Source organism: Aeromonas sp. EERV15, assembly GCF_900079845.1.
Lineage (GTDB): Bacteria > Pseudomonadota > Gammaproteobacteria > Enterobacterales > Aeromonadaceae > Aeromonas > Aeromonas sobria.
Map to the genome: position 1 here is coordinate 1 of NZ_FKKY02000001.1, position 115,343 is coordinate 115,343.

The window sequence follows — 115,343 nt, forward strand, 5'->3', positions numbered from 1 at the left end:
GCCTTGCTGGCGTGGAGGAAGTCGAGAGCTTGAGCGATACGCATAAAAAATCCGAAACCAATCAACAGGTTTCGGATTTTCACACATCAGAAGGATCGGTCAATGGATCCTTAACTGATCGGCATTAAGCCAGCTGGCTTGCCCTTTGTTTATCTGTTGGCGTGATACCCCCAACCACCACTGGCCACTATTAGCCGCGTTCGGCAGTCAGAGCGACCGGTATCAACCGCTAATATGGTCGATAAAGGCGTCGATCTGCTCGCGGGTGCAGGCGGGGTTCATAAAGACCGCCTTCTCTCCAGCAATGTAGGAGTATTTGCCGCGGGCGTCGTAGTCGGAGTGGGCCACCGCCTCCACCCAGTTGGTATAGAGCCCGACTTTGCCGCGTCCCTTGAACAGGCTGCGGTGATAGTCGGTATTGCGCTGCAGCCGCGCCTTGTAGGCAGGATCGCTGGAGCGGGCCAGCTCGAAGGCAAATTCGGCTTCCGGATCGCTCACCCACTCGGGGTTGTAGATCTTGAAGCCGACGCTCGGCCCCTGATTCTCCTGCGCCACCAGCTTGACGTTGCCAAGCTGACTCAGGCGATAGCGGAAGTAGTTGGCATTTTGCAGGCAGTGGGCCAGCACGATGCGATACCCCTCGACCCCCATGTAGTTGAGCGCCGCATAGGCACCGAACAGACCGCTCGCGCCGCGGGAGCACTCGATGGTGGATTGCAGGTGGGTCTGGCCCTGAATGTCCCGCTCGAAGTAGGAGAAGTTCTCCGGGTCATTCTCCATCGCCTTGAGGTCATCCTGCTCCTTGATCATCACCAAACTGGAGGTGTAGGGCACATAGCCCCACTTCTGGAAGTCGACGGTGAAGGAGTCGGCATATTTCAGCTCGGCAAAGCGTGTCACGTTGCGCTCGATCCCCGCCAGAGTCGCACTGTTGATGGCGAGCGGGTTGGCAGCAAAGTCGTAACCGAGGAAGAAGATCATCGACCAGCCGATGGCGGCATCGACGTGGATGTGCGGCTTGACCGCCACCTCGAACTGCTCGCAGAGGCGATTGCGCAGCTCGAACACTGGCTTGACCTGATCCACCCCGAAGGTGTCGGTGGTGCCCATGGTGAGCATGATGGTGGGCACCACGTGTTTCAGGGCAAAGCAGGCGGTCAAAGTGCGCTCGAGGTGGTCGAGATCGATGTCGTTGTTCTCGCCAACCTGAATGCGGATGGTCTTGTTCTCGATGTCGACCCCGAGCAGGGAGAGGTTGGTGATATTGGAGTAGTGACCGCCCTGAGAGTTGATGATGCGGTAATCCTGATAGTGGCCGAGCCCCTTGTGCTTGGCCTCGGGCAAACTTTTGCGAATGCCGAGCAGGTAGCCGTAGAGGTTACAAAAGGTCCCCCCCTGGGTGAAGATGCCGGTGGCCCGCTCGGGGTCATAACCTGCCAGCAGCGCAATCTGGCGCACTACTTTCTTCTCAAGCTCCTCAGCAACCCCGGCATATTCGGAGTAGACCAGATTGGGGTTGGCCAGAATGCCCAGCTGGGCGCCGTAGATGGCGGGATCCGCCGACATAGTGATGACGTTCTCGACGCTGGAGGGGTTCTCCCAGTCTTTGGAGAGGGCGCCGGCAAACAGCAGCTCGGCCATCGGCTCGCCCGGAGTGCGCATGGTGGCGGGCACCGGCATGGTCTCGCAGAGATCGGCAAGGCGCGCGCGGCCATCAGGCCAGGCGTTCAGGCGGGCATCCGGGGCCAGACCACGGGCACGAAACTCATTGAGGGTGGCAAATCCGGGTTCGCGAAAAACGGGCCAGAGATCGGGATTGCGCGAGAAAAAGTTGGCTTTGACTGTGGCGAAACGGGCGGAGAAATCGGGGTGGACGGCATTGACGCTTTCGTCTTTCAGATAAACTAAGTCACTCATTTTTATACCATTAGTACAGCAAATGTGCGGTCGTTATACCCCTGTACCAGAGGGGCCGACAGCGACAATATCTAATGGCCTACCCTACTTTTTGTCATGTATCAGCCATGACAAGGGCTGGCAAAAAGGCGCCTTTGAGGCGCCTCTTTATATTTCGTGATCTTGCTCCCATCCTGGCTGACAGAGCCCTTACTACCAGGCCTCCATCAGCGCAGCGCCACCCTCAACGCAGGGAGGCCAACAGCCACTCGGCAAACTCCGCCAGCTCGCTCTGCTGCTGCGGGAAGGCCGCCAGCCAGGGCTGCATGCGCGCGGCAACGGCGTCCGGCCGATAGCCGCAACCCGCCAGCTCGGCTGCCAGCAGATCAAACGGAGCTGGCTCCAGGGTATCGCTGAACAGCTGCGCCCGGGTGATGACCCCTTTCTCCACATCAAAGTGCAGCTCCACCCCGCCCCAGCTGAACCGCTCTTCCAGCAGATGACTGAAAGCCGGGGCATGGCCATAGTTCCACTCCCAGCTGCGCTGGCGGGCGAAAGTCTCGGCAAAGCCCGGCAGATCCGGCATCTGCGCGGGGGAGATATGCTCGGGCTCAACTCGCGCGCCGTAATGGTGGAAGAACGCCTCGGCCAGCGCCTCGCCCACCTGTTGATGATCGATCCCCGGCAGCAGTTCGCACAGATTGGCCACCCGGCCGCGCACCGAGGTGATCCCCTTGGCCGCCAGCTTCTTGGGGTCGGGGTTGAGGTAGTTGGCAAGGCGGCCGAGATCGGCATCCAGCAGCAGGGTGCCGTGGTGAAACCCGCGATCCAGGGTCTCCCGATAGGCGGAGCCCGATACCTTGCGCTCCCCCAGCGGGGTCGCCACCAGCAGATCGTTGCGACCGGAGGCAAACGCACTCACCCCGAGCCGCTTGAGCCCGTCCAGCACAATGGCGGTGGAGATACTCTTGTCATACTCCGGCTTGCCCGCCATGAAGGTAAAACAGCTGTTGCCAAGGTCGTGGAACACGGCGCCGCCACCACTGCTGCGGCGCGCCAGCGTCACCCCATCCTCCTCCATCCGGCGGGTATTGCACTCCTTCCACGGATTCTGGGCACGACCAATCACCACGGTATTGGCGTTGTTCCAGAGGAACAGCACCCGCTGGCCGGGGTCCATCTGGCGGAAGATGCACTCCTCGACGGCCAGATTGAACAGGGGATCGTGAGAGTCGGAGACAAGCAGACGCAGCGTAGTCATCGGGGAACCTTATATCGAGTCAGTAGCGGAGGGATATTACCACCTTGCCACCTGACTCGCTTGTTACCGCGCGCGTTGACAACGACCACAGGGCAGGATGGCTTAATCCCCACGCAGGGCGACCACGGGGTCGAGACGCACCGCCCGCAAGGCGGGGGCGACCCCGGCCAGCAGACCGACCAGGGCGCTGCAACCGAGCGCCAGCAGCAGATAGAGAGGATGGAGGGTGAGCGGCAACCCAGCCGCCAGCAATGCGAACAGCAGCTTGAGCACCCCGAGCAGGGCCAGCCCCATGGCCCCACCCAGCAGCGCCAGCACTACGGCTTCCAGCAGGAACAACAGCAGGATGCGGCGCCGCGGGCAGCCCAGCGCCATCAGCAAGCCCACTTCGGGGATCCGCTCCTGCTGGGCGATGCTCATGATGCTGAAGATGCCGACCGCCCCGATCAGCAGCGAGATAATACCGAGCCCGCCAACCGCCAGCTTGATGATGGAGAGGATCTTGTCGAGGCTGGTCAGCATGTCCTGCTGGGAGGTGAGGGTAAAATCCTCGGCGCCGTGGCGGGCGATCAGCAGCCGCCGGATCTGGGCGGTGATCTCGGCCTCCGTCTGTCCGGCGCGATAGATGACGTCGATCTCCTGCAACCCCTCCTTGTTGAACAGCGCCTGGGCGTGAGCGGCGGGCAGATAGATCATGTCGTCCAGATCAAAGCCGAGAAATTGCCCTTTGGGAGCCAGCACCCCGGCCACCCGAAAACGGCGATCACCGGCCCGCAGCAGACTGCCCGGCGCATCGCCGCCGGGAAACAACTCAGCCGCCACCTTGGCCCCCAGCACCGCATAGGCGCGGGGCATGGCACTGTCGTCCGCGGGCAGAAAACGCCCCTGCACCAGGGTGAGTCGCCAGCCTGAGAGCGCCGCCGAGCCTGTGCCCAAAATAGCGGTGCTGCGGGTGAGCCCGCGGCTGCGCACCTCCCCCTGCCCCTGCACTACAGGGAGCGCCGCCTCTACCCCTGCCAATCTGGCGAGGGCATCGGCGTCCTCCAGCAACAGAGGACGGCTGCTGGAGAGGATGCCGGGCGGGCCGCCGGCGGTCTCTGTCTTGCCCGGGGTCACGGCGATCAGCCGGGTGCCAAATTGGGAGAAGCTGTCGAGCAGATAGAGCCTGAGCCCCTCGCCGATGCCGGTGAGCAGGGTCACCGAGGCGATCCCGATGGCAATGCCGAGCGCCGACAGCAGACTGCGACTGCGCCCCGCCAGCAAAGCGCGCCAGAGCCAGAACAACAGATCGGCGGCGCGCATCAGCCACCGCTCCATTGCCCGCTGCGCAGGCTGCTGACCGGATCTTGCCGTGCCGCCCGGGAGGCGGGCAGCCAGCTAAAAAACAGCCCGGTCAGCAGGGCCGCCGGTATGGTGCAGAAAGTAGCGAGCAGAGGGACAGCCGCCGGAAATCCGGGCCAAATTACTCCGGCGAGGGCAACAAGGGCATAGCCCAACACAGTGCCAAACAGCGCGCCACTGCCGCTCAGCAACAGCGCCTCCCACAAAAACAGCTGGCGGATCTGGCGGCTGTCGGCCCCCAGCGCCTTGAGCAGGCCGATCTCGCCGGTGCGCTGGCGGGTGCTGATCAGCGCCAGATTCATCATCATGATGCCGGAGACCAGCAGGCTGATGGCGCCGATACCGGCAACTGCCAGGGTGAGGGTCGAGAGAATGGTGGAGAAGGTGGCCAGCATGGCGTCGCGGCGCACCACGGTCACATCGAGCACCCCGTGGCGCGCCTGCATCAGCTGCTCCAGTCGCTTGACCAGCGGCGGCACGGCTTGCCCCGCCAGCGGCTGGATCAGCAGCCGAAACAGCCCCTCGGTATTGAACAGCCGCATGGCGCTACCGACCGGGATCAGCGCGGCTTCGGCCATGTCCATCCCCAGATTGCTGCTCTGGCTGGTGAAGACCCCCTCCACCCGAAAGCGACGATTGTCAAAACGCAGCCACTGGCCGACCGGATCGGCCTGACCGAACAACTCACGGGCCACCTTGGCCCCGAGCAGGACGGCCGGTCGATCCTCTGCGGCATCCCCCGGCAGCCAGCGGCCGGAGAGCAGCTCCAGCCCGTGGGTATCGCGCAGCCCGTTGCTGCTGCCAAGCAGCATGGTCTGGCGCAGCCGCGCCCCCTGTTTGGCCTCGGCAAAGCCCATCACCAGCGGCACCAGCCGCACGTTTGGCTGGTGCTGGCCAAGGTAGTGCATATCATCGAGAGTGATCTGCCGCAGACTGTTGCCGGTGACCGGCGGCAGCCCGCCGGTGGTCTCCTTGCGGCCGGGGAACATCACCAGCAGATCCTTGCCAAGGGAGCTGAACTGGTCGGCCACATAGCGCCTCGCCCCCTCCCCCAGCGCGGTGAGCAGCAGCACCGAGGTGACGCTCAAACTCACCGCCAGGATCAAGACCAGCGCCCGTGAGCGCTGGCGCAGCAGGGCCACGGCGGCAAAGCGGATCACATCGGGGCGCCGCATTCAGCCACCGCAGCTATCAATGTTGATGCGGCCATCGTTCATCAGGATCCGCCTGCCCGCACGCTCACCGAGGCGCGGATCGTGGGTCACCACCACCAGCGTGATCCCCTGCTCCCGGTTGAGCTCCTCCAGCAGGGTAATCACCTCCTCCCCGGAGCGGGAGTCGAGATTGCCGGTGGGCTCGTCGGCCAGGATCAGCCGCGGCGCCATTGCCATGGCCCGGGCGATGGCTACCCGCTGACGCTGACCGCCGGAAAGCTCGGCAGGGCGGTGTTCGGCCCGATTCTCCAGCCCCAGCTCCCCCAGCAGACGCTGGCTGCGGCGATGGCGCTCGGCGGGGGCGATCCCGCACAGCATCAGCGGCAATTCGACGTTTTCACGGGCGGTGAGGCGGGAGATCAAGTGAAACGACTGGAACACGAAACCGATACGATGGCCGCGCAGCTGGGCCAGCGCCGGCTCTGACAGGGTGGCGGTATCCTCCCCTCCCAGCCAGTAGCACCCCTCGTCGGGCCGATCCAGCAACCCCAGCACATTGAGCAGGGTCGATTTGCCGGAGCCCGAGGGGCCCATCACCGCCAGATACTCCCCCTCGGCAACCCGCAGGGAAATTCGCTCGAGGGCGGCCACTTCGCTCCCACCCAGAGTGAAACGACGACTGACGGCATCAAGGCGAATGAGATCACTCATCCGGCTGCTCCGTGGCGGCGCTGAAGGGGCCCTCCCCGACAATCTGTCCGGGCTGGGCTGCCAGCCGATCACCGGCGGCGAGCCCCTCGGCCACCTCAATCCAGTTCCAGTTCTCCACGCCCCAGCGGGGCATCACCCGCACCAGCTTATCCCCATCCAGCCGCAGTACGCTGCCATCATCAGCCCGGCTGCTGGCTGCCACCCGCAGCACATCGGTGGCGCGGGTCACCTCGACTTCAAGGTCGGCGCTGTAGCCGATAAGCAGGGGCACGTCAGTAGGCACGTCAGTGGGCAGGGCAGTGAGCGCCGCCTCCACCTCCACGGTGCGGGCCTGCTTCTCCAGCTCCTTCACATAGGGGGCGATGCGGGTGACGGTGGCGGCAAAATCGCGCCCAGGCATGGCGTCGAGCAGTACCCGGGCAGACTGGCCCACCTTGAGGCGGGCAGCATCCACCTCATCGATGGGGGCTGAGACATAGAGGCAGCGATCGTCGATGAGATCGATAACGGGGGGCATAGCCACTCCGGGCGGTGAGGGGGTCATGTATTCGCCCAGCTTGCTGTTGACCTCAGCCACCACTCCGGCAAACGGCGCCAGCAGACGGCGCTCGCTCAAGCGAGCCTCCACCTGGGCGACCTGCGCCTCGTCGACCCGCTCCTGCTGACGGGATGCCTGACAGACATAGCGGCGGGTATCGGCCAGATTCTGGGCCTGCTCGGCGAGGGTGCGAGAGGTGAGGTTTTTGGCCAGCAGGGTGGCCAGCCGATTGGCCTCCCGCTCGTAGTAGGCCGCCTCGCTGCAACGCTCCTCGCGCTGGGTCTTGCCAAGGGCCTGCTGGGCGCGGGCACGGGCAAGATCGGCGCGAATATCGTCACTCCAGAGGGTCAGCAGCAGATCTCCCTGCGCTACCCGCTCCCCGGCCTTGACGGCGATCTGCTCCACCACGCCGCCACCGGGCAGACTGAGCCCGGCTCGCTGACAGGATTTGATGGTGCCAGCCCGGGTGTTGACCACGGTGACCAGCACATCCCCCCGCCCGACCTCGGCCAGCCTGATCGGCGTCGGCTGCGGTCGCCACCACCATGCCAGAGCAGCCACCGCTACCACGGCGCCACTTCCCCACCACAGCCAACCTTTCTTCATCGCGCATCCTTTCGCTAGTGACTCCCGTCATGAGCGTCGGGAGAGCAGGGCATAGTAGAGCAAGGGTATCACTACCAGAGTGAGCAGTGTGGAGACCAGGATCCCGAAAATCAGACTGATGGCCAGTCCGTTGAAGATGGGATCATCGAGGATAAACAGGGCCCCGATCATCGCCGCCAGCGCCGTCAGCATGATGGGTTTGGCCCGCACCTGCGCCGCTTCGATCACTGCCTGCTCGAACACCACTCCGGCGCGGCGCTGCTGCTCGATAAAGTCCACCAGCAGGATGCTGTTGCGTACGATGATCCCGGCCAGGGCGATCATCCCGATCATCGAGGTGGCGGTAAACTGAGCCCCCAGCAGGGCGTGGCCCGGCATCACCCCGATGAGGGTGAGCGGAATGGGGGCCATGATGATGAGCGGCACCAGATAGGAGCGGAACTGGGCCACCACCAGCAGGTAGATGAGGATCATCCCCACGGCGTAGGCTAGCCCCATGTCGCGGAAGGTCTCGTAGGTGATCTTCCACTCCCCGTCCCACAACAGCGCCACCTCTCCCAGTTTATCCGGCTGCTGTACGTAATATTGGGGCAGGTCGATATCGGCACCGGCGGCAAACATGCCGTAGAGCGGGCTGTCGGTATGGCCACCCATGTCGGCCACCACCATCACCATGGGCTGCATGTTCTTGTGCATGATATAGCTGGGGGCCACCTCATCACGGCGACTCACCAGCTCGGAGACCCGCACCAGCTGACCGCTCTGGCTGCGCACCTTGAGGGCCAGCACACCCGCCAGATCCCGTTTGTCACTGGGTGCCAGTTCGATGCGGATCGGCACCGGATACTTGGCACCGTGACCCTGCAGCCAGCTGGCATCCTGATAACCCACCCCGCCATTGAGGGTGTTCACCAGATCCCCGAGATCGACCACGAGCAGGGCCGCCTTGCTGCGATCCACCACCAGCCGCCACTTGGGCTGCGGGTCGGTCAGATAGATATCCACATCCACCAGATCCGCCGTGGCCACAAAACGGGCCTGTACAGCGCGAGCGGCCGCTTCGCGGGCGGCCTGAGTCGGGCCATAGATCTCGGCAACGATGGGGGACCAGACCGGCGGGCCGGGGGGCACCTCAACGACTTTCAGGTTGCCCCCTGCCGCACTGGCGATGGCCTGCAGCGGCTCCCGAACCGACTGGGCAATCTGGTGACTGCTGCGATGGCGCTCATGCTTATCCACCAGATTGACCTGAATATCCCCCACGTTGGCGCCGCTGCGGATAAAGTAGTGACGCACCAACCCGTTGAAGTTGATGGGGGCCGCGGTACCGGCGTAGATCTGGTAATCCTTCACCTCCGCCACCTTGGCAAGCTCCCGCCCGACCGCCAGCAGGGTGCGCTCGGTCTGCTCCAGGGTCGCCCCCTCCGGCATATCGAGCACCAGCTGAAATTCCGACTTGTTGTCAAAGGGGAGCATCTTGAGCACCACCCACTGCACCACCGGCATGGCGGTGGCGGCCCCGACCAGCAGCAACACCACCAGCCAGAGCTTGCGTCTGGCGCGCTTGGCGCCATCACCGATCAGAAAAGGGGTCATCAGCCGGTGAAAGAGACCCGCCTTGGCCTCGCCGTGGGCACCGTGCACCTCACCCTTGAGTAAATGGCTCGCCAGCCAAGGAGAGAAGATAAAGGCCACCAGCAGGGAGATAAGCATCCCCATACTGGCATTGATGGGGATGGGGCTCATGTAGGGGCCCATCAGGCCACTGACAAAGGCCATCGGCAGCAAGGCCGCGATAACGGTCAGGGTCGCCAGTATGGTCGGCCCCCCCACCTCGTCTACCGCCCCCGGAATAAGCTCCTTGAGCGACCCCTTGCCCAAACCGCGATGGCGGTGGATGTTCTCCACCACCACAATGGCGTCATCCACCAGAATGCCGATGGAGAAGATCAGCGCAAACAGCGACACCCGGTTGAGGGTAAAGCCCCAGGCCCAGCTGGCAAACAGGGTCAGTGCCAAGGTGATGACGATGGCAACGCCAACTACCAACGCCTCGCGCCAACCCATGCTCACCAGCACCAGCAGCACCACCGCCGTGGTGGCAAAAATCAGCTTGCCGATCAGGGTGTTGGATTTGGTCTCGGCGGTAACGCCATAGTCACGGGTCACCGTCACCTCGACGCCAGCCGGGATCAACCGGTTCTGCAAACTCTCGACCCGCGCCTCCACCCTCTTGGCAACCTCGACCGCGTTCTGGCCTGGCTGCTTGCCGATGGCCAGGGTCACCGCCGGATAACTGGCCTGCCCCTGCCCCATCCAGCTGCGTTTGGTCGGGGTCTCCTGACCCAGAGAGACCTTGGCCACCTCCCCCAGATAGATCGGCTTGCCGTCGTGCAGCCCCACCACCAGTTCTCTAGCCTCCTGCTCACTTTGCAGGAACTGCCCCACCTGCACCTTAATCTCACTGTTGTTCTGCTCGATAGCCTGTGTCGTGCCTACCTGATTGGCGGCCGCCAGTCGCTGGCTCAGTTCGCCCCAGCTGATGCCATGGGCGCTAAGGGCCGCCGGATCCGGCATCACCCGCAATACGGCGCTCTGGCTGCCCAGCGTGTAAATATCGCGGGTACCGGGAATGCGCTTGAGTTCGGTCTCCAGCTCATGGGCGACCCGGGTCAGCTCGGGTGCCCCCAGTTGCTTGCTCCCCTCTTTGTTCCACTCTTTGCTCCATAAGGTCAAACTGACGATAGGGACATCATCGATCCCCCGGGGTTTTACCAGTGGTTGACCGACCCCGATCCCCTGTGGCAACCAGTCGCGGTTGGAGTCGAGCTGGTTGTTGAGATCGACGATGGCCTGCTCGCGGCTCACCCCTACCTTGAACACCACCACCAGCAGGGCGCCATCTGGTTGGGAAAAAGAGTAGAGGGTATCAATGCCCTTTATCTGGGAGACCACCTGCTCGGCAGGGGTAGTGACGAGAGAGGCCACTTCAGCCGGGCTGGCTCCTGGGAAGGGAATATAGACATCGGCGAAAGTGACATCGATCTGCGGCTCCTCCTCCTTGGGGGTCACCAGCACTGCAAACAGACCGAGCAACAGCCCTACCAGCGCCAGCAGCGGGGTAATGGCCGAGCCCTGAAACAGCGCAGCCAGCCGACCGGCAGGCCCCAGCCTCTCCTTGTTGCCGTTCTGCTCGCTACTCATGGGCCACCTCCTGCTGCTGCGCCCAGGCATCGGGAGCCAGCTTGTCACTGGCTTGCAGACCGGCCAGGATCTCGCACTGCCCTTCAAAGCAATGGCCTACCCGCACCGGCGTCAGGGCCCAGCCCGCGGGCTGTTGCAGATAGACACCGTTGAACTCCCCTTGCCGCAGCAAGGCGCGATCCGGCACCTGCAACACCTGACGCTCACCCTGCTTGAGCTGCACCTTGAGCCACATGCCGGGCAATACCCCGGCGGTTTGCGGCGGCAAGTCGAGGCGCAACTTGAAGGCGTGGCTCTGGCTGTCGGCATAGTTGAAGCGGGTCAATTTGACCGGGGTAACAGACTTGCCATCCGGCAGCAGCACCTGCACATCCGCAGGCTCACGAGCCAGCGTCAGGGCGGATTGGGGCAACTCCACCTCCACCCGCAAGGTGTCGAGAGAGAAGCCGGAGAGCAGTGGGGTACCGGGGGCTACAGTCTCCCCCAGCTCTACCAGCCTCTTGGTCACTACCCCGGCATAGGGAGCCAGAATGCGGGTATAACCGTAGGCCTCGCGGGCCTGAGTGAGAGCCGCATCGGCAGCATTCACCTCGGCGCGGGCGGCGCGATCCGTCGCCTGGGCATTATCAAGCTGGGCGCGGGTGATCACCCCCTTGGCAATCAGCGCCTGAAAGCGGGCGAGCTGGCGCTCGGCTTCCACTTGCTGGGCCTGCGCCCGCGCCAGCCGCGCCTCGGCACCCGTGACGGCGGCAAACTGCTCCTTGCCGCTGATCTCCAGCAGCGGCTGCCCCGCTTGCACCTGATCGTTCACATCCACCAGCATGCGGGAGACCCGGCCGCTGGTCTGGGCCGCCACCGTCCCCTGATTGATGGCACTGACGGTGCCATCCAGCGTCAGCCAGTCGGTCACCGCCTGCGGCGCCACTGTCAACAAGGGCTCTGGCTCCCCGTCTGCGGCAAAGGCCCGGGGGGATGTCATGGCCTGCGATGTCATCACCAACAAGGTGATCCCCAGCAACCGGATCTTTTCCATCATCACTCTCCTTCCCTGGCGTAATCTGTCACTTCACGGGATCAGGCGGTATGGGAGTGGCACACCTTATCCTTTCCCCGAGCCAGCACCTTGGCCAGCCCTCTATCAAACAGCAAGATCCCGGCCACCATGGCCGCGATAAACAACATTATCATGGGCTGCCCGCTGGAAATGAGACTCAGAGCAGGCCCCGGGCAGATGCCCACCAGCCCCCAACCGATGCCAAACAGTGCGGCCCCGCCGATCAGCCTGCGTTCCAGCCGAGGGGCTGGTACGGCGGCGATAGGCTCACCCAGCACGCTCTGGCGACGGGGTTTCACCAGCAGAAAATAACCCGGCATAAAGACCAGCAGAGCGCCCCCCATCACGAAGGCGAGGCTGGGATCCCAGGCCCCGGCCAGATCGAGAAAACCGGTGACCCGGGCGGGATCCATCATGCCGGAGATGGCCATCCCCAGTCCGAACAACACACCAGCAAACAAACTTGTCAGCAACTTCATGGCGATCAGCCCCTTACAGCAGATGATGAGTGACGAAGACGGTGATAAAGCCTGCCGCCATAAAGGTCAGGGTGGCGACGATGGAGCGCAGGGAGATCCGCCCCATGCCACAGATGCCGTGACCGCTGGTGCAGCCATTGCCAAGACGGGTACCGACCCCGACCAGCAGACCGGCCAGCAGCACAACGGGCCAGCCGGGCAGCGTGGTGAATGCGGGCATGGTGGCCCAACCCAGAGTCAGCGCCAACCAGGCGCCCGCCCCGAGCCCCAGCAGAAACAGCACCCGCCACGGCGCACGGTGTTGCAGCGCACCGGCCAGAATGCCGCTGATCCCGGCAACCCGGCCGTTGAACAACATCAGGATCAGGGCCGACAGCCCCGCCAGCATGCCGCCGCCCAAAGAGAGCAGCCATTGGCTTTCCATCATCAAGATTCCTTATTTTCCGAGTGACAAAAATGGGTTTGCAGCGCTCCCAGCACATCGGCGGCCGCCTCACTCACCAGCGAGTAGTAGATCTGCTGGGAGACCTTGCGTGAACGGATAAGGCCCTGGCGCTTCAATACCGAAAGTTGCTGGGAGAAGGCCGACTGCCCCAGTTGGCTGTGGGCCAGCAGCTCCCCGACCCCCTTCTCCCCCTCCACCAGCTGGCAAAGCACCATCAGGCGTTCGGGGTGAGCCAACGCCTTGAGCAGGTAGGCGGCGGCTGTCGCATGTCTGTTCATCTCGTCGAATTGGCTCATAAGAGTAAATTAGCAATTGCTGATATTTGTTCTATTGTATAAAACAACACTAAATTAGCAATATCTAAAGTAGATAAGGAGAAAGACCATGACAGTAGATAACGGAGTCAGAATCGTCGCGGGTTGTATGTTGCTGCTCTCGCTGATCCTTACCACCTGGGTTCATCCGGGCTTTGTCTGGTTGAGTGCCTTTGTCGGGGTCAACCTGATCCAGAGCGCATTCACCGGTTTCTGCCCAGCTGCAATGATCCTCAAACGGATGGGATTGAAATAACCGGGTCAGGTGTGAGCAGCTCGGGGCGGCAAAACGGAGCTTTCGATTATGTTTCAAGATGTTACTGCGGGCGGCGCGGGGTTTACCCTGCCTGCCGCCTCGGCTATCATTCGAGCCTCTTATCAATAGCGGAGACCATCAGTGGGCAACTCATCAAGTGACAGTTGTAGACCGACCCTCATCGTCGGTACCAAGGTCGCGAGCTAGCCGCAGGTCTTTCTCTGCCGCATGCTCGCAACCCTGCGAGAAGCGGAAATCCACTCTCCTCTTCTCCCTTTTTACACTTGACGTCTGGCAACCAGAGGCCAATCGCCACGGTCGCCATGCCTGCATAGTTTCTGCTTCCCACAAGGAGGCTGCTATGCGTTTTATCTCAATCAAACCGGCTGCGGATCGCGCGGTCGCAACAGGTTCTGTTGCTACCCGTGCTCACCCCCTGTTGAGCAGGCTCGGCCGTGGCATGTTGCCACGCTGGCTGGGCGGCAAAGCGCGCCTGCACCACTACCGGCTGCAGATCCGCTGTGAGGATCGCGCCGATATGGAGCAGGTGCTGGATATGGTGAACCACACGTTGCAACCGGCGGGGCTGCAACCGATGCAATCGATGAAGCCGGGTCGCGGCGGCGGGCGTGAGCTGGTGCTCAACCTGCAGTGCACCCCGCCCCAGCGACGCTATCTGGTGCAGTTTGTTCATCAGGTCGGGGTGGCACATCCGGTGCGCTGGCAACTGCGCCCGCGCATCGACTGCGATCCCGAGCTCAACTGACCGCTCATCTGCGTTAACCACAGTGAAAGGGGCCAGCCACGCTGGCCCCGCTTGTTGCGTCCTCTCCGAGCGTCAGGGCATCTGATGATGCTCGCGCCCCGGGACGCCGCATTTTGTTTGTCTGCTGGCCATCCGCACAATCATCCCCTGATCCATCCGCCTCCCGGCGTTTCATCGTGGATTGCACCAAGCCAGCGCTTATCAGAAGGAGTACGCCATGAAGATGTGGCAACAAATTGACATGATCTCCCTGCTCGACACCCTGGCCAGCCTGCTGCTCGCCTTTGTGCTCGGCAGTCTGGTCGGGCTGGAGCGCCAGTACCGCCAACGTACCGCGGGCCTTCGCACCAACGTGCTGGTCGCCGTAGGGGCCGCCCTGTTCGTCAGTCTGGCCCAGCGTATCTATGACCTGCACGGCGGCAACTACAACGTGGTCCATGTGGTGGCCTATATCGTCTCCGGCATCGGCTTTCTCGGCGCCGGCGTCATCATGCGCGAGTCGGGCAATATCCGTGGCATCAACACCGCCGCCACCCTCTGGGGCGTAGCAGCGGTCGGCGCCGCCTGTGGCGCCGGGCTGGCCATGGAGGCAATTCTGGGCGCCCTGTTCGTGCTCGCCGCCAACACCCTGCTGCGACCGCTGGTCAATCAGATCAACCGTCGCCCGGTGGACAATCTGGACACCGAAGTGACCTACAAGGTGACGGCCCTGACCCCGCGCGAGCATCAAAAAGAGGTGCTGCACTGGCTGGAAGAGATGCTGGAGCAGGCCAACTACCCCCTGAGCGAGCTCGACATCGAGCCGTTTGGCGAAGGGGATCTGGAGATCTCGGCGGTGCTGCTGGCTACCTCCATCGATGGCGACGAGCTGGATGCCCTGATGGTGAAACTCGGCATCCACCCCCATATCAAGCAGGTGTTCTGGCGTACCAGTACCACGGATTAAGAAAAAAAGAGTCACAGGGACGGGCAAAAAAAGAGCCGGCACAAGGCCGGCTCTGTTTATTCGGGTGGCTGAAATCAGCGGGTCAGATCGTCGAAGAAGCGTTTCACCCCTTCGAAGAAGCCTTCCGATTTCGGCTTGTGGGTCTTGGCAGCGGCACCGCTGAACGACTCGTCCAGCTGGCGCAGCAGCTCTTTTTGGGATTCGTTGAGCTTGACCGGGGTCTCAATGACCACTTTGCACATCAGATCGCCAACCTGGCCGGAGCGCACAGATTTAACGCCCTTGCCGCGCATGCGGAACATCTTGCCGGTCTGGGTCTCGGGAGTGACCTTGAGCTTGACGCGGCCATCCAGGGTCGGCACTTCGATCTCGCCACCCAGCGCAGCAGCGGTGAAGCTGATGGGCACTTCGCAGTAGAGGTTGTTGCCGTCACGCACGAAGATTTCGTGCTCTTTGACATGAACCTGTACGTACAGATCCCCAGCCCCTGCGCCCGCTTCGCCTGCTTCCCCTTCGCCGGAGAGACGGATACGATCGCCGGTGTCGACGCCCGCCGGAATTTTCACCGACAGGGTCTTGGTCTTCTGGTAGCGACCTTCGCCGTGGCACTTGCGGCACGGATCCTTGATGATCTTGCCGCGACCGTGACAGTGGGGGCAGGCCTGCTGCACCGCGAAGAAGCCCTGACGCATCTGCACCTGACCGGCGCCGTGGCAGGTCGGGCAAGTCTGGGCACTGCTACCGGTGTGGGCACCGGAGCCGTTACAGACTTCACAGTGAACCAGGGTCGGCACCTTGATCTCCTTGGAGACCCCGCGCACCGCCTCTTCGAGGGTCAGCTCCATGGTGTAACGCAGATCGGAGCCACGGGCCGGGCCACGACGGCCGCCGCCACGTTGGCCACCACCAAAGATATCGCCAAAAATATCGCTGAACGCATCACCAAAATCAGCGCCGCCACCAAAACCACCGTGGCCACCGCCACCCTGGCTCGGATCGACACCGGCATGGCCATACTGATCGTAACGGGCACGCAGGTTGCCATCGGTCAGGACCTCGTAAGCTTCCTTGACCTCTTTGAACTTCTCTTCAGATGCCGCATCACCCTGATTGCGATCCGGGTGATACTTCATGGCCAGACGTTTGTACGCCTTCTTGATCTCGCGCTCGTCGGCATCTTTTGCCACACCCAGCACTTCGTAGAAATCGCGCTTCGACATACTCATCCTGTTGCTTCGTAGCAGTTACGCAGACGGGCGTTGGTTACCCAACGCCCGTGAATTCATTGACTAAGCCGATGGGTGAAGCGAACTTCCCCCATCTGGGTAGGGCTTACTTCTTGTCGTCTTTCACTTCTTCGAACTCGGCGTCGACCACGTCGTCGTTAGCCTTGGAAGAAGAGGAGGACTGACCGGCATCAGCACCGGCGGCGCCTTGTTGAGCCTGAGCTTGCTGTTGAGCAATCTCCATCAGCTTCTGGGACGCTTCCAGCAGTGCCTGCTGTTTGGCTTCGATAGCAGCCTTGTCGTCACCCTTGAGGGTGGCTTCCAGCTCGCTCACCGCGGCTTCGATCTTGCTCTTGTCGTCAGCAGGCAGGGCTTCACCGGCTTCGGTGATCTGCTTGCGTACCGAGTGGACCAGACCATCAGCCTGGTTGCGAGTCTGCACCAGCTCTTCGAACTTCTTGTCCTCGGCCGCGTTGGCTTCGGCTTCGCGAACCATGCGCTCGATCTCTTCATCAGACAGACCGGAAGAGGCCTGGATGGTGATCTTCTGCTCTTTGTTGGTCTCTTTGTCTTTGGCAGAGACGTGCAGGATACCGTTGGCATCGATGTCGAAGGTCACTTCGATTTGCGGCAAGCCGCGCTGTGCCGGACGGATACCTTCCAGGTTGAACTGGCCCAGTGACTTGTTGTCGCTGGCACGCTTGCGCTCACCCTGCAGCACGTGAATGGTCACGGCAGACTGGTTGTCTTCAGCAGTGGAGAACACCTGGGATTTCTTGGTCGGAATAGTGGTGTTCTTCTCGATCAGCGCAGTCATCACGCTACCCATGGTTTCGATACCCAGGGAGAGCGGAGTAACGTCCAGCAGCAGTACGTCGGTCTTCTCACCAGACAGTACCGCACCCTGGATGGCAGCCCCCATGGCCACGGCTTCGTCCGGGTTAACGTCTTTACGCGGCTCTTTACCAAAGAATTCAGATACGGTCTTCTGCACCATTGGCATACGGGTCTGACCGCCTACCAGGATGATGTCGTCGATCTCACCAATCGCCAGACCGGAGTCTTTCAGCGCCATGCGCACTGGCTCCAGAGAGTCTTTCACCATGTCTTCTACCAGGGATTCCAGCTTGGCGCGGGTCACCTTGATGTTCATGTGCTTCGGACCGGTGGCATCAGCGGTGATGTACGGCAGGTTGACATCAGTTTGCTGGGCAGAGGAGAGCTCAATCTTGGCTTTTTCTGCGGAGTCTTTCAGACGCTGCAGGGCCAGTTGATCGTTGCGCAGGTCGATGCCCTGCTCACGCTTGAACTCGTCAACCAGGTAGTTGATGACGCGGTTGTCGAAGTCTTCACCACCCAGGTGGGTGTTACCGTTGGTCGCCAGTACTTCGAAGGTGGTCTCGCCTTCAACTTCATCGATCTCGATGATGGAGATATCGAAAGTACCGCCGCCCAGATCATATACGGCAACCTTGCGCTCGCCCTTGACCTTGTTCACGCCGTAGGCAAATGCTGCGGCTGTCGGCTCGTTGATGATGCGTTTTACATCCAGACCCGCGATGCGACCGGCATCTTTGGTAGCCTGACGCTGAGCATCGTTGAAGTAAGCTGGCACAGTGATAACGGCTTCAGTGACCGGCTCACCCAGATAATCTTCAGCGGTCTTCTTCATCTTCTTCAGCACTTCGGCAGAGATCTGCGGCGGTGCCATTTTCTTGCCCTTCACTTCAACCCAGGCATCGCCGTTGTCAGCTTTGGCGATGGCATACGGCATGATTTTCAGGTCACGCTGTACTTCTTCATCTTCAAAACGACGACCGATCAGACGCTTGATAGCGAACAGGGTGTTCTTCGGATTAGTGATGGCCTGACGCTTGGCCGGTTGACCAACCAGGATCTCGCCATCATCGGCATAGGCAATGATGGACGGAGTAGTACGATCGCCTTCTGCGTTCTCGATCACGCGAGCAGTGTCGCCATCCAGAATAGCGACGCAGGAGTTGGTAGTACCCAGGTCAATACCGATGATTTTACCCATTTGACGAATCTCCAAAAACTTTGAATAAACTGGCGAGGAACTCGCCTTAATGCGTTAACGGCTAGGTGGGGGCAGCCAATCTGGCTTTCAAGCTCCCGGCATCAAATTTTCTTGTGCCGCCGCGCCTTGCTTCCTATATGGGGTCGCCAGCCGCAGCTTCAAGCCCTAACCCTAAAAAACCACACCCTTTATCATGATTGAGCGACGGTTTTGAACCGTAAAGCCGGACAAGATGACGGGGTGCTGCACAGATAAACAAAAAGCCCGCCACGGGGCGGGCTTGGGTACCCACAACCAATCAGTCGATCGCTTTGGCGATCATCACCATGGCAGGACGGATCACCCGACCGTTCAGCTCATAGCCTTTTTGCATCACGGCGATGACGGTATTGGGTGCCACATCGGCACTCGGGATCATGCTCATCGCCTGATGGGCATTGGGGTCAAACGGCTGATTGGTGGGGTCCAGTGCCACCAGACCGAACTTGGCCACACCGCTCTGCATGGATTTCAGGGTCAGCTCGACACCTTCGATCATCGGCTTGAGGGCTTCGTTCTCTTTGTCGGCCAGTTCAATGGCACGCTCCAGGTTGTCCAGCACTGGCAGCAGCTCGCCTGCGAACTTCTCCAGCGCGAACTTATGGGCCTTCTCCACGTCCTGTGCAGCACGGCGACGATGGTTTTCCATCTCGGCGACGGCGCGAATGGCACGCTCCCGCTCCTCGAGAGAAGCTTGTTGGGCTGCTTCCAGTTGCACTTCGAGTTCAGCAATGCGGGCCTGTTCGGCTGTCACTTCACTGTCTACATCGGTCGGCTCGACTGGTTGGGCTTCCACTTGCTCCATCGCTTCAACCTTTTGCTCTTCGTGGTTCATGACATCTCCAATTCAGGGTTACTTCAATCATTGCCGCTATTATGGGGATGCAGCCCCGGCTTTCAAGGGGTAAAAGGCCAATCAGGGCTTCTGAACCGCTGCAAGCGGCTATTTGCCCGCGTCACTGACCACTCTTTCGCCAACTGGCGGCAGGGGCACCGCACTATCCGGAGCGCCACAAGCGCGGCAAAGCACTGTATACTGGCCCGCAATACCCATCCCAGACCTGACAGACTATGGATTCTCCGTTCAAAACCATCGCCCTGATTGGCAAACCCCACCATGAGGGGGCCAACCAGACGCTGACCGGCCTGCATCAATACCTGACCGCTCGCGGCTTTCGGGTACTGGTCGAGAGCCGGGTCGCCCAGACCCTGAGCATCCTCGATGAAAACGTGATGGATCTGGTGCAGCTGGGCCAGCAGGCCGATCTCGCCATCGTGGTCGGCGGTGACGGCAACATGCTGGGGGCTGCGAGGGTGCTGTCGCGCTTCGATGTGGCGGTGATCGGGGTAAACCGGGGCAATCTCGGCTTTCTGACCGACCTCTCGCCGCAGGATTATCTGCTGCCGCTGGAGCAGGTGCTCTCCGGCCACTACAAGAGCGAACATCGCTTCCTGCTGGAAGCCTCGGTCTATCGCCACGGCGAGCGCAAGTCGAGCAATCTGGCGGTCAACGAAGCGGTGCTGCACCCGGGCAAGATCGCCCACATGATCGAGTTCGAGGTCTATATCGATGGCAGCTTTATGTATAGCCAGCGCTCGGACGGCATCATAGTGGCCACCCCCACCGGCTCCACCGCTTACTCGCTGTCAGCGGGCGGCCCCATCCTCACCCCCAAGCTCAACGCCATCACGCTGGTGCCGATGTTCCCGCACACCCTGAGCAGCCGCCCCATAGTGCTGGATGCCGACAGCGAAGTGCGCCTGCTGGTCTCGCCAGACAATCAGGACGATGCCATGCAGGTGAGCTGTGACGGTCAGGTGACGCTGGCGGTCCACCCGGGGGACGAGATACTCATCAAGAAGAGCCACCATCAGCTTCATCTGGTTCACCCGCTCGACTACAGCTACTTCCACGTGCTGCGCAACAAGCTCGGCTGGGGCAGCAAGCTGTTTTAAAGGGCAGGATCACTGCCAGGCTGGCTGAGCGCCACCTCGCTGCGCAGCCAGTCGCTAAAGGCGCGAAAACGTGGCCGCTCACGGTTCTCCCGCGGCGAGATCAACTCGTAATTACGCCCGGCTGCCACCGCCGGGCCCCCTACCGCCACCAACACCCCTTGCTCCAGCAAGCTGCGCACCAGCACCTCCCGCCCCATCGCAACCCCCATGCCACCTTGCGCCGCGTGCAGGGCCATCTGATAGTGATTGAAGCCGTAGTGACGCTGTTCATAGGGCAATGTCATGCCAACGCCATCGCACCAAAGGCGCCACTCAGAGAAGATCTGCTGTACATCGGTCGATTCGGAAGCATGGATAAAACAGGCCTCCGTCAGCCGGGACGGATCCGCCAGCAACCCCAGCCGCTCGGCATAGGCGGGGGAGCAGACCGGCTGCAGACGCTCCTCCATCAACAACTCCCGGTGCAAATCACTGCAGCGAGTCGCGCCGTAATAGATCGCCAGATCCACCCGCTCCTCGTTGAAATCCACCGCCCCCGCCCGAACCCTCATCATCACGTTCAACCCGGGCCAGCGCTGCTGGAAGCGTGGCAGTCTTGGCATCAGCCAGTTGAGCCCCAGCGTCGGTGCAACCCCCACATGAAGCGTCCCTCGCAGATCTTGGGCCCGGATATCTTCGATCTCCTCGTTGATCTGGCGCAGAGAGTGACTCAGGGTTGCCAGCAGTCGCATCCCCTCCTCCGTCAATTCGAGCTTACGAGTCAGGCGAATAAACAGGCGAAAACCCAACAGCCCTTCCAGATGGCGAATGCGGTGGCTGATGGCCCCCTGAGTGAGGTTCATCTCCTCGGCAGCGCGAGTAAAGCTGAGGTGACGGGCCGTGCTCTCGAAGGTGTGCAGCAGGGCCAGGGTATTCTGTTGTACCAGCATGGATAACCTCGTGATGACGCACGTTGCGGTGCAGGCCATTAGTATGCCATTCACTCTCATGGATTAAACAGGCTAATCCATACCGCCCCTTTTTTCGTTTGTCTGCCCGCCACAGCCCCTCTTTAATAGGATCAAACCCTATCCCTGTTCATGAGGTGGACAATGAAAAACGGACTCAAGATTGTGGTCATCGGTGCAGGCTCCAGCTATACCCCGGAGCTGATCGAAGGGCTGATCCAGCGTCAGCACAAGCTGCCACTGCGCGAGCTGTGGCTGGTCGACATCGACGATGGCCGCGAAAAGATGGAGATCATCGCAGCCCTCACCCGCCGCATGCTGGTCAAGGCCGGACTGGCGGTCAGGGTTGAAACCCGGCTGGAGCGGGAAGAGGCACTGCGCGGCGCCGACTACGTCTGCTCCCAGTTTCGCGCCGGTTGTCTGGCAGCCCGCATCAGCGATGAGCGGATCTCGTTGAAATATGGACTCATTGGACAAGAGACCAACGGACTTGGCGGCTTTGCCAACGCCTGCCGGACCATCCCCATCGCCCTGCAGATCGCCGCCGACATGGAGCGTCTCTGCCCCGATGCCTGGCTGCTCAACTTCACCAATCCGTCGGGCATGGTGACCGAAGCCGTGTTGCGCCACAGCAAGATCAAGGCGGTGGGGCTGTGCAACGTACCGGTAATCATGCAAAAAGGGGTCGCCACCCTGCTGGATAGCCGCGATGAGCAGGAGTTCATCATGCAGGTGGCGGGACTCAACCACTTTATCTTCGTGCGCCAGATCCAGCATCAGGGCAAGGATAAACTCGGCGAGGTGATCGCCCTGCTCGCGCAAGGGCCCGATCCGCTGGTGCCGCGCAATATTCCCCCCTTTGCCTGGCCAAAAGATCTGCTGGCCAATCTGGGCATGATCCCCTGTGCCTATCTGCGCTACTACTACATGAGCGACGATATCCTCAAGCAGGAGCTCGGTGAGGCCAGTGGCGAAGGAACCCGGGGCGAGGTGGTCAAGGCCATCGAACAGCAGCTGTTCGATCTCTATCGCAACCCGGATCTCGCCGAGAAACCGAAGGCGCTGGAAGGACGCGGCGGCCAGTACTATTCGGAAGCAGCGGGCGAACTGATGAGCGCCATCCACAACGACAAGCGCATCATCATGCACGTCAACACCCGCAACAACGGCGCTATCAACGGTCTGCCGGACGAGTGCGCCGTGGAGGTCAGTGCCCTCATCACCAAATCAGGCCCGCTTGCGCTCAACGTGGCCCCTTTCCCGCAAGACACCCTGCGGCTACTGCAGTTAATGAAGGAGTTCGAACAGCTCACCATCGAAGCAGCCATCACCGGCAACCGCCATACTGCCTGGCGCGCCCTGGTGCTCAACCCCCTTATCACCAGCGGTAGTCGGCTGGAGCAGGCGCTGGACGAGGTGATTGCCGCCCATCCGGATCTGATGTCGGCCTTCCACTGACCCCCGCGTCTCTCTTCGCGGATCTCTCCTCACTATCCCTTGCGGGTCACCACTCTGGTGGCCCGTTATCGTTAAAAATGGCGGCCCCCTCTTTACTGTATATAAGATCAGTATATACTGTATGCATACACAGTAAAGTTGACCTATACAGGATGAGACCATGCTGACCCAGCTGACCGTCAACAACTTCGCCATCGTCAAGTTTCTCGAACTCGATCTGCAACCGGGCATGACCTGCATCACAGGTGAGACCGGCGCCGGTAAATCCATCGCCATCGACGCCCTTGGTCTCTGTCTCGGAGAACGAGCCGAAGCGGGCATGGTGCGACCCGATAGCGACAAAAGCGAGGTCAGCGCCCGCTTCCTGCTCGACAACAACCCGGCCGCCCGCGCCTGGCTAGCCACCAACGAACTGGAAAACGAAGGTGAGTGTATCGTGCGGCGAGTCATCTCCGCCGAAGGTCGCTCCCGCAGCTATATCAATGGCGTGCCCGTCCCCCTCACTCAGCTCAAAAATCTGGGCCAACAACTGGTCAACGTCCATGGCCAGCATGCTCATCAGATGCTGCTCAAGCCTGATTACCAGCTCGCCCTGCTCGACGGTTATGCCGGTCACCATCTGCTGCTCAATGAAGTGCGCCAGCATTATCAACTGTGGCGCCAGCTGCAAAACGAGCTGAACCGGCTCAAGGCCGAGCAGCAACAGCGGGAAGCCCGCCGCCAGCTCATCGAATATCAGGTGCAGGAGCTCGATGAATTTGCCCTGCAGCCGGGGGAGTTCGAGCAGATAGAAGAGGAGCACCAGCGTCTCGCCAACGGCACTGATCTGATGCAAGAGTGCGGCGCCTGCCTCGATCTGCTCTATGACAATGAAGAGACCACCATCGCCGGTCTGCTGCAAGTGGCAGTAGACAGAGCCGAAGGACTGGTCGCCATGGACAGCCGCCTCACCCCGGTACTGGAGATGCTGAACGAAGCCCTGATCGGGGTGCAGGAGAGCCACAGCGAGCTGCGCAGCTACCTCGATCAGCTGGAGCTGGATCCCGAACGCTTCAACGAGCTGGAAGCTCGCCTCTCCAAGGCGATCAATCTGGCCCGCAAGCACCACGTCAAACCGGCAGATCTGGCCCAGCACCATCAGGAGCTGGCCTCCGATCTCGCCCGTCTCAACTCCGACGAGGAGCGGTTAGAGGGGATGGAAGATGAGCTGGTCGAGGCCCGTCAGGCTTTTGTCCAAGCTGCCGAAGCCCTGAGTCAGAGCCGCCAGCGTTACGCCCAGGAGCTGGGCGCCAAGGTGACCAGCAGCATGCACGAGTTGGCAATGCCCGATGGCCGCTTTGCCATCGAGGTGCGCCCCGATGCCCAGAGCAGCCTCTCCCCACTGGGTATAGATCGGGTGGAATTCATGGTCACCACCAACCCGGGCCAACCCATTCAGCCACTTGGCAAGGTAGCGTCAGGGGGTGAACTGTCGCGTATCAGCCTTGCCATCGTGGTGATCAGTGCTCGCAAGGTCTCTACTCCGACCCTCATCTTCGATGAGGTGGATGTGGGGATCAGCGGCCCGACTGCCGCCGTGGTGGGCCGCCTGCTGCGCCAGCTCGGGGAGTCCACTCAGGTGATGGTGGTCACTCACTTGCCGCAGGTGGCAGGCAACGGCCACCAGCATATGGTGGTGAGCAAGCATACCGATGGCAAAACCACCGAAACCCGGATGGATGCCCTCGATGAGAGCGCCCGTCTCAACGAGCTGGCACGGCTGCTCGGTGGCGACCAGATCACCGACAACACCCTGGCCAATGCCCGCGAGCTGCTGCGTCGCTGAATCAAGCGATAAAGCCAATTCGCAGCGATGGCTAATGATGGGGCTGACCAAACATGCTGACTGCGCAGGCACAGGCGAGTGCCATTGCCCTCGCAGTCCGCAATAGCCAATAGCCAATAGCCAATAGCCAATAGCCAATAGCCAATTGTGAGAACCGCAGACGCATCAGGATTACCGACCCAGATCAATAAAATGGCGAGTTAGGCGAAGCTGGCAGCAACATGGGCGTGGATCCGGTTGCCTTCATGCAGCGGATTTCGCATAGTGTTGCCCCCCTTTATGGGTATCCAATTGTGAGGCTTTGTCTATGATCCACGTTTTTGGTCACAAGAATCCTGATAGCGACAGTATCTGCAGTGCACTGGTTATCACCGACTGGCTCAATGGCCAGGGCCGTCAAGCCACCCCATGGCGTCTGGGTGACCTGCGCACCGAAACCCGTTTTATTCTGGAGCAGGCTGGCGTCAGCGAACCCGAGTTGCTGACCAAAGATCTGACCGGTGAAGATGTCTGGCTGGTGGATTTCAGTGATCTGGAACAGGGCCCTGCCACACTGGCACAAGCCAATGTACTGGGTCTGGTGGATCACCACCGTCTCGGCACCTTGGTCACCCAATCTCCGCTGGATGCCTGGATTCGTGCCGTCGGCTGCACCTGCACCATCGCCTTCGATCTGCTGAGTCAGCAAGGTACCGTGACCCGCAGTCAGGCTCGCCTGATGCTGGGTGCCATCATGAGCGACACCCTCTGTCTCACCTCACCCACCACCACCGAACAGGACAAGATCGCCTGTGAGCGTCTGGCACCGCTGGCCGAGGTATCACTGGCCGAGTTCGGCCAACAGCTGCTGATGGCGAAAACCGACCTGAGCGGCCTGACCCCGGCTCAACTGCTGCAGCAGGATGAGAAAGCGTTCCAGGCGGAAGGTTACAACTTCATCATGAGCCAGATCGAAGTGGGCAGCGAACAGCAACTGGCCGAGCAACTGCCGGCGCTGCAGCAGGAGATGGTCCAGCGTGTGGCGAGCGAAGGGCTCGACTTCTTCGTACTGATGGTGACTGACCTGACGGCTGCCGCCAGCCGCATCTACTTTACTGCGCACCCGAAAGTACCGGCAGAGTCCAGCTACCACCCGGGCTTTGTCAGCCGCAAGAAACAGGGTCTGCCATGGGTGATGGATCTGCTGGCCAAAGCCTGATCCTCACTCGCCATAACCTATTCCAATGCCCTGCCTCTGCGCAGGGCTTTTTCATTGCCACCGCCAGCAGCACTCTCCGCCCGCCTTGCTGGCCATCTTGCTCACCCCTCCGATCTCTCGCGTATTCCTTTCACGGCTTATTGACAGTTAACCCCATAACTTTGCTTACATATTTGCGGCTGTTATTTACCAGGGCTTTGCTGCAGGATAATCGCCGCGCACAACCCTTTTCCGTTTCCATTCAGGTGATCGATGAACATAACCCCCAAGCAGAGAACCCTGGCCATCACCATTCTGATCGCCGTGGTGCTCCTCGGCTGGCTGCTCTGGCCCAGTCAACCACCCAAGGCGATGCTGACCGCTCAGGTGACCCGCGAGGATATTGCCCAGACTGTACTGGCCAGTGGCGTGCTGCAGGCTGTTGAGCAGGTGGATGTGGGGGCCCAGGTCTCCGGTCAGGTTACCAAGCTGGCCGTCGAGGCCGGCGATCAAGTCAAACAGGGAGATCTGCTGGCCGAGATCGATCCCCTGATTGCCCAGAACAACCTCAAGACGGCCGAGGCGGAGCTTGCCAGCAACCGCGCCCAGCTCAAGATCAAGCAGGCGCAACTCAAACAAAACGAGCTCGCCTGGCGGCGCCAGCAACAGATGTTCAAGCAGGAGGCGAGCTCACGGGCCGATCTGGAGAGCGCCGAGGCACAGTTGGCCGTCACCCGCGCCGAACTGCAAAACAGTCAGGCCAATATCGACAGCGCCCTGATCAAGGTTGATCGGGCCAGAACCGAGCTGGGCTACACCAAGATCCTGGCGCCGATGGATGGCACCGTCATCAGCATTGTGACCCGTCAGGGCCAGACCCTGGCTGCCAGCCAGACGGTGCCAACCGTGCTCAAGCTGGCCAACCTCGAGACCATGACGGTCAAGGCGCAGATCTCCGAAGCCGATGTCACCAAGGTCAACGCCGGCATGCCGGTCTACTTCACCCTGATTGGCGATCCGGATACCCGCTATCAGGGCACGCTGCGCGCCGTGGAGTTAGCACCTACCAACATCAACGATCAGGCCGCTACCGGCACCACCACCAACAATGCGGCCGTCTACTACTACGCCCTGTTCGATGTGCCCAATCCCGGCCATACCCTGCGGGTAGCGATGACCACCCAGGTAACCATAGTGCTCGGCGAGCGCAAGCAGGTACTCACTGTGCCGCAGACAGCCCTTGGCAAGCAACTGGCCGACAACGAGTATGAGGTGACTCTGGTCAAGGAGGGCGATCAGAGCGAGACCCGTACCATCAAGACCGGCATGAAGGACGAGATCCGCATTGAGGTGATCAGCGGGCTGACCGAGAAGGAGGAGGTACAGCTCAATCACGGCGCCCCCGCCGCCAATGATGATATGGCGGTGATGCTATGAGTGAGCCCCTGAGCCAGCTGCCATTGATCCAGCTGAAAGGGGTCGAGCGACGCTACCAGAGCGGCGAGAGCGAGGTCACCGTACTCCACCCTCTCGACCTCACCATCGCGGCAGGAGAGATGATCGCCATTGTCGGCGCGTCCGGCTCCGGCAAGTCGACCCTGATGAACCTGCTGGGTTGCCTGGATAGCCCGAGCTGCGGCCAGTATCTGTTTCGCGGTCAGGACACCGCCACCATGGATGCATTGGCGCTGGCCCGGCTGCGCTGCCACCACTTCGGTTTTATCTTTCAGCGCTACCACCTGCTGCCCCATCTCGATGCCGCCGCCAACGTGGAGATCCCCGCCGTCTATGCCGGTACCAGCCGCCCGGATCGCCAGGCGCGCGCGCGCCAGCTGCTGGGCAGACTGGGACTGCGCGATCGCAGCCACCATACCCCGGGTCAGCTCTCCGGCGGGCAGCAGCAGCGGGTCAGTATCGCCCGGGCGCTGGCCAACGGCGGCGAGGTGATCCTCGCCGATGAACCGACTGGCGCGCTGGATAGCCAGAGTGGCAAGGAGGTGATGGCGATCCTCAAAGAGCTGCACGCCCAGGGTCACACCATCATTCTGGTCACCCACGATATGGACGTGGCCAGCCATGCCGACCGGATCATCACTCTCAAGGATGGTCGGGTAGAGCAAGATAGCGGCCCGTGCCAAACGGCCGTGTTGGCCGCAACCACCGCCATAGACCCTCAAAAAATAGTGCCCAATAAGGGCGCCATGGGCCACGACTGGGATCGCTATCGGGAAGCGGGACGGATGGCGATGCATGCCATGCTCGCCCACCGGATGCGCACCTTCCTCACCATGCTCGGCATCATCATCGGCATCGCCGCCGTGGTGAGCGTAGTCGCCCTTGGTCAGGGGGCCCGCGCCAAGGTGATCGACCAGATCAATGCGATGGGCACCAACACCATCGAAATCTTCCCGGGCAAGGGGTGGGGCGATGAAAAAATGGCCAGCATCCAGACCCTCAACCAGGGGGATCTCGATGCCCTGCTGGGGCAACCCTATCTTGCGGGCGCCAGCCCCGAGATAGGCAGCTCCGGCCAGTTGCGCTATCGCAACAAGACCAACAGCGGCAACGTGACCGGGGTCGGTAATGACTATTTCAAGGTGAAGGGGATGACGCTGGTCAGTGGTCGCTTACTGGAATGGCAAGATATCCAGCAGCGTGCCGCCGTCGCCGTGGTGGACAAGAAGAGCATCACCAGCCTGCTTGGCAAGGATGATCCGGTCGGCAAGGTGGTACTGGTCGGCACCCTGCCGGTACGGATTGTCGGAGTAGTCTCGCAGGAGACCGGCTTTGGTCCCACCAGCCAGTCGGTCAATATCTGGCTGCCCTACAGCGCGGTGATGAGTCGCCTCATCTCGCAGCACCACTTCAGCCAGATCACCATCCGGGTCAAGGACGGGGTACAACCGGCACTGGCCGAGCAGGCGGTGATCGAGCTGATCACCAAGCGCCATGGGGTGAAGGATTTCTTCACCTTCAGCAGCGACAGCATCATCAAATCGGTGGAGAAAACCACCGCCACCATGACCCTGATGGTCTCGGCCATCGCGGTGATCTCGCTGATCGTCGGCGGAGTGGGGGTGATGAACATCATGCTGGTGTCGGTGGTGGAGCGCACCCGCGAGATCGGCATTCGCATGGCCGTGGGCGCCCGCCAGTCGGACATCCTGCAGCAATTTCTGATTGAAGCCGTGATGGTCAGCCTGCTGGGGGGGATCTTCGGCGTCGGCCTCTCTCTGGGGATCGGCGCGCTCTTTTCACTGCTGGTGGACTCCATCAAGATGCAGTTTTCGCTCTTCTCCATCCTGATGGCCTTTGGCTGCTCGTCACTCATCGGGATCCTGTTTGGTTACCTGCCGGCACGCAATGCGGCGCGGCTCGACCCTGTTGTCGCACTGGCGAGGGAATAACAATGCACAAACTCTCCTGGCTGGCTCTCTGCATGGCCCTCAGCGGCTGCAGTCAGCACAGCACCTATCAAAGACCCGAGCTGGCGATCGCCCCCACATGGCAACAAGCAGAGGGCGCCCAACTGGCTGCGCAGGCAGGCCCCTGGTGGCGGGAATTTCATGATCCCCAGCTCGACAAATTGGTCGAGGCGGTGCTGGCCGCCAACCCGGACATGCGTGTGGCGGCCCTCAAGCTCAAAAGCGCCCGACTGGGCGCCGAGCAGGCCGATACCAACCTCACCCCCTCGGTCAATGGCACTATCGCAGCCAGTGGCAACAAGGATCTGAAAACCGGCAAAGGCACCAACAGTCTGGGCCCCTCGCTGAGCCTCAGTTACGAAGTGGATTTGTGGGGCAAGCTTGCCTCGGTGCGGGATCAGGCAAGCTGGGAGGCGGCGGCAAGCGAGCAGGATCTCGCCAGCACCCGACTGCTGCTGATCGGCAATACCCTGGAGCAGTATTGGCAGCTCGGCTATCTCGGCTCCGCCATAACCCTCGGTGAGCAACAGCTGGCCAACTTGGCGCGAACCGAGCAGCTGACCCAGACCAAATACCAGGCTGGCGCCATCACCCGGCTCGATCTGGCGCAGGCACGCCAACAGCTGGCAGGCAAACAGGCCGATCTGGCCTCCCTCAAGGCGCAGCAGGAGCAGGCCCGCAATGCCCTGCGTCTGCTGCTGGGCCGCAGCAGCGGGCCGCTGGAGTATGCACCCGCTTCCCTTGCAAGCCAGACAATTCCTGAACTTGCGGTGGGTATCCCGGCCGATGTGCTGGCCCGCCGCCCCGACGTCAAAGCGGCCGAATTACGGCTGCGCAAGACGCTGGCTAAAGGGGATGAGATCCGCACCAGCTTCTACCCCAGCCTAACCCTGACCGGCAGTGCCAGCACCGCATCCGATAGACTGGCGCAAGTGCTGCAAAATCCGGTTGGTACGCTAGGAGCCAGCCTTGCCCTCCCCTTCCTCGAATACAACCGCACCCAGCTCGCCATCGAAAGCTCCGAGCTGGATTACCAGATCGCCGAAACCGAGTTTCGCAAACAGCTCTACACCGCACTGGTGGAGGTGGAAGACAATCTGGCCGCCCGCCACTATGGCCAGCAGCGACTCGATTATCTGCAGGAGCAGCTGAGTTATGCCCAGGAGGCCGAGCGGCTGGCCAAGGCTCGCTTCCAGGCAGGAGCAACCGGCGTGCAGGCCTGGCTTGATGAGCAAAACCGGCTGTGGGAAGCCCAGCAGAGCCTGCTGGCACAGCAAAAAGAGCAGCTCACCACCACCGCCAAAATCTATCGCGCCCTGGGTGGCAGCGATAACGTGACACCCCGATAACGCTTCACTCGACTATTGCTCACCCAGCAATACCCCACTCTGCCAGCAGAGTGGGGTATGCCATCGCCATAGACCATACAGAATTCCCTCTCCCACACTGCAGCCGATAGCCATTGCCAACCATCAAGGGGCAATCATGGCAGCGCAGCCAATTCCGTACGTCGACCATCCTAAATATCCCGGCGATCCCTTGCAGCAGTCTTGATGCGCAAAGCCTCCTGCAGAGATAACGGTTACCGGATATTCCATCAGCAGAGGGCTTGTCTTGCTGGACGACGCCAGTGAATCGCGAGAAACATATCCGGAGATCGTATCTGCACTGCGTGTACAAATAGCGTTATCGCACCGGAGCTCAGCACGGCAGAATTAATCGCAAATAGTGAGTGATATTGAGTAAAGCAACAGTGAGGCTAAGCAACAGCAAAAAGGATACAAGCGAGGATGTAGGTAACAGCGGAGAGGATTGGATAACGCGAGCAAAACGGCAAAAAATAATGCCGCCCTTGAGCGGCATTATTCGATTTCTAAACCTGACGAATTAGATCAGGAAATCGTTCAGGTCTTTACCCAGCGCTACTTGAGCCGCAATGGCTTTCGGCATACGGCCTTGACCGGTCCAAGTTTTCATTTGACCGTCTTCTTCATACTGATATTTAGCCGGACGCGGAGCACGCTTGCTCTTGGCAGCACCAGCAGAAGCAGCGGGGGCAGCAGCGCTAGCCAGCAGCTCGCGAGGATCAATACCCGCCTGCTGCAGCATTTCGGTAAATTCATTCAGCTTGCGCTGACGCTCTTCCTGTTCAGCTCGGTCCTGTTCAACAGAAGCAGCGCGCTCTTGATAAACCAGGTCAAACTTCTCTTTAGCTTCCAGCAGTTGCTCAAACGGCAGCTCACGAATAGCGGCGCGCAGACTGCGAATGTTCAGCAGAACTTTCAGAAACTCGTTCATTATTTCCTCACAAAAAAGTCGGTTACAGGGATAACCGTTTCAGAATAGCATGGACAATTCTCGACAACATACAGTTTTTCTATATTAACGTTCTTTTTTTCTTAATTTTTACCATTGAGATCGAGTGCACGTCACTATCAATAACAAACAAGCTGAAATGCAGATCTTTGAGGTTGTAGGTTGATTACCATGTTGTGCACAAGAAAAGTCGGTATTTCAAGACTCATTAATTTCCAGTTCAGTATCCTCTGTGACCTGCTATATAAGCCTTGAGCGCATACGTTCAACATCAAGCCTGCGACTCTCCGTTTAGCCATGAGCAAGCCAGGATCCCACACCGTTTGCCCGATGACGAGGAGTATGTCTAAATTGACTATTAATGTATGCAAAAGCATCAATTAAAAACAGATAACCACATATAAATCATAACCTTGCAATCACACCGTGACTAATCAATGTATGTATTTCATGATCAGTTTTGTAGATGCATGTACCAGAAAACAAGCTGTTCAGATGCCGGTAATCCAGAAGGCAAACAATAAAAAAGCCAGACTTTGTGAAGGGCTGGCTTTCTACGTAGTCAAATAGCACTATTTATTTTTGGTTATATTCTTGCCTGATTGATCAACCCCGGTAATCACTGCCGTTGCAGCCGACCCAGTCAAAAGGGGCTCGGATGGATATAGCTTAAGTGCTGCTGCTCGCATCGTATTGGCTTCCTCCGTAAGACCCAATGCATTAAGTGCTATCACCATATTGGCGTATATGTTGGCACGTGGTGTATGGCGTACGAATGCCTGCCCCCACTCCAGATAAGCTTCCAGTTCGGTCTTGTTGTTTGTCTGCAAACCCACCATCAGACGAACCGAGTTCACATCAAACTCGACTCGGGTCAACCACGCCATGGGATTAACGATATCAAGTAGCAAGGTCGGCTCTTTATACCCGCCTCTTTCATACTTGGTGACTACCCAGGCGGTGTGAATGGCCGTGAGCATAAAGGGAACCACCAACAGCGGGATAGCAATCGCCATAAATCGCAGCAACAACCAAGGGCGGCACTCCATATCCCACCATGATGAGCAAGCACGGCTCGCCAATCTGGTCTCTTCAATTTCGGTATCGATGATATAAATTAGCGTCAGCAACAACCACCACAGTACGATTGCATGGTAGAGAGGGTATTCCGTCTGGGTATGGAGCAATATCGGGGTAACCAGGGCAAGCAGCCCCATGGCATTTACCCAACGGACACTCGCCAGACGCCATAATAACGCGCCACCCATGATCACCATGCCGATCATAGGTGCAATGCCCCCCTCAACAGCCCAATAGAGAAACTCGTTGTGGGGGTGGTCAAGATTGTACTCAATCTGCACCATAGATGGATTCAGCGCTTTATCCGCCATGTAGTGATGGAGAAAAACAGATTCAAAACTGCCGTATCCCCAACCACTCAAGGGAGCCTGTGCAATCAGTTTTGCCGCATAAGGCCAGTAAATAGAGCGCATACCACCGGACTGATAGATCTCTAATCCGCGCTTTGCTCCAGCCAGCCAATATTGTGATAACAGGCCAATAGCTACAGCAAGGATAACCAGACCCAATATACGCCATAGCAGCTGCTGTCGATAAAGTTGAGGCATCAGTAAGAGCAAGGCTAACAGGCCGCCTAATTGCCCTACCCGGGATTGCAAAACAACCAGCAACAGTGATGCAGATAAAATGACGCCATAGCGCAATGCCATCAGCAAACGACCACTCTCTCGACGCAATTCCAACCAGACTGCAAGGGCAATACCGGTTGCCATAAAAGTCGCCATCACATTTGGCTGTTGAAAGATCCCGTAAGGGCGATTGGCTTTGGTATCATAGCCAATCCAGTTACCCGGCGTTAAAAGATAGAATTGCACCAGTCCCAATACCGCCTCCATCGCGATCGCAATCAAGATGAGATAGAGCAATCGATCACGCTGCAAATGATTAAAGCGCCATTGATAGAGTCCGAACAAAAACAACAGACCTGCAAAAAGCCCCAGTAATCGGGGAATGGCATAATCCTTGAATGCAAACCCTGGATAGAGCACCGGGAGCAGCAGCCAGAGTGCCCCTATCCATAAGCCAGCCTGCAATGGAGAAAAGACCAGACGCTGGCGTAACGTCACCTGCCATAATCCCAACCCAATAGCCAGGCTGGCAAAAAACCACCCCCAGGCGTTAAAGGGCAGATAGAGCCCGGCACCACCTGGATTGTGCATAAAAAAGTGCATACCGAACAACCAATAAGCGATAAAGAGTACGCCAAACACACCATTTATGTTTTTAATCATCATGCATTCCTAGCATAATTTCTTCAGATTGCCATATTTCTTGGATAGATAATAAAAGAGCGAGCAATTTACAACTGCTCGCCCTGTTTGATGAAAAAAGATAGGCCCTATGCAACTTTCGATTACTGCAACTCTGTCAAGCCGTAAAGACCATTCTTGCGGCTCAACATCTGGCCTCCGTCTCGTGTCAAAGGAACCCACCCAATGCTTCCTTGCGCAGTTGTTGGCTTGAGCAGCATCAAATCAAACGGTATCGTGACATAAATTCCTTTAGTAAAGCTACCTTCACCATACTCGTCTGCAGAGACATTGGTAAATGTTGCATATCCCCCCAAGACAACACCCGAATCAAACCGTTTGGAGAAGTCGAATGTAGCGCCTTTGTCACCAGCCAAATACTGACCCACGGCGACTTTGGCTGTGACATTACTCATGAATGGTAACTGCCAATAAGCTGTAACATGTCCGGTCATCACATCGTAATCAGCCATTTTCAGGGTGTTGTTCCAGTCTCGCTGTTTCACCCAGTTGGCATCAATGCCAATGGCCCAAGTCTTACCATATGGACGATAGAGCACCTCACTCCCGACGCCAGCATACATCATCTCCAAATATCCCCCATAAACTTGCCCGTACCAATCTTGAGAAAGTGGTTGCATATGGGTTAACTGCAAGTTGTTGAGTAATACATCTGAGGAATCTACATACTCACGAATCCACGTCCGAACTCGTGGTAAGGCCGCGCCATCTGGAGGAGGGGCTTTATAATTGAACTCATCGTAGTTATTCATCAGATTGACAAACAGCGTACCCCGCAAGCTGTTGTTTTCATTTATACGCCAATCAGCATTGGCATTAATGCCTAACTGATACATATAGAAAGACTCTGCACCACCAAATGATTGCGTCAGATCTGGATCAAAAGAGTATGAAAAAGCTTTGCGCTCAGAGGCATAGATGGGTTTCCCCTGAATTTTTCCTGAAGCCTGTACCGTCGATTTTTCATGCTGTTCGTCTCCCAATACCTGTACCACATTTGCACGACGAACAGATGGGAGATCGATGCGGGTCTCTTGTAACTGGAAATTCGCCTTACGTTCAACGACATTCAGTTCATCGACCGTACCAGGCAAATAATTTGCGGCTAACAGAGAGGCTCTCTTCATCGCCTCACTCTCATCGCGATACTTGCTCTGCGTACCGATGACAGTCACAGTATTGCTAGTTGTGTAAAACTCAGTATCTTGCCAACCAGCATTATCTTTCAAATCAGCGGTTAGCGCTTGCCACTTCACGTCAGTCATGATGGCTGGAACTTGGTCAGGCTGATAAATGGGTCTCGGCTGGTCAATATGAGCTGGTTTCATATCATTAAAGTTAGTCCGAAAAGTCACCCCCCACATCAAGGTGTTTCCTCTCTGCCAGCTAAGATGACTATCCAGATTATCGAAAACGCGGTACACAGCCCCTATATTCCAAGGTGAATTTTGAGATATATGGCCAGCAAACTCTTTGCTATAATCATTGCCATCATATTCCAACTTCAACCTAAGTGGTTGCCATGGTGTTTGATACTCAACACCACCGAAGAGTGCTGCTGGCCCATGAAACAAGCTATCAAACTCAAACTTACCACCATTACCGGAGAAGCTATTATTTCTTTGACACCAGCTATCTTTATACTCACAAAATGGGTTTTTAATATTACCACTTTCGGCCATGTTTCCCCAGCCGATACCGATAGTAAAATCAAATGAACCATAGCGTTTGCTAGCCGTCACAAACTCACTGTCAAAGAGACCGGTCCCCATTAAATCTCTAAATCCCACGGAAACCTGTGGCAGATAGTTAGATTCTTGCCAAAGACGGAACTTGAAATCCATTCCTTTGTCTTTATAGGTTTGATCACCACTAAACTCTTCGTACGGACTATATTTTTTTGTTCTTACATCGGTGTATCTTAGTGTCGCTTCAAACCAATCAAACGGCTGCGCGGAGATAGACCATCTACGATATTGGTCATTATCAACATAGTTGGCACTGAACTCACCTTCTTTGGCCATTCGCGCGGTAGGCATTTGAAGCAGACCCACCCCACCGAAATCACCCTGTGAGGGACCATAAGGATCAATAACAGACTCTGCAGCACAAACAGCCCCTGAAACAAAGATCGCAATATATTTCAATTTAGGCAACATCATTCTGGTACTCGATTAGCAAGCAGATTGGCAATACGAATGTTGATATCTCTATACTGCTCAGGAAGGAGCTGGGGATCAAAACCGACAAAGAGCGTGGCACCCGCCATAGGTTCACGATGCAGTTTGTTCCAATTCGCTACAGGAACACGGCTGATCGATCCGTCAGGCTGGATCAGGAATGCTTCATTCTGCGCAGCGCCTGCCAACAAGTGGTAATCCTGCCAATAGCTTGCCAAACTAGCACCAGATTGAAGAGGCTGTTTACTGCGACCGTTAATCAGTCCTACGAAGTAGATAAAGTCGGGTCTTGAAGCAACAAAGAGGGTGTACTGTCCTTTTAACAGTGGATTACCATTCGGATCAATTCTGGACTTGGCGGGGTCTAATGCGATTGACAAACGGCCACTGACAGGAACTTTGTCCAGCTCTTGTAGTAACTGCTGAGTTGACTGGATCAATGCGCCTTTGTCACCCTCTCGCATCCAAAATACTTGGAGTGCTTTAAGCTCCTTGAGCAAATTCTCTTTAGTCGTCTGGAACGCTGTGATTGTCTTTTCATTGGCTATTTGTGCAGTACGCCAATAGATATCCTTAGGCAATTTAACATTAAATAACAGGTCTGCAAGTCTGGCTCTATCGTGAAACTCAATCTTTGCTGTAGAATGACGTTCAAAAATCACGTCTACATCAGCTTGAGCCAAAGCAAAAAATGGTATGAGACCGGTCATCAGGTATCTTTTCATAATGCGTACGGCTTTAATATTGTCATTTCAATCACCGGTAAGTCCGGCCCCAATTGCTGCTGGCTTTTTAAGATTCTGCCCGTACTGCGCTCAAACCAATAGTAGTTATGCCAAGAGTTCTGACTCAGTCCGAAACTGACCAACTCGTCAACCAACATAACATCATGTGATTTATCAAGGATTAACAACTTTTCCGGCACTGCGGATATAAACTGAGCCTGCATCTTATATCCACTCACATAGTCATTTTCCCATTCTGCATTATACTGCCAAGGCATAGCATCGAGATTCAAAACATCATCAGGTGAATCTGCCATTTTTTGCAATGGATCAGGCCAAGATGATGCCACTAAATACAGATCATTTTCCAAACCCACCGTCTTGTACAGCCGACCTGATTTGGTAACAAACAGCTTGTTATCCGAACTCACCCAGCTCAATGAACCATCAGGGTCTGCAAATGCAAGCACTACCAATGCCTGTGGGTTATCACCCACTCGCAGATAGGCACTGGCATAAGGCAACTCACGCACTTTTTCAGTCGTGACCTCCACATCATCCACCCCCAAAAGGGCATAGCGGAGCGTTGCATAGGTATCAGTACTGGTGGCGGAACAGCCACTCAAGAGTAACAATCCCAAAGGTATAAACAAACGAAGAGAAAACATAGACGGGTCACTCAGTGGAATTGGAAAATAATTGCAAAGTGACAAAAATAAGGCCGCCAATATGGCAGCCTTGTTGCTACATAGAAGAACTTACTTCGTGGTGGAAGTTGTAGTGCTGGTACTGGTACTGGTGGAGTCGTCATTCGCATTAGAAACAACGACTGCCGCCAGTGCGGCAGCACCAACGCCCACAGCAACCATAGTGGTAGTACCTACAGCGGCAGTACCTGCTACGCCAGTGGAACCAGCAGCAGTACCTGCAACTTCTTCAGCTGCAAATGCATTTGAAGAGAGAACCAACATAGCAGCCAGAGTCAACGCTGATTTTTTCATTACAAATTTCCTTATTTAAACATGACTTAAAGTACTAACAGGATATCTTGAAACAGAGCAATTAGCCAGTGTGAGTCGCTCAGATGAGCCCTCTTATCAATGACGAGGTGTACGACCGATTGCATAGCGTACCAGTACAATCATAACGCCTAACATGCCGCCAAGCAGCGTCCCCAATACGGCGATCAACGCACGTTTGGGTTTTGCTTTTTCCTCGGCAACCACGGCAGGATCAAGGGTTTTAAAAACGTACTCTTGATTCACTTCAGTCAACATCAAGGTTTTGGTCTGATCCTCTATCAGTTGATAAAACACCTTCTGCATATCTGCGACCGGGGTTTTCTCAAGCTGTGCTTTGAGATAGGCAATGTTACGTGTCGCATCAACTTGATCACGCAGCTTCATGGCCTCATTGAGGTCGGCCACCAACCAGTCAACCCATTGCTTCGCAGACTCGGGGGAGTAGTACTCCACCGCCACCGTCACCAACCCCGATTTGGCATCCTTATTAATACTGGCAAGTTCACGAAATGCCTTAACCAGCTCCCAATCTGTTGGTTCCACGGACTTGCCAGGAGGTATTTCACGCACCCACTTTTTGCCGGCGACATCGTAGGCATCTTCATCAATCACCAATTCACCGGTCGCCTTGTCTGCTTTGGTAACAGCCATCAACGGCACTTCCAACTGATGTTGGCGGATAAAGTGACTTAAAAATTGGCGGGATTTCCCAATTTCGACCGCAATAGCCGTCTTGTCCTGACCACCGCCACCACTGAGATTTACACCTGCCAAGCTAGCAAGACCGCCAAATTGGGCAGCCATGGCGGCAAGTCCACCTCCTTGCTGCTCCGTAGATGAGGCAAGCAAAGCCTCTGAACGATAAATATTTGGCAGTGATAGTGCAAAAATGACAGCTATTACCGCACCAACCAAGGTACTGGCGACTATCCACCACTTACCACGCCAAAGCGCCGCGAATAATTCACGCAAATCGATTTCATCTTCCTTCCCTCCGTTCATTGCCAAGGTTAAAGGAGGATATTCTTTTACTTGTGCCATAACAAACCAGATCTCAGAAGAGTCAGGTGGCCTTCACCACCTGACTGAATGGGTGACCAAATAAACGATGCAATTACTTGATTGCACTCCACGCGACACCCAGTTGATAGAGGACCTGTGTTGCAGAGGTCATTATACTCAGGTTATCCAGATAATCAGAATCAACTGGTACCACGATGGTATCCCCCGGCTCCAGGCCTTTGCGACTTCCAAACCAGCTATCACCAGGCAGGATCACACTACCATTTGCCTTTATCACGTAGATACGGTCGGTATCAGCCTGTTTCTTGGTTCCCCCGGCACGGCTCAAGTAATCATTAACACTCAGGTTACCGTCGTAAATGTGCGAGGAGGGGAATTGCACCATCCCCTGAATAGAGACCACATTTTGTAACGCAGGCACATAAAGCTTGTCGCCATCTTGCAGCATCACGTCAGCCTGCTTGTCTCCAGACAAAACCGCCGGCATATCGATGGTCATGCGACCTACAGCCTTGCTGTTTTCCAGCTGATTAACCACCGTCATTGCCTCTGCAGGCGAGCTGTTGTAGTTAGCGATACTGGATTGACGACGCAGTGTCATCGTCGCGATCTCTTGCTTCAGCTCATCACGCAGCAACGTGATTCGTTCTGCTTCCTGTTTACGCAGCGCTTCACGGGCAAAGACAGCACCATTCGGATTGGCATAGGGGGTAATACCACCGATACGTTGGATCAAATCATACAAACTTTCTCCACGACGAACCGTATAGGTTCCCGGATACTTCACCTCGCCAAACACCTGTACAGTTGCTTCTTCACGCCACTGAGGATGAGGCAATACGTTCAAACTGTCTTTTGATTGCACCAACGGCGAACCGGTTACCCGATTTGCAGTTGCCAAATCCAGATGTTGATTTTCAATTATAATATCTTTCCCTCGCTCACTCACGCGAGATAACTCAATCACATTCGCCTGTTCGTTAAACCCGCCAGCAGCCATGATCAAATCATGGGTTCGACTATAAGGCGTCAAGGGATAGACCCCCGGATATTTAACCTCGCCGCGAACTTCAGCAATCTGTACCGGTTTACCTTGTGCTGCTTGTGCTTTCAAACGCTCAATAACCGGAGCAAGCAAAGCTTGACGAGAGGCCCCGACCATCGCCTCAGTCTTGGTCGTGTTAGACACACTAGCCAAAGTCATCTTATTTTCTTTAGCCAGTTGAGCACGACTAACATCGGCACCTGTACTGTCGTCTACCGCATTGGCTTGCTGCTCAATGCGTTGGTTAGCCTGATTGTCGATATTTGTCGAAGAGCTTTGAGAGCTTGCCAGCTGCTTCAGCCGGTCGGTTGCATCATTGCTAAAAATAAGCACCTGATCCCGCGGCTGCAAACGGATGTCATCTTCCCCACCCGGCATTTGCAACACACGGCTCAGATTGAATTGCAGCACCTCGATATTACGTTGGGCATCCAACTCACGTACAACCAGGGCATAATTCAAGTCAGTGACCGATGTCAGATCGCGGTCGGCACTTTGCAACACACGACTGATCCGCATTCCCGGCTGGAAGCTGAAGACGCCTTCACGAACCACGGCACCTTTTACCACAATCGCCTGGCTATATTCAGTGCTACTCGGCTTGACCGTGACCTTGTCACCATCACGCACAACAAACTGACGATCATGCTGACTTGACAAGTTCAGGTTAAATACCCGCATCCCGGTTTCACCATAACGGGTCACCGAAACCTCTTTGAGTGCAGCGGCCTTTATGCCGCCAGCCAACCCAAGCACATTAACTAAAGCAGCAGGGCCACTCAATTCATAAATCGCAGGGCGTTTAACCAAACCATCAATACTCACTTCACTGCCTTTGGCAGGGATAAACACAGTATCACCCGAACGCAGACGGATATCCTGACTGGTGTCGCCCCAAACCAACATTTTGTAGAGGTCGACATCGATCACTTTTTGCCCTGCACGCTTGACCTGGATCTTGCGCAGCGACCCTACCGTATCGATACCACCCGCAGCCTGCAGAACCTGGGTCACGGTAGCCATACCATTGACGTTATAGGCGCCGGGGCGATAGGCATCGCCCATCACAAAAACTTGCATGGTACGCAGAGCACCAAAACTGATAAACGCTTCTACACCAATTTTTTGCTCTTTAACCCGGTTTTCCAGTTCACTGCGGAGTTGCTGGAAAGTCTGGCCACTGGCGGCAATAGGGCCAAGGGAAGGGAAATCGATAAATCCCTCACGGCCAATAGCCAAGCTATAACTCGCATTCTCCTTGCCATAGAGCTGAACCCGGATTTCGTCACCCGGGCCCATCACATAATCGTCTGCAACCGGCATATCCACCACGGGCGCATCTGTCAGAGGTTCCCCGGCAAAAACGCTATAACCAAACGGCTGTAATGCTCCCTCTTGCGCCACACCAGCGACCAAAGGCCGCTGAGACTCTTGGCTGTAATCCACTTCACGTGGAGCAGCCACAGGCGCAGTATTGACTGGGGTAACACTGCTTTGGTTGTTACTTACTCCCAACTGGGATGGATCGATACCATACTGAGCAGCCAGTGCTTGCTGCTGGGCAGGAGATAATTGTTTAAATTTCGCCATCATCTCAGGCGTGATTTGTGGTGCAGCCATAAGTGGCAAGCCCATCAATGCCAGTGAGAGAAGCAATCCCTTTTGTTTCATTTTAGTTATTCCACCCAATACCCATAAAAATAAACACCATGATAACCATGAGCAAAAACGGCTGCATGTTAGCACTAAGCACTAACGAAGTCATATCCAAGTGAATAGCATTAAACGCTATGCACAAACAAAAGCATTATGATCCTTCTGATCGACGAAAGGCATGCCGTACCAGCACAATCGCCCCCCCCAACATGCCCCCCAGCAGGGTAGCCAATATAACAATTAGCGGGCGTTTGGGCTTGTCACGGGTAAACGGTTCTTCCGGTGAATCGATCATATTAAAAGACTGAAAGTCAGCATTTTCAAATTTCAACGCTTTTAAACTACTTAATTGCAAACGAATTTTTCCTAATTCAGGATTAAGAAGTTCAGGATCTTTAATCTCATTCAATATTTTCAATTTTTCAGCCAGGCCTTTCGCCCCTAATTGAATATTGAAAACCTCTTGACTATCAAGCCGCTCAAGAGGCACATCTACACCAGCCGCCTTACTGATACGCAAACTATATCCAACCCGCTGAAGTTCTTCCTGCCTTTTTAGTAATGTATCAGCTTTGACACTGTCATATTGTGCAGTCAGCGTTTTTATTCTGTTTTGCCATATGGATTGTAACTCTGCATTTTTGCGTTTGAGTTGCTGCTGTTGAACAAATTCTATATACTTTTCTAGTCGCTGCAGAGCAAGCTCCGGCGTTTCAGCAGAAAAACTCAACGTCATCTCTTGACTCGTTTTATCCTGAATCTTGGCTGATACAGACTCAGCTAACTTTCTCATTAGCGCATGTCCATCGCGCTTATCAGAGATCTCAAATCTCTCCATTTCTGCTGCATAGACACCTTCTCGCGTCAAAAAATCCCGCTTATTATTCATACTATTAAAGGCCGAGATAAAGCTCTGAAAAATAGCGGGTCGCTCAAGCGAGGAAAAATCAGGTGTCGTCAAAAAAGCTCCGTTACTATTGCTGGACATAATTGCTTGCAATTTATCGACAGCTAGCTGTAAGGCCGCAACTTGGGACACGGACGGTTCAGAAATAACAGCCTGACTGGTCCATACCTGACGCGCAGTCATGGCGTAAACAATACCCAAAACAGCAAACACACCGGTTACCAACAATATCAATACTTTTTGACGCCACAGCACTAGCAGCAACTCTCGCAGATCTATCTCATCTGATGTGGGTACTTGTACCCAGTAATTAGGAGTAACTGGCGTTTTCTCGCTCATTTTTCTCTCTCGAATATCCAAATTAAAATGGCTGATAATAGTAGATAGCACTAAGGCATATCGATGCAATCGGGTGCCAGGCGATCCTTATCAGACAGCAGCAAGGGAAATTTATCAGATAACGGCCATGTTATCGCCAAATGTACGCTATCCCATCGAATAACCGTTTCATCACCCGGCAGATAATAATCTGTACATTTATAAAAAACATCCGCACTATCACTGAGCACATAAAAACCATGGGCAAACCCGGGAGGTATCCACATAAGTTCGCCCGAGGCGGCATCCAGAATATGACCCACCCAATGACCATAGGTTGGCGAGGTCGGACGCACATCCACTGCTACATCAAAGATACAACCATTGAGTGCCTGCACCAATTTCCCTTGGGGATGAGTCCGTTGATAATGCAGGCCGCGTAAGGTGCCGCCCAGTGAATGGCTCATATTGTCCTGGACAAAATGATAGTGGCCGCAATGATGTTCAAACTCGGCTTGACGAAAACACTCACGAAAATAACCGCGCTGATCAAACCATGTTTCTGGCATCAATATCATCACCTCTGCCAGTGCAGTAGGGCGAAATTTCATGGGCAGACTCCTGTCATTACAATTCACCTAAGGAGGATTGGTTGACATTAGTTATAGCAACGCGAGGGATCCGCAAGCGCAGAAAATATTGTCCATAATCACTTTTTGCCAACATCTGAGCCAGCCCGTACAATTGCTCATCATGAAGCCAGACCTGACGCCAGGTAATGGCCAATTTTAGCCCCTGCCATTTTTCTAGGGTCTGAATAAACTGCCCAGCCTCTTGCAAACTACCCGGCGTGCCGGTATCCAACCACACACAATCCTGGCCTAAAAAGGCCACTTGCAGTTGCCCCTGCGCACAATAACAATGGTTGATATCGGTTATCTCCAGCTCGCTCCGGGCTGAAGGGGTTAGTTGCTTGGCAAATTCAACGACATTCGCATCAAAGAAATAGAGGTCAGTCACCGCATAATGGCTGGCCGGCTGGGCAGGCGTCTCGATGATCGCCAAGGCCTTGCTCTGCTCATCCGTCATCGCCTGACGTAACTGCATAGGCAATACGGCACCATAAAGCAGATTGTCACTCAGGATCAAACAGACCGGCTCCTCCGCGAGAAAAGGCTCGGCATAAGAGAACATTAACCACCATTGACTTACATCCCCAAACAACTGGCGAAAACGGTGGAGATCGGCGGGCGTACAAATGACTAGGACCTCGCGGATCCGAGCCAATATCAGCACTGACAAGGAGTAATAGATCATCGGCTTGTCATAGACAGGGAACAACTTTTTGCTCACGGCCAGCGTGGTGGGATAAAGACGTGTCGCAGTTCCCCCCACTAAAATAACTCCTTTGCGAGAGACCTTGTTATACAAAAAAGGCATCATGGCTGTTCCTCACATAATGCCTGCAACGTTGTGCTAACCCCCACTCGCCAATCTGGCAAGTGCACGCCAAAACGCTGTGAAAACAGCTGCGTATCTAGCCGAGAATTAAGGGGGCGATTGACCACACCGCCATAATCCACACTAGTGATGGGCTTGAGCCGTGGCACTTTATCTATCAGCCCCAACCTGTATGCCTCACTAAAAATGAAGCGGGCATAATCGAGCCAACAGACGGCACCTGATGCCGCCACATGATAGAGGCCCATCAGTTCCGGCTCGTCCAAGATCCTGTCGATGGCTGCCACAGTAACCTCTGCCAACATCATTGCCGAGGTGGGGGCTCCGACTTGATCGCACACCACAGACAACTCATCATGATGTTGCGCAAGCCGCAGCATGGTCTTGAGGAAATTATCGCGCCATGAGCTATGTAGCCAGCTGGTGCGAATGATCAGATAACGGCAACCACTGGCGATGAGCGCCTGCTCCCCCGCCCATTTACTCTGACCATAGGCATTTAAAGGGGCCGGGAGATCGGATTCTCGCCAAGGGCAATTGCCAGAGCCATCAAAGACGTAGTCCGTCGAGAAATGCACTAGCAAGGCATCATGCTGCTTAGCCAATACAGCCAGCTGTGCGACCCCATCACAATTGACCCGCATCGCCTGCGCAGGGGCAAGCTCGGCCCCTGTCACATCCGTGTATGCGGCGGCGTTAAGGATGACGTCAGGGGGTAGATGTGATGCCTGAGAGATACGCGTCTCAGCCAAAACAACACGCATAGGTGTCACTTTGTATCGCTGTTGGTGCGAGGTGAATATTTTTTCAAATCCTTGACCAAGTTGACCACTCGCCCCATAAAAAAACAGGTTAAGTGGCCTCATGGGATGAAACTATTCCACGTTTGCGCAACCACGCCAATATACGCCAGATGGCATTCAGCCCTGAGAAATACAGAAAGAAAACCACCATAAATAATAACAAACTAATTATTTCAGGAATATTCATTGCCTCAATAATTATCCCGACAGCAGCAAGCAATACCGCTAACAGACAGATGAACAAGAGGGTTTGACGAGAGGACAACCCGGCCTTCATACATATATGGTGAAGATGCTCACGATCTGGTTTAAAGGGTGAGTGCCCCTTACGAACACGACGAACCATAATGGTAACCATATCCATCAAGGGTATAGCAATAAGCCACAGCGCGGTAACAGGATACATCTGGGCTTTTGGGCCCTGAGTACCTTGCAACAAGACCCATATCACAGTAAAGCCGATTAACATACTTCCTGCATCCCCCATAAAGACCTTGCGACGAACATCAAAGGGGAAACCAAGATTAAGAATGATATAGGGAATAACAACAATCATCATCAGCAAACAAAAACGTGCTAATAATAATTGCTGGTCAATATAATTGAGATAGGCTAAACCACCAAACGTAGCAAGGGTCAACCCACCAAGTAGGCCATCAATCCCATCTACCATATTAAACGCATTGATCGCGCCCAATACAGCAAATACAGTGAAAATATAGCCAAGAGGCCCCAAAACAACCTCGTGACCAAAAGCTAATCCCCCCAAACTTTTTAACGATAACCCAGCACCAAAAATCATAGTGCAAGAAATCAAGATCTGAATAACCAAGCGGATGCGGTAGTCAACATCATATTTATCATCGATTGCCCCCGTCAATACCAACACAGATGCACACAATACATAAATATCAGAATTAACCAATATATCAGGTTTAATCCATAATGCCAACATCAGCGTACAGTAAATTGAAATACCTCCGACCAACGGAATAGCACCTTGGTGGAGCTTACGTTCATTAGGACGGTCTACCAAATTAAATTTTTTCGCAGCCTTTCTGAATAAGAATAAAAACAAAAATGCTGAGGCAAAAAAAATAATATATTCCATTTTATTAATCCGACACAAAGGGATAATGAAAAGGTAATGAACGCCACCTCGAACAAAAAATTCAGCAGAGATATAAACTCCATTACCACATACATCCATAGACATGTAGCCTGCTGACAGCATAGATAAATATAGCAAGTATATATATTTAACTAGGAGCACATGACTTTAAAGTAATGCAAAACTTTTTGATGTGCGCGCATCAAAAGGTCCCTCTTTTATCTCTAAAAGTAAAGCATAATCTGACAAACACTCCACACTATGTATTTCATTTGGTAAAAATTCAACTAGTGGTAGTGGATCCTGCGCATTAATTATTAATTCATGACGCACATCGCCATTATTTTCATATAAACACACTCTAATTACACCGGATATTAAAGTAAACATCTCCCATTGATGGGGAAACTGATGAAAATGCGGTTCTACATAACTACCTTTCACCATAGCGATCAGTAGCCGCTGCACTTTTTCTGTATGAGATGTATGAAATAAATAGTGCGTACGAAGCCTTTCGGAGGCGGCAGCATCACGATACAACTGCATCAATAATTGCGATTCAAAAAGCTTCATGTTGCGCCTTATCTACAATTTATCAGAGTTCAAGGATTGCAAAATAGTCTCTGCCGCAGCAGAAACTGAAAATTGTTGCTGCAACAACTGATTGGCATTCTGGCCTGCTCTTTGGCGATATTCCACATCATTCAGTAACTGCTCAGCCGCGGTATGCAAGCCAATATCATCGCCATTTACTTTAATAACTCCAGCACCATGTTCATTAACCAGTTCCATCAAATCATTACCGTTATTCACACTTCCAAGAATTGGTATGTTTTGCACCATATACCCGAGTAGTTTTCCTGGAAAGTTATGGCTAGTATGATCAGCAGAAAGAGAAAACAAACCGATATCAACTTCAGCAAGCAGCAATTTAAACTCCATCTGAGTAATCGACGGCAAATAGGTAAAGTTGGACAAATGCCACTCACTGGCTAATCGATTGATCAAAGCCACTTCATCCCCTTGACCAACATATAAAAAATGTGCATGAGGATGCCGACTCATGGTCTTGGTCAAACGCATCAAATTGGCCATATCTTGTGCATGACCAATATTCCCGCCATAAAAAAATATCACTTTATCTTGCAGGTTTAGGCGCTGGCGAAGCGGCATATAATCAGCTGGAAATTGAGTTACAGGGGTGAGAGCGGCCCAATTTCTCAGCACCTCAGTGGGATATGTATTCCCTTCTGCTTCAAAAACATTGATGTTGCTATCTGACATCAAGCCTATCATCTTGGCCTGACGATAACTCACATGTTCAAAAAAACGAAAATAGCGGGCAATGAAGGAGCGTTCGCCAATCATACCGGCATCAATCGCCCAGCGTGGGAATAAGTCTCGCAACACTAAATAGGCGGGGCATTGGCAGCGCTGGCAAAGCCAGCGCACTAAACCACCGAAAAAAATAGATGGGGAGTAATACACCACTCCATCAAAGCTATGCTTAGTGATATTTGATCTCACAGCCCACCAAGCGCGCAGCGACAACAAACTTTCGTTAATCGCGCGCTTTACTTTTCCAACATTTTTAATTTCGCCACTTTTAAAGCGTAAAATGCTCACCCCATCGAGCTCATCACACACCAGATTGGTTGCTTGATGAGTGTCAGGGGTAATCACCGTGACTTGGTGACCTTGCTGCGTTAAATACACTGCCAACTCGTGAAACATCTTTGAGCCAACTCGCGTGCTATTAGGCAAGTAATCATCAATGATCAGAGCTAACCTCACAGCGACTTTCTCCAAATCACTCGATTGACATAATCGGTATAGCTTAGGATTGTGCGTAGGACTTTGTCAGAAACATTAGGAGCAATATAATCCGGCACCTTATTTATCAAACGAACAGCACCTCTAGGTTGCTTTTCTAGAATTTCAATGGCTTGTAAAATCCGTTCAACACTCATGCCAGTAAACATCACCGCCCCCTCTTCAAATCCCTCTGGACGCTCTTGGGCTTCTCGGATATTGACCGCAGGGAAGTTCAATATGGAAGACTCTTCTGTAATAGTACCACTATCACTCAACACCACTTTGGCATCCATTTGCAGTCGCACATAATCGCTAAAACCAAGGGGCTTTAACAAATTAACCAAAGGATGGAATCTTAAATTTAACGCTTCAATTTTTTTGCGAGTGCGCGGATGAGTCGAAACAATAATCGGATATTGATATTTTTCAGCTAGTTTATTTAACACTTGCACATAGCTGTGAATATTTTTTTCAGAATCCACATTCTCTTCACGGTGCACACTAACCAAAAAATATTCTTCCTTGGTCAGTGACAGCCGCGATACTACATCAGCAGCGTGAATTTTGTCCTGATAAAAAGCCAGCACCTCATCCATTGGGCTGCCGGTTTTAACGATTAAATCAGGTTTAATCCCCTCGTTTAAAAGATATTCGCGTGCAATATCGCTATAGGGCATATTCACATCAGAAATATGATCCACAATTTTACGGTTGATCTCTTCTGGTACGCGTAAATCAAAGCAACGATTACCCGCTTCCATATGGAAGATCGGGATTTTTTTACGCTTGGCAGAAATAGCAGCCAAGGCACTGTTTGTATCCCCCAGAATAAGGAGTGCATCAGGCTTTAACTCGGCAAACACCTTATCTGACTTGCTGATCACTTGCGCCATGGTTTCAGCAGCACTGCCACCGGCACACTCTAAAAACACATCTGGCGCACGGATACCTAAGTCATCAAAAAATATTTGATTGAGCTCATAATCGTAATTTTGACCGGTATGAACCAAGGTATGGTCACAAAATTTGTCCAACTTGGCGATAGTACGCGACAGCCGAATAATTTCTGGGCGCGTACCAACTATGGTCATCACTTTTAGTTTTTGCATGGCACATACCTTATCAAATAATCGTTATGCATAAATTCAATCAACTCACGCCAACTTGGCACAGTCAAATCCAGCGCTTGGCGCAAGCGGCTAGAATCGAGCGAACGGTCGATCACCAATTGGGCTGACTCATTAATCTCAATACTCTTACCATAAATTTCGGCCACCAATGAGATCAAACTGTGCTTATCAATCGGTTCCACCGACAGGTGATACAAACCGCAGAGATCAGGCTTGTTCAGAATGTTGTCGGCCAACAGCTTGGCAATATAACAAGTTGGCAAACCAGAAAATACCGCCTTAGAAAAACCCTTCACCGCACCACGTTGGCTTAAAAACCAATCAACCAGGCTCACAGCGGAATCCAGCTCATGACCAATGATCGAGGTACGCAAGGTTAAGTGGCGGCCATAGTTAACCTCACCCAAGCATTTGGATTTGCCGTAGAGATCAGTCGCGGTGGGTAAATCAGCTTCCTGATACATGCCTTGTTTGCCATCAAACACACAATCGGTCGAAAAATGGATCAACCGTGAACCATATTGGTCGCAAAGGGCAGCCAACTGATGTGGTAATAGGGCATTGATTTCAATCGCCGCCACATGCTGTTTAGCAATATCGTGCTGCTTAATCAACCCTATACAGTTGAACACCACATCAGGTTTGGCTTCTATAATAGCCTGCTCAATGCTAGCAATATCCGTTACATCAATTCCGAGTAATAACCTATCTTGATACTTTTCAAAAAATTCCTGCTTTCCGTCTATATTACGCACAGTACCTTTTACGGTTAACTCTGCATAATCTGCCAGATTGCTAAACAAGCTGTACCCCAACATCCCCGTAGCACCAAGGATCAACACATTCACAGCTATACTCCTTCTGGCACGATGATATTGCCAGCTTCAATTTCTCGAATGAAATCGAGTTTACGAAGGAGTGCTTTCATTCCTTCAACATCGAGACGTTCAGTATTGTGAGAATTATAATCTTCAACCTTAGACAGATCTTGCTCACCTTGTTCGAAATACTTTGAGTAATTAAGGTCGCGATTATCTGCCGGCACTCGATAATATTGACCTTGTTCCTGCGCAACAAACATTTCTTCGCGACTACAAAGTGCTTCAAATTGTTTTTCACCATGGCGTGTACCAATAACATTTACTGAATGTTCAGGCTTATTCATGATCCCCAGTAACGCTTTAACCAATACATCAATGGTCGCAGCTGGTGCTTTTTGTACGAAAATATCGCCGTTTTTGCCTTGCTCAAAGGCATGCAATACCAGATCGACGGCATCATCAAGGGTCATCATAAAGCGGGTCATAGCCGGGTCGGTAATAGTGATGGCATCGCCATTGACGACCTGACGAATAAACAACGGGATCACTGAACCACGGGAAGCCATCACATTACCATAACGGGTACAGCAAATGGTGGTCTTGGTGTGCTCCAAATTACGGCTCTTGGCTACAATCACCTTTTCCATCATTGCCTTGGAAATTCCCATCGCGTTGATCGGGTACACCGCCTTATCGGTACTCAAGCAGACCACGCGTTCAACCCCATGAGTGATGGCGGCTTCGAGCACGTTTTCCGTACCAAGCACGTTTGTTTTTACAGCTTCTAAAGGATAGAACTCGCAAGACGGCACCTGTTTTAATGCAGCAGCATGGTAAACATAATCCACTCCGCGCATAGCATTCGCCACACTTTGATAGTCGCGCACATCACCAATATAAAATTTTAATTTATCTGAATGAAAATGCTTACGCATATCATCCTGCTTTTTCTCATCACGAGAGAAAATACGGATTTCCTTAATTTCAGTATTCAAGAATCGACGTAAAACAGCATTACCAAATGAGCCTGTACCACCGGTGATTAATAAAACTCTATTTTTAAACATTTTGTCTCACCATATCCACAAGAAAATCAACATAACACTTACACCGTTCCTTTGGAGAAAGGAAATCGTTTAACCTTTCAACTCCGGCAGAAACAACACTGTGATAAACATCATTATCACTTGACAAAAGCTGTACTTTCTCTGCTATATCCTTTGGATTTAAAGCATCGAAATAAAGCGCAGCATCACCGCAAACTGAGCGTGCAAAGCTATAATCAGAGGTTAGAATTGGCCTCCTCATTACCATAGCTTCAGGATAAGAAGCAGAAAAGCATTCAACTAAAGAAGGCAAAATCATCGCATCGCATTTCTCGTATAATTTTGGACAATCTTTGTTTTTTACCACACCTAAGTTAAAAATTGAGCGCTCATATCCTGAAAAATTTTTTTTATAATAATCCTCTGGTACTGTTATATGAAAAACATAATTTAAGTTATTAGCATTCAATATATCACTAACTTCTTTAAATATCAGTAGATTTTTATGAGGGTATGGATAGGCAATAGTCAACAACTTGAAAGGTTCTTCTGTGTTTACTAAATTCTTGACTCGACCTGCATAAAAATAACCACTATAGGTATTTGCTGCAACGTGAATATTTTCCGTTCCTACATCTAGGTATTGACTAAGACGCATTCGTACATCATATGATTCAACGACATAACGCTGAGCATGATTTTTTAACAAAAACCTATGATAACTCTTTAACAGAGTTAATTTTATATTTTTAATTATGTCAAGCGTTTTAAAAAAAGGAAGATCATTATAAATATAGTAACCTTGCGCAAAACCAATCATGTGCGGTGATGTTGGCTTCCAATAATTTGGACCAAAAATAGAAAAAACACAATCTGCATATATTGCAGCCTCTAGTTCATCTAGTTGTTTGACTCGACCAGAAAGTGAAAAACGAGATGGAAAATTCACCCTATAAAAAGATATATTGGCCTGTTTTAAAGTAAGCTCGTCGATTAAATCATCAAACGCTGGAGATAAAAACAAATGAAAATGATGCTCAGAGTGAGAATATAGTTCATTAAATACGGAAAGAGCAACTTGAATAGCGCCCCCGACACGAAGATTACTAGCATTAATAATTATATTCATTTTATAATGGGTCACATGAATGAAATATTGAGTAAATTACTTTGAGTTCCGTATGTATATACGTTTAACTTAAGTTCTTACCTTTTTAAAGCTAACATTCACAAATAGACAAACAAAAATCAATGCTTGGATATAGAATAGAAAGCTAACAAACCAACCGTTCATTAAATATAAAAAAACAAAAAACCAAGTTAAAGATTGGACTTCTGAAAACCTTGTTTTTTTCGATAGATAAATTGAAATAAAAATCAACAGCGTTGTATAAATTACGTATATAATACTAGTGTATGCATCGAAAAAAAACCAAGAAACAAATCCTGTTTGTAGCGTTGTTTCAGTTACCGCATTAGAATTCACAAAATACGAATAAAGAAAAACATGTATGTCGTCACCAGGATTAATATTGATAAGCTTTGATATAGTTTGGGATAATAGACCTTCCCAATAAAACGAGGCAATACGATTGGTTTGCAACAAATGCTCAATAACATAACTATTCTCGTACGCAAAAACAACATTTGATAATTGTTGCAACCTAAAAAAGACTGCATCAACAAAGCTAGTAATTACAACATTAAAATCTAATTTTAATATAGCTGAGTATAAGATTGCCATATTTTCATTTGCTAAAGCCTCACGAATAATAACTTTCAAATACATTAAAACAATAAGAAATGACATTAAAGGAAGTAGAACACCTAATTTTAAAACATTTCTTATCTTAAGAATTCCAATATAGCTTTTATTTTTAAAGAAAAAACATAGTTCAATATAAAAAACTATTAAAATCCAACCAAGCCAGCCTCTACTTAATTGAGAGATAATGAAAACAGCCAAATTAACTCTTGCAAAAACAGGAGTCCGCTCACGTGAGAAAATATAGAAAATATAGAAAATATAATCAACCGGCATTAAAAGCCAGATAAAGCGAGTAAATCCTTCAGGATTCGATGCGCCTGCAGAATTAATGCCAGTTTTAAGATTAAATACAAAATAACATAGTTGCAAAATTAAAACAAAAAAACCAAAATAGATTATTTTATTTTTAGATGCGACATTAAGTTTCTTGGTCTTAAATTTAACTCCGAGGTTATATAAAGGACAGCAAACTAAGTAATATGAGAATAAAACCAGAGCCAACAAAGAGAAAATCGGGATGTCAAAACTCATGGGAAACCCATAGTCACCAACATAACGACCTAAACTTGCCATCACTAGACCCGCATATATATTAGCAATACTATACAAAATAATAAATGCAATACGAGCAGAACGTGTCAGTATAAAGAAGTCGGTATTATTCACCTTAACTCCAGTTAACTAGTTCGTTTTAATATGGTTTTCAATTCTTCCTTAACAAAGAATATCATCTTTACTAAGAATAAATGGTCTTTAAAAACAAACAACATTCTATGAAATAAATCATACCATTCTTTCGTATTTGAATTTGCAATATGCTCTCTGAATAAATCATAATCCCCATTAAAGAAATAACCTTGAGCACATGCATACTCTGCATGAGATATTTTTATTTTTATCGCACTTTCATGCTGTTGCATTGAAAAGATCAAATTATGAAGTGATTCAATATTCTTTTTATACGTTTTTACTATTTTGGTCCCCTTATTGTTCCCGGTTAAATTAAGAGACCAAGAGTTTTCTGCTGACAAACGATAAACTGACATATATTCATTTATACATTTACAACCTTCCATTTTCGATGCAAAGGCTTCGATATAGTAATCCCCCACTGGGGCGTCTTTGAACCAGACTGGTAAAGACTTAACAACCTCTCTTTTAAAAAAATACGAGCTTGTGGGAGCATACTGACCTTTAGCTGACAGAATATAATCTATTTCGAAATTATTTTGACATGGCCACCTGATTTCCGTTTCATACCCATTGCTCAATACTCTAGATGGGTGAACGAGAAGAGAGCATTTATTTTTTTTTGCAAAATCCAACTGCTTTTGCAACTTATTTACATCACACCAATAATCATCCCCCTCACAAACAGCAATAAAATCTCCCTTGGCAAAGTTGAATACTCTTAAAAGATTGGCATTCGCACCAACGTTATGTTCTGATGTGATTATTTTTATAATATTAGGATAATGTTCTTTAAACTCGGTTAAAATAGCTAACGTTCCATCACCGCCACAATCCTCACCAATGACAATCTCAAATGGGAAAGTGGTTTTTTGTACTAAAAAACTTTCTATTGCTTGAGCTATATATTTCTCTTGTTTATAAGTAATACAACAGACACTGACACGAATGGGTTCATTCACTGTCCAGCTAGCCATAATTTCAGCTTCAGTTAAATGAAACACAATATTGACCTTAATTATTAATGGTGGTGAGCAAACGAGCCTCATAGGCGAGTAAATCCCGCTTGCGGTTTTTAATTTTTTTAGCTGGCGCACCTACATACACACCAAAGGCTTCACAGTCTTTCGTGATCATGCATAATGATCCGACCGAGACTCCTTCATGCAGGGTGATGCCAGGCAATAAAACAGAGCCAGAGCCTATAATGACATGTTTGGCCAAGGTGACATCTGCATGGGTCACATTGGTATATTCCGCAGGTACCATGGGGTTTGTCATATATTCACCGCTGTAATCATCATTACTAGAGTAAATGGCAACTTTAGATGAAATATTTACAAAATCAGCCAACGTTATCTTACCGGCCCCAATTAATGAACTATACACAGCGATATGAATATAACAGCCAATTTCAATCCCCCCTTCACCTGCCGACAGCACACAAAAATCATCGATGCGGACATTGCTACCAATCTTAATGCGGCTAGCACCATAAATAGATGCCTTATCAGAGATAAAAACATTTCTGCCCAGTTCGGAAAAGCCCATGGCACTTAATTGTTGCTCAGTAAGAAATGCCACCTGTTAATTCCCTTTAATTAGCGTAATAACATGTTTCAGCTGTTCAACTGTTAGCTCATTAAAAATCGGCAAACATAATACTTTTTCAGCTAAGGCATTGGCCTCTGGCAAATGTGAGTTATCGGCACTAGGCAACGCCCGATACATCGGCATATTGCTGATCAAGGGATAAAAATAGCGGCGGGATAAAACGCTATTGGCTTTGAGTTTGTCATATAACTCATCACGACTGAGTGGGTAATCTGCCTCAACCAAAATAGGGAAGTAAGAAAAGTTGCTATTAGCATTCCTGTCATGCTGATACAGGGTAATACCGGTTACATCTGCCAGTTCGGCGCGGTAACGCGCATCGACTGCTTGGCGTAGTGCCATGGCGTCATCGATATGTTTAAGTTGTACTAAACCAAAGGCCGCATTGATTTCACTCATTTTGCCGTTAATACCAGGGGCAGTGACAGTGAGTTCATCGGCGATGCCAAAGTTTTTTAAGCGATCAATACGCTGCTTAGTTTTGGCATCTGGGCTGATAATTGCACCACCTTCGAAAGTGTTAAATACCTTGGTAGCGTGAAAGCTTAAAATCGACAGGTCGCCCCATTTAAGTAAACTCTCACCTTTATATTTCACCCCAAAAGCATGGGCCGCATCATAAATCACCTTCAAACCATAGTTATCAGCAATTTTTTGAATGGCTTCTACATCGCAAGGATTGGAGTAGCAATGCACCGGCATAATAGCGGTGGTGCGTGGGGTAATAGCTGCCTCTATCTTGGCAGGATCAATATTAAAAGTGGTTGGATCAATATCGACAAACACTGGCTCTAAACCATTCCACATGATCGAATGGCTGGTTGCCACAAACGAATAGGGAGTGGTAATCACCTCGCCGTGAATGCGCATAGCCTGCAAGGCAGTGATGAGCGCAATCGTGGCATTATTAAATAAAGAGACATGCTCAACACCCAAATATTCAGCCAACTTGGCTTCTAATTCTTGATGAAACGGGCCATTGTTGGTCAGCCAACGATTATTCCAAATTTTTTCAAGATAAGGTACAAATTCATTTAATTCTGGCAAAAATGGCTGGGTGACTGGGATTGTTTTATTCGTCATGTTTACATCCAAAGTAAAAAATAATTAAACCATTAGCGGCGTAAGGTACTGCGCAGTTGCAACAGCAGTGGCTTTTGTACCAACACTAAATACATACCATACACAAATAAGGCTACGCTCAAGTTAATCGCTATTTGCAACCACTCTTGCTGGAAATATAAACCAGCGCCATATCCAACGACCGCAGCAAAAATCACGGCAAACCAAATAGGTAAAATATCTTTACATTGTTGCCATTGACTTAAATGCGTTAACTTGGCGGTGTAATAGGTGTTAAGTAGCAGGGCTAAATAGGATGTCAGGGTAAAACCAAGACACATGGCCAACACGCCATAAGGAATGCTCAGCAGCAGCACAGTCACACCAATGAATTTTTTCATAACCTCAAGTTTTAGAAACAGATCGCTGCGACCAGTGACTTGCAACAAATTCAAATTTAGGGAATGGATTGGGTATAACATATAACCCAAACACAACACCGTGAGCAACACCGCAGCACCCTGCCACTGCTCACCTAATAAGATGGTTAACAACGGCTTGGCAATCAAGCCCAAAGCAACTATCAATGGGAAGATCATTAGCGCCGACAATTTTAAGGTTTGCCGATAGGCGTTGGCCATTCTATCCGGTTCGTCTTGCAACTGGCTAAACAACGGAAACGTTACCCGCTGAATAATGCTAGTTAACGTCATCGCTGGGAGACTAGTTAATTGATTAGCTTGGCTAAACTGGCCTACCTCAATGGGGCTAAATTTTTTACCTATGATAATTTGATAGAGGTTGTTGTAAGTCACATCCAGTAAACCAGATAACAACAACTTACTACCGTAACCAAACAAATAATTAAAAGAATTTTTCGTGATGAGGCCACGAGGTAACCAAGGAGCAAACAGATTGAATAATAAGGTAGCACAACTGGCATTAAGCAAGGTTTGCGCCACCAACGCCCATACGCCATAGCCGTTAATTGCTAATATTATCGCTGTTGGCCCACTGATCAGCACACTCAGTACCGATATTTTGGCTTGAGTTTTAAAATCCATCGCAACATTAAGCTTAACGCGCGGAATTAACGTAAATGTGTTAATCAGCACAGCTAAGCCCAATATCCGCAGCAGGGTTTGCAGCTCGGCTTGTTGATAAAAATCGGCAACCAAAGGCGCACTGATATACAAAGCAAAGTAGCACAAACCAGCCATGGCAATGTTGTAATAAAAGGCGGTTACTAAATCACTTTCTGTGCGATCTGTTTTACGAATTAACGCCGAAGTAAAACCACTATCGACAAACACATTGGCAATGGCAATAAACACTGTCAGCATGCCCACTAAGCCAAAGGCGGTTGGCCCCAATATTCGCGCCAAATATAAGGTAATGGCAAGTTGAATACATTGGGTAAGAAGGCGCTCGATAGCGCTCCATTGCAGGCCTTTTTTGGTTTTGCTAGCAAGATTGGTCATAGGGATTAGCCAAGGTTAACAGATATTGGCCATAACTATTTTTACTCATCAATTCACCGCGGGCCATTAATTGATATTCATTTAGCCAACGTTGTAAATAGGCAATCTCCTCTAAACAGGCGATTTTATAACCTTGGCGTTTCTCTAGCGTTTCAACAAATTGTGCTGCTTCGAGCAAGCTTTCATGGGTTCCAGTATCGAGCCAAGCAAAACCACGACCAAGCATTTCTACATGCAAGTTACCTTGGTTAAGGTACATCTCATTTAAGGTGGTAATTTCCAGTTCACCACGGTGCGAAGGCTTAACCTGTTTTGCCTGCTTTACCACATCATTTGGGTAAAAATACAACCCAGTTACGGCGTAGTGGCTCTTTGGTTTTACTGGTTTTTCTTCAATGCTGATGGCTTTTTGGTCTTGATCAAATTCGACTACACCGAAGCGCTCGGGATCTTTAACTTGATAACCAAATACAGTGGCAGCCTCACTTACCTGTGCTCTGGTAACCGCCATTTTCAACTTGGCGCTGAAATTTTGTCCATAAAAAATATTGTCACCCAGCACCAAGCATACGGCATCGTTACCAATAAATTCTTCACCAATAATGAAGGCTTGAGCCAAACCATCTGGACTAGGTTGCACTGCATATTCCAGAGCAATACCGAATTGGCTGCCATCGCCAAGTAGACGCTGAAATCCAACTTGATCTTCTGGTGTGGTAATAATGAGAATTTTTCTGATACCAGCAAGCATCAATACCGAAAGTGGATAATAGATCATTGGCTTGTCATATACAGGCAACAATTGTTTAGAAACCCCCATGGTTATGGGGTAGAGACGAGTACCAGAACCACCAGCCAGAATAATGCCTTTCATTACTTCTTCTCCCCGTACTGCTGATCGATCCAGGACTGATAGGATCCGCTCTTCACGTTGTTGACCCACTGCTTGTTATCCAGATACCACTGCACGGTTTTGCGAATGCCCGACTCGAAAGTTTCTTGCGGTTGCCAAGCAAGCTCACTGCTCATCTTGCTGGCATCGATGGCATAGCGGCGATCGTGACCGGGGCGATCCGCCACAGAGGTGATTTGATCACGGTAAGAGCCCGCTTTGGGCACCATCTCGTCCAACAAATCGCAGATGGTGTGTACCACCTCCAGATTCTGCTTCTCGTTATGACCGCCGATGTTGTAGGTCTCCCCGACCAAACCAGTGGTCACCACCTTGTAGAGTGCGCGCGCGTGGTCTTCTACATAGAGCCAATCGCGAATTTGGTCGCCCTTGCCATAGACCGGCAGCGGCTTGCCATCCAGCGCATTGAGGATCACCAGCGGGATCAGCTTCTCGGGGAAGTGGTACGGGCCGTAGTTGTTGGAGCAGTTGGTGACGATGGTCGGCAGGCCGTAAGTACGGCGCCAGGCACGCACCAGATGGTCACTGGAGGCCTTGGAGGCCGAATAGGGGCTGCTGGGGGCGTAAGGCGTGGTTTCGGTAAAGAGCGGCAATGCCTCACCGGCAGCCACTTCATCCGGATGAGGCAGATCGCCATACACCTCGTCGGTGGAGATATGGTGGAAACGGAAGGCCGCCTTGCGCACCTCATCCAGACCATTCCAGTAGGTGCGAGCCGCTTCCAGTAACATATAGGTGCCGACGATATTGGTCTCGATAAAGTCAGCAGGACCTGTGATGGAGCGATCGACATGGCTTTCAGCCGCCAGATGCATCACAGCATCCGGCTGGTGCAGGGCAAGCACCCGATCCAGCTCGGCACGATTACAGATATCCACTTGCTCAAACGCATAACGATCGCTTGTCGATACATCGGCCAAGGATTCCAGATTGCCGGCATAGGTGAGTTTATCGAGATTGATAACGGAATCCTGAGTATCACGGATGATATGGCGCACCACGGCAGAGCCGATAAAGCCTGCGCCACCGGTCACTAAAATTTTCATAGAGAAGATGCTCTTATAACAGGGGGAAGGTTCATTTGAGATCAAGATTGTTGCTCGGGGGAAATACGACGCAGGAACTCAAAGAAGTGCATGGATATTTGCAATCTAATACATATCACCGGATGGGTAGGTGCTCATTATTTGAGCTTAGATCGACAAGAGACATGGCTACCGCACTGAGTTGCAGCCCCCAGTTCGCTGATTTTAACCACACTGCTCAAGCTGTTGGTCATCATGTCCTCCAGCATTTAATTGTATTTTTGGCGGTATGCATCGCTAGACGCTATCACAGCTCTCTCGTGAGATTGCACACCAGACAGACCCGATTTGATGCCGGATTCTATCTCGTATCCCCCCCATATGAACAGCAAAAACTACCTCATTGGGGGTCAATTTGAAGCTGAACACGAGGCCGGTCACAGCCTGCTCGTACGTTCTGCTACTTATTTCAACAATCGGTAAAACGAACCTCTCGGCAAGCTCAGAAAAGCAGGACAACCCATGGGGTTGCCCTGTTTAGTGGTCAGCTAGAACCAACTAAGCTGGCTGTTTATTGCTTGCAGCTCAGCTCTGCCTCGCCTGCCTGCCATCAGTCATGTTTTGACTCATGGGCATGGGTCAGGCGCTCTTCTTTGCTACTGTGTTTGGTGAAGTAGCGCATTACCTGCACGAAGAAGAGGGGGACGAAGAAGATGGCCAGCACTGTGGCGCTGATCATCCCCCCCATCACGCCGGTACCGATGGCGTTACGGCTGCTGGCACCGGCGCCGGAGCTGATCACCAGCGGCAACACCCCGAGGATAAAGGCGAGCGAGGTCATCAGGATCGGGCGCAGCCGCAGACGCGCCGCCTCCACCACGGCTTCACCCAACCCCATCCCCTTGTCATAGAGCTCTTTGGCAAATTCCACGATCAAAATCGCGTTCTTCGCCGACAAACCTATGGTGGTCAGCAGGCCGACCTGGAAGTAGACGTCGTTCTCCAGCCCCCGCAGGGTAGCGGCCAGAATAGCCCCCAACACCCCGAGTGGCACCACCAGCATCACCGAGAACGGAATGCTCCAGCTCTCGTAGAGAGCCGCCAGACAGAGGAACACTACCAGCAAGGAGATGGCGTAGAGCGCGGGTGCCTGTGAACCGGCCTGACGCTCCTGGAAGGAGAGCCCGGTCCACTCGATACCCACCCCTTCCGGCAGCTGTTTCACCATCTGCTCGATGGCTGCCATGGCATCGCCGGTACTCTTGCCGGGCGCCGCTTCACCGACAATCTCCATCGCCGGTACGCCGTTGTAACGCTCCAGACGCGGCGAGCCGAAGCTCCACTCGCTGCTGGCAAAGGCGGAGAAGGGCACCATCTGACCGGCACTGTTGCGCACATACCAGAGCTTGAGATCTTCCGGGTTCATCCGGAAGGGGGCATCCGCCTGCATATAGACCTTTTTGATCCGGCCACGGTCGACGAAGTCATTGACGTAGGAAGAGCCCCAGGCTGCTGCCAGGGTGTTGTTGATATCCGCGATGGAGAGCCCCTGCGCCAGCGCCTTCTCGTAGTCGATCTTGATATCAAGCTGCGGCGTATCTTCCATCCCGTTCGGGCGTACCCGCACCAGGGTGGGATCCTGCGCCGCCATGCCGAGCAGCTGGTTACGCGCTGCCATCAGCTTGTCGTGACCGATACCGCCGCGATCCTGCAGGAAGAAGTCAAAACCGGTCGCCGTCCCCAGTTCCGGGATCGGAGGCAGGTTGAAGGCGAACACTTGCGCCTCCTTGATGCTGAACAGATAGCCCATGGCGCGGCCGATGATGGCATTGGCGCTGCGATCCGGGCTCTTGCGCTCGCTCCAGTCCTTGAGCTTGATAAAGGCCATACCGCTGTTCTGGCCGCTACCGGCGAAGCTGAAGCCCGACACGGTCAGCACAGAATCAACGTTATCCTTCTCGTTTTTCAGGAAGTAGTCGCGCATGTCTGCCAGCACCACCTCGGTGCGCTGCTTGGTGGCACCCACCGGCAGTTGCACCATGGACATGATGACCCCCTGATCCTCTTCCGGCAGGAAGGAGGTAGGCATCCGCATAAACAACACCGCCAGTACCGCCAGCATGGCACCGTAGATCAGGCTGTAACGCATGCCCTGCTTGATCACCTTGCGCACGCCGCGCTGATAGCGGTTGGTACCGGCATCAAAGGCGCGGTTGAACCAGCCAAAGAAGCCGCGCTTGGCGCCAAACTCGCCATGTTTCATCGGCTTGAGCAGGGTGGCACAGAGCGCTGGGGTCAGGATCAACGCCACCAGCACCGACAGCACCATGGCCGAGACGATGGTCAGCGAGAACTGGCGATAGATGGCACCGGTCGAGCCGCCGAAGAAGGCCATCGGTACGAACACGGCGGAAAGCACCAACGCGATCCCCACCAGCGCGCCGGTGATCTGGGTCATCGACTTGCGGGTCGCTTCCAGCGGGGAGAGATCCTCCTCGCTCATCAGCCGCTCCACGTTCTCCACCACCACGATAGCGTCATCCACCAGCAGGCCGATGGCCAGCACCATACCGAACATGGTGAGGGTGTTGATGGAGAAACCGAACGCCGCCATCACCCCAAAGGTACCGAGCAGCACTACCGGCACCGCAATGGTCGGGATCAGGGTGGCGCGGAAGTTCTGCAGGAACAGATACATGACGCAGAACACCAGGAAGATCGCCTCGATCAGGGTCTGCACCACCTCTTCGATGGAGATCTTCACAAACGGCGTAGTGTCGTAGGGATAGACGATCTCCATGTTGGCCGGGAAGTAATCCGACAACTCATTGAGCTTGGCGCGCACCTTGTCGGCGGTATCCAGCGCGTTGGCGCCGGTGGCCAGTTTGATGGCGACTGCGGCGGTGGACTGACCGTTGTAGAGCGCATCGGCGTCATAGCTTTCGCCAGCCAGCTCGATCCGGGCTACATCTTTCAGCCGCACCTTGGAGCCATCCTGATTCACCCGCAGCAGGATGTCGTTGAACTGCTCCACGGTAGAGAGACGGGTCTGCCCCATGATGGTGGCGGTGAACTGCTGATCTTTCACCGACGGGGTGCCACCCAGCTTGCCGAACGCCACCTGGGCGTTCTGCGCCTTGATGGCCGCCTGCACATCACCCGGGGTCATCTGCACCCGGTTGAGCTTGTTGGGATCGAGCCATACCCGCATGGAATACTGGCTGCCGAACAGGGTGATCTCGCCTACCCCGTCCAGACGGCTCAGGGGCTCCTTGATGTTGGAGACCACATAGTCCGCCAGATCGTCGTTGTTCATACTGCCATCGCTGGAGATGAACGCCGCGACCATCAGGAAGCTGCTGGAGGTCTTCTGTACCCGGATCCCCTGCTGCTGAACTTCTTGCGGCAGCAGTGACATCGCTTGCTGCAGCTTGTTCTGCACCTGCACCTGGGCGATATCGGGATCGGTCCCCGGCTGGAAGGTGAGGGTCACCGACACCCGACCCGCGGAGTCAGACTGGGAGGACATGTAGAGCAGGTGATCCAGCCCGGTCATGTTTTGTTCGATGATCTGGGTGACCGAGTCTTCTACCGTTTTGGCAGAGGCCCCCGGATAGCTGGCAGAAATACCGACAGCAGGCGGTGCAATGCTCGGATACTGGGCGACCGGCAATTTGATGATGGCCAGGCTGCCCGCCAGCATGATCACCAGCGCGATCACCCAGGCAAAAATGGGTCTGTCTATAAAAAATCGAGCCATGAAGCGACTACTCCATCCTACTTGTTGGCCGGGGTGTTGGAAGACGCTTGAGCAGACGGTGCATCAGCACCCTGCTCAGCGGGATTGACCACGGCGCCCGGTCGTACTTTCTGCAAACCAGCCACGATAACCCGCTCGCCGGAAGTGAGCCCTGACTCCACCACCCAGTTGCTGCCGACGACCCGGCTCAGCTGAACATTGCGCAGCTCAACCTTGTTGTCAGTGGTCACTACCATCACGGTGGCGCCGCCATTGGGGGTGCGGGAAACCGCGGTTTGCGGCACCAGCAGTCCTTGCGCCCGCTCCCCCTCTTGCAGGGTGGCGCGCATGAACATGCCCGGCAGCAGCAGTTGGTGAGGGTTGGGCACAATCACCCGCAGGGTCACCATGCCGGAGGTCTCGTCTACGGTCACATCGGAGAACTGCAGCGAGCCCTCTTCGCCATAGGTGCTGCCATCTTCCAGCTGGAAGGTCACCTTGGCCCCTTTCTGCTCGTCCTGAGTCAGCTTGCCCTCGGCGACCAGTCGCTTGAGGCGCAGCAGATCGGCGGTGGACTGGCGCACATCCACATACATGGGATCGAGCTGCTGGATGGCAGTTAAGCTATCCGCCTGCTGGGCAGTCACCAGCGCACCCTCGGTCACCGCGGATTTGCCGATGCGGCCGCTGATGGGGGCTGTGATGCGGGTGTAACCGAGATTGATCTCGGCGGTGCGCAGGGCAGCCTTGCTCGCCATGATCTCCGCCTTGGCCTGCTTCCAGCTGGCGTCGGCGTCGTCATAGTCCTGACGGCTGATGGAGTTGACTTTGAGCAGCTCCTGATAACGTTTGGCTTTGAAGCGGGCACTCTGCTCGTTGGCCTCGGCCTTGGCCACATTGGCCCTGGCGCTGGCGACCGCCGCCTGATAGACAGCCGGATCGATCTGATAGAGCAGATCGCCCGCCTTCACATCGCTCCCCTCGGTAAAGAGGCGCTTGAGGATGATGCCGCTCACCTGCGGACGCACTTCGGCCACCCGCAGCGGGGCGCTGCGACCGGTCAATTCTGTGGTCAACATCAGCGGGCCACTCTGCAGGGTCACTACGTTGACCGCCGCGGGGGGCATGCCGCCCTGTCCCTGGGGTGCGCCCCCCTTGTCACCACAACCTGCCAGCAAGCCTGTAGCCAGCAAGGCAAGACCAACTGAACGAGCAAGAATATGTTTATGCATGAAACACCTGAGCCTTTGCCAGTCAATGAACAATCAGGGCCGCATGGGCCCTGTTGGTAAATAGTCTAAAGTTGAGGCAATATACATACATTCATAAATGTATGTAAGTGACTTTTTGCTTGCATGAGGCATAGATTTCAATGGCCAGACGAACCAAAGAAGAGGCGCAGCAAACCCGCGGCCATATCATGAACACGGCGCTGGATCTGTTCTGCTCTCAGGGCCTGGCCAAGACCAGCCTGACCGACATCGCCAGAGCGGCAGACCTGACCCGTGGGGCCATCTATTGGCACTTCAAGAACAAGGACGAACTCTTCATTTCGCTCTGGGAGGAGCTCTGCAGCCCCCTCGCCCACCAGCTCGATGCCTGCCTCAATCCAGACGAGCCGGATCCGCTGGGACAACTGCGTCTCTTCTTCGAAGGGGTGCTCCACAGCTTCATTCACAATCCGGCCCAGCGGCAGATGTTCACCATCCTGTTCAATCTCGAATCGCTGGAGGGGGAAGCCATCTCATTGCGCGAACATATTCGCAGCCAGTCCGGCCACTTTTTTCGGGATCTGGAGACAACCCTGGCCAACGCGGTACGACGGGGCCAGCTGCCCGCCGACCTCAACCTGCAGCGCGCCGCCACCCTGCTTCACTGCACCCTGGATGGCTACATCATCAACTGGCTGCACTTTCCCGGGCGGATCGACCTACAGAGCGAGTCCGGCTTCCTGATAGAGAGCATGTTCACCATGCTGGCCCAACCCCACGGGCCTGCCTGCGGCCACTAACAGGAATCAGCAACTCCAATATGCCCCCACAAACTGGGGCCTGACCGCACGCTTTGGCAGTCAGGCCCCGATTTGTTAAAGTGTGCGCCCCCTGCTTGAGGTAACCCCTGTGCCACACTCTGACGCCATCCCCACTCCCCAACCATTGCACGACCAGCACGCCCCCATTCGGGCCGCCTTTGTGGCGCGCCTCAAACCCGGCGCCCATCTGCTCAATGGTCAGTGCGGTACGGGGGAGGATCTGCGCTGGCTGCGTTCAGAAGGATATGTGGTCACTGCCTGTGAAGCTGTGCTGGCCGACGCCAAAATCGCCTCGCAGCAATCCGGACAAGCGGTACGGGTCGGCACCCTCGCGCGGATGCACTCGGTGCTCCCTTACGATGGCATCTGGCTGAGTCGCCCGCTTGATAGCGAAGCGGCCACCCTTGCCCCCCTGTTGCAACAGCTGGCGACCCTGCTCAAAGCGGGTGCCCCGCTCTGTTTCCCCCTGCAGCCAAGCGGCGAGATGAGCCACGACCAGCTGACGCTGCATCTGCAGCAACTGGTCACCACATCCGGGATAGCGCTGCAACTGGCGCCGATAGGGGCCGTATCGGCCAACACGTCACCATTCACAAGTCAAAACGCCAGCCAATACGTCATGTTGCTGCGTGGCGATCATCCGGCCCCCTAACGGGCTAATTCATCACGGATTTTTCAGTTCAACGCCAAACCGACAGCAAGTCTGCTCTCATAGCTTTCGACAATATTTAACTCGGTGTTAACGCAGCAAAAGCAGACATAACACGGTTTCTGTGTTAGAAAGTGTGATTAATATCAAAATTTAATAACAAAACAGACAATACAACCAACTCCGGATTTCCTTATGAAACTTGTCCTGAAACTCATTGCTGGCATCCTTGCCGGTCTCTTGCTCGGTCTCTACGCCCCTGAGTGGGTGGCGCGCGTGCTGTTTACGGCCAAGACGGTGATAGGTCAGCTGATCACCTTCACCATTCCGCTCATCATTCTGTTCTTCATCATGAGCGGCATCGCCAGCCTGCCGAAAAACTCCGGCAAGCTGCTGGGCAAAACCGTGGCCCTCTCCTACTGCTCCACCATTCTGGCGGGACTGTTCGCCTTTACTGTGGCGAGCCACCTGATCCCGCAGCTGACCACCGCCGCCGAGCCCACCACGGCCACGGCTATCAAGCTCGCCTCCTACGTCAATCTGGAGATCCCGCCGCTGTTTGGCGTGATGTCAGCACTGGCCGCCGCCTTCGTGTTCGGCATCGGCATCAGCGCCACCCAGGCCACTGATCTGCGCCGGGTCGCCGATCAGGGCCGTGACATAATCGACCGCCTGCTGGCCAAGGTGATCATCCCGCTGCTGCCGTTCTATATCGCCGGGGTCTTTGTCGAGATGACGGTAGAAGGCACAGTGTTCGCCACCCTGAAAACCTTCGGCGTGGTGCTGGTGATGGCGATCCTGATGCACTGGATCTGGCTCTCCGTGCTGTTTATCGGCACCGGTCTGGCCCTTGGCCGCTCACCGGCCCAGCTCATCAAGAACATGCTGCCCGCCTACTTCACCGCGCTGGGGACCATGTCGAGCGCCGCCACCATTCCGGTCGCCCTGCAATCGAGCAAGAACAACGGGGTAAGCGACGGCATCGCCAACTTTACCGTGCCGCTGTGCGCCACCATTCACCTGTGCGGCTCCACCATCACCCTGGTGACCTGCGCCACCGCGGTGATGTTCCTCTCCGAGCATCTGGCCATTCCGGGCATCGAGACCATGCTGCCCTTCATCATGATGCTGGGAGTGATCATGATCGCCGCGCCGGGCGCCCCGGGTGGTGGCGTGATGTCGGCACTAGGTCTGCTCACCTCCATGCTCGGCTTCGGTGAAGCCTCCATCGCCCTGATGATCGCCCTCTATCTGGCGCAGGACAGCTTCGGCACCGCCTGCAACGTCACCGGTGACGGCGTGATTGCCCTGTGGGCCGACCGCTTCGCCAACGGCAGCGAGAGTGCAGCCCCAGTGGCCGAAGCCGAACAGGCGTAAGCTCGCCGGGAAGGCACCCGCCATCCTCTGTAAAAACCGCAGGCCCGAACCGTGTTCGGGCCTGCGTCGTTTCCGCCACCTTTTCTCCTCTTCCCTGTTCGTCTCTGTTTTTCTCTTTCCCCCTCTCTCTGCCGTAAACAGCACTCGCGCAGCCCGCTGCACTCGACAAAATTATTGGCATATGCCATATACTGGCGTATAAATGGCGTATGCCAATTAGGAGCCACCATGCCAAGACCCAAGATTGCCCGCCAGATCTGTGGCCGCCCCGCCAACAGCTGCTTCAAACCCAACGGCAGCCCCATGCATCAGCTGGAGCAGGTCACTCTGGCCCCTGACGAGTTCGAAGCATTGCGCCTCGTCGACCTTCAAGGAATGCAGCAGCAGGAGGCCGCCCTGGTGATGGGGGTCTCCCGTCAGACCCTGGCCAATATCCTGAAAAAAGGGCGTTACAAGGTGGTGGAGTGTCTGAGTCTGGGCAAGGCATTGATGATGCAACCCGCCGAGCCCGACCACCAAACCCGTGGAGAAGAGCCGAAATGAATGCTGTCACAACCATGACCACCAACCCCTGCAACAGCGCCCTGATGCTGAGTCAGGGGCTGCTGGCCGGACACTTTACCCGAGCCGAGCAGTTGCAGATCCTGAGCCCCGAAGGGAGCGTCATCGCCACCCTGGCCAACCCGGCCGCCGCCGAAGGCTGCCACGGTAAGCAAGCGCTGCTCGACGCCCTCGCCCATTATCAAGTGGGTCAGGTGGTGGTACGCAATATCGGCGAGCGGATGCTGGGGCGCCTGCTGGCGGCCAATATCCGGGTGCTGCAGTGCCGTTCTGCCCGGCTGCCGCTGCCTGCGCTGCTGGCCCCCGCCAATCTGCAACTGCTCACAGATGCCAGTCAGGGCCGCCCGTCTCGCCGTCATCAGAGCAAGGCGGCGATCCGTGCCATTCAACCCCTCGGCGCAGGCCACAGCCATACCAATTGTCATGGTGGTTGCAACAGTGGTTCCAATCACTGTTGCGCCAGTGGTGACAATCAGGCAGACAGTCCACGGCAAGGCCATACTTGTTGCCACGGCAGTGAAAGCGCCGGCCAACAGGGCGATTGCTGCCATCATCATTAATGCCATCACAGTGCATGTCATCACCACCAAGGAGAAGAGATCATGTCCATCTGGTTGTTGAGCCTGCTCGCCTCGTTCGTGCTGATCCTGGCCATGGGCACCATCATCTGGTGGCGCCAATACCAGCTTGCCCAGAAGCGGGAGGATAAAGAGGTGCGCCCCTGCGGATGCTCCAGCGCCTGCGCGGATCACCTCTACCAAATCAGCGAGCCGCCGCCCAAAAAGTAACCTGGCCGCAGATGCCATAGCCACAGATACAACGTCTTCGATAGAGAAGGCGCATAAAAGAGAGGGGGCACCTGCTGGTGCCCCCTCTCTTGTTACTGCATCCTCGTCATGGTTAACCCTGTGCTTTACCCCGCCGCTCACCACGATCGATCAACCCGGCTCAGCGCCGCTGGCCGATACACCTGCCGAACTGGCTAGCTCCTGATACTGCTGATAGATGGCATAAAACTCGGCCTTGTTATGCAGGGCCGCGGCGACACAGGCGGGATCAAACTGGCTACCGGCATGCTCCTCCTGATAGGCAAACGCCGTCTCGAACGGCCAGGCCTTCTTGTAGGGGCGCTCGCTGGTCAGGGCATCAAACACATCAGCCACTGTCACGATGCGCGCAGCCAGCGGGATCGCCCCCCCCCGCCAGCCCTTGCGGATAGCCGGTGCCATCAAAGCGCTCGTGATGGCTGGCGATGATGTTGGTCAGCATGTCGGTGTGGTGAATGCCATCGAGGCCAAACTCGTTGATCATCAGGCTGATCATCTCCCGCCCCTTGCCGGGGTGGATCTTCATGATCTCGAACTCTTCCGGCGTCAGCTTGCCCGGCTTGAGCAAAATGGCATCCGGCACCGCGATTTTGCCGATATCGTGCAGCTCGGAAAAGAGATAGATAAACTCCACCTCCTCATCGCTCAGGCCGCAACTGGGAGCCAGCGCCTTGGCAATCAGCCGGGAGTAGGCAGACATCCGGTGCAGATGGTTGGCGGTCTCCTCATCCCGATAACGGCTGAACTCCCGCGCCGTGGTCAGCGCGCCGCCAAGGGTCTGGATGGAGAAAAACTCCACCGCAATAATGGCCGACAGCATCTGGGCATAAGCCGACAATTCGCTTCGGATCGGCTCGTTGAAATAGCCCGGTTCCATCGCATCGCAAAACAGAAAGCCAAACAGCTTGCTGTTGAACAGCAGCGGCTCGGTATAACTGGAGGCATAGCCCGCTTCCAGCAGCTTGCGGCTGTGCTCCGATGCTGAGCCGCGCAGTGCATCCAGATTTCCGAGCACCCGGGGCTGCTTGTGCTCCGCCAGATAGCGCAGGGAGGGAACATCGCTCAGCTTCACCTCATACTGCACCAGCGGCGAGTGCCCCTCGGTGCTGTGGGCAAAGGTCTTGAGCTGATCCGTATGCTGGTCGTAAATCGCGATGGCCACCCGACCCAACTTGTCAAAGCGCTGCCTGAGCGTGGCGTGCAGATTCTGCACTCTCTCGTCAAATGAATGTTCCATCCCCATCTCCATCCGTGCAGCTTTGATAGGAGTATAGTGACCCCCATCCTGGCGGACCTGCCATATTAACCACGAAATCAATAGTGGTGGGGCGCACAGCAGGACTAATCCTCCTCACATCGCGCCATCATTGGCATTAGCCGGTACGATTTGACCTTATCGAAGATATTGTTCGGTTCTGCCATGCTGGCTGTATAGTTTTTGGTTAACCATTCCGGTAAAATTCGCGCCCTTAAAGAAGAGCCACCTAAGAGTGATTGAGCGATGTCCAACACAAAACAGGCCCCCAAAGTAGGATTCGTCTCCTTGGGTTGCCCCAAAAATCTGGTCGATTCAGAACGCATCCTGACCCAGCTGCGTACCGAAGGGTACGATGTGGTGCCCAGCTATGACGATGCCGAGCTGGTCGTCGTCAACACCTGCGGCTTTATCGACAGCGCGGTGCAAGAGTCGCTGGAAGCGATCGGTGAAGCGTTGGCCGAAAACGGCAAGGTGATTGTTACCGGTTGCCTCGGCGCCAAAGAGAACCAGATCCGCGAGATCCACCCCAAGGTGCTCGAGATCACCGGCCCCCACGCCTACGAAGAGGTGCTGGGTCACGTCCACAAATATGTGGCCAAGCCGGAGCACAACCCCTTCACCAGCCTGGTGCCCGCTCACGGTGTAAAACTGACTCCGCGCCACTACGCCTATCTGAAAATTTCCGAAGGCTGCAACCACCGCTGCACCTTCTGCATCATCCCCTCCATGCGCGGGGATCTGGTGAGCCGTCCCATCGGCGAAGTGCTGGCCGAAGCCAAGCGCCTGAAAGAGGCGGGCGTGAAGGAAATCCTGGTGATCTCCCAGGACACCTCCGCCTACGGCGTCGATGTCAAACACCGCACCGGTTTCTACGACGGCATGCCGGTCAAGACCAGCATGGTCGCCCTGTGCGAAGAGCTGGCCAAGCTCGATATCTGGGTGCGTCTGCACTACGTCTACCCCTATCCACACGTGGATGACGTCATCCCGCTGATGCGCGATGGCAAGGTACTGCCTTACCTCGATATTCCGTTGCAGCACGCCAGCCCGCGCATCCTCAAACTGATGAAGCGCCCGGGTACTGTCGAACGCACCCTGGAGCGCATTCAAAAGTGGCGTGAAATCTGCCCCGAGATCACCCTGCGTTCTACCTTTATCGTTGGCTTCCCCGGCGAGACCGAGGAAGAGTTCCAGATGCTGCTAGACTTCATCGACAAGGCAGAGCTGGATCGCGTCGGCTGCTTCAAATACAGCCCGGTTGAAGGGGCGCTGGCCAATGAGCTGCCAGACCCGGTGCCAGTAGAGGTTCAGGAAGAGCGCTTCCAGCGCTTTATGGAACTGCAACAGCAGGTCTCCATCCGCAAGCTGGCCCGCCGAGTCGGTAAAGAGATGATGGTACTTATCGACGAAGTGGACGAAGAGGGCGCAACCGGCCGATCCTTTGCTGACGCGCCGGAGATAGACGGTCTGGTTTACCTCAACGGTGAAACCAGCCTAAAGCCTGGTGATATGGTCAAGGTGCGGATTGATGAATCTGACGAATACGATCTGTGGGCGAGCCTGATCAGCTAAGCCACTGAAAATATGAGAAAAGCGCCTGCGGGCGCTTTTTTATATTCTGATGTTGCACCATACAGCATGAGAAAAATTCGGCTAACCTGTTAGCCACATTAGCCATGCCACAACAGGGACTGCATCAATATCTCTGCAAGTTTCTATACATAAATATGACACAACCGGCCCAATAAAGTTCAGGAAGGCGATTGCCTTCCTGAATCCTCAAGAGCGACCTTTGCGCAACGATATCAAGAGCTCTGCTTCTGCCTTTGGCAACTCGCATTCACTCATGACCTCATCCAGATCAGCGCCCAATTCGACCATCTTGGCTGCGCGACTGTAAAGCCGTCGCTCGGGATCTTGCATTGTCAGCTCTTGCTGACGATCATTGACCTGCTGCATTGTCCCTTCTACTGACTGCAAGCGCTGCCCCATGCCTATCGCCCCGGTATGAAGTTCCATCATCTGCTTGCGCAAGCTCTCCAGTTGACCCTGCAGGGTCGTCACGCTCACCTCGGACTCCTGTGTGCTACGCTTGCTTTGGAACCAGATATAAAAAGCAAACAACAAGGCAATCAGGGACAACCCCAAGGCAACTATCTCGATTATCAAAACATCACCTTATTCATCAGAGGGAACCGATATCTTCCCACTCTTCATCAGAGAGCAGCTTGTTCAAGTCCACCAGGATCAGCAGTTGCCCATCACGGTTACTGACCCCCTGAATGAACTTGGCGCTCTCCTCGGTCCCGACAGCGGGTGCTGCATCAATTTCGGAGGAACGCAGATAAACCACTTCCGCCACACTGTCCACCATGATGCCGATGACCTGCTTTTCGGCCTCGATGATCACAATGCGAGAGTTTTCACTGACATCACCGGATGGTAAACCAAAACGGGAGCGCGTATCGATGACAGTCACCACATTGCCACGCAGGTTGATGATCCCTAGCACATACTCGGGCGCACCAGGAACAGGCGCGATTTCGGTGTAGCGCAACACTTCCTGAACCTGCATCACATTGATGCCATAGGTTTCGTTTTCCAGTTGAAAGGTTACCCATTGCAGCACTTCATCTTCGGCCAGATTCTGTGCGATATTGCGCTTTCCAGTCATATTTTTATTCCTTTTATGAAAATGTCTACTACTAAAACTAGCAATAAAACAGCTCGATTGCAGAAGTTATCAGCGACCTTCTATGTTAACCCCACGCTCTAATAACAAGAGCAGTTCACGAACATGCAGCAGGGCGCACATCTTTTCTTTGACCATGCCAGCCAACCAAGGGCGCTTACCCTCCTGATGTCGCCACTTCACCTGGTCTCGGTGTAATAATTCGGTTCCTTTAAGATGATGGCAGGCTAATCCCCAAGGGGATTCACCGAGCATAATCAGATATTTGTAACTATCCATCTCCAGATGCTGGCCGGGCATGACCCACTGGGCTGTATCTACCACATTCATCTTCTGCTCGCGGGAAGTCATGAGCCCCTTATACCAACCAGGCTGGCCAAAAAGGGAGGTGATCTCGCCCAACTGATGGATCCCGCCAAGTTCGGTCAGAGGAACAGCGAAAGTAACGCCAGCGACTTCAAAAAATAGCGCCTGAAACTCTTTGCCGGTATCGATATTCTCCCAGACAACCGGAGCGCTAGCTTCTATCGGAGCTACCTCCAGCGCGGTCTCGGTCAGGATAATGGTATGTGGTTCCACGACCGCAGGAGACATGATCTCTGCAGGCCATTCCTGTTCTACCGGTAATAATGACTCTTCAGCCACTATCTCCAGCGGAGCTGTAACTGTGACCTCATGCGTAAACAGATCATTTTCGAACTGAACTTGCCCAACCTGTGCAAGCAACTCCCCCAACTGGGCAAGACGCGGGTCATTCTCCAGATAGGGGGCCACCACCAGATCAGGTATGCTCTTGCGCTGCATCTGTAGTACTGGTGTCGGTGGCTCCTCCTCCACCTCATCCAGAGCCAGCGGCTCGTCGAGTAGCAAGGAGTGAAAATAGTCATCCATCGCCCGCACTTGAATGGTATCGCTCATGGCATTACCTCATGCATTCGCTGCCGCTCGAGGGAGTCGAGATAATTGAGCAGTGTCTCGTAGGCATAAGTCCCACGGCTCCCGGGGGAGTAAATGGACGGTGGAATATGTAGCAAGCTGGCATCGCGAAACTTGGTATCAATCGGGATCACTGCATTCCATACCGAGTCACCGTATTGATCCTTGATCGATTTCAAGGTCATCAGAGAGGCTCGAGTTCGTTTATCAAACATGGTCGGGATGACGGTATAACGAAACTTGTCCCGCTTGGAACGCTGCATAATCTCGAATGTTTTCATCATTCTTTCCAGCCCTTTCAGAGCCAGAAATTCGGTCTGGACAGGCACTAGGATGCGATCACAAGCGGCCAACGCATTGACCATCATCACCCCCAGTACCGGCGGGCAATCGATTAACACATAGTCGTACTGATCTTGAATCCGTAGCAGCGCTCGCTTGATAACCAGTCCCATCCCCTCCCGATTACCCATCACTCTATCCAGCGTGGCAAGGGTTATTGAGGCCGGTAATAGATGAATATTCTCGAACTGGGTTCTCAGTGTGAGTTTATTGACCAGCTCGGCTGTCGGTTTAACCGCTTGAAACAACTCATAGAGGGTGCCGTCCAGCCGATCCGAATCAAAGTCAAGATAAGCGGTCAGGGATGCATGAGGATCAGTGTCTATCAACAGCACCCGTTGGCCACGTTGGGCCAGGATCCCGGCAATCGAGACCACTGTGGTGGTTTTACCCACTCCCCCCTTTTGGTTGGCAACCGTCCAAACAATCACGTTATCAATCCTGCCTTGTTGTTATGCGTATGCCACCACCGGGCAAGGAGATCACCTTGATCTTTCCCACATCCACTGCATTGTTCACTGCGGGTGCCGGTTCAGCAGCCACCGGGCTGACAACGGCAGGAGCAGGGGGCACCCAGGCAAACTTCGAAATAGCGACCACCACTTTGCGATTCTGTAACCGCCCCTGCTCGCTACCATTGTCTGCGAAGGGGGAAAACTCACCATATGCTTCGAAAGCCAGCCGCTGGGGGGCAATGCCATTTGTGACCAAGCCACTGAGCACAGCCTCTGCTCTCGCGGCAGAAAGCACCCAATTCGAACGATAAATTTCATTATTAATCTGTTGGTTATCTGTATAGCCCCTGACTCTTACATAGTTATCGACCGGTTTTAGAATCCTTGAAAGAGTATTAATGATGGGCGCTGCATTTGGTCCCATGAAGGCGCTACCGCTGCTAAACAGCAATCCTGAGCTCAGTTCTATGGTCAACCAGTTTTCATCTTGCGTCAGTTTGACTATCCCTGCGTCCACCAACGATCCCATGCTCTGTTGCAACTGTACATCGAGTGTGGCCAGTGTGGTGCCATCTTGCTGAATAGGGATACCAGAAATAGGGGCAAGTGAAGGAGCTTGCGCTGTAGGCCCGTCCAATAGTGAAGGTTCAGCAGAAAGCGCATTGTTTAGCAGTGTATTGCCTTGGCCGTCCAACACACCGTCGTTATGGGAGGGAATTACATTAAATGCCTGGCTCATGCCATCAATGACTGCACGATATTTGTCCTTGTTTACTAGCGCAACGGAATAGAGCACCACAAAAAGAGCAAAGATCAGCGTCATATAATCGGCATAGGAGACCAACCAGCGATCAAGATGATCACCTCCCTGCAAGTGCAACCGATAGCGCTTGCGCATGGCTACTCTCCCTTCAGATAGGCCCTGAGCCGACGTTCAACCTGCATACCATTCTCCCCATGAGCGATGGCCAACAGCCCTTCGAGAGTCATCTCCTGAAACAGTCCGTAGTGGTAGTGAAAGGCACGTAACCGGTTGGCTATGGGCAGATAGATCAGGTTGGCAAAACCCACACCATAAATGGTTGCTACAAATGCCACTGCGATACCAGCCCCTAATACGGAAGGATCTTCCAGATGAAACATGGCCTGGATCAAGCCCAGCACGGCACCGATGATCCCTATGGTCGGACTGTATCCACCCATGGACTCGAATACCCTGGCAGCATGCTCATTGCGCTCCTGTTCAATATCGATATCTGCTTCGAGCAACATACGAATATCGTCGGAAGATACACCGTCAACAATCATACCAAGCCCCTGACGGGTAAAGTTGTCCTCTTCCTGCTCGGCTTGGTTCTCAAGCGCCAGCAACCCCTGCTGGCGAGCGAATACAGCCCAGGATTGCAGCCGCTCGGCTTGCGCAGAAAGATCTTGTCGCGGGGGGGTAACAATCCATAACAGTTGCCGCAGAGCAAGCAGGATATATTTGGCGGGAGTCTGCAATATCACGGCACCAAAGGTGCCACCCAGCACAATCAGGAAGGCAGGACCATCCACCAGAGTCAACAGTGAGCCGCCATGCCACAGTTGGGCAATAGCCATAGCCCCCAACGCTAGGAGCAGACCAAGCAACCCCATGATTAGCGCCCCAACTCAACCAGAATACGCTGGGCTACTTTGTCCAGAGGAAGTGATTCGCTGGCAATACCCGCTTTGGCAACAGCCTGCGGCATGCCATACACCACGCAGGAAGCCTCATCTTGTGCCCAGATGGTAGAACCCTGCTCTTTCAGCAGTCGAGCACCATCACGACCATCAGCCCCCATTCCCGTCAGCACTATGGCTAGCACCTTATCGCCATAGGTTTTGGCGGCAGAAGCAAAGGTGATATCCACGCAAGGCTTGTAGTTTACCTTATCATTGCCATCAATGATCCGGATGCGGGCACCGGCGCCACGCCCCTCCAGCAACATCTGCTTGCCACCGGGAGCCAGGTAGGCATGACCTGGTTTGAGCACATCGCCATCCTCGGCTTCCTTGACGCCAATCTGGCACAGACCATTAAGCCGAGCAGCAAACGCGGCAGTAAAGGTCGCGGGCATATGCTGAATAAGCAGGATCGGATGAGGGAAATCCCCAGGCAACTTGGTCAGCACATTTTGCAGTGCAACAGGCCCACCGGTAGAAGTACCAATCGCCACCAGCTGGTATGTCTTGCCACTGCGCTTGAATGACGCTGTGGTAGCAGGGCGCAACGAATCAGGTTGACGCTCCGTAGCCCTGGGCGCGGCACTACCCAATGGAGTGCGAGCAACAGGCTCAGGAGCTTTGGGACGAGCAGACGGAGTCATCAAGAAGCGCTTGCGGGAGATCTCCTTCACCCGCTGCTGTAACAATTTGACCGCCTCGTCCTTGTCTCTGGCGATGTCCTCAAACTTTTTGGGCAAAAAGTCGAGAGCTCCGGCATCCAGCGCATCAAGGGTCGATTTAGCCCCCTCATGGGTCAGGGAGGAGAACATCAGAATGGGTGTCGGACACTTTGCCATGATCTCCCGCACCGCACTGATGCCATCCATCACGGGCATCTCGATGTCCATGGTGATCACATCAGGGCGCAGCAAGATCGCCTTGTCCACCGCTTCCCGTCCATTCTGGGCCGTGTCGATCACCGTCAGCATAGGATCCTGATTGATGATTTCACTTACCCGACGGCGAAAGAAGCTCGAGTCGTCGACAACTAATACCTTGACTGCCATTGTTATTTTTCTAACTCCTTGGGCCTGAGCTATTAATGTCTACGCGCATATGCTTTGAGCAGACTCGGCACATCCAAAATCAGGGCAATCCCGCCATCACTGGTAATGGTTGCACCCGCCATACCTGGCGTGCCTTGCAACAGGTTATCCAGCGGCTTGATCACTACCTCTTCCTGGCCAATCAGGCTATCGACTACAAAGCCAATTTGCTGAGTGCCGATCTGCACGATCACCACATGGCCCGTATCCTGACGAGATCGCTTGTTGGAGCCGCGGATCAACCATTTATGCAAATAAAAGAGCGGTATCGCCTTGTCACGCACAATGATAGTGAGTTGACCATCAACCATGTTGGCCTTTTTCAGGTCCAGGTGAAAAATCTCGTTCACGCAACCAAGGGGCAACGCAAAGGTCTGCTCCCCGACTTCAACCATCAGGGTCGGCAGGATTGCCAGAGTCAGAGGTACCTTGATCTCCAGACGGGTGCCTTTACCCCAAGTTGAATCGATATGTACCGAACCGTTGAGGCTGACAATGCTGGTTTTTACCACGTCCATCCCGACACCACGGCCGGAGATGTCCGAGATTTCTGATTTTGTCGAAAAACCCGGAGCAAAAATCAGGTTATAAGCATCATTGTCACTCATCCGAGCAGCACTATCTGCATCCAGTACACCACGATTGATGGCAATGGACTTGAGCTTCTCAGGATCCATTCCCGCCCCATCATCTTCGATGCAGAGCAGAATATGATCACCTTGCTGGGAGGCACTCAGGGTAATCGTCCCCTGCCGAGGCTTACCTGCCTTTTCGCGCACATCCGGCATTTCGACCCCGTGGTCGCAAGAGTTGCGCACCAGGTGAACAAGCGGATCTGCCAGTGCTTCCACCAGGTTCTTATCCAGATCGGTCTCTTCACCGACCATGACCAACTCAATATCCTTTTTGAGAGTACGCGCCAGATCGCGCACAACGCGCGGGAAGCGACCAAATACCTTCTTGATTGGCTGCATGCGGGTTTTCATCACCGCACCTTGCAGGTCAGCAGTCACCACATCCAGATTGGCGACCGCCTTTGACATATCTTCATCGTTACTCGCAATCCCCAAGCTCACCAAGCGGTTACGCACCAGTACCAACTCACCCACCATGTTCATGATGACATCTAAGGTTTTGGTATCTACACGTACAGTGGTATCGCTTTGTACTGCATTTTCGGCGGGTGCGGCCTTGGCGACCGGGGCTGGCGCTTTTACGGGTGCCTCTGCGGGTTTGGCAGGGGAAACTGGCGCCGGTTTGCTGACCGGCACTGCAGGTGGGGTAGGCGCTACCTGCTTAGGTGGTGCCGGTGGCGTAACCGCAACAGGAGGCTGTGCAGCAGCCATTGTGGTTTGAGGTGCCTGACCACGCCCATGCAACTCATCAAGCAGACGTTCGAACTCATCATCATCGATCAGTGCATCAACTTCTTTTTGCACAGATGCCAATGGATTAACCTCTGGTGCCCCAATATGTGCGCCTTGACCATGGAGCTGATCCAAGAGGGCTTCAAACTCATCATCAGTAATATCACCTGTACCACCGGTAACAGGAACCGATACCGCAGCAACCGGAGTTGGCGCGCCTCCGGCACCATGCAACTCATCCAGCAGACGTTCAAATTCATCCGCTGAAATTTCATCGATAGAGCCACCGCCATTAACAGGCAAGGGATCAGCGATCACCTCTAGCTCGGCAGCCGCTTCGACGATCTCCGCTGATCCAGTGCTCTCGGCTGGCGAACTATTATTCGCCGAAGCAGTTAGCAACTGCTCCTCACCCTCCGGCTTGCAGAGTTCATGTAAGTCATGCAGGACTTCAGCAGAAGCGGGACTTGGCGGTTCGCGGTTTTGAACTTGTGCGAACATGACGTTAATGGCATCCAGCGCTTGCAGGATTACATCCATCAACTCAGCGGTGACTGAACGTTTACCATTGCGCAAGATATCAAACACGTTCTCCGCGCCGTGGCATACGTCAACCAGTTCACCCAACGACAGAAACCCTGCACCACCTTTTACAGTATGGAAACCACGAAAGATGGCATTTAACAGGTTCTTGTCATCAGGCCGCTTTTCCAAGTCGACCAGTTGTTCAGACAACTGTTCCAATATTTCGGATGCTTCGACCAGAAAGTCTTGCAGTATGTCTTCATCAACTTCGAAGGCCATGCGTCACTCCATTAGAATCCCAGACTAGACAGCAGATCGTCCACATCATCCTGACCATTAACCACATCGGCACGCGCCTCAGGGTTCATGATGGGGCCTTCTGCTTCAATCCCGTTAACAGGAAGGCTGCGAGTTGAATGCTCTGCAGAGGCTTCACCACACATGGTCAACATTTCAATTAATTTTGTTTCAACTTCCTGAACCAGTTTGATGACCTTGCGGATCATCTGACCGGTCAAATCCTGAAAATCTTGCGCCATCAGGATCTCTGTCAGCAGTTGTCGTAATTTATCGGCATCTGTAGCTGAGGCCTTAATAAAATCATCGAGTTGGTGACATAACGATTTGAACTGTCCCAGGCTCATGTCACGGGACATCAACGCATTCCAGTTCGGCAGCACCAGCTGAATATTGTCATTCAGGCGATCCGCTATCGGCAGACTGGCTTCCACTGCATCCATAGTGCGGTTAGCAGCCTTGTCCGTCATCTCTATAACGTAACTGAGACGTTCCCGCGCATCGGGAATATCATGTGTCGCCAAATCGGGAATGCGAGAGTCAAGACAAAATTCTTGCAGTGAATTATGTAGTTGTCGGGTCAGCTGACCTACTTTGTCAAACAGATCGGCTGCGTTGGGAGCACATACATCGGCAAGAAGTTCATCCGCAAGCTCAAATTTATCCTGTTCTAAATGAGCAACAAGCATCCTTGCCTGGTCGAGCGAAATCATTGCTCTCGTTTTGGCCATCATCCCTGCAGCTCCTTAGCCGATACGTTCAAAAATTTTATCCAGCTTTTCTTTGAGCGTTGCAGCGGTGAAAGGCTTGACGATGTAACCGTTGACGCCAGCCTGTGCGGCTTCGATGATCTGCTCGCGCTTGGCTTCCGCCGTGACCATCAGTACCGGCAAATGCTTGAGCTTGTCATCGACGCGAATGGCCTTAAGCAAGTCAATTCCTTGCATGCCGGGCATGTTCCAGTCAGTGACCACAAACTGAAAATCACCGTTTTTCAGCATCGGCAATGCTGTATTGCCATCGTCCGCTTCATGGGTATTGTTGAACCCCAAGTCCCGCAGCAAGTTCTTGATAATCCGCCGCATCGTTGAAAAATCGTCAACAATGAGGATTTTCATGTTCTTGTCCAAAATTCCCTCCTAAATAGCCACCAGAATGGCTAACTTACATGATGCTAAAAACAGGTTGTGTCGTGCGGATTATGCCCTAGAGTTTCATCTCAGTGTAGCCAGTACAAACACTTATAGATGCCAATCTCTCAAACGAGCACGTAATCTGTGCATTGCTTGGCTGTGGATCTGGCTGACTCGCGACTCACTCACATTCAAAACATCGCCAATCTCGCGTAAATTGAGCTCTTCATCGTAGTAAAGAGAGAGAACCAACGCTTCTCTCTCTGGTAAGCGACCAATTTGCTCAGATAATGCAATTTGAAATCGCTCCGCTGCCAATTCATCAAATCCGGTGCCTGCAGGCCCATCATCAGGGTGCCCGATCACATCCTCACTGATCCCCAGATCTTCGATACCGATAATCTTGCCACATGAGACATCCTGCAGCATGGCGTGATAGTCATTGAGGGAGACACCCATCTGGACCGCCACTTCGGTATCCCGAGCATCCCGTCCATGAGCCTGTTCGACATTCTCGATAGCCTCGGCAATAGCGCGACTGTTGCGATGCACTGAACGCGGCACCCAGTCGCCACGACGAATTTCATCGAGCATGGAGCCACGGATGCGGATCCCGGCGTAGGTTTCGAAGCTGGCGCCCTTGCTACCGTCAAAATTGCGAGAAGCTTCGAGCAACCCAATCATACCTGCCTGGATCAGGTCATCCAGCAAGACACTGCTGGGCAGGCGAGCCAACAAATGCTGGGCAATTCGCTTGACCAGAGGAGCATGGCGCTCCACCAGCACATAGGAATCCTGATGACGCAAGTACGCTTGGGCTTTATTCACGGGAACCTTCCTGTGTCATGGCCGGTTTTTGCAACAAGTTTTCCAGGAAAAACTCCAGGTGACCACCTGGCTGGTTTGGCACCGGCCAGCTCGCCGCCTTGTTGGCCAGCGCCCTAAATGCCAGCGCAGCTGGCGACTTGGGAAACGCTTCAACAATCAGCTTCTGTTTACGCACTGCCGCACGTAAATTCGTGTCGTAAGGCACGCAGGCAACCAGCTCCAGTGAGGTGTCGAGGAAGCGGTCTGTCACCCTGGTCAACTTGGCAAAGAGCTCCTGCCCTTCACGCAGGCTGCGCACCATGTTGGCCACAACTTTAAAGCGAAACACGCCGTGATCCTTGGAGAGGATCTTGATCAGGGCATAGGCATCGGTAATGGAGGTCGGCTCATCGCACACAACTACCATAATGTCCTGAGCTGCACGGGTGAAACTCAGCACCATGTCGGAGATCCCCGCCGCCGTATCCACCATCAGGATATCGACCTGGGTCTTCATCTCGCTGAACGCCCGGATAAGCTCGGCATGCTGCACTGACGAGAGCTCCACCATCGATTGGGTGCCCGAAGTCGCGGGTACAATCATCATGCCATAAGGGCCTTCGACAATGATGTCATCGATGGTGCATTCGCCAGCCAGTACATGAGAGAGGTTACGATGAACCCGTAGCCCCAGCATGACGTCGACGTTGGCCAACCCCAGGTCAGCATCCAGCACTAGCACCCGTTTACCTTGGGCCGCCATCGCTCCCGCCACGTTCAGGGTCACGTTGGTCTTGCCCACGCCACCCTTGCCACCGGACACGGCGATTACTTTTACTCGATTGTTTTGACGCATTTTGCGCAGACCACTCGCCTGATCCATATGTATGTTACTCATAAAACTCCGAATCTTCGGCCTCGCCAAAGCCTGCGCCCCAGAAATAGGGCTCTTCTGTTTCTCGCTCCAGCGAGCCCATGGCCGCTCCGACGAGCTGCGCCGCATTGGCAACCTGAATATCTTCCGGAACCCGTTGCCCGTCAGTGATATAGCTGATTGGCAAAGCATTCTGGATACACACGTTTATGACTTCGCCCAGGTTCAGACTCTCGTCCAATTTGGTAAGTATGCAGCCGCTCAATGGGATCCGCCGGAAATGGTCCACCGCTTCCTGCATCACCCGACGCTGGGATGTCGCAGACATCACCAGATAACTGCGGATCCGTACCTTGGCATTCTTGACCAGGGTATCGAGCTGCTCGGTCAAGCGGATATCCCGCTGGCCAACCCCGGCCGTATCGATGAGCACCAGACGCCGATGACGGAACTGATAGAGTGCGGTAGCCAGCTCTTCGGCATCACGCACCTGCCGTACCGGGCAACCCATGATCCGACCATAGGTCTGCAGCTGTTCATGGGCACCGATCCGGTAATTATCGGTGGTGATCAGCGCCACCTGCTCCGCGCCATACTTCATGGCAAAGCGTGCCGCCAGCTTGGCGATGGTGGTGGTCTTGCCTACCCCGGTCGGGCCTAGCAGCGCCACCGCTCCCCCCTGACGTAAAATCTCGTCTTCACTGATCTTGAGCTGACCCGTCAATACCTCTGCCAGCTGTGCCATGGCCTGGTGGATGGACATATCCTCGGGGATAAGCCCCGCCAGTTGATCGGCAAACGCATCATCAAAGCCCATCTTCTTGAGCTCTTTGATCAGCAATGCCCGCATTGGCTCACGGCGCTCCACCTCTTGCCACATCAGCCCGGAAATCTGGTGTTCCAGCAACTTTCGGATGCTGGCCATCTCCTTGCGCATCCCTTCCATCTCTTGTTCGCGAGGTGCTGGCTGCGCGGGCCGGCCCAGCGTTGCAGCCCGGGCTTTTGGCTTGGCGGGCTCAGGGGCTGCGCCCCACTGCCCCTGTTCGGCCAATGTTCTGGGCGCTGTATTGGCTGCAGCAAGGCCAGCTGACTGAGTGCTGCTCATGGCGGCAGCGTTACCCGGCTTGAGCTTTTGCTGGCGAGCCAGCAATGCGGCCAGGGTATCGGCATAATGTTCGTTCTGCTCCTTCGCCTGAGTCGGTTCAGGGCGGGTCATCTGCCGTCCGGCAGACGAAATATTGACGCTCTCGTCATTCAGTTGACGGCGAACCGGCGCATCTTTAGGCCCCGGAACCTGGGATTGATAATCGACTGCGGCGACTATCTCGACCCCACCGGTGACCTTCTTGTTGGACATGATCACCGCATCGGGCCCGAGAGTCTCCTTGACCTCGGCCAGAGCCGTTCGCATGTCCTTGGCAAAAAACCGCTTAATCTTCACCCGTCATCTCCGCTAACTAGTTCTGCCCTACTGCGCTGACGATGCGAATCTGCTTGTCGTCGGGCACTTCCTGATAAGACAGAACGCGCAATCCAGGAATGGCATTCTTGACAAATTTCGCCAAGGTATTACGCAAGATCCCCGATGTCAGAAGCACGGCTGGCTGGCCTTCCAGTTCTTGTCGTTGAGTGGCTTCCACCAGTGATCGCTGCATCCGCTCGGCCAGGCCAGGTTCAATACCAGCACCATCACCGCCACCTGCCTGCAGGGATTGATGCAATATACGTTCCAATTCCGGCGCCAAGGTAATCACCGGCAACTCGGGATCAGGGCCAGCAATCTCCTGCACAATCAGGCGGCGCAGGGCAATCCGGCAAGCCGCTGTGAGCACTTCCGGATCCGGGCTGCGCGGCGCGTATTCAACCAGGGTCTGCAGGATAGTGCGCATATCGCGGATTGGCACGCCTTCATTGAGCAAATTCTGCAATACCTTCACAAGGTTACCCATACTGATCACTTCCGGCACCAGCCCTTCCACCAGCTTGCTCTGGTGTTTGCCAATCATGTCGAGCAGCTGTTGTACCTCATCATGGCCCAGCAACAAGGCCGCATGGTTGGTGAGGATCTGGCTCATATGGGTTGCCACTACAGTGGCAGTATCCACGACTGTATAACCCAGTGTCTGTGCCTGGGACACCTGATCTTTGGCAACCCAGACCGCTTCCAGTCCAAAGGCGGGATCCTTGGTGGCAATCCCCTGCAGCTGACCAAACACCTGGCCCGGATTGATAGCCATCTCTTTGTCATGGTAAACATTGGCCTCGCCGGTACTGACCCCCATCAAGGTGATGCGGTACTGGTTAGGCGCCAGATCCAGGTTGTCGCGAATATGCACGGCCGGCACCAGAAAGCCCAACTCTTGCGAGAGCTTCTTGCGCACCCCTTTGATCCGGTTGAGCAATTCCCCACCCTGGTTGCGATCCACCAGCGGGATCAGCTGATAACCCACTTCAAGGCCAATGATATCGACCGGCATCACATCGTCCCAGCTCAGCTCTTTCTGCTCATGGGGCTGCTCGTTGGTAGCAGGCATCAGCTCACCCCTGGCGACTTTGGCCGCGGCCAGCTTCTCGCGGCGCAACAACCACCAGGCGGCTGCTGCAGATACCGCCCCCAGCCCCAAAAACGCCAAGTGAGGCATACCCGGCACCAGACCCATCATCAGCAGTATGCCGGCAGAGATAATCAGCGCCTTGGGATTGTCAAACAACTGACCCAGCACCGCTGTACCCATATCCTGATCGGTATTTTGCCGGGTCACTATGATGGCGGCGGCGATAGAGAGCAACAGCGAGGGGATCTGCGCCACCAGGCCATCACCGATGGCCAGCAAGGTGTATATCTCTGCCGATTCCGCGAAGGTCAGCTGGTGCTGCATCATCCCGATGATGAAGCCACCGATGATGTTGATAAAGAGGATCATGATGCCCGCAATGACATCCCCTTTGACAAACTTGGAGGCACCATCCATCGAGCCGTAGAAGTCGGCCTCCTGCGTGACCTCTTGCCGACGCTTCCTGGCTTCTTCCTGATTGATGAGACCGGCGTTCAAGTCGGCATCGATTGCCATCTGCTTGCCCGGCATCGCATCCAGGGTGAAACGGGCGCTCACCTCTGCGATCCGCCCCGCACCCTTGGTAATGACCACAAAGTTGATGATGATCAGGATGGTAAAGACGATGATACCGACCGCATAGTTGCCACCGATCACCACCTTACCGAACGCCTCGATCACATGGCCCGCCGCCGCGGTGCCATTATGACCTTCCAGCAACACCACCCGGGTTGATGCAACGTTAAGCGCCAACCGCAGCAGGGTGGCGAGCAGTAACACGGTGGGAAAAGCAGCAAATTCGAGGGGGCGGCGGGTGTAAACGGCGACCAGCAACACCACAATGGAGAGCGCAATGTTGAACGAGAAGAGCACATCCAGCATCAAAGGTGGAATGGGCAACACCACCATCCCCAAGGCGGCCAGAACCAGTAACGGAGTACCGAACCCGGTGGTCAGTAACCCTCTGTACTCTTTCAATCGGCCCAAAGATGCCTTGAATTCCATCGTCTTTCTCAATTTCAACGTGCTGGTGTCAGATTAATGCAAGCATCAAGCCAAAACACCAAGCTATTGAAGTTAAATGATTTTATTATTATTGCGTCAGAACTTTGTCATTTTCGATATTCAGTCGGGATGGGGAGGTCTTTGGCCAGCGTCTGAGGACGGCGTCCCTGACCACGACGGAATTTTTTCAGTTGGAAGACATAAGCAAGCACTTGGGCAACCGCCGCAAACAGCCCTTCCGGGATCTCATGGCCAATCTCGGTGGAATGATAGATAGCCCGGGTCAACTCAGGTGAGGGCATAATCGGGATCTCGTATTCCCTGGCTATCTCCCTGATCTTCATTGCGATTTCATCAGTGCCTTTGGCCACAACCTTGGGTGCGGCTCCGGGTTTGCCTGCATCATACTTGAGCGCCACCGAGTAGTGGGTCGGGTTGGTGATCACCACATCGGCCTTGGGTACATCCCCCATCATCCGGCGCATCGCCATCTGCATCTGCAACTGCCTTATCCGCCCCTTCACCTCGGGCTTGCCTTCGCTGTCCTTGAACTCGTCCTTCACCTCCTGCTTGGTCATCTTGAGCTGACGCATATGGTTCCACTGCTGGAACGGCACATCGATGGCAACAATCGGCAGCAGGGCACAGCAGAGGATGATCAACATCCAGAGAAACAGCTCAAGGGCATCTATGATGCCGCCGGGAAATCCCTCCATGGAGAGGTTAAGCAGGTGATTGAACTGGCTGGAGAGCATCCACCAGGCAAACAGGGTAATAAACACCACCTTAGCGATGGACTTGACCAGCTCAATCAGCGACTGCACCCCGAACATCCGTTTCAGGCCACTGAGCGGGCTCAGTTTGCTCCATTTTGGCAGCATAGCTTCCGTCGAAAAATTCATCCCGCCCATCAGGGTATTACCGATAAAGGCGGCAACGGCCACCAGTGCGAACAACAGCCCCAGCGGAAGGATCAATTCCGCCAGAAGCGCGGGCACCATGGCGATCATAGCGTTGGGATCAAACGCCTGCTCTCGATCCAGGGTAAAGCCCATGGTCACGACTTTGATCATTGCGGTCGCCAGCGAGCCCTTGAGCATCAGCAGGCCGAATACTGCTGACAGCAGGACACTGGCGGTGCCCAGCTCCTTTGAACGTGCAATCTGCCCTTTATCACGGGCCTGTTGCAGTCGTTTGCCCGTGGGTTGTTCGGTACGTTCCTGATCGGTATCAGCCATGGGCACCGCCAAAGCATTGGGTGCCGATCAGCTCGCAGCTGACCTCTTGTACCCGCTCCCACATCATGTCGAAATGGCCGAGGAAACCACCAATGGTGAGCCAGAGGATCAATAGACCCGACATCATGCTGACCGCAAAACCGATACTGAAGATGTTGAGTTGTGGCGCGGCCCGGGTCATGACGCCAAAAGCAAAGTTGATCAGCAGCAGCGCAACAATGGCGGAGAGCGACATCACCAGCGATGCCTGATACATCACCCCGAGAAAACCGATCAGGGTGCGGATCGCTGGCAGAGAAAGCCCGCTATCTGATACTGGTAATGTCTCAAAACTGAGGATCACCAGCCGCAGCATGATCAGATGACCATCCAGCGCCAAAAACACCAGGGTTGCCAACATCAGATAGAACTGACCCACCACGGGGGCCGACTGGCCATTCATCGGATCCACCAGCGTGGCGAATCCCAGACTGGTCTGCATGGCAATGACCTGACCGGCCATCACGAAGCTCTCCATCAGAAACTGGGTCATCAGGCCGAGGGCAATACCGATCAGCAACTGCTGGCCTAATACCAGAAAGCTGCCGGCAGAGAAGAGTTCGATGGGGGGCATTTTCGGCAACAGGGGGGCAATCAGGAAAGTGATGGCAAGAGCCAGCCCCATCCGTACTCGCGCAGGGGCGAGGCGACTACCGAATACCGCCATCACCATCAGCAAACTACTTACTCGTGCCAGCGGCCAGAGAATGGAAGACAACCACTCCATGATCAGAGCGGTTGTATAGGTCATCCCACCACCTCGGGGATTTGATTGACCATCAACACGAAGAACTCCATCAGGCTCTGTAAGCCCCAGTGAGCACCCGCTCCCAGCGCAAACAGGGTCACGATAAGACGTGGCAGAAAACTCAGGGTCTGTTCGTTGATGGAGGTGGCCGCCTGAAAGATGGCGACCACCAGCCCGATGGCAAGACTGGGCAGGATCACGGCACATACCATGATGGTCACCAGCCAGAGCGCCTCGCGAAAAACGTCGACAAAGGTTTCAGGACTCATGTTCGGGCTCCTTGCTCCACACCGGCTAACCGGCACCCAGTCCGAAACTGTTGGCCAGTGACCCCAGAATGAGGTTCCAGCCATCCACCATCACAAACAGCATCAGTTTGAAGGGCAGCGAGACGATCATCGGCGAGAGCATCATCATCCCCATCGCCATCAGGATACTGGCCACCACCAGATCGATGACCAGAAATGGCAAAAACAGCATAAAGCCAATCTGGAAGGCGGTTTTCAGCTCGCTGGTCACAAACGCCGGGATCAGCACCCGCAGTGGCACCTCGGCAGGCTTCTCCACCTGCACGTTGGCGATCTCCATAAAGGTATTGAGATCCTTGATCCGGGTCTGGGCCAGCATGAACTGATGGATGGGCAATGTGGCACGCTCCAGCGCCTCCTTGGCTTGAATGGTCTCGGCCAGATAGGGTTGCAGCGCCTCATCATTAATCCGGTCCAGCACCGGCGACATGATGAAGAACGACATAAACAGCGCAATGCCGATCAGTACCTGGTTGGAGGGGCTCTGTTGCAAACCGATCGCCTGACGCAAGATACCCAGCACCACTATGATGCGGGTAAACGAGGTCATCATGATCACCATGGCCGGCAAGAAAGAGAGCGCAGTCATCAGCGCCAGCACTTGCAGGGTCAGGCTGTACTCCTGGGAGCCATCCCCCATGGTCTTGACGGTCACCGCCGACATGGCGTCTTGCGCCAGCGCGGGCCAAGAGCAAAACAGTGGTATCAGCAGGCTGACCAGCAGCCCCATTTTCAGCAATAAGCCGTTAGCTTTTTTCATGCTTGCCCATCAATTTGCCAAGCTGCTGGGAAAACGCCTGTGGCTGGCTCTCGTCCAGTGGCTCCTCCAGCCTACAGAGGAAGTTGACCTGTTGTGGCGTCACTCCGACCAGCAGTTGCTGTTCACCCACCTTGACCACCAGCAGCTTCTCTTTGTAACCCACCGGCAACGAGGCGATGACTCTCATCTGCCCGCCACCCATGGCGGTCGCCAGCTTGCTCTTTTTGAGCAGAAAACCCAGCACCAGAATGAGGCCAATCACCATCAAGCTGGAGAGCAGCCAGGAGCTCAAACTGGGCGCGTTGGCTGATGCCGCTGTCTCGGCAAAGGCCGGTACCGGCAGCAGTAACAACAGTAGGCGCATCATTTGAGCTTCTTGATCCTTTCAATCTGGCTGATAACGTCGGTCAGACGGATACCGAACTTGTCATTCACCACCACCACCTCGCCGTGGGCGATCAGGGTGCCGTTGACCAGCACGTCCAGCGGCTCACCCGCGACGCGATCCAGCTCCACTACCGAGCCCTGGTTCAGCTGCAGCAGGTTGCGAATACTGATCTGGCTACGGCCCACCTCCATGGCGATGGTGACCGGGATATCGAGAATCGTGTCGAGCTTGCGCCGCTCCTCAGCACTGATGGGAGCATCATCTTTCAGCTCTTCCAGCGGGGCCGGTTTGGCTTCTGCAATGACCTGCTCCTCCAGTGCCGCAGCCCAGGCATCAGCCATCAAATCCTCTTCCTCAGTTCCACTCATCTTGTTTCCTTATGCTACTTCGTGACCGTTTATCGCAATAAACCGTCGATTATCGCTGTTGATCTTCGATACTGCGCTCGAGCTCTTCCAGCTCGGCCTCGCCATCAATACGTACTCCGCCCCGGGTCACCAGATGCATCTCGGTCTTTACCCCTTCCGGGCGCTTGAGTTTATCGGTGATCTTGAGTGCCACATTGTCCTTGGTACGCCCCATCTTGGCGTGGAAGGTCGGCAAGTCTTCCACATAGACCAGCAGATTTTCCGGCATATCGACCGGGATGATATCGCCAGGTCGCAGCTCCATCAGTTCGCGCAGGGTCAGCTCGGTTTCCAGCAACTTGGCCCGCATCTCGACCTTGACGTCCATGATCTCGTCGCGCAGTGCCTTGCTCCAGCGCACGTCAGTGTCACCCTTGTCACTCTGTACACCGGCATCAAGCAGTTCACGGATCGGTTCCAGCATGGAGTAAGGCATCGCCACGTGGAAGTCGCCGCCACCACCATCGAGTTCAATGTGGAACGAACTGACCACTATCACCTCGGTTGGGCTGACGATGTTGGCCATCGCCGGATTCACTTCAGAATCGAGGTACTCAAAGCCCACATCCATCACCGGTGCCCAGGCATCCTTGTAATCTTCGAACACCAGTTTGAGCAGCATCTGGATAATGCGCCGCTCGGTCGGGGTAAATTCGCGCCCTTCGATCTTGGCGTGGTAACGACCATCGCCACCGAAGAAGTTCTCCACCAGGATAAAGACCAGGCGGGCTTCCATGGTGATCAGGGCCGTGCCCTTGAGCGGACGAAAACGCACCATGTTGAGACTGGTCGGCACGAACAGGGTGTGGACGTACTCGCCAAACTTGAGCATCTGCACCCCGTTGATAGAGACCTCGGCGGTACGACGCATCATGTTGAACAGGCTGATCCGCATGTGGCGGGCGAAACGTTCGTTCACCAGCTCCAGCGTCGGCATGCGACCACGGACGATGCGGTCCTGGGAGGAGAAGTCAAACTGGGCAACGCCGGGATCCCCCGCCGAGCCTATTTCCTCCTCTTCGACATCATCGACACCGTGCAAGAGGGCATCAATTTCGTCCTGACTTAACAGATCGCTCACGCTTCCACCTACTGCATCACAAAGCCGGTAAACAGCACTTGTTCGATAACGGGGGAAGAGACCAGGTCCTTGAGTACCCGACGGCACTCTTCCAGTGAATCCTTACGCAGCTTCTCCTTGCCTTCAAAGGTCATCAGCTGCTCGGCACTGGCCGCGCTGAATACCCGCAGCAAAGTACCTTCAATAAGGGGAATATTCTGCTTGGCCAGGGCCTCGTCGGCCGTGCCCCGCACCATCAGCTGGATCTTGATCTGCACCAGCCGATCCCGTTGGGCACCCGCAACGTTGAATACGAAGGGGCGTGGCATCCCCACATAGAGGGAGGGTTGAGGTGCTTCTACCTTGGGCTTGGCCCCTTCTTCTTCGGCCGCTTCTGCAGGTGGTTTCTCCGAGCCGGAGAGCATCAGGAAGGCACCCGCGCCACCACCGCCCAGCAAAATGACCGCCAGAGCAATGATAATGATCAGCTTCTTTTTTTTACCCGCAGCCGGGTCTTTTAGCGTCAATTCGGTATCGTCTGCCATCCCTTGTCCACCCTAGTCTCAAACTTGTTCGATATCATAAACTTACTCGGGATTGCATCAAGCATAGAAATCAATTGCACTGCTGTTTTCCGATCCCACCAGTACACTCAGGGTCGACGTTGTAATATTTCCCTCATCTTGCCTGTTACCTGAGCTCGACTGACCACTACCCTGCCCCTGCTGACCCTGTCCGGTAAAGGCTGGCTGGCCCTGCTGTTGCTGCTGTTGTGACTGTTGCTGAACCTGGGTCTGGCCAAGCTGGATCCCCTGTCCTGCCAGCATCTCCCGCAGCCGGGGCATCGACTGCTCCAGCATCTCGCGAGTCTGCCCATGTTGTACCACGAAATGAACGTTGGCTTGGCTGTCGGCACCGATCTGGATCTGGATTTTCATCTTGCCAAGGCCAAGGGGGTCGAGCTGGATCTCCGCCTGCTGCAGTTTTTCAGCCAGCATCACGTTGACCTTCTGGTGCAACTCGGCAGGTGCCTCCTGACCGGCCAACTTCAGATGAGGTAATTGTGCTGGCTCACGGCGCAATGTCCCCTCTGCAGCAGGGGCTCGGCTCTCTGCCACCTGAGCCTGGGGTTGGCTGTTCTGGCCATGCTGTACGGTCTGGCTCTGGCTGCTCTCGCTGCTCGATGCCGTGGTAAGGAGGCTCTTGTCCAGATCACCGGCCTTCGGTTTCACCTCCAGCTGCACCGCTTTGCGTACCTCGTCGGTGCCCGTCACTTCCATCTGCTTGATGCCGGCGGAAATGCTCGATAGCGGTGCTTGCGGCCCTTGGGATTCGGCCTGTGCCAACACCTGCTGCGGCGCCACCATCACCGGCGCGGCGGCGCTATCGGTCTGGGCCGAACCATTTGGCGTCACGTTGCTCTGGGCTGCGGCACTTGCTGCGACACTTTCTGCGGCACTTTGCGCCGTCTTCACTTGCGCCGCCCCTTGATTGGCTGATGCGGCAGTGGCTGGCTGCGGGCTCCCCTCGGCAGCACTCTTCTCTGCCCCTTTGCCAGCTGCACCACTGCCCTCTGCGGTAGCTGAAGCGGTAGCAGCACCCGCTTCAGGCTGCTTGAGCCCCTCGCTAAATGCCTTGAGGGCTACCCCCTGAGTCGCGGCTTGCGCCGCCTGCCCCTTGCCGGTCACGGCGTTGCTGGCTGCGGGGTCGGATTTGCTGTCGCCAGCTTCTTTCGCTGCGAGTGACTCACCGGGTTTGGTGGTGTTGGCAGACTCATCGACCGGCAACACCTTGGCCAGCTGGGCCATCCGCTCTGCCCCCGTGAGAGGCTTGGTGTGCTTGCCATCCGCCCCGAGGTTTTCTCCCTTGGCAGAGGCTTTCTCCCCGGACTGTCCATCCGGGGAGGTGGCGGCATCTTCCCCCTCAGAGGAGAGGGTGGCAGAAGAGGCATCGCCCTGCACCACCCCTCTCGCCGCAGAGGGCGATACCGTGGTTTCAGGAGTCGATTGGGCGGTCGTGGCCAGCAGCGATTGCGCCCCGGTCTGACCGGCAAGCTGGCGGGCGATCCTGGCAGCGGCAGGGGCCAGCTCGCTTTCATCAGGCGCAATGCCCTCCTGTTCACCCTGTTGCGGCAACGGATTGCCGTCTACCACAGTGGCGCTCTGTTGGGCCGCTACCGCCAACTGAGGAGTCACCAGCGAGGTATCGAGCTTGAGGGAGTCTTGCAGACGCAGTAGAAAGTCGGTGGCGGGAACCTCCTCCACCTTGTTGTCGGCGTCAGGATCCTGCTCCTTGCTGGTCTCTTCTTTGGGAGAGGCGCTCTCGGTCGCCAAAGATTTGGCTGATCGGACATTGTTACCGCCCTGAGTGGCCTCGGCGGCGCCCTGTTCGCTGTTCTGGGCCTTGGCAATCAGGGTAGCGAAATCACCCTTGCTGTCGCTGCTGGTTCCCCCATCGATGCTTTTGCTCTCGACGGAACCGCTCAGAGGCGCTTTGTCCAACCCGTTGGCCGGAGCCGAAGGCGTTTGTGTCAACAGTGTCTGCATCATGATGGGATCCCTGAATTCTGGTGGCCCCCAAAGAGATGGCCCCCGACAATGTCCAGTTCAAAGCAAGTTACAGGCCAGCTTGATGAAAGCGGCGCAGCATGGCGTATTCATCCAGCATTTTCTGCTCCTGACGCTGGGCTTTCTGCTGCTCGCGACCCGCCTGCTTCTTCAACAACAACTCGACAGCCTTACGCCGCTGTTGGGCAGCCAGCCACTCTTCACGGCGCAACTCCAGTGCCTGACGCACCTGCAGCACCCCTTCGTACTGCTGGGTAGCCGCTTGCTCCAGCTTGCTGATAAAAGCGTGATACTGAGTGTTTTGCTGGGCGGTGATCCCCTGCAGACCGCGATCGGTCCACTGCTGGTGATAGATCTGACGATATTGGTTAAGGGCGTTTTGCTGATCCATGAACAGCTTGAGATCCTGCTGCGCCTTCACCAGCGCCAGCGCACACTGCTGCTCCGCCTCCACCAGCCGATCAGCCAACAATAGCAACCCTTTACTCATGGCCGACCTCCTCCATCAACGCCGTTATCAACGCATCAGTGGCATGGCCACCATCTGCAACGCTTGCAGGCCATCATCGTAGTGAATGACCTCACGCATACCCTGCTGCAAGAACTGATCCAGATAGGGTTTTTGAATGATGGCGCGGTCGATGCGGGGATCGGATCCCTGACTGTAAGCGCCAATGGTGATGAGGTCCCGGTTCTGCTGATAAAGGGAGTAGAACTGCTTGAGGGTACGCGCCAAATCCATGTGTTCCGGCGAGGTGACCATGGGCATGACCCGACTAATGGATTTTTCGATATCGATAGCCGGATAGTGCCCCGCATCAGCCAATTCGCGCGACAACACTATGTGGCCATCAAGGATCGCCCGCGCCGCATCGGCGATGGGATCTTGCAAGTCATCCCCCTCGGTCAGTACGGTGAAGAAGGCGGTGATGGAGCCTTGGCCATCACTGCCGTTACCCGCCCGCTCCACCAGCGCCGGTAATTTGGCAAACACCGATGGCGGGTAGCCCTTGGTTGCTGGCGGCTCGCCCACCGCCAACGCGATTTCACGCTGAGCCTGGGCATAACGGGTCAGCGAATCCATCAACAGCAGGACGTTGAGCCCCTGATCGCGAAAATACTCAGCGATCGCGAGAGCTGTCTCACACCCCTTGAGCCGCATCAGCGGCGAGGCATCGGCCGGCGCCGCCACCACCACAGAGCGGGCACGCCCCTCCTCACCAAGAATGTCTTCGATAAACTCTTTTACTTCCCGGCCCCGTTCACCGATGAGGCCAACCACCACCACATCCGCCACCGAACCACGGGTCATCATGCCAAGCAGCACCGATTTACCGACACCGGAACCGGCAAACAGCCCCATCCGCTGGCCCTGCCCTACCGTCAGCACGGCGTTGATGGCGCGCACCCCCACGTCCATCGGTTGATGGATCGGGCGGCGGGAGAGCGGGTTGATGCGGTGCTGGGCAAACTGCACCGTTTGAGAGGAGATAATGGGGCCGAGACCATCCAGCGGCTGCCCGATACCGTCGATGACCCGGCCCAGCAAATTCATGCCAACCGGAATGCCGTGCTCCTCGGTCATCGGTACCACCCGGGCGCCAGGAATAACCCCCTTGAGCTGTTCACTCGGCATCAAAAACAGCCGGTCACCGGAGAAGCCCACCACTTCGGCCTCCAGCTCGCCATCTTGAGTATCGATGCGGCAAAGGGCACCGATCGCCGCACTACAGCCGATGGCTTCCAGCGTCAGCCCCACTACCCGGGTTAATTTACCGGCTACGGGTGGCTTGGGGGCAATACCGCGCACCCGATACCCTTGCAATCTGGTGAGTAACGAGCCGCTCATCTGGCCTCCTGAGAGATAAAAGATTCAGCCGGACAAGAGTCCGGCATCGGTTATGGGCGTGGATCCTGCGAGGCTAGATTTTGCGATGAATTGTCCCGCAAAAAGTTGCGTAGCAGCTGTTCGATGCGGCCCGAGAGGGTCAGGTCGATGCTGGAGAGTACAGTTGCCAGCTGCAGATCGCCGGGGGAGAGAGTGGGATCGCTCTGCAATCGCCACTGGCGCTTGGCACACTCTTCCGCCCCGAATGCCTGCTCAACCCGGGTGAGGTCATCGGGATGGAGCATCAGGGTCACTCCCTGTTCGGCGGCAGGGAGCAGCGCCAACCCCTGTTTCAGCGCTTCCAGCAAGATGCGGGGAGAGGTCTCTGCTTCATGGCGAATAAGTGTACGTGCCAGTTGCATCACCAGCGAGATGAGCTGCTGCTCCACCGCCTGATCCAGCTCACTCAGCGGAGTGGCAAGGCGGGAGACAAGCCCCTGCCAGTGGGCTATCTCCTGATCCACCAGGTCGCGCCCCATGGCAAGCCCCTCTTCTTTGCCCTGCTCCAGCCCAACCTGGTGCCCCTGTTGCAGGCCTTCCAGCTTGCCCTCCTCTTGCCCCTTGGCAAAGCCAGCGGCATGACCTTCGGCCATACCCTCTTCCCAGGCAGCCTGGCGGATCGCTTCCAACTCTTGGGCGGTAATACTCGGCAGCGGCTCCGGTTCTGGCTCCGGCTCAACGACCTCCTCCTCCTGCTGATACCAGTCAGGCGCAAAACCGAGGGCATTGGTTTCGACCGCCGCTTCGACCTCCATCTGTGGCCAGCCCCACGCCTCTACCGGAGCATCTTCCCCGTCAGGACGCACGTAGCCACGCAGCTTGTTATTCATTGGTTGAGGTACCCCTTGTCACAGCCTGATGCCGCTTCTGCACAACCGTACCTTGATGACCCATGGTTTAGAGGAACTCCTCACCGCCACCGCCACCCAACATGATCTCGCCAGCATCAGCCAGACGGCGGGCGATGGAGAGGATCTCTTTCTGGGCGGCTTCCACTTCGGAGACCCGGATCGGCCCCATGGCCTCCAAATCGTCCGCCAGCATTTCCGCCGCACGCTTGGACATATTCTTGAAGATCTTCTCGCGCATCTGATCATCGGAGCCCTTGAGTGCCCGTTGCAGCAACTCGCCCGGCACTTCCCGCAGCATGGTCTGGATACCGCGGTCGTCCACATCGATGAGGTTTTCAAACACGAACATCAGATCCTGAATTTGCTGGCTCATCTCTTCATCCGACTCGCGGATAGAGTCCATCAGCTGGCCTTCGATGTTGGTATCCAGATAGTTCATGATGTTGGCTGCTGCTTTCAGGCCACCCATCTTGGCAGCCTGAGCACCCGCCGCACCGGCAAACTGTTTCTCCATGATGTCGTTCAGCTCTTGCAACGCCGCCGGTTGCACCTCTTCCAGGTTGGCGATCCGCATCACCAAATCCAGGCGCACCTGCTCCGGGAACTGGCTCAGGATCTCGGCGGACTGCTCCGGCTCCAGATAGGAGAGCACAATAGTCTGGATCTGCGGGTGTTCGTTCAGGATGATGCTGGCCACCTGACGAGCATCCATCCACTTGAGGGAGTCGAGGCCGCGGGAGCCTGAACCCAATATGATTTGATCCACCAGATTACTGGCTTTGTCCTCGCCAAGGGCCGCCACCAGCGCCTTGCGCACGAAATCTTCGCTGCCGATACCGATGTTGGTGTACTTCTGAATATCGTCGATGAATTGACGGTGCACTGCCGCTACCCGATCGTGACTGAAGTCAGACATGGAGGCCATCGACATACCGAGCCGCTGCACCTGCTTTGGCTCTAGATGGCGAAAGATTTGGGCGGCATCCTCTTCATTGAGGCTCAACATCAGTACCGCAGCCATCTCAATGCCGGACATCTGATCGAGGATCTGGCGCTGGCCGTCGGTGATGTCATTACCGATGACTTGAGTCTTCTTTTCTTCAGGCATCTTTATTGGTTACCCATTCTTTAATGACCTGAGCGGCCAGATCCGGTTCGTTCGCCACCAGCGCACGCACCGCCTTGAGCAAGTCTTCATCGCGGTGCAGATCAGGCAGCTTCAGCTGACCATCGCGCACACCGAATACCTGATCGCCCTCCACTTGAGCGGACAGCAGGCTCAACTCGTCATCGCCACCCAGCACAGTGTGGTTGTCAAAATCCACTTCCCCTTCCGGTTTGGCATCCGGATATAGCAGTCGCTTGAGCATGGGGCGAACCACGGTGACAATCAATACGATAATCACCAGCACTGACGCCGCGATGCGCACCGCACGCCAGAACCAGGGTTGCTCGTAAATCGGCAGGTCGGCGACACTTTCCAGCTCGGGGCGATTAAACGGAATGGCGACCACTTCAAGGGTATCACCCCGGGTCACATCAAAACCAAGGCCACCACTCAGCAGACGGCGCAGGGTATCAATTTCGGCCTGGCTACGGGCCTCGCGGGTCACAGCGCCATCCGCTCCGGGCACCGCTTTGTAATCGACCGCCACCGAAACGGTCATGCGGCGAATGCCACCCATCTGGCGACGGGTGTGACTGACGGTGGTATCCAGTTCGAAGTTGCGGGTCGCCTCTTTGCGCGAGCGGCCAGAGGCTGCAGCGCTGGCACCATCAGCAGTGGCCGCCTGCTCGGGAATGTTGGACGCGGCAGGCGGCTGGTTGGAGAGAGCCCCCGGCACACCGCCGCTACTACCATTGGCACTGTTCTCTTCCATGGTCATTTCAGAGCGCACCGCAGGCAGATCCGGGTTGTAAGTCTTGCGGGTTTGCTCTTGCTGGGAGAAGTCGAGGGAGAGATCCACTTCCGCCGTATAGTTGTCGGCACCCAGCACCGGGATCAGAATGGCGTCAATTTTTTGCTTGTACTCGATCTCTTGCTTCTGCTGCATGGCAAACTCTTTGCGAGTTTGGGCAGAGACCGGGTCTTGCGAGCCGGAGTTGAGCAGGCGGCCATTCTGGTCGGTGACGGTAACGCGAGTTGTCTCAAGGCCGTGTACCGCAGAGGCGACCATGTCGACGATGGAGTCCACCTCACCCTGCCCCAGCGCCGCGCCTTTCAGGTTGAGCACCACTGTGGCACTGGGTTTGCGCTCATTGCGGGCAAACACGTTGTCTTTCGGGATAGCCAGCAGCACTTGCGCCTTGGCCACATTCTGGAACTGCTCGATGGCGCTCGCCAACTGGCGCTCGCGGCTCAGCTTCAGACGCTCGCTCTCCATCCGCTGGCTGACGCCGAAACTGGAATCTTTCAGCAGGATATCTTCACCACCATTGGTGGCATCAACGACATTGGCGAGACCGGCACGGGTCAGGGCCAGCTGGATAGTGGGGTAACTTTCAGCGTTGACCAGCACGCTCTTGCCATCCACTTCATAGGGGATCTTTTGCTGATCGAGGAAGTCGAGGGTCTTCACCAGCTCCTGGGTGCTGTAGGTGCCGAGGGGACGCATGTCCGGCTCCTTGCCCCACAGCAGGATAAAGACGGCAATGGCCAGACAGATGGCAAGCCCCAGGATCAGGGTGATTTGCCGCAGCACATCGGTGTTGGACAGAAAGCCCAGCGCCGAACTTTTCTGCTCATTTTCATCAAGGGCGGCGGTGCCCTCATCGTTTATCAGCAGATCGCCGTTTTGGTCAGTAGCCACGATTTATGTCCTTATTGCTGACATGTTCATGATGTTCAGTAATCACTTATACCGGCATGTTCATGATGGTCTTGTAGGCATCGACCATCTTGTTGCGCACCTGTACTGTGGCTTCAAAGGCGATGGACGATTTTTGGCCTGCAATCATCACCTCGGCCAGATCTACCGACTTGTCGCCCATATCGAAACGGGTGCGCAGATCATTGGCGGCGCCTTGCAGCTCGTTGACGTTACCGAGCGCCTGTTGCAGCAGCTGACCAAAGTCGGATGTCACCGGACGACCGGGCTGTGCCAGCGGCGTTGCGCCTGCTTCGATCTTGAGCGCCTGCATCTCTTGCATCAGGCTGCTTGCACTTATTTCCATTTTCCATCCCCAGACAAATCATTGACGCTGACAGCCAATAAGCAATTAGAGTGCCAATGCGTTAAAAGCGCGGGGCGGATGAGTGGCCAGACCAGGCCGGACGGGTTCGACAACGGCAGGTGGCTCTGATTAAATCCGACTCTGACGCCCACTTTTGCTGGCTGACAAGGAGTCCGCTCTGGATTATCGCAAACCTGTGTTCAAGGCGATGGACTACATCAGCCACCATCTGGATGACAACCCGAGTCTGGATGAAGTCGCAACGGCGGCCGCCATCTCCACCTTTCACTTCCACCGCATTTTCAAGACGATGGTCGGCGAAACCATCGCTGGCTTTACCCGACGCCTGCGCATGGAGCGCGCCGCCCGTCGCTTGCTGGCCTCCCCCCAGAGCGACATCACCACCCTCGCGCTGGCTGCCGGGTTCTCCAGCTCCCAGAATTTCGCCAAGGCCTTTCGCCTGCACTTCGCCATGAGCCCCTCGGAATACCGCCAGCAACAAGGGGGAAACTGGAAAAGCAAGATTGGAAACGATCCCCTTCCCTTTGAAACCTATGATGACCTGGTCATGCACCCGGTCACCGAACACCCGGGTCTGTTGCAGGGGGCAAGCGTCAAGCAGATGCCCGCCCGACGCGTGGCGTACATGCGCCGCCTGGGCCCCTATGGCAAGGAGACCTGCGAGCAAGCCCATCGGGATCTGCTCGCACTGTTCGCCTCAGACGAGGCGATGACACCAGCGGGCACCCTGAGTCTCTATTGGGATATCCCCGATATCACCGATGAGACGCGCTGCCGTACTGACGTCTGCATCGAGCTGGGGCCAACGATCCCCGCTGGGCGCCAGTTAACCACCCAGACCATTACCGCTGGCCCCTATGCCGTATGTCAGTTTATCGCTCGCGGCGATCAACTGGTCGCCAGCTGGGAGACGGCGTTTTGCTGGGTGGTGAGCAAAGGGCTGAGCTGCGACGATCGCCCGTGTTACGAGCAATACCACGGGGGCACTGACCCTGACCGGGATCATTACGTGTTTGATATCTGTATCCCGCTGATCAACCGATAAGCCGATACCTCATTTCCATTTACCCACTTCGGTGCCTTCGGGCGCCGAAGCGACGGAGTCATGCCCATGAATATCAAAACGCTGTTGCTCGCCAGCCTGCTGGTGACGCTTCCTGCCGCCGCCAATGCCCAGTCACAGAGCCAGACTCTGATCTTTGGCGGCACCATCTACAGCGGCGATCCGGCGAACCCTCACCCGGAGGCGATCGGCATCGAAGGTAAAAAGATCGTGGCGGTCGGCAGCTATCAGGAGGTCAGCACCCGCCTCGGCAGCCATGCCAAACGCCTTGATCTGCAAGGAAAGTACCTGATGCCAGGGCTCATCGACAGCCATGTTCACGCAGCATTTGCCGGTTTTCAGGGAATGACGGTTAACTTTCCCGATGCCATGGATCAGGTTGAACAGGTGCAGCAATTTCTGACCCGCAGCAAGGATGATCCCCGCCTGACACTGGGTGATGTGCAGCTATACAGCAATGTCTCCCTCGACTACTGGCATCAGCTTCCCCTGCTCGATCAGGTGTTCAATGGCCCGCAATACCAGCAGATCCCGGTGGTGCTGGCCGGTTCGGATGCCCACACCGGTTGGGCCAATCAGGCCATGCTGCGCAAGGCTGGTATTGATGCCGAATCCCTTGCCGGTCGTTATGCCCCGCTGAAAGGCAATTTTGGCCTCACCCCATCCGGCAAGCTGAACGGCTTTGCCTCGGAAGGCGGCTGGGATGCCATCCTCAAGGCGCTGCCCCCCGTCAGCGACGAGACGATTGCCAGTGCCATCATGACCGCCGCCAAGCAGCTTAATCAGGTTGGCATTACCGCCTGGATGGACCCTATCAGCAATATTCGACCCCTCGCGCCCATCTTCAACGCCGAGCCGGATCGCCGCGACACCGGCCTGCTGCCGGCGTACAGCATGCTCTCCCGGGAAGGCAAGCTGACCGGCCATGTATCTGCACTGGCACTGGTGGGGATCCACGCCTCGCCCGCCATCATTGATGACGTATTGGCGCTGCAACAGCAGTTTCAAGACACCCCGGACGTCAAACTGGTGGGGATCAAGATCCTGCAAGACGGTGTCATCGAGTTTCCATCCCAGACCGCCAAGTTGAGCGAACCCTACCTCAACCGCCCCGGTTACAGTGGCAAGGACGATCTGGACAAGCAGCGTTTCAACGAGTTGATCCGCACCGCAGATGCCCATCAACTGATCGCCCACTTCCATGCCATCGGCGATCGGGCCGTCCGTGAATCCCTCGATGCCATCGCCTATGCCCGGGCCCACAATCAGGATCACCGCCTGTTGCACAGCATCACCCACCTGGAGGTAGTGAGCCCGGCCAGCATTGCCCGTTTCAAACCCCTCAATGTGGCCGCCTCGATGCAACTGCTGTGGGCCGGGAAAAACGTGGCGACCACCATGCTGCTGGAAGGTAAAGTGCCCCCGGCCCTGCTGGCCCGCCTCTATCCGGCAGGCAGCCTGCTGCAAAGCGGCGCCATTATCGCCGGTGCCAGTGACTGGCCGGTTTCCAGCCCCAGCCCTTTCCTCGCCATGTATACCGCGATCACCCGCCAGGGGGAGCTTGGCTGGCTGCCCCCCGCCAGCGAGCAGATCAGCCGTCAGGCTATCTTGCAGGCGTATACCCTCAACGCCGCCAAGGTGATTGGGCAGGAGAAAGAGATTGGCTCCATCAGCGCAGGCAAGAGTGCTGACCTGATCTTGCTGGATCGCAATCTGGAGCAGGTGGCGAGCGAACAGATCAAGGAGACCAAAGTGCTCTGGACCATGTTCAAGGGCAAGCAGGTCTATTCAGCCCGCTGACCCCGAGAGAACAAACAGGCCCGCACTTCGGGCCTGTTGGCGAGATCACGACAAGCTTGTGGCGAAGCCATGGTGTGCAGTGACAGGTTGATAACAACGCAATTAGCGGCTCGTCTCCGTCAAGTCCTTGTCAATCCAGTATTTGGAGCCGGAGATATTGGCGTCGAGCAGCAAGCCCTTCTCGCCAATCTGATAGATCGCCATGCCGCCATTGTATTTGGCGGTAAGCTCGGCGCTCTCCTTGCCAGCCACCACACCCACTTCGGAGGTGGCTTCCCAACCCTGGGTCACGAAGGCATCGAATCTGGCCTTGTCTTCAAACAGGATCACCTGCTGATAGAACTTGCCGCCAATCCCGGCCGCCAGACCCGCACCAAACATCTTCATATAGGTGTGCTTGCCGTTTTTGCGATTGACCGCTACCCCGGCCCCCTGATTGGTATGCAGCATCAGGGAGAACTTGCGCGAATCGAACACCGCATAGCCATAAGCCTTGTCAAACAGCAACTTGGCTGAAGGCTGCTCGTTGAACAAGCGGATCAGCGCAGTGTCTGCCATGGTATTGAGCGCGACTCTCGCCTCTTTCGCCGTCTTGGGGTTGAGCATCTCGTTGAGTTCTTTATCGGCGGCCTTCAGCCACTCCTTGCTGGTCGCGATGCTCTTGTCGGTCCAGACCCCGGCGGTATTGAAGGCATCTTCGCCCCAGGCCGAGATAGAGTCCCAGCTCTTTTTGGAAAAATCGCTGACGTCCTGCCACACCTCTTTGCTCGTTTCACTCACTGCTACGCCCAGATCAGAGGCTGCAGCCTTGAGTTTTGCCCAATCGGCATAGCAGGGCGAAAATGCCAGACTCAGTGATAAGGCCAGCAGCCAGTTACGCTTTTTCATCTTCTTGCTCCCGTTCAGAGTGAGGGACCTTTTGACGCACCCGCGATCCGGCACATGGCCATGCATCCGCCATCCGGTGTGCTTTTTATCCGGTTCATGTCTGCATTATCAGGAGGACCTGTGATGGAAGCAATCATTGAGTCCTTCACCACCTGATGCGGACGGCTGAGTTCCCCAGAAACCGTCATAAAAAAAGCTGCCCGCCAGTGGCGAGCAGCTTTGATAACACCGTAAATAGCAGCCGTTATTCGACCATCATCACCTTACAGGTGTTGGTACTGCCCACGGTTTCCATCTTGTCACCGTGGGTCAGCAGCACCATGTCGCCACTCTGCACCAGGCCTTTGGCCTTGAGTACGTCCAGCGCGTCGCGGCACACTTCGTAGACCGGCTTGGTCTCGTCACCATCAAACATCACCGGGGTGACGCCACGGTAGAGATTTGTCCAGGCCAGGGTCTTGTTGTGGGGAGACATGGCGAAGATCGGCAGACCGGAGCTGATACGGGACATCAGCAGCGGTGTGGTGCCAGATTCGGTCAGCGCCACGATCGCCTTGACCCCTTCCAGATGGTTGGCGGCATACATGGTCGACATGGCCAACGCCTCTTCCACCGAGGTAAAGGTATAGCTCATGCGATGATTGGAAACGTTCAGGCTCGGGTGCTTCTCGGCACCGACACAGACGCTCGCCATGGAGGTGACGGTCTCGATAGGAAACTGACCAGCGGCGGTTTCGGCAGAGAGCATCACCGCATCGGTACCATCAAGCACCGCGTTGGCAACGTCCATCACTTCGGCACGGGTCGGCAGCGGTGCATTGATCATCGACTCCATCATCTGGGTCGCAGTGATGACCACACGGTTCAGACGACGGGAATAACGGATCAGCTTTTTCTGCACGCCAACCAGCTCGGGGTCACCAATCTCGACACCCAGATCGCCACGGGCGACCATAACGGCATCGGAACCGAGGATGATATCTTCCATTGCCTCATCGGTAGCGACAGTTTCAGCGCGCTCCACCTTGGCCACAATCTTGGCATTAGAACCGGCTTCACGAGCCAGTTCGCGGGCGTAGCGCAAGTCATCGCCACAACGCGGGAAGGAGACAGCCAGATAGTCCACGTTCATCAGCGCAGCTGTCTTGATATCTTCTTTATCTTTCTCGGTCAGGGCTGGCGCGGAGAGACCACCGCCTTTTTTGTTGATGCCCTTGTTGTTGGAGAGCGGCCCGGCCACAGTCACAGTGGTGTGAATGCGGGAACCTTCAACCTGCTCGACTTTCAGCTGCACCCGACCGTCGTCCAACAGCAGGATATCGCCGGCGATCACATCGTCAGGCAGACTCTTGTAGTCAATGCCGACCTGCTCCTGACACCCTTCGCCCTTACCAAGGGCCGCATCGAGAATGAATTTGTCACCGATAGCCAGATAGACCTTGCCATCCTTGAAGGTGGATACACGGATCTTGGGGCCTTGCAGGTCACCCATGATGGCAACGTGGCGGCCAAGCTTGGCAGCAATCTCACGCACCTGGTTGGCACGCAGAATATGGTCTTCCGCAGTACCATGAGAGAAGTTCATCCGCACCATGTCGGCACCGGCAAGAATGATCCCCTCAAGGATCCCTTCGCGGTCAGTAGCCGGACCAAGTGTGGTAACAATTTTTGTACGTCTAGGCATGAAAAACTCCAATGTGAAGTGGATATAACTTGAGATTCTGCCCTATCGAGCCCATGGCTCGATGCACCCGTTTGCAAACCATCTGGGTGGTTTTTGTTATTAAATTACAATACTACACCACTGCGCGGGGCATAGACAGCCGGGGGCAAACGCCCCCGCCGATTCAGGAAGAGTGCGGAGTTTCGAAGCGGGATTCACGCAATCCCTCTTTTACTTTTTTCAAATTTTCGCGAAATTTCATCCCACGGCGCAGGGTAAAACCGGTCGCCAGCACATCAACCAGCGCCAGCTGGGCGATGCGAGAAGCCATCGGCATGTAAACATCGGTATCTTCCGGCACATCCATGGAGAGCACCAGATTACACTCACGGGCCAGCGGGGAATCTTTGGCGGTCATGCCGATCACGGTGGCATCGTTCTCCCGTGCCAGCGCGGCGATCTCGACCAACGCTTTGGTGCGACCGGTGTGGGAGATCAGCACCACCACATCCCCTTCGCTACCGTTTATACAGCTCATCCGCATCATGACGATATCTTCAAAGCTCACCACGGGAATATTGAAGCGAAAAAATTTGTTCTGGGCATCGCGGGCAACGGCAGAAGAGGCCCCCAAACCGAAGAAGCTGATCTTCTTGGACTGGGTCAGGATATCGACGCAGCGGTTGATGGCGGAGATATCCAGGCTGTTCTTGGCCGCATCCAGACAGGCCATGGTGGATTCGAAGATCTTGGCGGTGTAGGTATCCGGGCCATCTTCCGCTTCCACATGACGATTAACATAAGGGGTGCCATTGGCCAGACTCTGGGCCAGATGGAGTTTGAAATCGGGAAAGCCTTTGGTATCGAGACGACGGCAAAAACGGTTGACGGTCGGTTCACTGACGTCGGCCATCTTGGCCAGGGTGGCGATGCTGGAGTGAATGGCCGTCTGGGGAGAGGCCAGGATCACCTCGGCTACCTTGCGTTCCGATTTACTGAAACTTTCCAAGTTGTTCGTAATTTTATCAAGGGTATTCATCATCACCACCAGGCGTTTTTGTAATTTAGCTTCAGTGTCTCTGCACTGAATCTACGACTAAGCATGCTGCCAATCAAGCTAAGGACTATACAAGACAAGCGGTTATCGCAACTAACACCTGCCATACAAAGTATGACTCATCTCTAATTATTTCGTACTTTTCGTTACAAAACGTCACCTCGCCATGAAAACGCTTACAAATGTTGCAAAGCAACAACACTGTGAGCAGCCGCACGTTTGTGTCGATCCAGCGAGTTAGCGCAGCCCAAGCTCGGATAGAATGTACTGTCACCCTCTAACAATAATCTCGGGATGCAACGGTCGTCCCACCCCTGTAACGAAGGAGTAGTTATGCAGCATACCCACGCGCTGGTCGGCGATGTCGGCGGAACCAATGCACGCCTGGCTCTGTGTGAGCTGGCCACCGGTACTATCTCGCAAGCCAAGACCTACTCTGGTCTGGCTCATCCCAGCCTTGAAGCCGTGGTACGCCTCTATCTGGACGAACACCACGTACAGGTGAGCGAAGCCTGCATCGCCATCGCCTGCCCCATCAACGGTGACTGGGTCGCCATGACCAACCACAGCTGGGAATTTTCTATCAGCGAGATGCAGGGTAATCTGGGGCTGGATCGCCTGCAGGTGATCAATGACTTTACTGCCGTCTCCATGGCAGTGCCGGTACTGGCAGCAACGGATCGTATCCAGCTGGGCGGCTCGGCACCTGTCTCTGGCAAACCTATCGCCATCTATGGCGCGGGCACCGGCCTTGGGGTCGCTCACCTGGTGAGGGCGGGAGAGCAGTGGCTGAGCCTGCCGGGTGAGGGTGGCCATGTCGATTTCGCCGCGAACACCGAAGAGGAAGATGCGGTGCTGCAGGTGATGCGGAGCGAATTGGGCCATGTCTCGGCCGAACGACTGCTATCCGGGCCTGGTCTGGTCAACATCTATCGTGGGCTGGTGAAATCCGATGGCCGTGAGCCGGAACCGTTCGCCCCCAAAGACATTACCGAGCGCGCACTGAGTGGCGAATGTCTGGATTGCCGTCGCACCTTGAGCCTGTTCTGCGTGCTGATGGGGCGCTTTGCCGGCAATCTGGCCCTCAATATGGGCACCTTTGGCGGCATCTATATCGCAGGTGGCATAGTGCCGCGCTTTCAGGAGTTCTTCATCAGCTCGGGTTTTCGAGTGGCCTTTGAAGACAAGGGACGCTTCAAATCCTACCTCAAAGAGATCCCGGTATTCCTGATCACTCACCAAGGGCCGGGGCTGCTCGGTGCAGGTGCTTATCTGCGTCAGTCGATGGGGATCTCTATCTGATTAACCTGTGGCACGAGGCGGGATCATCGCTGGTTCAGCCTCGATTCAGTGTGAATGGCATAAAGTAGCTGCACGTAACCAAGAGGGTTGTACTTCACAAGGAGTGGAAAGCGACTCTCATCCGCTGGATACGTTTGTCACCTGACAAGCCTGAACTGTTTCAACCGGCCTTTTGGCCGGTTTTTTTTATCTTCAATTCCGCAGTTACTGTGCCAGCGCCTTCAATTGTGACTTATCGGGGGGATTGCTCCAATCGATGGGGCCGTGGGTAAAACGGTACTGCAAACGCGGCAAGCTGATCTCCAGCCACTCTTCCCGAAAATAGGCAAAACCCTGATTCCAATCAGGATCATTGGCCCAGCCGGTTTGCAAAAAGTGCAGCCGGGTCCCCTGCCCTTCAGGTACAAAGTGCAGACAGACATGGGTTTTTTGCAAGCGAATATGGGGGAAGGTGGGCGGAAAATTCCAACTAAAGCTGAGTAAATCATAAGGCATCACCGCCATGACCCGGCACCCTTCACTACCCCGTTCGCCCAGCGGGGCATCGGGCCTGAAGTAGATCTCGAATGGGCCATTCGGTTCGGCCACCATCAAACACTCGGGAGCCAGAAAACTGCGCAGACCGCTTTCTGTCGTCCAGGCATGCCAGACATCGTCTATGTGTGCCGGCACAAAAATATTGCCTTCAATCTGTTTATTGTCCATAAATCAGCGATCCTCAAGCCATCCATACAAGAGCTTCCGGCAGTATAGCCCCATGCCAAATATAATGGACAGAGCTTAATCACACCCTTGTCACTTACATCGAGTTGACTTGTCACTGTGCAATATCATCAGCTAACAGTCACTGAACCCGGAAGGTCATCATGATAAGACTCATGGCAGAACAGGATATTCCCCAACTGGCCCAGCTGTTTTTAAAGATCCGGCGACAAACCTTTCATTGGGTCGAACCCGTTCAATTTCAGCTTGATGATTTTACAAAGCAGACCGAAGGCGAACGTGTCTGGGTAGCCGAGCATGGGGGCAATATCTGCGGCTTTATCGCCATCTGGCAGCCTGACAACTTCGTCCATCATCTCTACGTTTCAAACGACTGGCATGGCCAGGGGATTGGGCGAGCGCTGCTCGATCATGGGTTGGCCGACACCACTAAACCCGGCTCGCTCAAGGTCGCGACCCTTAATACCGCAGCGTTGGCTTTTTATCATCGCCTCGGCTGGATAAACAGCGATGAGACCGGTCACTGTGACGTCACCGGCCCCTGGTGCAAATTGCTCAGAAACTAGCAGGGCGCCCAGCGCCTGCTCTTTGCGGCTGAACAGGCACCAGCTGTACCGGGGGGAAGAACCAGCGGTAGAGATCGAACCAACCATCGCGCTGGGCAATCACCACCTCGTGCACCGGATCGCGCTGGAAGATCGCCACCTTGTTTTCGGTCAACGGCACCCAAGCGTAATTGACCAGCGCATATTGCGACTGGATCAGGTTGTACTCATTGAGATAGGAGTCATCGTTATCCGACTCGTGCAGCTGGGTACGGCTGTCGATGAGGTAAACAAGCTGGTTGAAGAAGGAAAATTGAAAACCGGTCACCCGCCACTTCTCTTTGGTCGCCTCCTCCTCTTCAATCACGGTAATTTTTCCCCAGCGACACACCCCGTGATAGTTGACCCCGTTGGCCGACATTTTCAGATCGTAATGACAGCCCAGACTGTTGATAAACATCCCGACCACAAACAGCAGCACGAAAAGCAGTGGCAACAGCAGCAAGGTATTTTTCAGCGTTCGTTTCATCAGACATCCCTTACAGCGTTTTTTCGAGCTCTTTATAGGAAAGCACGCGGACCTTGTGGCCAGAGACCAGCACCAGCGATGCCGGTTTGACTGGTGGCACGTCACTCTTGGCCTCCATCTGGCAAACAACGCCGGTCGGCGAGTCGGCGCAGTGCACATGGAGCCACTCGAAATGGAGATAGCTGGCGGCAAACACCACCAGCACAGCCAGTAGCAGATTGACGTACATCAGGCTCTTGGCCAGCATCGGTCGCCCGATACCGCTGAGGAAGGCGAGTTGGAAACGCTCACCGAAGGAGCGGGGAGCGGCAGAAGCAGGCTCTTTGATGACCTCGTGGTCAGACAGTGGTGGCGTTGACGATGACAGCGCAGTCACAGCAGGCTCGGGCTCGCTCACCGGCTCGGACAAGGGCTCACTATTTGTTGGCTCCGACTTGCCGTAATAGCTCTTCCCTTTGCAGTTAAGGTGCAGGGAGTACCCTTTTTTCGGGGTGCTTCTGATATCCAGCGTTTGAGGGGATGATGCGAAGTGGCGGCGAATATTGGCGATGGCCACGTTCAAGGAGTTGGGGCTGATAGGGCGGCCCAACCAGCCGATATTTAGCAGCAGATCCTTGTCGCACACCTCGTCATGGTGATCGAGCAGATAGCTGAAAATGAGGCTCTCTGCCGATGACAAGCGCACCACCCTGGCACTTTGCAAGTTGTCCTTGTCGGCACAGAAGATCAGCTCTCGCCTTTTGACATCAAAGACATAATCACCGAAGTGATAGGCTGATATGTTATTGCCTGGCGCAACCCCCGTCATACCAACCACCTGTTATTTGCATTCATCATGAAGAAGATGGGATTCCACGTCTGATATGGCCAGCTGGCGGCTCAGGACTTGCTGTATTTAAACGAAATTCTAATGGGTCGGGATCAGCGGCACAATAGATGCAGGCAGGCATGAGCAGGGAAAATGAAAATATGCGTCCAGCGCTGTCGGACTGCGTATCGGGCAGAGCATGATGCTGCGATGTTCACCCATCGAGGTCATGCCAATCTCAACCAAGCCGCGGCATGAGCATGACGAAAAGTGCCATTACCGGACAGGCGGCCCCTGTCCCTCACGACAGCTCGTACACCTCACAATGAAAGGAACCTGCCCCGTGGGATGCACCGGCGGGGCGAGGCTGACTGACTAAACCCGAAACTGCTTTAGTAGACCATCAAGCTGGGTCGATAGTTGACGCAGATCGCTGCTGGCTTCGGCAACTTGTGCCACTCGCGCTGCGCTCTCACTATTGAGTGTGGCAATGCGGTTGACGCTGTGGCTTACGCCTTCTGCCACCGAATGCTGCTCTTCCGATGCCTGGGCAATGTAGATATTCATCTCGCGGATCAAGCTAACCTGACTTTTTATCTTCTCCACCGAGTTCTGCACATCTGCCGCCTCGATACCCGCACGGGATGCTTTCTCCTGACTTTGCTGCATGCCCAGACCGACATTCTGGGTGGCCTGTTGCAATCGCTTGATACTGGCACTGATCTCCTCGGTTGACTGACGAGTGCGCCCTGACAGGGTACGAACTTCATCCGCCACCACCGCAAAACCCCGGCCCTGATCCCCTGCTCTGGCCGCCTCAATGGCGGCATTGAGAGCCAGCAGGTTGGTCTGTTCGGCAATGCCGTTGATCACTTCGATGATGGTGCCAATACTACTGCTCTCGGTCGAGAGGGATCGCATCAAGACAGCCACCCGCTCCACTTCACCCACCAGTTGATGAATGGCCTCATTGGCATGGCCCGCCAGATTGTAGCCCTGCTCCACATAGAGATTGGCCTCATCTGTCGCTGTGGCAGTTCTCCCCGCATTCCCCGCGACCTCCTGCACCGCTTGGCTCATTTCGGTAATGGCGGTGGCGACCTGATCCAGCTCTGATTGCTGGGCGTCACTGCCAACACGAGTATCTGCCGAGAGGGCATCACAGCGTTCGGCATTTTGCAGCACCCCAGCAGACAGCTCATTAATCTCCGCCACCATCTCCTGCAACTTGGCAATGAAGAGGTTAATGTTGGTGGCCAGCGCCCCCATTTCATCCTGACGGCGGATCTTGAGACGCTGGGTCAGATCACCCTCTCCCCGTGCCAGGTCAAACACCGCCTGATTCATCTGATGGAGCGGCCTGAGCACATTGCGGTGAATGAGTACCATCAGCAGCACAATGATGCAAAGATCGAGCACCACGATTTGCCAGACGGTAGTGATCAACTGCTGACGCAAGTGGGCCTGAATAGCAGCATCACTGGTTTGCACCAACAATCTGGCCACGGTGTTTTTCTGACCACTGTCGTCATAGACCAGATCATACCCCCCGTAGGCAGCCGTATCGGCAGGGATGGCGCTAATAGGTGCGATAGTCCCCGCAGCATCACGAGCAAAGCCGGCCACCAGCTTTTCCTTATTCACCACTAGTAAAGTGCTCAGCATATCCGCTGCCAACTCGGATCTGAGCGATGCCTCGATGAAGGCCGATTCATAATTCCACAGCGGACCGGGTAGGGAGAGCTGCAGCCGACCGATGGCCTGTTCGACCAACACGCTCTGCTTGTTATAGCTCTCCGCCCTGGCGGCGCTGTAGTTGTAACCGCCAAACAACACCAGCAACAGACTCACCGATAGAGAGGTCAACACGGCGATCCTGAACGTCAGACTTTTCCAATCCATGGTTTCCTCCCGGTTTTACGGCAGCCGGAGCAGTGCCATAAACTGGCACTTGCTATTGGTACTGTTACTGGTACTTGGCGTTGATCTTGTCGATGGTGCCATCAGCTTTCATGGCAGCAAGGATCTCGTTCAACTTGTTGATCAACTCATCCGGCGTATCCTTGTTAAACGCCAAACTCATCTGGGTTTCCTTGAACACAAACACTGACTTGGGGTTGGCAACCTTCTCCTTGGTGGCCAGATAGGGGGCCAGATATTGACCGGTTGCCCACAAGTCGATGCGACCCGCTTCCAGTTTTTTCACGTTGGCGGTGTCATTGGCGGCCAGCTGCAACTTGGTGAAACCCTGCGCCTTGAGATACTCGGCAGCTGCATCACCGTTATAGCCCCCCACCGAATACTGCTTGGCATCTTCGAGTGATGTCACCGTAATATTGGCCGTCGCGCTGGAGAAAAAGACCCAGTTGTTATTAACCAGCGGCCCGACCCACTTGAACAGCGCTTCCCGCTCTGGCGTGCGCGTTGTTGAATAGAGCGCCGTGTTGGGGGTGCTGAGGGTATCTTCATAAGCCCGCTTCCAGGGCATCAGCGTCAATTTGTATTCAACCTCAGCACGCTTGAACAGCTCTTCAACCACTTCGGTAGATAGCCCGACAATCTTGCCCCCCTCCCCTTGCATGTTGAATGGAGGATAATCCTCCGTCATCACATTCAATGGCACTGCCTGAGCCGCACTCATCGTCATTACGGTAGAGACTGAAAAAATTGCGCTTTTCCACAGCTGTTGATAGTTCATTGCAACCTCGCCTTGCTTGCCATTCATCCCTGAACACCCACCCCTTTTGGCGGGCGGTGCACTCCTGACCCGATACGGGTCATGCCGGCTTTCACGGCTCGCCGCCCACCCGATGTGCAGCAGCAAACAAATTCCGATTTCGCCAGCACGCGATTGAGCGCAACCGGCAAGACAGGCTCATGGTCAAAGAGAGGGAGAACAAGCCAAAGCAAGATGAAAAAATGCTGGATGGGGACGGATAATACCGATGACGTGCAACAGCGCCGTGGCAAAAAAGAGGCGCATCGATACATGGCGACGGCTTGGAAGAAAAATGATCGAAAACGCCAACATCCATTTTATCATCCTGCTCAAAACAACATCAGAGCCATACCTGCCCTTTAGCTAAGGTCACTAAAACAGATACGTCAAATGACAAGGCTAAACCCCTCATCCATCACCGGACTGCGGTGTGGCAATGGGATTTCGCTGCATGATTCAGTCAAAAAGGAGGCCACCCCAAGGTGGCCTCCTGCAGATCAACAGCGTGTGTAATGCCGGAGCTTAATCCTTGGCGGCTTCCATCACTTCCTCTTCAGAGTGAGTAGGCAGGATCAGATTGAGCAGGATGGCAGCCACTGATGCCAGCCCGACACCGGCCAATGCGAAGTCACCGATCTTCATCTCCAGCGCACCCACACCAACCGTCAGCGTCACACCCACGATAGCGATGTTGCGCGATAGCCCCATATCAACTTTGGACTCCACCAACGTCTTGAGGCCGATAGCAGCAATGGATCCGAACAGCAGCAGCATGATACCGCCCATCACAGGCATCGGGATGGAGGTGAGCAGTGCATTGAACTTGCCGAAGAACGCCAGAATGATGGCGAATACGGCCGCCCAGGTCATGGTCACCGGGTTGAAGTTGCGAGTAATCATCACAGCGCCGGTCACTTCGGCATAGGTGGTCACGGGAGGGCCACCGATGAAACCGGCAAAGCAGACACCGATACCGTCACCGGCCAGCGTGCGGTGCAGACCCGGATTCTTGGTGTAATCCTGACCCGTCACCCCACCGATGGCCAGCACGCCACCGATATGCTCGATACACGGGGCGATGGCTACCGGCAGCATAAACAGGGCTGCAGCCCAGTTGATCTCCGGGGTTTCAAAGTGAGGCAGCGCTAACCAGGGGGTAGTGACCATCCCCTCAAAGCTCACCAGCCCCATAAATATTGCCGAGATATAGCCGACTACCACACCACTGAGGATCGGGATGAGCTTGATCCAACCTTTGCAGAACACGGCAGCAATCAGGGTCACCGCCAGTGAAATACCCGCCAGAGTCAGCGCTGCACCGGCCGGAATAACTTGCTCGGCACCCGCACGCCCCATCGCCATGTTGCAGGCAACCTGCGCCACGGAGAGGCCAATTACCATGATCACCGGGCCGATGACGACCGGCGGCAACAACTTATGGACAAAACCCATCCCTTTTACCCGGATCAGCGCAGCCAGAATGAAATACATGAAACCGGCGGCAAACAGGCCAAACATGGTGGATGGCAATCCCCAAGTCTGGGTGGCGTAGATGATGGGGGCGATGAAGGCAAAGCTGGAACCGAGGAAAATCGGGACTTGGCGACGAGTGCAGAGCTGGAACAACAAGGTTCCCACACCAGCGCCAAGCAGTGCCATGGAGGGGTTCAATCCGGTGAGCAGGGGCACCAGAACCATGGCGCCGAACGCAACAAACAGGATTTGCAGCCCGGCGACACTTTGCTTGACTAAGGAAAACATGGATGTCCTTAATTTTTTGATAACTGACAGGGATATTTGACACTTTTCAGTTATCACAAGACTTTTTCAAGGCACGAGATGAGCATAAAAGCATCACCTGTTACTTTTTACTGCTTGGGGAGGGCATGAAACTGGCTTTTTAGGCGGGATTCGTTGCTACAAGCATCGAGTATGCGATTTTACGCATTATTGTGGCGAACGCCAATCGTTTTTCCATCATGTTTATTGTGCTTGTGGTCAGAAATGCCGCCATCAGAGGGCGATCTATAATCAATCCTGTGAACCAAGACGGACAAGGAGTCCCCATGTCACAGCCCCCATTCAAAGCCAGCCAGCGCAGACTACTGATCGGTTCGGCTATCGCACTCGCCTTGTTTGCGAACCCGTTCAGTTATGATTTCACCCACAATGAGTGGCAAATGAATCAGGCTTATGCCAAGTCCTGCTTTATCGCCGGCACCCGCATCACGATGGCCGATGGTTCCATCCGCCCCATAGAGACGCTCCGGGCCGGTGAACAGGTGCTGGATCAGCACGGCGGCAGCAACCGGATCCTGGCTGTCGAACAGGTAATACTGGGCAAACGCAGACTCTACGGGATCAACCATCTGGCCCCATTCTTTACCGCAGAGCATCCTCTGCTGACCACTCGCGGCTGGGCGGCCATCTCACCCGCCATGACCCGAACCGAAAACCCGCAGCTGACGGTGCTACCGCTATTTACCGGCATGCAGATAGTGTGTCGCCCGGCACATGGCATGGTGACGGGCAATCTGGCCCTGCAACCCCAACCTGAGCTACTGCTGGTGGACTCTCTCTGCTGGATCGAGGCTCCCCCAACCACTGCGCTCTTCAATCTACTGCTCGATGGCAGCCACGGCTATATCGCCAATGAGCTGATCGTTCACAACAAAGATGGCGACGGGGGTGGCGGCAGCGATAGCGGCGGAGGCAGCGACAGCGGCGGAGGCAGCGACAGCGGCGGAGGCAGCGACAGCGGCGGAGGCAGCGACAGCGGCGGAGGCAGCGACAGCGGCGGAGGCAGCGACAGCGGCGGAGGCAGCGACAGCGACGGAGGCAGCGACAGCGGCGGAGGCAGCGACAGCGGCGGAGGCAGCGACAGCGACGGAGGCAGCGACAGCGGCGGAGGCAGCGGCGGCCAGGGCGAGCATGCTGGCGGTGAGCGGCATGGTGGTGGTGAGCAACACGCAGGTGGCGAGCGTCATGGCGGCCGTGGGTTTGGCAATGGCGTTGATGACAACGGTGTGGATGCCGTCGATGCCAATGGCAACAAGCTCAGAGGTGATGGCACCATCGATGACAACGGTGTGGATGCCGTCGATGCCAACGGCAACAAGCTCAGGGGCGATGGCACGGTCGATGACAACGGTGTGGATGCCGTCGATGCCAATGGCAACAAGCTCAGAGGTGATGGCACCATCGATGACAACGGTGTGGATGCCGT

Annotated in this window: 104 protein-coding genes and 1 pseudogene (1 of these 105 running past the window's edge); 23 read left to right on the forward strand and 82 right to left on the reverse strand. The window is 54.8% G+C overall.

The annotated features are described in order from the left end of the window. Positions 1-222: 222 nt before the first annotated feature. From BN4575_RS00005 to BN4575_RS00055, 11 genes are all read right to left on the reverse strand, one after another. On the reverse strand, positions 223-1,917 hold the full coding sequence (locus BN4575_RS00005; protein WP_068976632.1) for a pyridoxal phosphate-dependent decarboxylase family protein: 1,695 nt from the start codon (positions 1,915-1,917) through the stop codon (positions 223-225). Positions 1,918-2,140: 223 nt separating this feature from the next. Then, a complete protein-coding gene (locus BN4575_RS00010) occupies positions 2,141-3,157 on the reverse strand; it encodes a lipoate--protein ligase A (protein WP_068976633.1) in 1,017 nt (338 codons plus the stop codon). Between the two features lie 102 nt (positions 3,158-3,259). Beyond that, the gene (locus tag BN4575_RS00015) at positions 3,260-4,459 is read right to left on the reverse strand and encodes an ABC transporter permease (protein WP_068976634.1); all 1,200 of its coding nucleotides are present in this window, start codon (positions 4,457-4,459) and stop codon (positions 3,260-3,262) included. Next, positions 4,459-5,673, reverse strand: a complete 1,215-nt coding sequence (locus tag BN4575_RS00020; RefSeq protein ID WP_068976635.1) for an ABC transporter permease — start codon at positions 5,671-5,673, stop codon at positions 4,459-4,461. The genes BN4575_RS00015 and BN4575_RS00020 overlap by 1 nt, the downstream gene beginning before the upstream one ends. Beyond that, entirely contained in the window at positions 5,674-6,363 is a 690-nt protein-coding gene (locus BN4575_RS00025) for an ABC transporter ATP-binding protein (protein ID WP_068976636.1), read from the reverse strand. Next, positions 6,356-7,507 carry an efflux RND transporter periplasmic adaptor subunit gene (locus tag BN4575_RS00030; RefSeq protein ID WP_068976637.1) on the reverse strand — a complete coding sequence of 384 codons (1,152 nt, stop codon included), beginning with the start codon at positions 7,505-7,507 and terminating at the stop codon, positions 6,356-6,358. The genes BN4575_RS00025 and BN4575_RS00030 overlap by 8 nt, the downstream gene beginning before the upstream one ends. A gap of 27 nt (positions 7,508-7,534) precedes the next feature. Continuing rightward, on the reverse strand, positions 7,535-10,711 hold the full coding sequence (locus BN4575_RS00035) for an efflux RND transporter permease subunit (RefSeq protein ID WP_068976638.1): 3,177 nt from the start codon (positions 10,709-10,711) through the stop codon (positions 7,535-7,537). Then, positions 10,704-11,744 (reverse strand): efflux RND transporter periplasmic adaptor subunit, encoded by a 1,041-nt coding sequence (locus tag BN4575_RS00040; RefSeq protein WP_068976639.1) that lies wholly within the window; start codon positions 11,742-11,744, stop codon positions 10,704-10,706. The genes BN4575_RS00035 and BN4575_RS00040 overlap by 8 nt, the downstream gene beginning before the upstream one ends. Before the next feature lie 41 nt (positions 11,745-11,785). Continuing rightward, positions 11,786-12,244 carry a YeeE/YedE family protein gene (locus BN4575_RS00045; RefSeq protein ID WP_068976640.1) on the reverse strand — a complete coding sequence of 153 codons (459 nt, stop codon included), beginning with the start codon at positions 12,242-12,244 and terminating at the stop codon, positions 11,786-11,788. Between the two features lie 13 nt (positions 12,245-12,257). Next, a complete protein-coding gene (locus BN4575_RS00050; protein ID WP_068976641.1) occupies positions 12,258-12,671 on the reverse strand; it encodes a YeeE/YedE family protein in 414 nt (137 codons plus the stop codon). Continuing rightward, complete coding sequence (locus BN4575_RS00055) at positions 12,671-12,985, reverse strand: ArsR/SmtB family transcription factor (RefSeq protein WP_068976642.1); 315 nt, start codon at positions 12,983-12,985, stop codon at positions 12,671-12,673. The genes BN4575_RS00050 and BN4575_RS00055 overlap by 1 nt, the downstream gene beginning before the upstream one ends. An 88-nt stretch (positions 12,986-13,073) precedes the next feature. Between BN4575_RS00055 and BN4575_RS00060 the strand changes: the two genes are divergently transcribed. The 3 genes from BN4575_RS00060 to BN4575_RS00070 all read left to right on the forward strand — a co-directional run bounded on the left by BN4575_RS00060 (position 13,074) and on the right by BN4575_RS00070 (position 14,971). Further along, complete coding sequence (locus tag BN4575_RS00060) at positions 13,074-13,259, forward strand: YgaP family membrane protein (RefSeq protein ID WP_033136592.1); 186 nt, start codon at positions 13,074-13,076, stop codon at positions 13,257-13,259. A gap of 361 nt (positions 13,260-13,620) precedes the next feature. After that, entirely contained in the window at positions 13,621-14,025 is a 405-nt protein-coding gene (locus BN4575_RS00065; RefSeq protein ID WP_068976643.1) for a hypothetical protein, read from the forward strand. 217 nt (positions 14,026-14,242) lie between these two features. Then, a complete protein-coding gene (locus BN4575_RS00070) occupies positions 14,243-14,971 on the forward strand; it encodes an MgtC/SapB family protein (RefSeq protein WP_021231152.1) in 729 nt (242 codons plus the stop codon). Between the two features lie 74 nt (positions 14,972-15,045). On the opposite strand, the gene dnaJ is transcribed toward BN4575_RS00070, so the two are convergent. From dnaJ to grpE, 3 genes are all read right to left on the reverse strand, one after another. Continuing rightward, complete coding sequence (gene dnaJ / locus BN4575_RS00075; protein ID WP_042018662.1) at positions 15,046-16,191, reverse strand: molecular chaperone DnaJ; 1,146 nt, start codon at positions 16,189-16,191, stop codon at positions 15,046-15,048. A gap of 112 nt (positions 16,192-16,303) precedes the next feature. Then, positions 16,304-18,235, reverse strand: a complete 1,932-nt coding sequence (gene dnaK, locus BN4575_RS00080; RefSeq protein WP_042018660.1) for a molecular chaperone DnaK — start codon at positions 18,233-18,235, stop codon at positions 16,304-16,306. A gap of 298 nt (positions 18,236-18,533) precedes the next feature. Further along, positions 18,534-19,109: a nucleotide exchange factor GrpE gene (gene grpE / locus BN4575_RS00085; RefSeq protein ID WP_068976644.1), complete on the reverse strand. Its 576-nt coding sequence runs from the start codon at positions 19,107-19,109 to the stop codon at positions 18,534-18,536. 236 nt (positions 19,110-19,345) lie between these two features. Between grpE and nadK the strand changes: the two genes are divergently transcribed. After that, positions 19,346-20,230 (forward strand): NAD(+) kinase, encoded by an 885-nt coding sequence (gene nadK, locus BN4575_RS00090; RefSeq protein ID WP_042018657.1) that lies wholly within the window; start codon positions 19,346-19,348, stop codon positions 20,228-20,230. On the opposite strand, the gene BN4575_RS00095 is transcribed toward nadK, so the two are convergent. Beyond that, the gene (locus BN4575_RS00095; protein ID WP_068976645.1) at positions 20,227-21,159 is read right to left on the reverse strand and encodes a LysR substrate-binding domain-containing protein; all 933 of its coding nucleotides are present in this window, start codon (positions 21,157-21,159) and stop codon (positions 20,227-20,229) included. The two genes, nadK and BN4575_RS00095, sit on opposite strands and share 4 nt — an antisense overlap. 162 nt (positions 21,160-21,321) lie before the next feature. On the opposite strand from BN4575_RS00095, the gene BN4575_RS00100 reads away from it, so the two are divergent. From BN4575_RS00100 to BN4575_RS00125, 6 genes are all read left to right on the forward strand, one after another. Next, complete coding sequence (locus tag BN4575_RS00100) at positions 21,322-22,635, forward strand: 6-phospho-beta-glucosidase (protein ID WP_068976646.1); 1,314 nt, start codon at positions 21,322-21,324, stop codon at positions 22,633-22,635. A 160-nt stretch (positions 22,636-22,795) separates the two neighbouring features. Then, entirely contained in the window at positions 22,796-24,460 is a 1,665-nt protein-coding gene (recN, locus tag BN4575_RS00105) for a DNA repair protein RecN (protein ID WP_068976647.1), read from the forward strand. Positions 24,461-24,767: 307 nt separating this feature from the next. Then, the gene (locus BN4575_RS00110; RefSeq protein WP_068976648.1) at positions 24,768-25,658 is read left to right on the forward strand and encodes a manganese-dependent inorganic pyrophosphatase; all 891 of its coding nucleotides are present in this window, start codon (positions 24,768-24,770) and stop codon (positions 25,656-25,658) included. Between the two features lie 252 nt (positions 25,659-25,910). Further along, positions 25,911-27,074, forward strand: a complete 1,164-nt coding sequence (macA, locus tag BN4575_RS00115; protein ID WP_068976649.1) for a macrolide transporter subunit MacA — start codon at positions 25,911-25,913, stop codon at positions 27,072-27,074. Further along, positions 27,071-29,044, forward strand: a complete 1,974-nt coding sequence (locus BN4575_RS00120; RefSeq protein ID WP_068976650.1) for a MacB family efflux pump subunit — start codon at positions 27,071-27,073, stop codon at positions 29,042-29,044. Before macA ends, BN4575_RS00120 begins: the two co-directional genes overlap by 4 nt. Before the next feature lie 2 nt (positions 29,045-29,046). Continuing rightward, a complete protein-coding gene (locus tag BN4575_RS00125; protein WP_068976651.1) occupies positions 29,047-30,411 on the forward strand; it encodes an efflux transporter outer membrane subunit in 1,365 nt (454 codons plus the stop codon). Positions 30,412-30,949: 538 nt separating this feature from the next. Here BN4575_RS00125 and BN4575_RS00130 read toward each other — a convergent pair. The 28 genes from BN4575_RS00130 to BN4575_RS00250 all read right to left on the reverse strand — a co-directional run bounded on the left by BN4575_RS00130 (position 30,950) and on the right by BN4575_RS00250 (position 64,316). Further along, positions 30,950-31,360, reverse strand: coding sequence for an H-NS family histone-like protein (locus BN4575_RS00130; RefSeq protein WP_042018649.1), 411 nt, complete (start codon positions 31,358-31,360; stop codon positions 30,950-30,952). A gap of 590 nt (positions 31,361-31,950) precedes the next feature. Beyond that, positions 31,951-33,690 (reverse strand): PglL family O-oligosaccharyltransferase, encoded by a 1,740-nt coding sequence (locus BN4575_RS00135; protein WP_068976652.1) that lies wholly within the window; start codon positions 33,688-33,690, stop codon positions 31,951-31,953. Positions 33,691-33,812: 122 nt separating this feature from the next. Continuing rightward, positions 33,813-35,891: a YjbH domain-containing protein gene (locus BN4575_RS00140; RefSeq protein ID WP_068976653.1), complete on the reverse strand. Its 2,079-nt coding sequence runs from the start codon at positions 35,889-35,891 to the stop codon at positions 33,813-33,815. Continuing rightward, a complete protein-coding gene (locus BN4575_RS00145) occupies positions 35,888-36,619 on the reverse strand; it encodes a capsule biosynthesis GfcC family protein (protein WP_176716403.1) in 732 nt (243 codons plus the stop codon). The genes BN4575_RS00140 and BN4575_RS00145 overlap by 4 nt, the downstream gene beginning before the upstream one ends. Positions 36,620-36,630: 11 nt before the next feature. Further along, the gene (locus BN4575_RS00150; protein WP_068976655.1) at positions 36,631-37,302 is read right to left on the reverse strand and encodes a YjbF family lipoprotein; all 672 of its coding nucleotides are present in this window, start codon (positions 37,300-37,302) and stop codon (positions 36,631-36,633) included. A gap of 90 nt (positions 37,303-37,392) precedes the next feature. Next, on the reverse strand, positions 37,393-37,635 hold the full coding sequence (locus BN4575_RS21070; RefSeq protein ID WP_083220964.1) for a hypothetical protein: 243 nt from the start codon (positions 37,633-37,635) through the stop codon (positions 37,393-37,395). Positions 37,636-37,731: 96 nt separating this feature from the next. Beyond that, entirely contained in the window at positions 37,732-38,697 is a 966-nt protein-coding gene (locus BN4575_RS00155; RefSeq protein ID WP_068976656.1) for a Wzz/FepE/Etk N-terminal domain-containing protein, read from the reverse strand. A gap of 73 nt (positions 38,698-38,770) precedes the next feature. Further along, positions 38,771-41,395 carry an SLBB domain-containing protein gene (locus BN4575_RS00160; RefSeq protein ID WP_068976657.1) on the reverse strand — a complete coding sequence of 875 codons (2,625 nt, stop codon included), beginning with the start codon at positions 41,393-41,395 and terminating at the stop codon, positions 38,771-38,773. A 136-nt stretch (positions 41,396-41,531) separates the two neighbouring features. After that, on the reverse strand, positions 41,532-42,626 hold the full coding sequence (locus tag BN4575_RS00165) for an LPS O-antigen chain length determinant protein WzzB (RefSeq protein WP_068976658.1): 1,095 nt from the start codon (positions 42,624-42,626) through the stop codon (positions 41,532-41,534). 50 nt (positions 42,627-42,676) lie between these two features. After that, on the reverse strand, positions 42,677-43,216 hold the full coding sequence (rfbC, locus tag BN4575_RS21075; protein ID WP_083220965.1) for a dTDP-4-dehydrorhamnose 3,5-epimerase: 540 nt from the start codon (positions 43,214-43,216) through the stop codon (positions 42,677-42,679). A 16-nt stretch (positions 43,217-43,232) separates the two neighbouring features. Further along, positions 43,233-44,048 carry a sugar nucleotidyltransferase gene (locus BN4575_RS00175; RefSeq protein WP_083220966.1) on the reverse strand — a complete coding sequence of 272 codons (816 nt, stop codon included), beginning with the start codon at positions 44,046-44,048 and terminating at the stop codon, positions 43,233-43,235. Continuing rightward, complete coding sequence (rfbD, locus tag BN4575_RS00180; protein ID WP_083220967.1) at positions 44,045-44,932, reverse strand: dTDP-4-dehydrorhamnose reductase; 888 nt, start codon at positions 44,930-44,932, stop codon at positions 44,045-44,047. Before rfbD ends, BN4575_RS00175 begins: the two co-directional genes overlap by 4 nt. After that, a complete protein-coding gene (gene wecA, locus BN4575_RS00185; protein ID WP_256028852.1) occupies positions 44,919-46,085 on the reverse strand; it encodes a UDP-N-acetylglucosamine--undecaprenyl-phosphate N-acetylglucosaminephosphotransferase in 1,167 nt (388 codons plus the stop codon). Before wecA ends, rfbD begins: the two co-directional genes overlap by 14 nt. A 63-nt stretch (positions 46,086-46,148) precedes the next feature. Further along, positions 46,149-46,553, reverse strand: a complete 405-nt coding sequence (locus BN4575_RS21080) for a WbuC family cupin fold metalloprotein (protein WP_083220968.1) — start codon at positions 46,551-46,553, stop codon at positions 46,149-46,151. A 12-nt stretch (positions 46,554-46,565) separates the two neighbouring features. Next, the gene (locus tag BN4575_RS00190; protein ID WP_218060760.1) at positions 46,566-47,714 is read right to left on the reverse strand and encodes a glycosyltransferase family 4 protein; all 1,149 of its coding nucleotides are present in this window, start codon (positions 47,712-47,714) and stop codon (positions 46,566-46,568) included. Positions 47,715-47,770: 56 nt separating this feature from the next. Next, complete coding sequence (gene wecB, locus BN4575_RS00195) at positions 47,771-48,904, reverse strand: non-hydrolyzing UDP-N-acetylglucosamine 2-epimerase (protein WP_068976663.1); 1,134 nt, start codon at positions 48,902-48,904, stop codon at positions 47,771-47,773. Further along, positions 48,892-49,773, reverse strand: a complete 882-nt coding sequence (locus BN4575_RS00200) for a dTDP-4-dehydrorhamnose reductase family protein (RefSeq protein WP_068976664.1) — start codon at positions 49,771-49,773, stop codon at positions 48,892-48,894. The genes wecB and BN4575_RS00200 overlap by 13 nt, the downstream gene beginning before the upstream one ends. Before the next feature lie 2 nt (positions 49,774-49,775). Further along, positions 49,776-50,813, reverse strand: coding sequence for a polysaccharide biosynthesis protein (locus BN4575_RS00205; protein ID WP_068976665.1), 1,038 nt, complete (start codon positions 50,811-50,813; stop codon positions 49,776-49,778). Beyond that, positions 50,806-51,921, reverse strand: coding sequence for a glycosyltransferase (locus BN4575_RS21085; protein ID WP_083220969.1), 1,116 nt, complete (start codon positions 51,919-51,921; stop codon positions 50,806-50,808). Before BN4575_RS21085 ends, BN4575_RS00205 begins: the two co-directional genes overlap by 8 nt. A gap of 69 nt (positions 51,922-51,990) precedes the next feature. After that, positions 51,991-53,226: an oligosaccharide repeat unit polymerase gene (wzy, locus tag BN4575_RS00210; protein WP_141689674.1), complete on the reverse strand. Its 1,236-nt coding sequence runs from the start codon at positions 53,224-53,226 to the stop codon at positions 51,991-51,993. 11 nt (positions 53,227-53,237) lie between these two features. Next, the gene (locus BN4575_RS00215) at positions 53,238-54,254 is read right to left on the reverse strand and encodes a glycosyltransferase family 2 protein (RefSeq protein WP_176716404.1); all 1,017 of its coding nucleotides are present in this window, start codon (positions 54,252-54,254) and stop codon (positions 53,238-53,240) included. Between the two features lie 10 nt (positions 54,255-54,264). After that, entirely contained in the window at positions 54,265-54,834 is a 570-nt protein-coding gene (locus tag BN4575_RS00220; protein ID WP_068976668.1) for an acyltransferase, read from the reverse strand. A 3-nt stretch (positions 54,835-54,837) separates the two neighbouring features. Then, the gene (vioA, locus tag BN4575_RS00225; RefSeq protein ID WP_068976669.1) at positions 54,838-55,947 is read right to left on the reverse strand and encodes a dTDP-4-amino-4,6-dideoxy-D-glucose aminotransferase VioA; all 1,110 of its coding nucleotides are present in this window, start codon (positions 55,945-55,947) and stop codon (positions 54,838-54,840) included. A gap of 32 nt (positions 55,948-55,979) precedes the next feature. After that, positions 55,980-57,407, reverse strand: a complete 1,428-nt coding sequence (locus BN4575_RS00230; RefSeq protein ID WP_068976670.1) for a lipopolysaccharide biosynthesis protein — start codon at positions 57,405-57,407, stop codon at positions 55,980-55,982. Next, a complete protein-coding gene (gene rfbA, locus BN4575_RS00235; protein ID WP_068976671.1) occupies positions 57,391-58,281 on the reverse strand; it encodes a glucose-1-phosphate thymidylyltransferase RfbA in 891 nt (296 codons plus the stop codon). Before rfbA ends, BN4575_RS00230 begins: the two co-directional genes overlap by 17 nt. Continuing rightward, positions 58,281-59,366: a dTDP-glucose 4,6-dehydratase gene (gene rfbB / locus BN4575_RS00240; protein WP_068976672.1), complete on the reverse strand. Its 1,086-nt coding sequence runs from the start codon at positions 59,364-59,366 to the stop codon at positions 58,281-58,283. The genes rfbA and rfbB overlap by 1 nt, the downstream gene beginning before the upstream one ends. 589 nt (positions 59,367-59,955) lie before the next feature. Beyond that, positions 59,956-63,105: an efflux RND transporter permease subunit gene (locus BN4575_RS00245; RefSeq protein ID WP_068976673.1), complete on the reverse strand. Its 3,150-nt coding sequence runs from the start codon at positions 63,103-63,105 to the stop codon at positions 59,956-59,958. Positions 63,106-63,122: 17 nt separating this feature from the next. Further along, positions 63,123-64,316 carry an efflux RND transporter periplasmic adaptor subunit gene (locus BN4575_RS00250; RefSeq protein WP_068976674.1) on the reverse strand — a complete coding sequence of 398 codons (1,194 nt, stop codon included), beginning with the start codon at positions 64,314-64,316 and terminating at the stop codon, positions 63,123-63,125. Positions 64,317-64,456: 140 nt separating this feature from the next. On the opposite strand from BN4575_RS00250, the gene BN4575_RS00255 reads away from it, so the two are divergent. From BN4575_RS00255 to BN4575_RS00280, 6 genes are all read left to right on the forward strand, one after another. Beyond that, positions 64,457-65,095 (forward strand): TetR family transcriptional regulator, encoded by a 639-nt coding sequence (locus BN4575_RS00255; protein WP_068976675.1) that lies wholly within the window; start codon positions 64,457-64,459, stop codon positions 65,093-65,095. Positions 65,096-65,204: 109 nt separating this feature from the next. Continuing rightward, a complete protein-coding gene (locus tag BN4575_RS00260; RefSeq protein ID WP_068976676.1) occupies positions 65,205-65,768 on the forward strand; it encodes a hypothetical protein in 564 nt (187 codons plus the stop codon). Positions 65,769-65,960: 192 nt separating this feature from the next. Further along, positions 65,961-67,142, forward strand: a complete 1,182-nt coding sequence (locus BN4575_RS00265; protein WP_068976677.1) for a dicarboxylate/amino acid:cation symporter — start codon at positions 65,961-65,963, stop codon at positions 67,140-67,142. A gap of 228 nt (positions 67,143-67,370) precedes the next feature. Further along, positions 67,371-67,685, forward strand: a complete 315-nt coding sequence (locus BN4575_RS00270; protein WP_068976678.1) for a DUF134 domain-containing protein — start codon at positions 67,371-67,373, stop codon at positions 67,683-67,685. Next, positions 67,682-68,263, forward strand: a complete 582-nt coding sequence (locus BN4575_RS00275; RefSeq protein WP_068976679.1) for a NifB/NifX family molybdenum-iron cluster-binding protein — start codon at positions 67,682-67,684, stop codon at positions 68,261-68,263. Before BN4575_RS00270 ends, BN4575_RS00275 begins: the two co-directional genes overlap by 4 nt. 42 nt (positions 68,264-68,305) lie before the next feature. Then, the gene (locus tag BN4575_RS00280) at positions 68,306-68,491 is read left to right on the forward strand and encodes a hypothetical protein (protein ID WP_058053089.1); all 186 of its coding nucleotides are present in this window, start codon (positions 68,306-68,308) and stop codon (positions 68,489-68,491) included. Between the two features lie 150 nt (positions 68,492-68,641). Here the strand turns inward: BN4575_RS00280 and BN4575_RS00285 are convergent. Beyond that, positions 68,642-69,767 (reverse strand): annotated as a pseudogene (locus BN4575_RS00285) (HD domain-containing phosphohydrolase). 264 nt (positions 69,768-70,031) lie between these two features. Between BN4575_RS00285 and rimO the strand changes: the two are divergent. Continuing rightward, the gene (gene rimO / locus BN4575_RS00290) at positions 70,032-71,360 is read left to right on the forward strand and encodes a 30S ribosomal protein S12 methylthiotransferase RimO (RefSeq protein ID WP_068976680.1); all 1,329 of its coding nucleotides are present in this window, start codon (positions 70,032-70,034) and stop codon (positions 71,358-71,360) included. A 207-nt stretch (positions 71,361-71,567) separates the two neighbouring features. Here the strand turns inward: rimO and BN4575_RS00295 are convergent, their stop codons facing one another. The 29 genes from BN4575_RS00295 to fliE all read right to left on the reverse strand — a co-directional run bounded on the left by BN4575_RS00295 (position 71,568) and on the right by fliE (position 98,999). Continuing rightward, a complete protein-coding gene (locus BN4575_RS00295; RefSeq protein ID WP_141689686.1) occupies positions 71,568-71,954 on the reverse strand; it encodes a DUF2802 domain-containing protein in 387 nt (128 codons plus the stop codon). 19 nt (positions 71,955-71,973) lie between these two features. Next, entirely contained in the window at positions 71,974-72,462 is a 489-nt protein-coding gene (locus BN4575_RS00300; RefSeq protein ID WP_042020306.1) for a chemotaxis protein CheW, read from the reverse strand. A 69-nt stretch (positions 72,463-72,531) separates the two neighbouring features. Further along, complete coding sequence (locus BN4575_RS00305; RefSeq protein WP_068976682.1) at positions 72,532-73,398, reverse strand: chemotaxis protein CheW; 867 nt, start codon at positions 73,396-73,398, stop codon at positions 72,532-72,534. Beyond that, positions 73,395-74,189 (reverse strand): ParA family protein, encoded by a 795-nt coding sequence (locus tag BN4575_RS00310; RefSeq protein ID WP_042020303.1) that lies wholly within the window; start codon positions 74,187-74,189, stop codon positions 73,395-73,397. The genes BN4575_RS00305 and BN4575_RS00310 overlap by 4 nt, the downstream gene beginning before the upstream one ends. 4 nt (positions 74,190-74,193) lie before the next feature. After that, on the reverse strand, positions 74,194-75,111 hold the full coding sequence (locus BN4575_RS00315; protein ID WP_068976683.1) for a flagellar motor protein MotB: 918 nt from the start codon (positions 75,109-75,111) through the stop codon (positions 74,194-74,196). A 2-nt stretch (positions 75,112-75,113) separates the two neighbouring features. After that, a complete protein-coding gene (locus BN4575_RS00320) occupies positions 75,114-75,851 on the reverse strand; it encodes a flagellar motor protein (protein ID WP_068976684.1) in 738 nt (245 codons plus the stop codon). A gap of 2 nt (positions 75,852-75,853) precedes the next feature. After that, complete coding sequence (locus tag BN4575_RS00325; protein ID WP_068976685.1) at positions 75,854-76,969, reverse strand: protein-glutamate methylesterase/protein-glutamine glutaminase; 1,116 nt, start codon at positions 76,967-76,969, stop codon at positions 75,854-75,856. Between the two features lie 32 nt (positions 76,970-77,001). Beyond that, entirely contained in the window at positions 77,002-79,179 is a 2,178-nt protein-coding gene (locus BN4575_RS00330) for a chemotaxis protein CheA (RefSeq protein WP_068976686.1), read from the reverse strand. A gap of 11 nt (positions 79,180-79,190) precedes the next feature. Further along, positions 79,191-79,931, reverse strand: coding sequence for a protein phosphatase CheZ (locus BN4575_RS00335; protein ID WP_068976687.1), 741 nt, complete (start codon positions 79,929-79,931; stop codon positions 79,191-79,193). A 12-nt stretch (positions 79,932-79,943) separates the two neighbouring features. After that, positions 79,944-80,327, reverse strand: coding sequence for a chemotaxis response regulator CheY (gene cheY, locus BN4575_RS00340; protein ID WP_010634617.1), 384 nt, complete (start codon positions 80,325-80,327; stop codon positions 79,944-79,946). 111 nt (positions 80,328-80,438) lie between these two features. After that, positions 80,439-81,158 carry an RNA polymerase sigma factor FliA gene (locus BN4575_RS00345; RefSeq protein WP_068976688.1) on the reverse strand — a complete coding sequence of 240 codons (720 nt, stop codon included), beginning with the start codon at positions 81,156-81,158 and terminating at the stop codon, positions 80,439-80,441. After that, complete coding sequence (locus BN4575_RS00350; protein WP_068976689.1) at positions 81,151-82,035, reverse strand: MinD/ParA family protein; 885 nt, start codon at positions 82,033-82,035, stop codon at positions 81,151-81,153. The genes BN4575_RS00345 and BN4575_RS00350 overlap by 8 nt, the downstream gene beginning before the upstream one ends. Then, positions 82,028-83,452 carry a flagellar biosynthesis protein FlhF gene (gene flhF / locus BN4575_RS00355; protein ID WP_042020290.1) on the reverse strand — a complete coding sequence of 475 codons (1,425 nt, stop codon included), beginning with the start codon at positions 83,450-83,452 and terminating at the stop codon, positions 82,028-82,030. Before flhF ends, BN4575_RS00350 begins: the two co-directional genes overlap by 8 nt. A gap of 16 nt (positions 83,453-83,468) precedes the next feature. Further along, positions 83,469-85,571 carry a flagellar biosynthesis protein FlhA gene (flhA, locus tag BN4575_RS00360; protein WP_042020288.1) on the reverse strand — a complete coding sequence of 701 codons (2,103 nt, stop codon included), beginning with the start codon at positions 85,569-85,571 and terminating at the stop codon, positions 83,469-83,471. Positions 85,572-85,678: 107 nt separating this feature from the next. Next, complete coding sequence (gene flhB / locus BN4575_RS00365; RefSeq protein WP_068976894.1) at positions 85,679-86,809, reverse strand: flagellar biosynthesis protein FlhB; 1,131 nt, start codon at positions 86,807-86,809, stop codon at positions 85,679-85,681. Further along, on the reverse strand, positions 86,802-87,599 hold the full coding sequence (gene fliR / locus BN4575_RS00370; RefSeq protein ID WP_068976690.1) for a flagellar biosynthetic protein FliR: 798 nt from the start codon (positions 87,597-87,599) through the stop codon (positions 86,802-86,804). Before fliR ends, flhB begins: the two co-directional genes overlap by 8 nt. Next, a complete protein-coding gene (fliQ, locus tag BN4575_RS00375; RefSeq protein WP_068976691.1) occupies positions 87,596-87,865 on the reverse strand; it encodes a flagellar biosynthesis protein FliQ in 270 nt (89 codons plus the stop codon). Before fliQ ends, fliR begins: the two co-directional genes overlap by 4 nt. Before the next feature lie 25 nt (positions 87,866-87,890). After that, a complete protein-coding gene (gene fliP, locus BN4575_RS00380; RefSeq protein ID WP_042020282.1) occupies positions 87,891-88,664 on the reverse strand; it encodes a flagellar type III secretion system pore protein FliP in 774 nt (257 codons plus the stop codon). Then, positions 88,651-89,031 (reverse strand): flagellar biosynthetic protein FliO, encoded by a 381-nt coding sequence (fliO, locus tag BN4575_RS00385; protein WP_068976692.1) that lies wholly within the window; start codon positions 89,029-89,031, stop codon positions 88,651-88,653. The genes fliP and fliO overlap by 14 nt, the downstream gene beginning before the upstream one ends. Further along, positions 89,028-89,420 (reverse strand): flagellar motor switch protein FliN, encoded by a 393-nt coding sequence (gene fliN, locus BN4575_RS00390; protein ID WP_042020278.1) that lies wholly within the window; start codon positions 89,418-89,420, stop codon positions 89,028-89,030. Before fliN ends, fliO begins: the two co-directional genes overlap by 4 nt. Positions 89,421-89,469: 49 nt before the next feature. Beyond that, positions 89,470-90,540: a flagellar motor switch protein FliM gene (gene fliM, locus BN4575_RS00395; protein ID WP_042020276.1), complete on the reverse strand. Its 1,071-nt coding sequence runs from the start codon at positions 90,538-90,540 to the stop codon at positions 89,470-89,472. An 8-nt stretch (positions 90,541-90,548) separates the two neighbouring features. Beyond that, positions 90,549-91,064: a flagellar basal body-associated protein FliL gene (fliL, locus tag BN4575_RS00400; RefSeq protein WP_068976693.1), complete on the reverse strand. Its 516-nt coding sequence runs from the start codon at positions 91,062-91,064 to the stop codon at positions 90,549-90,551. Between the two features lie 57 nt (positions 91,065-91,121). Further along, positions 91,122-93,068, reverse strand: a complete 1,947-nt coding sequence (locus BN4575_RS00405) for a flagellar hook-length control protein FliK (RefSeq protein WP_068976694.1) — start codon at positions 93,066-93,068, stop codon at positions 91,122-91,124. A gap of 67 nt (positions 93,069-93,135) precedes the next feature. Next, a complete protein-coding gene (fliJ, locus tag BN4575_RS00410; RefSeq protein ID WP_042020272.1) occupies positions 93,136-93,576 on the reverse strand; it encodes a flagellar export protein FliJ in 441 nt (146 codons plus the stop codon). A gap of 27 nt (positions 93,577-93,603) precedes the next feature. Continuing rightward, positions 93,604-94,935, reverse strand: a complete 1,332-nt coding sequence (gene fliI / locus BN4575_RS00415; protein ID WP_068976695.1) for a flagellar protein export ATPase FliI — start codon at positions 94,933-94,935, stop codon at positions 93,604-93,606. Positions 94,936-94,985: 50 nt separating this feature from the next. Further along, positions 94,986-95,804 carry a flagellar assembly protein FliH gene (gene fliH / locus BN4575_RS00420; protein ID WP_068976696.1) on the reverse strand — a complete coding sequence of 273 codons (819 nt, stop codon included), beginning with the start codon at positions 95,802-95,804 and terminating at the stop codon, positions 94,986-94,988. A 67-nt stretch (positions 95,805-95,871) separates the two neighbouring features. Then, complete coding sequence (fliG, locus tag BN4575_RS00425) at positions 95,872-96,933, reverse strand: flagellar motor switch protein FliG (RefSeq protein WP_042020268.1); 1,062 nt, start codon at positions 96,931-96,933, stop codon at positions 95,872-95,874. After that, positions 96,926-98,635 (reverse strand): flagellar basal-body MS-ring/collar protein FliF, encoded by a 1,710-nt coding sequence (fliF, locus tag BN4575_RS00430; RefSeq protein ID WP_068976697.1) that lies wholly within the window; start codon positions 98,633-98,635, stop codon positions 96,926-96,928. The genes fliG and fliF overlap by 8 nt, the downstream gene beginning before the upstream one ends. 46 nt (positions 98,636-98,681) lie before the next feature. Beyond that, a complete protein-coding gene (gene fliE / locus BN4575_RS00435; protein WP_033135920.1) occupies positions 98,682-98,999 on the reverse strand; it encodes a flagellar hook-basal body complex protein FliE in 318 nt (105 codons plus the stop codon). A gap of 154 nt (positions 99,000-99,153) precedes the next feature. Here fliE and BN4575_RS00440 point away from each other — a divergent pair, with 154 nt between their 5' ends. Both BN4575_RS00440 and BN4575_RS00445 read left to right on the forward strand, forming a co-directional pair. Continuing rightward, complete coding sequence (locus BN4575_RS00440) at positions 99,154-100,065, forward strand: AraC family transcriptional regulator (protein ID WP_176716405.1); 912 nt, start codon at positions 99,154-99,156, stop codon at positions 100,063-100,065. Positions 100,066-100,131: 66 nt separating this feature from the next. Beyond that, positions 100,132-101,883 carry an amidohydrolase gene (locus BN4575_RS00445; RefSeq protein WP_068976698.1) on the forward strand — a complete coding sequence of 584 codons (1,752 nt, stop codon included), beginning with the start codon at positions 100,132-100,134 and terminating at the stop codon, positions 101,881-101,883. Positions 101,884-101,985: 102 nt separating this feature from the next. Here BN4575_RS00445 and BN4575_RS00450 read toward each other — a convergent pair whose 3' ends face one another. The 3 genes from BN4575_RS00450 to BN4575_RS00460 form a co-directional block, all read right to left on the reverse strand. Continuing rightward, positions 101,986-102,771: a beta cell expansion factor BefA gene (locus BN4575_RS00450; protein WP_042020264.1), complete on the reverse strand. Its 786-nt coding sequence runs from the start codon at positions 102,769-102,771 to the stop codon at positions 101,986-101,988. Positions 102,772-103,015: 244 nt separating this feature from the next. Beyond that, on the reverse strand, positions 103,016-104,455 hold the full coding sequence (gene pyk, locus BN4575_RS00455) for a pyruvate kinase (RefSeq protein WP_042020263.1): 1,440 nt from the start codon (positions 104,453-104,455) through the stop codon (positions 103,016-103,018). Between the two features lie 163 nt (positions 104,456-104,618). Further along, on the reverse strand, positions 104,619-105,473 hold the full coding sequence (locus tag BN4575_RS00460) for a MurR/RpiR family transcriptional regulator (protein ID WP_172954099.1): 855 nt from the start codon (positions 105,471-105,473) through the stop codon (positions 104,619-104,621). A gap of 312 nt (positions 105,474-105,785) precedes the next feature. Between BN4575_RS00460 and glk the strand changes: the two genes are divergently transcribed. After that, complete coding sequence (gene glk, locus BN4575_RS00465; RefSeq protein ID WP_141689675.1) at positions 105,786-106,793, forward strand: glucokinase; 1,008 nt, start codon at positions 105,786-105,788, stop codon at positions 106,791-106,793. 204 nt (positions 106,794-106,997) lie between these two features. Here glk and BN4575_RS00470 read toward each other — a convergent pair whose 3' ends face one another. Beyond that, the gene (locus BN4575_RS00470; RefSeq protein ID WP_042020259.1) at positions 106,998-107,498 is read right to left on the reverse strand and encodes an SRPBCC family protein; all 501 of its coding nucleotides are present in this window, start codon (positions 107,496-107,498) and stop codon (positions 106,998-107,000) included. 161 nt (positions 107,499-107,659) lie between these two features. Between BN4575_RS00470 and BN4575_RS00475 the strand changes: the two genes are divergently transcribed. Next, positions 107,660-108,082, forward strand: a complete 423-nt coding sequence (locus tag BN4575_RS00475; protein ID WP_068976700.1) for a GNAT family N-acetyltransferase — start codon at positions 107,660-107,662, stop codon at positions 108,080-108,082. On the opposite strand, the gene BN4575_RS00480 is transcribed toward BN4575_RS00475, so the two are convergent. The 4 genes from BN4575_RS00480 to BN4575_RS00495 all read right to left on the reverse strand — a co-directional run bounded on the left by BN4575_RS00480 (position 108,072) and on the right by BN4575_RS00495 (position 112,096). Next, complete coding sequence (locus BN4575_RS00480) at positions 108,072-108,590, reverse strand: hypothetical protein (protein WP_068976701.1); 519 nt, start codon at positions 108,588-108,590, stop codon at positions 108,072-108,074. The genes BN4575_RS00475 and BN4575_RS00480 overlap by 11 nt on opposite strands. Positions 108,591-108,600: 10 nt before the next feature. Further along, entirely contained in the window at positions 108,601-109,398 is a 798-nt protein-coding gene (locus tag BN4575_RS00485) for a winged helix-turn-helix domain-containing protein (RefSeq protein ID WP_068976702.1), read from the reverse strand. A gap of 375 nt (positions 109,399-109,773) precedes the next feature. Continuing rightward, positions 109,774-111,300 (reverse strand): methyl-accepting chemotaxis protein, encoded by a 1,527-nt coding sequence (locus BN4575_RS00490; protein WP_068976703.1) that lies wholly within the window; start codon positions 111,298-111,300, stop codon positions 109,774-109,776. A 64-nt stretch (positions 111,301-111,364) separates the two neighbouring features. Continuing rightward, positions 111,365-112,096 carry a substrate-binding periplasmic protein gene (locus BN4575_RS00495; RefSeq protein ID WP_068976896.1) on the reverse strand — a complete coding sequence of 244 codons (732 nt, stop codon included), beginning with the start codon at positions 112,094-112,096 and terminating at the stop codon, positions 111,365-111,367. Between the two features lie 81 nt (positions 112,097-112,177). Between BN4575_RS00495 and BN4575_RS21575 the strand changes: the two genes are divergently transcribed. After that, positions 112,178-112,480 (forward strand): hypothetical protein, encoded by a 303-nt coding sequence (locus tag BN4575_RS21575; protein WP_141689676.1) that lies wholly within the window; start codon positions 112,178-112,180, stop codon positions 112,478-112,480. A gap of 159 nt (positions 112,481-112,639) precedes the next feature. Here BN4575_RS21575 and BN4575_RS00500 read toward each other — a convergent pair whose 3' ends face one another. Continuing rightward, positions 112,640-113,878, reverse strand: coding sequence for a uracil-xanthine permease family protein (locus BN4575_RS00500; RefSeq protein WP_068976704.1), 1,239 nt, complete (start codon positions 113,876-113,878; stop codon positions 112,640-112,642). Between the two features lie 305 nt (positions 113,879-114,183). On the opposite strand from BN4575_RS00500, the gene BN4575_RS00505 reads away from it, so the two are divergent. Beyond that, positions 114,184-115,343, forward strand: partial view of a hypothetical protein gene (locus BN4575_RS00505; protein ID WP_068976705.1) — the 5' portion only. 184 nt of this gene lie beyond the right edge of the window; the window shows 1,160 of its 1,344 coding nt (coding positions 1-1,160); the start codon lies at positions 114,184-114,186; its stop codon lies beyond the right edge, outside the window.

Coding starts and splice junctions, on each gene's coding strand:
- rfbA (WP_068976671.1), bottom strand. CDS start 58,281: ATGAAAGGCATTATTCTGGCTGGTGGTTCTGGTACTCGTCTCTACCCC.
- BN4575_RS00100 (WP_068976646.1), top strand. CDS start 21,322: ATGAAAAACGGACTCAAGATTGTGGTCATCGGTGCAGGCTCCAGCTAT.
- BN4575_RS21085 (WP_083220969.1), bottom strand. CDS start 51,921: ATGAATATAATTATTAATGCTAGTAATCTTCGTGTCGGGGGCGCTATT.
- BN4575_RS00040 (WP_068976639.1), bottom strand. CDS start 11,744: ATGGAAAAGATCCGGTTGCTGGGGATCACCTTGTTGGTGATGACATCG.
- BN4575_RS00270 (WP_068976678.1), top strand. CDS start 67,371: ATGCCAAGACCCAAGATTGCCCGCCAGATCTGTGGCCGCCCCGCCAAC.
- BN4575_RS00070 (WP_021231152.1), top strand. CDS start 14,243: ATGAAGATGTGGCAACAAATTGACATGATCTCCCTGCTCGACACCCTG.
- BN4575_RS21070 (WP_083220964.1), bottom strand. CDS start 37,635: ATGAAAAAATCAGCGTTGACTCTGGCTGCTATGTTGGTTCTCTCTTCA.
- BN4575_RS00490 (WP_068976703.1), bottom strand. CDS start 111,300: ATGGATTGGAAAAGTCTGACGTTCAGGATCGCCGTGTTGACCTCTCTA.
- BN4575_RS00445 (WP_068976698.1), top strand. CDS start 100,132: ATGAATATCAAAACGCTGTTGCTCGCCAGCCTGCTGGTGACGCTTCCT.
- fliI (WP_068976695.1), bottom strand. CDS start 94,935: ATGAGCGGCTCGTTACTCACCAGATTGCAAGGGTATCGGGTGCGCGGT.
- BN4575_RS00120 (WP_068976650.1), top strand. CDS start 27,071: ATGAGTGAGCCCCTGAGCCAGCTGCCATTGATCCAGCTGAAAGGGGTC.
- flhB (WP_068976894.1), bottom strand. CDS start 86,809: ATGGCTGATACCGATCAGGAACGTACCGAACAACCCACGGGCAAACGA.
- fliN (WP_042020278.1), bottom strand. CDS start 89,420: ATGAGTGGAACTGAGGAAGAGGATTTGATGGCTGATGCCTGGGCTGCG.
- BN4575_RS00275 (WP_068976679.1), top strand. CDS start 67,682: ATGAATGCTGTCACAACCATGACCACCAACCCCTGCAACAGCGCCCTG.
- BN4575_RS00265 (WP_068976677.1), top strand. CDS start 65,961: ATGAAACTTGTCCTGAAACTCATTGCTGGCATCCTTGCCGGTCTCTTG.
- BN4575_RS00020 (WP_068976635.1), bottom strand. CDS start 5,673: ATGCGGCGCCCCGATGTGATCCGCTTTGCCGCCGTGGCCCTGCTGCGC.
- rfbC (WP_083220965.1), bottom strand. CDS start 43,216: ATGAAATTTCGCCCTACTGCACTGGCAGAGGTGATGATATTGATGCCA.
- BN4575_RS00165 (WP_068976658.1), bottom strand. CDS start 42,626: ATGAGCGAGAAAACGCCAGTTACTCCTAATTACTGGGTACAAGTACCC.
- BN4575_RS00045 (WP_068976640.1), bottom strand. CDS start 12,244: ATGAAGTTGCTGACAAGTTTGTTTGCTGGTGTGTTGTTCGGACTGGGG.
- BN4575_RS00475 (WP_068976700.1), top strand. CDS start 107,660: ATGATAAGACTCATGGCAGAACAGGATATTCCCCAACTGGCCCAGCTG.
- BN4575_RS00470 (WP_042020259.1), bottom strand. CDS start 107,498: ATGGACAATAAACAGATTGAAGGCAATATTTTTGTGCCGGCACACATA.
- glk (WP_141689675.1), top strand. CDS start 105,786: ATGCAACGGTCGTCCCACCCCTGTAACGAAGGAGTAGTTATGCAGCAT.
- BN4575_RS00500 (WP_068976704.1), bottom strand. CDS start 113,878: ATGTTTTCCTTAGTCAAGCAAAGTGTCGCCGGGCTGCAAATCCTGTTT.
- fliL (WP_068976693.1), bottom strand. CDS start 91,064: ATGGCAGACGATACCGAATTGACGCTAAAAGACCCGGCTGCGGGTAAA.
- BN4575_RS00450 (WP_042020264.1), bottom strand. CDS start 102,771: ATGAAAAAGCGTAACTGGCTGCTGGCCTTATCACTGAGTCTGGCATTT.
- BN4575_RS00110 (WP_068976648.1), top strand. CDS start 24,768: ATGATCCACGTTTTTGGTCACAAGAATCCTGATAGCGACAGTATCTGC.
- nadK (WP_042018657.1), top strand. CDS start 19,346: ATGGATTCTCCGTTCAAAACCATCGCCCTGATTGGCAAACCCCACCAT.
- wecB (WP_068976663.1), bottom strand. CDS start 48,904: ATGCAAAAACTAAAAGTGATGACCATAGTTGGTACGCGCCCAGAAATT.
- BN4575_RS00060 (WP_033136592.1), top strand. CDS start 13,074: ATGACAGTAGATAACGGAGTCAGAATCGTCGCGGGTTGTATGTTGCTG.
- pyk (WP_042020263.1), bottom strand. CDS start 104,455: ATGCCTAGACGTACAAAAATTGTTACCACACTTGGTCCGGCTACTGAC.
- BN4575_RS00245 (WP_068976673.1), bottom strand. CDS start 63,105: ATGGCTCGATTTTTTATAGACAGACCCATTTTTGCCTGGGTGATCGCG.
- BN4575_RS00140 (WP_068976653.1), bottom strand. CDS start 35,891: ATGATGTTGCCTAAATTGAAATATATTGCGATCTTTGTTTCAGGGGCT.
- grpE (WP_068976644.1), bottom strand. CDS start 19,109: ATGAACCACGAAGAGCAAAAGGTTGAAGCGATGGAGCAAGTGGAAGCC.
- dnaK (WP_042018660.1), bottom strand. CDS start 18,235: ATGGGTAAAATCATCGGTATTGACCTGGGTACTACCAACTCCTGCGTC.
- BN4575_RS00330 (WP_068976686.1), bottom strand. CDS start 79,179: ATGGCCTTCGAAGTTGATGAAGACATACTGCAAGACTTTCTGGTCGAA.
- fliO (WP_068976692.1), bottom strand. CDS start 89,031: ATGATGCGCCTACTGTTGTTACTGCTGCCGGTACCGGCCTTTGCCGAG.
- BN4575_RS00315 (WP_068976683.1), bottom strand. CDS start 75,111: ATGCGCAAGCGCTATCGGTTGCACTTGCAGGGAGGTGATCATCTTGAT.
- BN4575_RS00010 (WP_068976633.1), bottom strand. CDS start 3,157: ATGACTACGCTGCGTCTGCTTGTCTCCGACTCTCACGATCCCCTGTTC.
- BN4575_RS00325 (WP_068976685.1), bottom strand. CDS start 76,969: ATGGCAGTCAAGGTATTAGTTGTCGACGACTCGAGCTTCTTTCGCCGT.
- BN4575_RS00480 (WP_068976701.1), bottom strand. CDS start 108,590: ATGAAACGAACGCTGAAAAATACCTTGCTGCTGTTGCCACTGCTTTTC.
- BN4575_RS00230 (WP_068976670.1), bottom strand. CDS start 57,407: ATGACCAATCTTGCTAGCAAAACCAAAAAAGGCCTGCAATGGAGCGCT.
- rimO (WP_068976680.1), top strand. CDS start 70,032: ATGTCCAACACAAAACAGGCCCCCAAAGTAGGATTCGTCTCCTTGGGT.
- fliJ (WP_042020272.1), bottom strand. CDS start 93,576: ATGAGTAAAGGGTTGCTATTGTTGGCTGATCGGCTGGTGGAGGCGGAG.
- macA (WP_068976649.1), top strand. CDS start 25,911: ATGAACATAACCCCCAAGCAGAGAACCCTGGCCATCACCATTCTGATC.
- BN4575_RS00495 (WP_068976896.1), bottom strand. CDS start 112,096: ATGAACTATCAACAGCTGTGGAAAAGCGCAATTTTTTCAGTCTCTACC.
- fliH (WP_068976696.1), bottom strand. CDS start 95,804: ATGAATAACAAGCTGCGTGGCTACGTGCGTCCTGACGGGGAAGATGCT.
- BN4575_RS00485 (WP_068976702.1), bottom strand. CDS start 109,398: ATGACGGGGGTTGCGCCAGGCAATAACATATCAGCCTATCACTTCGGT.
- BN4575_RS00125 (WP_068976651.1), top strand. CDS start 29,047: ATGCACAAACTCTCCTGGCTGGCTCTCTGCATGGCCCTCAGCGGCTGC.
- BN4575_RS00280 (WP_058053089.1), top strand. CDS start 68,306: ATGTCCATCTGGTTGTTGAGCCTGCTCGCCTCGTTCGTGCTGATCCTG.
- BN4575_RS00350 (WP_068976689.1), bottom strand. CDS start 82,035: ATGAGTAACATACATATGGATCAGGCGAGTGGTCTGCGCAAAATGCGT.
- BN4575_RS00335 (WP_068976687.1), bottom strand. CDS start 79,931: ATGATGGCCAAAACGAGAGCAATGATTTCGCTCGACCAGGCAAGGATG.
- vioA (WP_068976669.1), bottom strand. CDS start 55,947: ATGACGAATAAAACAATCCCAGTCACCCAGCCATTTTTGCCAGAATTA.
- flhA (WP_042020288.1), bottom strand. CDS start 85,571: ATGGAATTCAAGGCATCTTTGGGCCGATTGAAAGAGTACAGAGGGTTA.
- BN4575_RS00050 (WP_068976641.1), bottom strand. CDS start 12,671: ATGATGGAAAGCCAATGGCTGCTCTCTTTGGGCGGCGGCATGCTGGCG.
- dnaJ (WP_042018662.1), bottom strand. CDS start 16,191: ATGTCGAAGCGCGATTTCTACGAAGTGCTGGGTGTGGCAAAAGATGCC.
- BN4575_RS00305 (WP_068976682.1), bottom strand. CDS start 73,398: ATGAGCGATACCATTCAAGTGCGGGCGATGGATGACTATTTTCACTCC.
- BN4575_RS00130 (WP_042018649.1), bottom strand. CDS start 31,360: ATGAACGAGTTTCTGAAAGTTCTGCTGAACATTCGCAGTCTGCGCGCC.
- BN4575_RS00135 (WP_068976652.1), bottom strand. CDS start 33,690: ATGATTAAAAACATAAATGGTGTGTTTGGCGTACTCTTTATCGCTTAT.
- fliQ (WP_068976691.1), bottom strand. CDS start 87,865: ATGAGTCCTGAAACCTTTGTCGACGTTTTTCGCGAGGCGCTCTGGCTG.
- BN4575_RS00005 (WP_068976632.1), bottom strand. CDS start 1,917: ATGAGTGACTTAGTTTATCTGAAAGACGAAAGCGTCAATGCCGTCCAC.
- BN4575_RS00175 (WP_083220966.1), bottom strand. CDS start 44,048: ATGATGCCTTTTTTGTATAACAAGGTCTCTCGCAAAGGAGTTATTTTA.
- wecA (WP_256028852.1), bottom strand. CDS start 46,085: ATGTCTATGGATGTATGTGGTAATGGAGTTTATATCTCTGCTGAATTT.
- BN4575_RS00190 (WP_218060760.1), bottom strand. CDS start 47,714: ATGTTTCACGAGTTGGCAGTGTATTTAACGCAGCAAGGTCACCAAGTC.
- BN4575_RS00300 (WP_042020306.1), bottom strand. CDS start 72,462: ATGACTGGAAAGCGCAATATCGCACAGAATCTGGCCGAAGATGAAGTG.
- BN4575_RS00205 (WP_068976665.1), bottom strand. CDS start 50,813: ATGTTTAAAAATAGAGTTTTATTAATCACCGGTGGTACAGGCTCATTT.
- BN4575_RS00155 (WP_068976656.1), bottom strand. CDS start 38,697: ATGGCACAAGTAAAAGAATATCCTCCTTTAACCTTGGCAATGAACGGA.
- BN4575_RS00250 (WP_068976674.1), bottom strand. CDS start 64,316: ATGCATAAACATATTCTTGCTCGTTCAGTTGGTCTTGCCTTGCTGGCT.
- BN4575_RS00150 (WP_068976655.1), bottom strand. CDS start 37,302: ATGTTTTCTCTTCGTTTGTTTATACCTTTGGGATTGTTACTCTTGAGT.
- BN4575_RS00015 (WP_068976634.1), bottom strand. CDS start 4,459: ATGCGCGCCGCCGATCTGTTGTTCTGGCTCTGGCGCGCTTTGCTGGCG.
- fliP (WP_042020282.1), bottom strand. CDS start 88,664: ATGAAAAAAGCTAACGGCTTATTGCTGAAAATGGGGCTGCTGGTCAGC.
- BN4575_RS00025 (WP_068976636.1), bottom strand. CDS start 6,363: ATGAGTGATCTCATTCGCCTTGATGCCGTCAGTCGTCGTTTCACTCTG.
- rfbD (WP_083220967.1), bottom strand. CDS start 44,932: ATGAGGCCACTTAACCTGTTTTTTTATGGGGCGAGTGGTCAACTTGGT.
- BN4575_RS00255 (WP_068976675.1), top strand. CDS start 64,457: ATGGCCAGACGAACCAAAGAAGAGGCGCAGCAAACCCGCGGCCATATC.
- fliG (WP_042020268.1), bottom strand. CDS start 96,933: ATGCCTGAAGAAAAGAAGACTCAAGTCATCGGTAATGACATCACCGAC.
- BN4575_RS21575 (WP_141689676.1), top strand. CDS start 112,178: ATGCCGGCTTTCACGGCTCGCCGCCCACCCGATGTGCAGCAGCAAACA.
- BN4575_RS00055 (WP_068976642.1), bottom strand. CDS start 12,985: ATGAGCCAATTCGACGAGATGAACAGACATGCGACAGCCGCCGCCTAC.
- BN4575_RS00460 (WP_172954099.1), bottom strand. CDS start 105,473: ATGAATACCCTTGATAAAATTACGAACAACTTGGAAAGTTTCAGTAAA.
- recN (WP_068976647.1), top strand. CDS start 22,796: ATGCTGACCCAGCTGACCGTCAACAACTTCGCCATCGTCAAGTTTCTC.
- BN4575_RS00160 (WP_068976657.1), bottom strand. CDS start 41,395: ATGAAACAAAAGGGATTGCTTCTCTCACTGGCATTGATGGGCTTGCCA.
- BN4575_RS00095 (WP_068976645.1), bottom strand. CDS start 21,159: ATGCTGGTACAACAGAATACCCTGGCCCTGCTGCACACCTTCGAGAGC.
- BN4575_RS21080 (WP_083220968.1), bottom strand. CDS start 46,553: ATGAAGCTTTTTGAATCGCAATTATTGATGCAGTTGTATCGTGATGCT.
- BN4575_RS00065 (WP_068976643.1), top strand. CDS start 13,621: ATGCGTTTTATCTCAATCAAACCGGCTGCGGATCGCGCGGTCGCAACA.
- BN4575_RS00145 (WP_176716403.1), bottom strand. CDS start 36,619: ATGACCGGTCTCATACCATTTTTTGCTTTGGCTCAAGCTGATGTAGAC.
- BN4575_RS00320 (WP_068976684.1), bottom strand. CDS start 75,851: ATGGGGTTGCTTGGTCTGCTCCTAGCGTTGGGGGCTATGGCTATTGCC.
- BN4575_RS00035 (WP_068976638.1), bottom strand. CDS start 10,711: ATGAGTAGCGAGCAGAACGGCAACAAGGAGAGGCTGGGGCCTGCCGGT.
- BN4575_RS00405 (WP_068976694.1), bottom strand. CDS start 93,068: ATGATGCAGACACTGTTGACACAAACGCCTTCGGCTCCGGCCAACGGG.
- rfbB (WP_068976672.1), bottom strand. CDS start 59,366: ATGAAAATTTTAGTGACCGGTGGCGCAGGCTTTATCGGCTCTGCCGTG.
- fliR (WP_068976690.1), bottom strand. CDS start 87,599: ATGACCTATACAACCGCTCTGATCATGGAGTGGTTGTCTTCCATTCTC.
- BN4575_RS00030 (WP_068976637.1), bottom strand. CDS start 7,507: ATGAAGAAAGGTTGGCTGTGGTGGGGAAGTGGCGCCGTGGTAGCGGTG.
- fliE (WP_033135920.1), bottom strand. CDS start 98,999: ATGGAAATAAGTGCAAGCAGCCTGATGCAAGAGATGCAGGCGCTCAAG.